Consider the following 115,343-nt stretch of genomic DNA (forward strand, 5'->3'; position numbering starts at 1 on the left):
TAGTTTGAAAAGAACTTAAAAATAGTTTACACAACGTAAAAGTAGGTATAAAATGCAAATAGCTTTAATTCAAATGCTTAACTAGCTATATCCTCAGATTTCTGATTTGCATAATCCTCCACTGCTTTATAAGAAATCCTAGTATAATCCCTGATCCCTAATGAATTTCCGAAAAGAAGTTAATAATCAAACCTGACCAGATTCGGCTCGCGATCCACTGTCACTCCATAGATTGCTCTGTTTTCCTCATCCACTGCGATGCCATACACCGGAAAGTCCAACTGATAGTGGTTTAGGATATTCCCTTCGTAGTCAAACTCAAAGATTCTGTTCAGGTTTTCAGGACTACTCAGTTCTCTGAAGGGTTTTCCTCTAAATAAGGCAAAGAAAGAATTCTCACCTAAAGAAACATCAGCATACCGGGTAGTTTTTTCTCTGCCAAAATCAGGCATTTGATAACCCCTAGAATAAGCAATGTCAAATCTCTGAAACTCCTGAGATGGACCTATGATCGTTTTAGATTTGTATCCATCTAGATCAATAATGTCAATGTGGTCCACACCAGTTCCAACTTTCACTACCATTTCACCATTTGCATTAGACTTGATCGGCCCCTGAAACATAGTACTGATTAAATTGGGATCGAGGTCCTCTGGAGTATATCCATTGGGAAGTTCCCAATGACGGACTGTCTCTTTCCAGTCTCCCATCAAATGAAGAGTATCCCCCTCCTTCGTCAGATGAAGATATTTAGTCAGACCATCGACCGCACTTCCAAATAAGGTTTGACCCTTGCCCCAAGTCAACCGGGTTAAAAAAAAACTAGTCTCTGGTGATCGAAATTCCTCTTCTGCAAGTTTATTGGAATCCAACAAATCATACTTTGAGAATTTACGGATTTCGGGATCATAGGCCCATACTTTGTTTTCTTCTCCAGCATCCTCTATCTGTGAGATCACGGTAATTTCTCCAGGTCCTAGTCCATCGATTCCCTTAGACTGAAGGTATGTCCCTGATGACAGATCAATTACATGGAACTTATTGTCATTGACATTTTTTAATTCAAAGACTACAGCAAGTTCATCTTTTATCATTAGCCCTTTAGGATTGACTATTTCTGGAATGTTATATTTCTCACCGACAAGTTCTGTAGGATGTGGTAAATCCTCTTCAGTAAAATATATGATATTGTCACGCTCCTTAGAATTACAAGAAAGAAGATATGACACAATTATTAATACCAAAAACCTAGCTATTTCAGCAAATTCAAATTGATAAAGAAGGGGAAATACTCCCCTTCTTTTCATAATTAACAACCTGATACGCATCTAGTCCAGGTTGACAGGTAAACAGTACCAAATGCTGGATGATCACAATCCTCTTCAGATTGACAACAAACTCCTCCATATGAGTTCGTACTTCCTTCAGGACAAGGTACTTCTTCCTCCTGTGCCATTAGTGTCACACTCGAAAACATCATAGCCCCCATAAAGGCCAATCCAAATAGTAATTTTTTCATGATTGAAAATAGTGAAAGATTGTTTAAAAAATCCCTGTCGGAATCAGGTCTCACTTAAGACTTCGGTATAAGTTTATTATTTTTTTTTTTTTAATCGCAAGGATTAGTTTGAAAAGAACTTAAAAACAGTTTACACAACGTAAAAATTGATGTAAAATGCCAATAGCTTGAATTCAAATGATTACCGACTTACACATACAACTTCTTATATTGGATATAGTCCGCTACTCTTTCGGGGAGAAGGTGCTTCCCAGTTGCAAAAAACGAAAAAGATCACTAATCAAATCGCACCAGATTCGGTTCAGGATCTACTCCCATGGCTTAAAAAGCTCTATGCTCAAGCTCTAATAGAAATCGAAAAGGATACGAGGCCAAAAGATAGGAGCCATTCTAACCTACACTACCCTTCCAACTCCTTAATGAGCATCTTTATTTCCTTCTCTGAAATTGAAGCCCTTTCAGCTTTGGTGAATATCCCTATCAAAAATATTATGGAATTTGAATAAACTACATAGGTAATCAATCTGGCAGAACCGGATTTACCTTTATTCATACTAGAAATTGGAACTCTGATTTTATAGCAGTTTTTGTAAACTTGATCACCTAAGGCAGGCGTGATTATCAGTTCCTTCGCAATCTTGTCTAAGTCTGTTAGAATTTGATGGATATTTCTTCTTAAGCCTTTTAAGATCTCGTGAAAAAGCTTTTGTCGGAACTAATCTATAGGTCATCTTCCATTTCTGAAAAAGATGAATAGGATTTGTATTCAACTTTTCCTGCCTCCATGTCTTTTGCTTCTAGGTAGCCTTCTCTGATATCGGAAAGATCCTTATTTTTAGCAACACCTTCGGTTGAAACTACTTCGAAACCAATATACATAGCCTCAAGCATAGCCTTCACAAGGTCAAGCTTGGATTTATCTTCGGTTTCAATAATGATTTTTTCCATAATTCAAGTTTACAAAAATTTTATCGTATTAGTTTCAAAACCATGACTAAGAACGGCTTATATAACCATAATGTCTCCAAGTACTTTTCAGAACTAAAACCATCTCAATAATCAAACCGAACAAGATTCGGCTCCCGATCAATAGTCACTCCATAGATTGCTCTGCTTTCCTCATCTACTGCGATGCCAAATAATGGGTAATCCAACTGATATTGATTGAGAATATTCCCATCGTAGTCAAACTCAAAGATTCGGTTGAGATTATCTGCTTCACTGATTTCCTTATAGGTTTTGCCATTAAATAGAACATAAAATGACTCATTCCCAGGATAAACATCCATATACCTTGTAGTAGAATTCCTTCCGAAATCTGCCATCTGATACCCTACGCTATAACTGATTTTAAATTCAGGAAAATCTTGAGTCGGTCCATAGATTATTTTGCTAGACTTATTCACTAAATCAATGATTTCAATAAAATCTGCTTTTTTACCAGCATTGACAAAATATTTTTTGCTTGGATCCCCTTTCAAAGTACCCCGAAAAATAGTACTCACCAAATTGGCATCTAGGTCCTCTTCCTTATATCCATTAGGCAATTCTTTGCCTCTAATCATATCTTTCCAATCACCAAACGTGGATAGAGTATCACCAGTAGTAGTCAAATGAAGGTACTTTGTCCAACCGTCCACCAAGTTAGCTAGCAGTGTTTGATCATTTGCCCAAGTAGCATAGGTTATAAAAAATTCCGTCTCGGGAGATCTAAACTCCTCTTCTGCAAGCTTGTTGGTGTCCAATAAATCATACTTTGAAAATTTGCGAACTTCGGGATTGTAAGCCCAAACCTTATCTTCTTCTCCAGCATCTTCAATTTGAGTTATAGTAGTGGTTTCCCCAGGACCCAATCCATGAATTCCTTTTGAACCTATATAACTCCCTGACTCCAAATCAATAATATGGAACTTATCATCGTATTCCTTTTTACGTTCAAAGACGACAGCAAAGTCATCTTTGATCATTAATCCCCGTGGATTGACTATTTCTGGAATGTTATATTTCTCCCCTACCAAGTCTATGGCTTGTGGCAAATCCTCTTCAGTGAAGTAAATGGCTCCATCAGATACGTTTTGTTCACAAGCGCTAAAAGCAAGCAAAATAATGCTAAAAGCAAAAATGGGTAGAGTAGATAAAATTGATCGCATAAAAAGAAAAATTTAGAGAAAGGCAGGGTACCTATTTTTACTTTTCTTACTTGAAAATCAACAAATGAAACTGAACTAAGCAATTTAAATTCAGCTTGTTACAAATAATAACACTTACACACTACATAGAACTTCTTACACAGGATACCCTGTCTTACCTCTGAAAATAGGAAACAATTAACTAATATCTAAAAACAGCAATACCTGGATCCTTATCGGATGTCACTGCATAAATTATTTGATCTTTCTCAGAAACGGAAATAGACCGGATGGACAAATCAGTCTTGTAAAGTGCTTTGGGATTACCGGATAAATCAAATTCAAAAATAGTGTCAGAATTCACTCCAGATTCCCTTCTTTGGGCACTCGTCTTTCCTATATAAACTAAAAAGACCGAATTGTTACCGATAAAGATATCTGAGTATCCCTTAATGGTCTCGTTGGACAAAAAAGCTGCGATTTCGTTACCTTGATTCTCCACTTCATAATCAATCTCATACTCCTGCGGGCCAATTAGTGAAATAGATTCCCCAGAATGAAGATCTATCAATTGAAAATTCTCGAATTGGCTTACAGCATGTCCCAATATATGATTAGATGGATTATATTCTAGAAAACCTTGGTACATGCTAGAAAGTAAATACCCCGTTTGTTCATCTACAGCCTCCTCCTTATCCCAAAGCTCAATTGATCCTAACCTAGTACCTAATGTGTCGAAAATTCCAAATTTGTAAGAATCTCTTGTCATATAGGAAATTATTTCATTTTCACTTTTCCAGTTCATAGAATAGCCAAGAAACCATTCTTCATTCTGTCGGATGGTACGTTTTGCCAAGACACTGGTATCGACCAATGAAAATTCATAAAAACTTTTCCCATTAAGATCATATGCCCAAAAAGTATCCTTATTGAGCCCTGCATCCAATTCCCAAATCCCGGATCGAATCTCACCTGGGCCCTGACCTATTTTCCCTAAACCTTTTTTATAACTCAATGTATTTCTATCTAGGATATGAACTTGACTGCCTCCTCCCCCAAGGTTAGATACGATCAAATCATTACCTTTCACCACTATTTTCCTGGCATTTAAAATACTATCGTAAATATATTTTTCTCCGGTTAGCTCATGTACGCTAGGAAATGAATCAAAGCTAAATTTGATTTCTTCAGTTTCGCTTGCTCCATTATGAGTACAGGAAAGAACAAGAAAGGTGAAAAAGAATACAAGTCTATTTTTAAACATATAAAAGCGAGATTAACCTACACCCATTTAAAAGGTGTAGGCTGAGTTTAAACTATGTTATGGACAAAATGGCCCAGGTTTTTTAATCGAATCTGACCATGCTCCACCTAACCAATCTTGGCAAAACACATCAGCTTCTTGGCAACAAACCCATTTTTCATCCCCTCCAGGATCCACACTCCCCTGACCAAAGCTGCCTACACTCGAAAACATCATAGCCCCCATAAAGGCCATTCCAAATAGTAATTTTTTCATGATTGAAAATAGTTAAAGATTGTTTAAAAAATCCCGGCCGGAATCAGGTCTCACTTAAGACTTCGGTATAAGTTTATTATTTTTTTTTTAATCGCAAGGATTAGTTTGAAAATAACTTAAAAACAGTTTACACAACGTAAAAATTCATGTAAAATGCAAATAGCTTGAATTCAAATGATTACCCTTACAAATACAACTTCTTATCTCGGATATAGTCTGCTACTCTTTCAGGGAGAAGGTGCTTGCCAGTTTTAAAACCAAACATCGAACCTCACTAAGACTACTCCAACTCAAGAAAGTCATCCAATTGCTCCTGAAATAGCTCAGAAATTCCCGGCTCTGCGCTTAAGATTATATCCTCTCCTCGTACAAAATAAGACTGAATCCATATATTCTCGAAAGAAACATTCACTAACTTATTGTGTTCAAAAAAGCTATTTTGCCTATCATACAACACAGAAAAAGGATAGTCAAATTCTATAAGAAATTCAACTAGCTTTTGCTTGTTCATCTTATCGTTCTCTCCTGCAAATACCCAAATCACCTCAAGTTCAGGGTAATTATCATGCAAATCTCTCCAAAGGTCAGGGTTGACCTTCATGAAATATGGATTACGCTGAGACAGATCTATATATCCGACTAATTTATTTGGACAGTCTAGACATAACGATTCAGAATTACTCCCAAGTTGGATTTCCTCTAAGCCGTCTGGAAAAGTAATCGTAGTTGGATGATCACTACAAGAACTGAGGAGGATAACAACTAGTAAAAGGTAACTTGAAAGGCTTTTCATTCTTTTACTTATTAATTTTTGTGGTAAGCAGAACAGGATAATCGTGCTTTCTCTCTTCAATATTAGCAGGTAAATTACCACCTAATTTCTTTTGCAGAACCGAATGATAGGTCAAAAACGTAATTTCCCCATTTTCCATCTTTATAGGATCACTGTATAGCTCCTCTTCTGAGGATGTGCCATCCCAATAGCTTGATTTCCCATTATCCTTACTGATGAGAAGTAATGTCTTAAAAGAACCAGACTTACCTTGAATATGAATATTTACTAAGTAATGCGTTTCATCTTCAAATACAGCTTTAAAAGTAGCAAATCCATTTTCCTGAAGTCGGCTAAATCCTTCCATAAGATCCACCTCCCAAAAATCATCTGGAAGAGCATATTTGCCCATATCAATTTCCAAAACCGGATTTAAGACCGCATCCGAGTATTTATAAATTCGATTATTAAAAATTTCGGCATAGAGTAGATTCTTATCTGATTCATAGAAATTTCGCTCCCCCATAGGCAGCATTTCATTCTCATAGTCATTAGGCAAAAAAGTGGATTGAATGGACCCAGAAGGATCTATCAAAACTACTCGGTCGTTTACTAACGGCAGGTTATATCCACCTGCCAAAAGAAATCCCCCGGATAACGGTATTGTAAATGATCCCGCCAGATAGTCAGTTTCCAATACAGTCACAAGCTCCCCAGCGCTATCTATTTTTATGATCTTGGTCTGATCTCCTAAGGAGGACAAAACCATAAGATTGCCATCAGCATCTATTTGAAAATCCTGCAAACCCAGCAATTGGCCTGGGCCTTCACCTACAGAGACTTCTGCTCCCAGATAGTTTCCTTCAGGAGAAAATTTATGGATTGCATCTCGTGTCCCGATGTCCATGATGTAAAAACCATCTTTTGCTTGACGCACTCTCAAGTCCAGCCCCATCAGGTTAGACTGATTGGTTTCTAACGGAATGAATTCCAGAATTTCAAACTTTTCTGTGTCCAGGAGTTCTGCTTCCTCAAGTTCATAGTGAAGAATACTGTCGTTAGAAACTTTTTCAGGCTTGCTTCTGCAGGAATCAAAAACGATAATGAGTACTAATAAAGAATATAATTTTTGTTTCATTCAGTTTAATTTTCAGTAAAGAAAAAATAGGAAAAAAGAGGCCTAAAGCCTCCTTTTTTTAAAAGTTACAAAGAACATTTGTAGCATTCAAGATAAAATCGGGAGCATAAAGATCCAGTTTGATAGTTCTCACAATTATAGACCTCTACCTCACCTGAGCACCAATACATTCGCTGATAGCAAGGGTCTGGCTCATTAGGATCCACTCCTGCCTGCCCGTAGCCAGATACGCCTGTACACATCATAGCCCCCATAAAGGCCATTCCAAATAGTAATTTTTTCATGATTGAAAATAGTTAAAGATTGTTTAAAAAATCCCTGTCGGGATTAGGTCTCACTTAAGACTTCGGTATAAGTTTATTATTTTTTTTAATCGCAAGGATTAGTTTGAAAAAAAACTAGAAACTTATTTACATAGCAAATACCTGTGTATTAGCCTCATTTTTTACAATGAAAGTTGCTTCATCTGTTATGCAGCTGCACAACTGAGACTGATCACTGAGACTGCCTACTGATAAAGCTTCTTATCCCGGATATAATCTTCCACTGAATCGGGTAACAAGTATTTGACGGATTTGCGTTTATAATTAATTGGTAAATAAAAGTCCAATACTAAGTAACAATTGGAAGTTGTGAAAAAGACTTCTAATCGATATCTAGCTCGAATTCCAAAATGAAGACAAGTGCATCGGGATGCTTCATCGTAGCTTTCTCCAAGGCTGAGCCAGCAAATGCAGGGTCTTCACGGTTCAATTGATCGGTATTAATCAAAGCCACAAATCGAGACCCATTTACTCCAACTACTTTAGGAAACGGTTGATTGTCAAAACTGAGGTCATTTTTTAAGTTCTCAATTCGAAATGTGCTGCCTTGACCTGTTGAGGATAAAGCAAGTCTAGGAGAATCCTGAATAAAGTAGAGAAAAATAAATTGTTCGGGGGTAGTTTCCAAAATAGTGAAAAGCGAAGGTTGATTTGCCAAACTTTCGCGAAAACCATTCAATCCTTCCTGATTTTTTATAAAATCTGTATTCTCAGGTTTTTTGACTAACGTACCTTCATATTCTATTCCACTAAATGGTTGGATCTCCCCATTATCCACACGAATGATCTCGGGGTTAAAGGAGGAGTTAAAGATAACTTGAACTTGATTTCCATTCACAAGTTTGTGAAATGGATTTGGAGGACTCAAGAAAAACTCAATACTATTGGGCAAGTGTGAAGATATTAATTTTCCAGATTCATCTACAAAAGCTAAAGCATCTGCTTGCCCGCCTCCTGTAAGGCCTACAAAACCCGTTTTTGTCTTAGCTAACTTACGAAAGGGAATTTCTAAATTTATATGTTCAAGTTGCTGAAATGAACCATTTGAAAAAGACAAAGGGACAATTTTGCGACCGATCCCATCTAGGACATAGATATTCTCTCCTTCCAGCCAAAAGTCATTAACGGCCCGAACTTCATTTGGGCCTTCTCCTTTTTTAAGAGGGATCCCCAGTGCACTCCCAGTCTTTTTATCGAATACAAAAACGGATTGAGAAAGAGTAAAGTCTCCAATCACTATTAATTGATCCGAAAAATCGATTTTATCTGATTCAAATGGAATTTGATTTGGCTCACCAGTCAAGGGATAAAATTTCACCTCTCTTACCAAAGAAATCACATTCCGATTTTCAGAAGATTCAGGGGGAATTACTATTTTATTCTCATTCTTGCTAGGTGTATTGCAAGAGTACAGAACACACAAAATCAAGAAAGCAGGAAAACTAAAGTTTTTTAACATTTTAATAAATTATGGGACAAAAATCCCCCTAGGTAAATCTAGGGGGACTTAAAATTATGAACAAGTAGTAGATTCACCACAATTACAACTAATTCCATCACCGTTTTGATGGCATATTAGTCGAACGACAGCGTTATACCAATTGCAACGAATTGATTCAGTTTTACACTGGAACCCGCCTTCTCCCGGATCTGGATCCACACTTGCCTGACCAAAGCTGCCTACACATGTACACATCATAGCCCCCATAAAGGCCATTCCAAATAGTAATTTTTTCATAAGATTTAAAATTATGATTGATTTAAAAAATCCCGGCCGGAATCATGTCTCACTTAAGACTTCGGTATAAGTTTATTAATTTTTTTTTAATCGCAAGGATTAGTTTGAAAATAACTAGGAAATTATTTACAAAACAAATAAATGTGTATCACTTTCATTTTTAAATTGATAGCTGCTTCGCCTGCTATGCAGCTGCACACTGTGACTGATCACTGAGACTGCCTACTGATAAAGCTTCTTATCCCGGATATAATCCGCCACACCTTCTGGCAGTAGGTACTTGACAGATTTCCCTTCTATAATGGATTTACGGATAAAGGTCGCTGAGATATCCAAAAGTGGTGCGTCGATCAGTTTGATATTCGGATGCTCAAAAGTCTTGGCCTCACCCGGACGCGGATAGACGAAGATCTCATAGTTGTCCAGAATGGTTTGGTAGTTTTTCCAGCGCTTCAGCTGGGTCAGATTGTCCGAACCTAAAAATAAGCAAAACTGATGCTGTGGGTATTGGTCAGTCAGGTAAGCGAGGGTATCGATGGTGTAGCTTGGCTTAGGCATAGAGAACTCCACATCTGAAGCCTTGAATTGGTAATTGTCCTCGATGGCCAGCTCCACCATTCGCAGTCGATCAAATTCATGGATCAAAGACTGGCGTTTTTTAAGTGGATTCTGCGGACTGACCACAAACCAAACCTGATCTAAATCGGTACGGTCATGAAGTGTGTCTGCTATGATCAGATGACCAATATGTATGGGATTGAAGGAACCGAAGTATAAACCGATCTTCACTGGCCTACCGGGCTAAAAATTCGCTGACCAGGTATTCTGCCTCTGCACTGGACTTCGCAAACTCATCATTCACTACTGTCACATCAAACTGTGGCTCAAACTTGGATTCAAACTCAGCTTTGAACAGGCGACGGGAAAGTGATTCTTCGGATTCTGTGCCTCGATCGCTGAGTCGGGTTTTGAGTACTTCCAGACTAGGCACTTTCACATAAATGGCCAAAGCATGTTCTCCGAAGTATTTCTTAAGAGCCAATCCACCTTTCACATCCACATCGAAAATCACGGCTTTGCCTGAATCCCAGATGCGTTGAATTTCTTCCTTAAGTGTACCGTAGAAGTTGCCTGCATAGACTTCTTCCCATTCGATAAAAGCGTTCTCGTCTATTTTCTTGATAAATTCCTCTTGGGTGAGAAAGTAGTAATCTTTGCCATGGACCTCATGTCTCCCACGCTTGTCACGTGTACAGGCAGAAATAGAAAATCCCAGATTTGGGATATTTTGGATCAAATGCTTCACTAAGGAAGTTTTGCCTGATCCAGAGGGAGCAGAAAAAATAATGGCCTTACTTTGTGTCATGACTACTTGATATCCTGAATCTGTTGACGGATCTTATCAGCCAATTCGTTAGGTACAGCGTGTTTGGTACATTTTGTTTTCAATACATCCCGGATAGCCTGTTCCAGGTGGTAATGCTCAAAACATGGTTGGCATTTGGCTAGTTTTTCCTTCAGGACTTCCTTGCCAGAATCCTGCAGTTCTCCGTCCAAAATACTTTCTAGCAGCTCGAAGCATTTGCTCTCGTCACTGCATTGCATCTTTCGCTCTCCAGATGGGTTTTCATTCATTTCCATGGGTAATTTTTTTATTATTCCTCCTCGTCCGTATTATATCCCATATTTTGGGCATATCCTTGAAGCTTCTCCTTCAACAGGTTTCTTGCGCGGTGCAACCTGGATCTTACTGTCCCAATCGGGATATCCAGGATCTTGGCCATCTCCTCGTAAGTGAACCCTTCCAGGTCGCACAAGATTATCACTGTACGGAAATCAACTGCCAAACTATTCAAGGCATTGGAGATCTCATCGCCGAGCATATCCTTGACGGATTCTGCCCTGAGATCGCTAGTACTTTGGTAGTGAACGTCATCCGAGTTGTAATAAGTTTCAACTTCCTGATAATCTACCTTCGTGGGCTGCTTGGATTTCTTCCTGTACTCATTGATAAAGCTGTTTTTCAGAATCCTGAAAAGCCAAGCTTTGGCATTCGTACCCTGCTCAAATGAGTTGATAAATCGATAGGCTTTCAGGTAAGTATCCTGCACAAGATCTTTGGCGTCATCCTCATCGAAGGTGAGCCTGTAGCCAAAATTGTACATTGAGTCTATGTGTGGCATAAACTCCCCATCGAAGATGGCATTTTTCTCTTCCTGAGAATATTTTCTGCGCTGAACTTCCGACATAAGTTTCAAAAGTAACAATTGGGTGAAATTTAAACTAGGAATTAGGAAGAATTCAGGTGATTTCGTTTATTTTGTTACATGGTTTGGCTCTTTACAGCCACGAATTCCCCAGCATTTTACGGATATGTTTTTCATTAGATTGCTCTCCAGACTCCCAATGTCTGTTTTGTACCTGTTTTCAGATTTTCTCTACCTTATCGCCAGGTATGTGATCAGCTATCGCAAAAAAGTGATTGATGAGAACTTACTTCACGCTTTTCCCGAGAAAACTCCGGCAGAACGAAAGTCTATCCGGAACAAGTTTTACAGGAATTTCACCGATGCGTTCTTTGCCGAAACTATTAAAATGCTGACTATTTCTGAAGAAGAACTGCGCAGAAGGTTTCACGTAGTAAATCAGGAAATCGTCGATGCCCCGGTGAAAGCAGGAACTAGCTCACTAATGATGGCAGGCCATATATTCAACTGGGAAATGGCAATACTCGGAGTAGCACTCCATACAGAAGTCGATGCCGAGACCGTGTATCTCCAGCTGAACAATGACTTTTTTGACAAGTTAATGTTAAAAATCCGGACACATTTTGGCGGAATAATGACGGAGAAGAAGGCTTTTAGAAGAAGTATGATTACTATGCGAAGCCAACCGAGAATTGTACATTTGGCAGCGGATCAGCGACCTCCTGTTTCAGACAGCAGATATACGAAGGAATTCATGAACCGTCCGGCTTTGTTTTTCGAAGGCGGAGAAGTTCTGGCAAAGAAAATGAACTTACCTGTGTTCTTTGGCACTATCACTAAGGTGAAAAGAGGACATTATCGCTTTGAATTCGAAAAGCTGGCTCAGCCTCCGTATTCGGATCACGCTCCCCACAGCATCACAGATGAATTTTGCCGAAGGCTGGAGGAAAATATCAGAAACCAACCGGACCTATATCTCTGGAGTCACAAACGCTGGAGAATTTGATGTATTAAATTGAAAAATTGGAGAATTTCTCAACTCCCTTCTTACTTCAGTTAAGAAATCTGATTTCTTTAATTGTACTAAGTTGAGTCATGGCACGATTACTAACTTCTTGACTCTTGATTCTAAAATCTTGATTCTAGCTACTTATGTCTAGCATCTTGAATCTAAAAATAAATGGATTACCTCGATAGTTTAAACCCAGAGCAGCGATTGGCTGTAGAACATACAGATGGACCGGTGATGATCATCGCTGGTGCCGGATCCGGCAAAACCCGTGTGCTCACGTACCGCATCGCTCATCTGATATTTGCCAAAGGCGTAGATGCCTTCAATATTTTGTCGCTGACATTTACCAATAAGGCCGCTGCTGAGATGCGCCATCGAATTGAGACTGTTGCCGGACTGGAAGCGAGAAATACCTGGATGGGAACATTTCACTCCGTATTTGCGAAGATCCTGCGTGTTGAAGCTCCTAAGATTGGTTACCCTTCCAATTTTACCATTTACGATTCAGATGATTCCAAATCGCTGATCCGTACGATTGTGAAAGAAATGCGTCTGGATGACAAAGTGTATAAAGCAAATGCCGTTCTCTCCAGAATTTCCGGAGCCAAAAACCGTCTGATCACCTGGAAAGTATATCAAGATGATCCTTTCGTGAAAGCGGACGATGAAGCTGCCATGAAACCCAAAATGGGTGAAATCTACCAGCGCTATCAGGACAGGCTTTTCAAAGCCGGGGCCATGGACTTTGATGATTTGCTTTTCAATACCAACATCTTATTCCGTGATCATCTCGATGTCCTGAATAAATACCAGCAGCGGTTTAGATATGTGATGGTGGATGAGTTTCAGGATACAAATCTTTCCCAATACCTGATCACAAAAAAGCTGGCGGCAGTTCACCAAAACATCTGTGTGGTGGGTGACGATGCACAAAGTATCTATGCTTTTCGCGGCGCGGATATCCAAAACATTCTGAATTTCGAAAAAGATTATCCAGATCTATTTGTAGTGAAACTGGAGCAAAACTACCGCTCCACCAAGATGATCGTAGATGCGGCTAATTCCATCATTGAGAAAAACAAAGCCCAACTCAAGAAAAACGTCTGGACTTCCAACAGTGACGGAGATCAGATTGAATTGGTCAAAGCCAGTACAGATAGTGAGGAAGGCAGAATCGTAGCTTCCACTATTTTCGAAGAGAGAAATACCAAAAAGCTAAATAATAGCGATTTTGCTATTCTTTATAGAACCAACTCCCAATCCAGGGCGATAGAAGAAGCCCTTCGCAAATTGAACCTGACTTACAAGATCGTAGGCGGGCTTTCTTTCTACCAAAGAAAGGAAATAAAAGATCTGATGGCTTATATGCGATTCACGGTAAACCCTGTGGATGAAGAAGCTTTCAAGCGGATTGTGAATTATCCAAAGCGGGGAATTGGTGATACTTCAGTGGATAAAATCCTTGTAGCCGCATTTGATCACGACATGCAGCTGTGGGAAGTGGTGCAAAATGCTCATAGCTTCATCGGTGGTCGAGCAGCCAGTCAATTGGATGACTTTGCTACGATGATCAAAGCGTTTAAGATCGAGGTTGAACGCAAAGATGCTTTCGAGGCAGCAAGTAGCATTGCGAAGCAAAGTGGCCTTTTGCGCGAGCTCTATGAAGATAAAACCATAGAAGGACTCAACCGCTACGAAAACGTTCAGGAATTGCTGAATGCAATCAAAGAATATGTGGACAACGAAGAGAATGAAGATAAAAGCTTAGGAGCTTTTCTTCAGGAAATCGCTTTGCTCACAGACAATGACCGGGACAAAGACACTACGGACGCCATCACACTGATGACCATTCACTCTTCCAAAGGATTGGAATTCAAGCAGGTTTTTGTGGTGGGAATGGAAGAGGATTTATTTCCTTCCCAGATGATGATGCAGAGCCGGGAAGACCTGGAAGAGGAACGAAGATTATTCTACGTGGCCACGACTAGAGCCATGGATAAGCTTTATTTCACCTATGCCCTTACTAGATACCGCTACGGGAGATTGCTGAATTGCGAACCAAGTAGATTTCTGGAAGAAGTATCACCAGACTGTATTAAGGTGAGCAAAAAAGTATCTTCGAAGGAAATGCCAGGAGCCTTCCGTAGAGAGGGTTTACCGGGCACATCGGAATCTTCAGGTTATATTGGAATTAAAAAGAAGCCGGAAACCAGGATGCCAACTGCAATGAAACTGCATACGCCAAGTCCTGATTTCAAACCTTCTAACACCAACAATCTTCAAGCTGAGCAATTGGTAGAACATCCGAAATTCGGCTTTGGAAAAGTTCAAAAGATTGAAACAGAAGGAATTAACCGAAAAGCCACGATTCAATTCGAGCATTTTGGTGAGAAAACATTATTACTTAGCTTTGCGAAGCTCAGAATTATAGACTAATCATCTGCTCCCTGCCTTTTGGTAATTTTTTCATTACCTTATATAGCGCTAAACGGGATGCAATATGGAGCCACTAGAACTAGATAAACAAAAACTCATTTTGAAAGAATACGGCAAAAACATTCAACGCCTCGTTGATCATATCACGGCGATTGAAGATCGTGATAAGCGTACCCAGAGCGCATATACAGCAATTGAAATCATCAAGCAATTGAATCCTTCGCTGAAGCAGGAAAACGACCAAAAACTTTGGGACGACTTGTACATCATGTCGGATTTCAAACTGGAAGTAGATGCGCCTTTCCCAATGCCTGAGAAGGAATTGCTAGGCAAAAAGCCATTACCAATTGGCTATCCTACCAGTGAAATCAAATTCAAACACTACGGCAGAAATATCGAGAAATTGATCGAAGGCGCTATCAAGCTTGATGATGACGAGGAGCAGGAAGCAGCTATTATTTTTATCGGTCAGCTGATGAGGAGCTTTCATTCTACCTGGAACAGAGAAAATTTTGATGATGCCATAATCTTGGACGACATCAAGACGTTATCCAAGGGTAAATTGCATATCGATCTGGAGAAGGTTAGGGAAAACGGATTATTTGAATCCAACACTCACCGGGACTTCAAACCACCACGTCAGGAAGAGCGCACGAACAGTAAAAACAAGCGATCAAATCACAACAATAAGCGTCGCTCAAATAACGGACACAACAAAAAACGTAGAAATTAATGGGGTCATTTCGGGTCAATGGTGGAATTAAACTCAAAGGAGAAATAATTCCTCAGGGAGCAAAAAACGAAGCACTTCAGATTCTTTGCGCAGTTCTCCTCACTTCGGAGAAGGTTACGATAGACAAAGTCCCAAACATCGTAGATGTAAATAAGCTCATTGATCTTTTGAGCGAAATGGGAGTGAAAGTCACCAAAGAAGGTGCAGAAACCTATACTTTTCAAGCCGACGAAGTCAATCTTGACTTCATGGAAACGGAAGAATACCTCAAAAAAGCTTCAGCTTTAAGAGGCTCAGTAATGCTTTTAGGGCCTTTACTAGCAAGATTCGGGACTGGAAAACTTTCCAAGCCAGGAGGAGACAAAATTGGTCGCAGAAGAATGGACACCCATTTTACAGGTTTCCAGAAGCTAGGCGCAAAATTCAATTACGATTCGAAAAATGAGATTTTCCATATCGATGGGAAAAATCTAAAAGGTTGCTATATGCTCCTTGACGAAGCATCTGTAACAGGCACTGCAAATATCGTAATGGCTGCTGCAATGGCAGAGGGCACAACGACTATTTACAATGCAGCTTGTGAACCTTATCTTCAGCAGCTTTGCGACATGCTAAACCGTATGGGAGCAAAAATCTCTGGAGTAGGATCTAATCTTCTGACTATAGAAGGAGTAAAAAAATTAGGCGGAACCAAACACAAAATGCTTCCGGATATGATTGAGATCGGATCTTTCATCGGCCTCGCGGCCATGACCCAATCCGAGATTACGATCAAAGACTGCCAGATTCCTAGACTAGGAATTATTCCTGAGACTTTCCGAAGAATGGGCATCAAACTGGAGTTCCGAGGAGATGATATCTTCGTTCCTGCGCAGAAGCACTACGAAATCGAAACCTTCATTGATGGTTCTATCTTGACTGTTGCTGACGCAATCTGGCCAGGATTCACTCCTGATTTGTTAAGTATCGTTTTGGTTACTGCTACCCAAGCAAAAGGAACCGTTCTTGTTCACCAAAAGATGTTTGAATCACGCTTATTCTTTGTGGATAAGTTGATCGACATGGGAGCTCAGATCATTCTTTGTGATCCACATAGAGCCACTGTAATCGGTTTGGACAGAAAAACTGAACTACGGGGAATCCGCATGACCTCTCCTGATATTCGTGCAGGTGTTGCCTTGCTTATAGCGGCGCTTTCGGCAAATGGAACTTCCATCATTGATAATATCGAGCAGATCGATAGAGGCTATCAGAACATCGATGATCGATTGAGAGCTTTAGGAGCAGAAATTGAGAGGATTTCCTAATTAGAAAATACCTATAGAAATAGCAGGCTTTGGAATCAAGGCTCGCTATTTTTTTTTGGCAGAATTACTTAATTCCTAGCAATAAGATTTTTCAACAATACCTTCTAGTCCCCGCAAAATCAAGCAATTAAAAACAGATCTGTTTAGCTAAACTATTCTGAGATTAAAATAAAAACCCAGTCATTATTCTCCGACTTCTACTCTTCCCATATTTTTTGGTAAATTCTGGCTCGAAAAGCCAAAAAACCTATATGTCAAAGAAAAAACTCAGAAGTCAAGATTGGTACGGACGCACAGGAAAAGACGGTATTATCTATCGTTCCTGGATGAAAAACCAGGGTTTTCCACACCACCTTTTTGAAGGAGATAAGCCAGTAATCGGAATCTGTAATACCTGGTCCGAGCTAACTCCCTGCAACGCACATTTTAGAGATCTTGCCGAAGCACTCAAGCGTGGAATTTGGGAAGCCGGCGGTTTCCCTCTAGAATTCCCGGTGATGTCGTTGGGCGAATGCTCGATTAAGCCTACAGCCATGCTTTTCCGAAACCTGGCAAGTATGGATGTCGAAGAAAGCATACGCGCTAACCCGATGGACGGCGTAGTACTTATGTGTGGATGTGATAAAACTACCCCTTCCTTAGTAATGGGAGCGGCATCGGTAGATATCCCTTCAATAGTACTTTCAGGTGGCCCTATGTTGGTTGGACGGTATAAAGGAAAAAAAATCGGAACATCAGATATCTGGAGATTTGCAGAAGAGTTCAAACTCGGCAATATGACCCAAGACGATATGATAGAAGCTGAGGCATCCATGTCCCGCTCTGTGGGACACTGCGCTCCCATGGGGACAGCATCTACAATGGCTGCCATGGTTGAGTCACTTGGTCTTTCATTACCGGATAATGCCACGATTCCTGCCGCTGATTCACGACGTAAAGTTCTCGCTCATATGACAGGCATGAGAATCGTGGAAATGGTGAATGAAGATCTGAAAATGAGCAAAATCCTTACTCGTAAAGCATTTGAAAACTCCATTATGGTGAATGCAGCTTTAGGTGGTTCCACTAATTTTATTCTTCACCTGACTGCTATCGCCAAAAGAATTGGAGTAGATGTTGACTTGACTGATTTTGATAAATTCTCTTCCATGATTCCGCTGATCGCGAATGTGCAGCCATCTGGAGAACATTGGGTGGAAGACCTCTTTTATGCAGGAGGCCTTCCTGCGGTAATGAAGGAAATAGAAAAACACTTACACCTCGGTGAAATCACAGCGAACGGAAAGCCTATCGGAGAAAACTTTTCCAAAGCACAATGCTACGATAGAAACCTTATAGGAACTTTCGATAAGCCTATTAAACCAGACTCTGGAATCGCAGTACTAAAAGGAAATCTTTGTCCAAATGGGGCTGTAATCAAACCTTCAGCAGCAACTCCTAGCCTATTGACGCATACTGGACGTGCCGTAGTTTTTGAAGATATTGACGATTACAAGGCAAGAATAGATACGGCGGAATTGGATATCGATGAAACCTGCGTGATGGTCATGAAGAATGTCGGACCAAAAGGCTATCCTGGAATGCCAGAAGTTGGTAATATGGGACTGCCTCAAAAGCTTCTAGCCAAAGGCATAAAAGATATGGTCCGTATTTCTGATGGGAGAATGAGTGGAACAGGATACGGAACTGTAGTCTTACACGTTTCCCCAGAATCAGCTATTGGAGGACCTTTGGCTTATGTTCAGAATGGCGATATGATCGAGCTAAATGTACCCGAGCGAACTTTGAACCTGATGATTTCTGAGGAGGAATTTGAAAAGAGAAGAGCACTTTTCAAACCTTTAAACCTTCCTTATGAACGTGGTTATGTCAACCTTTTCTTGGACAAAGTAAACCAAGCTCATGAAGGAGTAGATTTCGATTTCCTTCAGGGAAGCTCTGGATCTGAAGTGAAAAGAGATTCACATTGAGATAAAAACAAAACTATCCTATCATTGAAACCCCAAAAGACCGCTATTATCACTGGAGCAGGGCAGGGAATTGGCCTGGCCATCGCAGAGAAGCTAGCAGCACAAAGTGTAAATCTTATCCTGAATGACTTAGAGGAAGGTTTAATAACTGAAGCCTGCAAGCGGATAAGTCATATTCATGGCGTATCCGCACTTGCAGTTTCGGGCGATTCCAGTTCTGAGGAGGTTATCGAGGCTATGATCCAGGCTGGGGTCAGAAATTTTGGTTCCATTGATATTCTGGTGGCTAACTCAGGCATCACCCTATTCGGTGCATTTTTGGAATATTCCAGAGCGGATTTTATGGAAGTCACGAGAGTCAATCAGGCTGGCACTTTCTTTCTGGCTCAGGCTGCTGCCAAAGTCATGAAAGACCAACCAAATGGAGGTGCTTTGCTGTTTACCTCATCTGTAACTGCCCATCAAAGCCATGAAAACCTTGGCGCATACGCAATGAGCAAAGCAGCAATAGAAATGCTGGCTAAAAACTTGGTTCTCGAACTTGCTCCTTTTAAAATCAGAGTAAACACCATCGCTCCTGGAGCAACTGTAACGAATAGAACTATTCTCGATCCAGATTATGAAAAAACCTGGTCAGAAATCACCCCACTGGGCCGCCCAGCCTCAGTAAGAGACATCGCCAACGCCGCCGCTTTTTTGGTCTCTGATGAGGCAAAACATATCACCGGCCAAACTCTAATTATCGACGGAGGCTGGAGCAGTGTAAGCCCCTCACCCTATGCCTGAAAACCATCAAATAGCCTTGCAAAGCCTAAAGCTCTACAAAAAAGCAGCAGCACCCTGGAACCTGGAAGGAGAAGGAATTATGTTGATTTTTAAATTTTCAAAAAAATGGATAGAAACCCATGGGAGTTTACCGGATCATTTGAAAGGAAAATTCAAAGGAGGCTTTGGGTACCTTATGCTAGTAAACTATACTTCTTCTCCAGTAGGACCATACAAGGAATTGCTTTTTATCCCTGGTAAATTTTCTTTGTACAACAAACAGTCAATCACCAAAATCTATGTAAGCACAGAAGTAAGCACTCAAAACGGTCGAACCAATTGGGGAATCCCGAAACAGACACTTTCATTTACTTGGGATAAAACAGATGGAAATGAGCAAATTCAGTTGAAAGATGGAGACAAAACTATTTTCTCCTGCAAAATAAAATCAGGCGGTCTATCTTTCCCGGTTTCCACGAGCTTTTTGCCCATAGATCTCCACCAGTTATGGGACGGTGTCGATTTTTTCACCAAACCTTCAGGAAGTGGATGGGGCAAGCTTGCCAGTGTCAAAGAGCTCACCATCGACTCTGAATACTTCCCCGATCTCACTTCTAAAAACCCACTTATTGCGGTGAAATTCAACCCTTTTCACATCAAATTCCCGAAAGCAACTTATGCTGTATAAGGATTTTCAAGAGACAAATATCATCATCACAGGAGCCTCTTCAGGTATCGGAAAAGAACTGGTTAGACTATTATTGCCATCAAAACCACAAATCCTGGCCGTAGATTTTGACGCCGCTGGTTTGGGGAAATTACAAGTTGAATTCCCTGAAATCCACATTCTGGAGGCTGATCTAAGCAGCAAATCGGGAAATGAAAAGATTTTAAATTGGATTTCAACGCGTTGGAATAGAGTGGATTTTTGCTTTGCCAATGCAGGAAAAGCGGAGTTTGGACCAGCGGAAAACCAGAATTGGAAAGAAGCAGATCAGCTCTTCCAATTAAACGTCCATAGCCCAATACAAATTGGCTTAGCGCTTCGCGAGCTTTTCCCCAAGGCTATTTTCCGCCTGGTCATTACAGCCTCAGCGATGTCCTTTTGGACCATTCCTGGCTACAGTTTGTACGCCGCTTCCAAGTCGGCATTACTTCAGTGGGCTAGGACAGTTTGGGCTGAGAAAAGTGGCGACTGGCTTATCTTGGTTTTTCCGATAGCGACGAAAACGAAGTTTTTTGAAACAGCAGGAAAGGACATTCCAAAAGCTTGGCCCATGCAAAGTCCTAGCTGGGTGGCAACCTCAATTCTTCGTGGGGTGGCAAAAGGGAGAAAGAGAATTTTTCCTTCCCCACTTTTCCTCAGCATGTTGGTAGCAAACCGGTTTCTGAGATTTATAAGACCTCTTTATCAGCTACTTGAGCAGCGTAAATATAAAAAATGGTTGAAAAAACATTCTGAATCTTAAGTCTGTTAACTTTATCAAAAAACCATTGCCATGAAAAACCTAACATTTATACTACTGCTAGTTTGGGCATTACAAGCTTGCCAACCCAAAGAAACCACACCAGATACCTTGCCTATGAAAGTGGCAATGGCCTATGGTTTTGACAAGTTTGACGAGGTGAATTCCATCGCCTACACTTGGAATGTGCAGCGGGACTCTTTGAATGTTTTATCACGCGACTGGAAATGGAATATCAAAGATAACACCGTTTATTACTCAGGTACGGACACCACATTTACATACAGCCTTGATGCAGAACCGTTACCGGACAAAGATGCTGGATTTGTGAATGACAAATATTGGTTCATGATGCCATTCCAATTGGCTTGGGACACGGGATATACCTACGAAACTGAGGAAAATGTACCTACACCAATCAAAGGCGATAATTCTACCAAACTAACGATAATCTATGGGTCTGGCGAAGCAGAGACTCCAGGAATGGGATACACACCAGGAGATGCCTATGATTTGTATTTAGATGAAAATCACAAAATTTTAGAGTGGACTTTTAGAAGAGGCAACGGTGCAGAAGGAAGAACCTGGACTTGGGAAAACGAAGAGAAATTTGGCCCGATTACCCTTGCTAAAGACCACATGGGTGCGGATGGAAACCGGTTTATTTGGTTTTCCAATATCTCAGTTAATTAATCCACATAGAAAACATAACTCAAGCCGTTTGTATCAAGCAAACGGCTTTTTTTATTACCCTGATAGAACTCGAAAATTTGCAAAAGACGGGATTCCCTGTGCTGATTAGAACAAAGCATTAGAGCCAAGTACGTTTAACCCATCATTTCAAAACCATCGCTTCTTCACTTGGCTTGTAACCTATTCGATGTGCGAGCACATAAAGTGAATCCCCTTCATTCATCTCAAATGGAACCTGATAAACTGACCAGGAATCCTTTGCACTTTTCTTAAAACCTAGAGATGCTCCCTTGGTAGCAGAAGAAAGAGAAACCTTACCATCCTCAAAATTCACTTCAACCGGTTCAGTGGTTGGTGCTTCATCAGCTCCATTCCACCACTGACTTACCATTTCCATTTCAGGCATCGCTCCCATATCTCCATAATCTTCTATCCATTTTAAATGGGCATTACGCAGCTCGGTAAGCTTATCTGCATAGTCTGGATTTTTTGCTAGGTTATTGAATTCATAAGCATCAGTTTGGGTATCATATAGTTCTTCTTCAGGCTTGGTCTCATCAAACCATCGCTCTTGATTTTCATCCAACTTTCCTTCCTCATGAAGCTCCAATAAATGAACCATCAGCGGGTTGCTCAGCCTATAGCGAATGTTTTGATAGTTTGGCTTCTCAGGCATATAGTTTTTAATGTATTTAAATCGCCCATCACTCACTGCCCGTACTCGATCCACTTCCGAATCCATTCTATCCCGCGCCGCATAGATATACTTCCGAGGTTCTGACTTTTGGTTTCCCATGAAAGCCTGACCCTGCATAGTATCAGGTATTTTAACTCCTGCCAAAGAAAGTACTGTCGGGCCAAAATCCACAAAACTCACCAACTGATCATCTACTGTTCCAGCTTTGATAAAGGGAGCTTTCACAAAAAGCGGAACCCGCAATCCCCTATCGTATAACTCTCTCTTGTAATAAGGCATGCCATCTCCATGATCTGAATAATAAAAAATGATGGTATTCTCATACAATCCATCTTCTTTCAACTGCTGCAAAAGTTCTCCGACCTGCGCATCAAAACGCATCACATTGGTAATAAACCGAGCTAAAGTTCTTCGCGTAATCGAGTCATCAGGATACACCGGAGGCACTGTCACATCAGCCGGATCCACCAACAACTCTTCATTTTCTCGTGCCCAGACTTGGGACTCATGAGTAGTAGTAAAATTGAAAATCGAGAAAAATGGCTGATTTGGATCTTTTCGGTTTCTCCAATGCGCTTTATTACTACTCTCATCCCACATGGTACCCGGAGCTTCAAACTGAAAATCCTCTTTTACATTGTTGCTGGTATAATAGCCAGCCATGCGCAGGTACTCAGGATAGGTGCGCATTCCTTCAGGAAGCACCGTAGAATAAGATTTATGACCTGGGGGATAATTGTCACCGCCTGCTGCGGAAAAGGAAAGAGTCCTCATATGCATCGCTCCAATTGAAGTCTGATATGCGCCTGTGATAAGCGCTGCACGACTTGGAGCACACACACCTGCAGTAGAAAAAGCATTGGTAAAAATCACTCCAGACTTGGCCAAAGAATCCAAAACGGGTGTTTCCCCACCAGTGCCTCCATACACTCCTAAGTGCCCTGGGGACATATCCTCATTTACAATCCAAAGAATATTGGGGCGCTCCGGGTAGTTTATTTCCTCAGGAGCTTTTATCTCCTTTTGACAGGAAAAAAATAAAAATGAAAGAAGGCAAATGGAAAGTATATGCTTCATAGGTCAGTGGGTTTAAGGAATTCAAGATATCCCATTTACCCTAGAAATTAAAACCTTATGATCATGCTCTCCCACTCACTCCATAGAACATTTTACATTTCAGCCATTAATACCCAAGTTCTTTGGAATGAAACCCAGCTTTGGTAACTTCAAGTAACACTAGAAATAATGCAACTTATACAGCTTATGAAAACTGATTTTATATGCACTATCCCGGTACTTCCTTCCCAGAATATTGCACGGGATCTAGATTGGTATTCACTAAACTTTGGGTTTGTGAAAACCTTTGGGGATCATATGTACGCTGGCATGCGACTGGAAGGGATTGAGTTGCATTTACAATGGCATGCCGATACACCTGATGACCCACTTCTTGGAGGATCTGTTGTCCGTATTTTTGTCAAAAACATAGAACCTTATTTTGAGTCTCTTGTGATCAAAGGGGTACTGAATTGCAATAAACTTCTTAGAAATACAGCCTGGGGTACGCATGAATTTGGTCTGTACGACTTGAATAACAATGCGATTTTTGTCGTAGAAGACATAGAATCCTCAGCAGAAAAAACTTCCTGAATTTGGATCGAGGGTTTCAAATTCCTTTTGCTTTCCCCTACTTGCATCAATGAAACAACAACTGGGACAAATCGCGATTTTTCTGACTAAAAAACAACTAATCAAAATATTCGTTTAAACCTAAATTCTACCACTAATCATCAAAAAAAACGTTTAATGTAATCAACGTTGATTTAGTTGAAATTAGATAATAGCTATTTCCATCTTTAAACACTAAACATTCTTACTTATGAAAGAAGAATCTAATTCAATCCGTTTTTGGAGCAATTGCTCTTATTTGCATGCTTAGCTTGCCGCTAAGCTCGGTATCCCTAGCCCAAGGCTCGGTAGGAGGAGGAGGTGATCCAAGTTTATGTTCATGGAACCCCCAAACAATGTCATGCCAAGAAACTTTCACTGTCCATGGGTATTGTGCAACGTATCCACCGAATTGTGACGGACCAATTGTCAACCCTTAACTCCATTTCCGGCATGTTATTGCATGCCGGATTTTTTCTGCTATGAAATCAGCGTTTCTAAATCTTACTCTAGCAATACTCTTTTCTCTTATTTATTCATGCTCCCCATCTAAAGAAAGTGCTGAAAAGTCGCTTATGGATTTTCATGTAGAAGAGCTTACTATCCCCATAGGACCTGAAGTTGACCCTTATACCATGACACTTCAATATGTGGATGGGGATTTGTTTTGGCATAATAAAAACCGAAGCACCATATCCAAAATCATCCTATCCAACAGGCAGGTATCAGAATTTCTACGATATGATGAAGAGGGGCCACAGGGTGTGGGAAATATTGTTGGGTTTTATGTATTCGATCAAAATAAAATAGCGTTTCCTGCTCCAGGAAGGCGGATAGCTATTTACGATTTGGAGACAGATAAAGTGAACCGGATTAATCTGAGTGATTTTAGTCCTGACTATTCAGATACCAAATCCATTACACGCTACACCTCAACTTTTCATTTCTGGAACAATCAATTAATTCTTCCACAAAGTATTTATTTCAGATATCCCTATGAAATTGCTGAGGGGTTAAAAAAGTTTAATCCATTCGTAATGCTGAATTTGAATAATTACACGATTGAAGAAACGCCCTATAGACTTTCTAAATCCAATTTTGGAGAAGATTTTAATATACCTGAAATATTATTTAGTAGTAAAGCGAAAGAAATTTATATTTTCCCTTGTTATTCCAATCGATTGGATTTAATCAACTTAAATAGTAATGCCTCCAAATCATTTCATTTAAAGACTAATATAATTCCAGATTTTACTAATAATTATTTCTTAAATGATGCTAAAGTAAATCAATCTTTGGAGCAAAATATGTCAGAATACCTATCCGAGCCGCAAAATCTAGGAATCCTAGTTGACCCTTATAAAAACCTGCTTTATCGCATGACTTGGCCGGGTACCGGCGTACCCGAAGGGGTATCTTCCATGAAATTTGTAGGAACACCCTCCCATTTTATTCTCAGTGTCTATGATGAGAGCTTTGACTTGAAATATGAATTTGAATTACCCGAGTATGACTATATCCCACATCAGTATTTTGTCTCCGAAAAAGGTCTTCACCTATTTGGCAATCATCCCGACCATCCCGACTCCAAAGAAGATCAACTCGTTATCCACACCTTTGATTTTTCTAATTAGTCTGCTGATCGCCTGCACCAGTACCCAGCGGGAAGAGTCTATCCTGAAGTTTGCGGAGTTTTATGATTTGTCCTTAGAGGATTACAATCAATTAATCTTCGTCCCTAATGATGGCTGCGGCTCTTGCATCAGAGAAGGAAAGGCTTATATCACTGCACATATTGATGACCCAAAAATCCTGCACATCTACGTTTCCAGATTTCATAGTGATTTATCCCAATTGAAGGATAAACCTAATTTTTTGTTAGACAAACAAATGAAAGCGCTGGATTTTGGGATTGTAAGCACAGGAACAATGATCTATGAAGTCGCGAAAGATTCTTTGTATATAATTCCTGTACAATAAATTCCCCTTTAAAAGAACCTGCTCTTCGAAACTCTTTATTTAACTTGGATGTAACCTTGACATTCAATCAAAAGAATTGTAATCTTCAACATACACCTTTCTTCCTAATCCTACGAATTACAAATCCTGAACAGAAGAAGGCCATTTTCATAGAAGAAGACATAAAATCCTCAGCAGAAAAAACTTCATGAATCCACATCTCAATTTTCAAATTCCTTTTGCTTTCCCCTACTTGCATCAATGAAACAACAACTGGGACAAATCGCGATTTTGGTAAGAGATTATGATGAGGCGATTGAATACTACACGAACGTTTTAGGCTTTGAATTAATTGAGGACACGCACATCAGTGACATCAAACGTTGGGTACGGGTAGCACCTACTGGATCTACATGCCAGTTGCTGTTGGCAAAAGCAACCGATGAGCTCCAGAGAAATCAAATTGGCTTTCAATCTGGAGGAAGAGTTTTCCTTTTCTTATATACTGACAATTTCTACCGGGACTATCATAACTACACTGCAAAAGGCGTGGAATTCATTCGTGAGCCTTCCGAGGAAGCTTTTGGGACTGTATCAGTTTTTAAGGATTTGTATGGGAATTTGTGGGATTTTATAGAAAGAAAATGATAGGCTATCCTTAAAGAATTCCTAATTTTAAACTCATCTATTTTAAATTCTTCATTGGAAACTCAACCCAACAACCCACTTCACGGAGTAAAGCTTGCAGACATGGTCGAGCATCTAGTAGAATTCTATGGATGGGAAGAGCTTGGCCAGCGAATAACTATTCGATGCTTCACGCATGATCCTTCGGTCAATTCTAGCTTGAAGTTCCTACGTAAAACACCCTGGGCTAGAGAGCGAGTGGAAGGGTTGTATCTGAAGTCGTTGCGGGATGCGAAGAAAAAGTGAGTTTTACTCTCGCAGCGGCGCGGCGACGCAGCGAAAAAAAGTTTTTAATGACTTTAATCGTCTGAAGAAATTCTCAAGACGCGTCATAATTCATTGTTGAATCGCATTTTTACTCTCTGCGATCCCGATAGTCATCGGGACTCCATATACTTTGCGGTTCAAACAATCAAGACCTTCGAGGAGATTCCTCCTACTTTGTAGTCGGAATGACACCTCAAAGGACAGAAAAAAAGCCCGAAGTAAACTCCGGGCTTTCCGTTTTATGGTCTGTGGTTATTATACGTAGTTATTCAACATCACCGGCATTACCAGCATCAGGATGTCTTCGTTTTCGTCTTGCTCGGCTGGAAGGATCAAACCTGCACGGTTAGGAGCTGAGAACTTCAAGCTCACTTCCTTGCACGAAAGGTTATTCAACATTTCCACCAGGAATTTTGCATTGAATCCGATTTCGATATCCTCACCATCGTGTTCGCAAGAAAGTCTTTCATTTGCTTCGTTTGAGAAATCAAGATCTTCTGCAGAAATCATCAATTCACTACCAGTCAATTTCAATCTCACCTGATGCGTAGTTTTATTAGCATAGATCGCGATTCTTCTCAATGAGCTCAACAATTCAGAACGATCAATAGTCATCACGTTCGGGTTTTCCGCCGGGATTACGTTTTCGTAATCAGGGAAACGCTCGTCGATCAGACGACAAATCATCTTGATGTTATTGAAGTTGAAATAGGCGTTTGACTGATTGAATTCTACAGTCACCGGAAGATTTTCAGATGGCAAAGTGGACTTTAGCAAGTTCAAAGCTTTACGTGGAATGATCAAAGTAGCTGCTTCCTGAGAAGCGATATCAACTCTTCTATATCTTACTAGTCTATGTCCGTCAGTTGCTACGAAAGTTGTATTCGTAGGGCTTAGATTGATGTAAACACCCGTCATCGCAGGACGAAGCTCGTCAGAGCTAGTTGCGAAGATTGTATTGGAAACAGCAGAGGAAAGCACCTCAGTGGACATATCTACTGAAGTGGCGTTGCTTACTGTAGGGATTTTTGGAAAATCCGTTGCATTCTCACCAGCCAATCTATATCGCCCATTGTCAGAACTGATTTCTACCGCGTAAGTATCGTGATCAATGCTGAAAGTCACCGGCTGCTCAGGAAGATTCTTCAACGTTTCTATCAAAATCTTTGCAGGCACAGCGATATTTCCATCTTCTTTGGCCTCCACGCTGATCTCGGTAATCATAGAAGTCTGCAAATCAGATGCAGTAATGGTCAATTGACTCTCTTTGATCTCAAAAAGAAAATTTTCCAAAATTGGCACAACAGGATTGGTTGTTACCACACCGTTGATAGCCGAAAGCTGCTTTAATAATGCAGAAGAGGAAACAATAAATTTCATATCGTAGGGCTTAATTAATTTTTACTTTTGAATGGGGGTAAATTTATAAATAAATTCTAATTCGAACCGTCGTATAAATGATTCTCTGAAAAATTAATGGTATAGAACCTGTTTTTCTTTCCTAGTTTACTCTGCGGCTGAATTTATTCTTTCGAATCCACCAGACAAATCCTCCAAAAATCGACAATACAACTACCGGAGCTAGCACGTTCAATCCTTGCCAAAATGTCTTTTCCTGCGCAATTTTAGCCTTATTCAAAGGACGAATCTGAAATGTACGGGTACGGGAAGCAATGATTCCGTCCGGATCAGCAAGGTATTGGGCCAAGTTTTTAAGAAAAAGCTTATTTGCAAAAGTTGTTTGGCTATATGGATCTTCTCCCAACGCCAATGGTGAACCATCCTGAAGATTGGTCAATGCCTGAAAGACATCTCCATCTCCGATCACTACCACTTTTCCATTCCCACTTTCTTTAAAGTCTTCTTTTGCGAAGCCATCTGGCAAAAATCGGTTTTTATATAGAGAGGTAAATTCCCCTTCCAGCAAATAAGCTAGTGGTAGATTCTTTATGCCAAACTGCTTCACATCTGGCTCTTGCTCCATATCCTCAAAAGCTACACGCACTGGCGCCGCCAAGACCCTAGACAGATCAGAGCTAAAGATCAGCGGAGTTTTGATCACTCCATCTGCTTTCACTGTATCCAGACTACTTGCAAATCGAAATTCAACCACATCCAATCCCTTAGTGATCGCATGCTCTTGCATTCGTCCAGCTAGGATATAAAATGGCCAAGGCAAGGAAACCATTTGTTGCTGATCTCCAAAATTCCCTCCCATCACAGGAATGTATCCAAAACTCAAATCCTGTATCAAATCCTTATTTACACGGATACCATAGCGGAAAAGAAGCTTGTCCAACCCCATATCTAAAGGCATGGCCAATGTGCCTTCTCCTCCCGCATTTTCAATATCAACCGCCACACCATCTAGCAAAACAACCAGATTGCCTCCACCCATCACGTATTGATCTAACAAGTAAATCTCTCGTTCGGTGTATGTTTCTTTTGGTCCTTGGATAAAAATCATCTTAAAGCCAACCAAATCAGCTGGGGTATTGGCCTGCTCAAGTGGCACTTTGAATAATTCAAAATCCCCATCCAGCGCTTCAACCATTCCATAACCTTCATCGGTACTCATTTCCCCATGACCCATGATCATGGCAATCGAGGAGGATTCGGGAGAAATCAGCTTTCGAATGGCGTTGCTCAGCTCGAATTCCAAATTCTCGATGGATTGATTGAGAGTTTGATCAGGACTCATTCCCCGCTCTCCTTTGAGAATCAAAGCTCCAGTTTCATACTCTGCATTACTGACAAGAATACCCGGAAAAATCAATTGCGTCTGCAAACCAGTAGCTTGCTTGACAGAAAGGTTCGTTGGGTTGATGCCATATTCAGTCAGAGAAAGTATAAACTCCTTTTGCTTGTCCGCTTCAATACTCCGAGGATCAAAGTATGAAAAAGTGATTTTTTCAGGACTATAAGCATTGAAAGTCCTAACTGTTTCTTCGATGGATTTCTGCAATCTCCTCATACCACCTTGCAGATTTTCACCTACCAAAAGAATATCCACATGAAGAGGTTCAGTAATTCCTGAAAGTACTTCTTCTGTAGCCGGATGAAGAGAATAGCGTTTTTCCTCAGTCAGGTCAATCCTGAAATTCAGGAATTGAGCCAATAAAACAAATAGCAAAATCCCTCCGAAAAGAATCAACCATGGCTTAGCGATATGTAAGGCGGTATTTTTCATTTATTTCTCAAAACCAATACTGCCCCACCCAAAAACAACCAGATCATCCCAAACAAAAAGAATAGATCGGTAGATTCAATCACTCCTCTACTCAAATTGATGTAGTGAAAACTCAAACTCAGATCATCTGCCCAATAAGAAATATCTCCCAGCTGCATATCTGCCAACGCTGAGAATCCAAAGTACAGGACAAAGCATAAAAACACGCCCAAGACGAACGCAACTACCTGCTGGGAAGTAAGCGAACTCGCAAATAGACCCACAGCAGCGAATACTGCTCCGATCATAATCAATCCTATCCAAGACCCGAAAAAGCCTGCCTGATCCAGGTTTCCTACCGGGTCTCCAAGCTGAACGATACTATAGAAATAAAATAAAGTGGGTAATAGTGCGACAAGAACCAGACAAAGCAAGGCAAAGTATTTGGCTAGAATAATCTGCACCAAAGAAAGTGGTGAGGTCCTCAATAGCTCCCAAGTTCCAGTTTTGCGCTCATCGGCAATAGCCCGCATAGAAAGTGCAGGAACTAGAAATGTAAATACGTATGGTGTGTATGTGAAAAGTGCTTCAAGATCTGCATAGCCATATTCCAAAACACTTGTTTCTGGAAAAACCCAAACGATCAAGCCTAATGCAATTAAGAATAACACAAGCACTAAATAACCCAAAAGGCTACCAAAAAATGAATTGAATTCTTTTATGAAAAGGCTTCTCATTTAGTGATTTCTCTAAAAATTAATTCCAGATTTTTCTTGCTTTGATTGAGGCTAATCAGATTTAATGAACGCTCGTTGACAATATTCATTATTGCTTTTCTGGCAAATGTCGGATCGGTTGTGGAAATAAGTACCTCGCTTTTCCCTTTTGCGCCAAAATCAATTTTACCCATGGATTCAAACCACTCCAGCTCCAATTCTTCTTCCGTTTCCAACACAAGAATAGTCTCGGCTGAATTGGATTTTAGATTTGCCAGGGATTCAGAAGCTAGAATTTTTCCTTTGTTTATAATGACTACATCATGGCAGATAGCTTCAACTTCCTGCATAATATGAGTAGAAAGAATAAGGGTCTTATCCTTTGCCACTTCTTGAATCAGACTTCTGATTTCTACCAATTGATTTGGGTCAAGTCCAGTAGTTGGCTCGTCCAAAATGATCACTTGGGGATCATGGATCAAGGCTCTCGCTAGACCTACCCGCTGCCTATAACCTTTGGATAGTTGACCGATTTTCTTGTGCTGCTCTGGTTCGAGTCCTGTACGGTGTAGCATTTCCTTGGCTCCGGACTTCAATGCTTGCCCAGTCATCCCGTATAAGCCTCCTGAAAATTCCAGAAATTCCCGCACGTACATGTCAAGGTAAAGCGGATTATGCTCAGGAAGGTAGCCAATAAGCTTACTCACTTCCTTTGGGGAATTGATCGCATCCTTTCCCATCACCGTTACTTCACCGGAATTGGCAGAAATGTACCCGGTAATCACCTTCATGGTAGTTGATTTCCCCGCTCCATTTGGCCCCAAAAACCCAAGTATCCTTCCCGGCGTTGCCGAAAACGACACTTCATCGAGTGCTTTTTGGGTTCCATAAAGTTTGGTGAGCTGGGATACTTCTAGTGACATGTAGCTTTTTTAGTCAGTCAAAAGTAAGGAAAAAATAGAGTTTTCATGAGTAGAAGCTCGATAGAAGAGAATTGATCCTGAGATAGCTTTGGATTTGGATTGTATTTTACATTAAAAAGCTTGTATTTACAATACATGATATCTTGTATTATAAATACAAGCTTTTATATTTGTATTGATTTACAGGATATTATATGATACAAAAGCAGATATTGGGAGAAATAATCTTAGATCAAAATGAGAATTTTCTTCAAAAATCACTTATAGCAAGAGAGGAAAACTTGCCCACCTACTCTAATCAGATCTTGATAGTAAGTGGAGTAAGGCGCTGTGGAAAAAGTATTTTGATAAGAAATAGCTTCTCTGAAAAGCAACGTGGACTTTACCTGAATTTCGAAGATCCAAGATTAGTAAACTTTGAACCCACAGACCTCTCTAAGCTAGAGGAGCTGAGAGATGAATTTGGCAAAACCGCCATCCTGTTAGATGAGCTCCAATGGGTAGAGGGTTGGGAGGTTTTTGCTCGTTCCTTACACGAAAGAGGGCAAGCGCTTTACATCACAGGTTCCAATGCCAGCATGCTTAGTCGGGAACTTGGCACCAGACTAACCGGGCGGTATAAGCAGATAGAATTATTCCCTTTTAGCTATACAGAGTTTTTAAGTTTCAAAGGCTTAGCTCCAGAAGAAGCGAGTTTCGAGTCCTATTTTCAACTAGGAGGATTTCCAGAATATTTACAAAATCAAGATCAGGAATATTTAAGGACACTTCTTCGAGACATATTGACTCGAGATGTGGCTGTGAGAAGAAATATAAGCAACGAAACCCAGTTGATCAGACTGGGAGTCTTCCTTTCGTCTAACATAGGGAAGGAGTTCAGCTATTCCCGAATGGCCCAACTTCTGGAAATAAAATCAGTCCGAACAGTGATAGATTATTGCGACTACCTGGAGGAAAGCTATCTGTTTGACTTAATACCCATGTATTCGCCATCAATCCGCAAGCAATTGGCCAATCCCAAAAAAGCCTATTGCGTAGATCCCGCATTGGCATCGGCAAATTCACTTTCTTTCAGTAAAGATTTAGGACGAAGACTGGAAAATTTTGTGTATCTACATCTGCGTCGATCATTCCAAACGATCCATTACTTTAAAGCTAAAAATTCGGAATGTGATTTTCTAGTCAAATGGAATGAAGAAGTAATCGGCGCAGTACAAGTCTGTTGGGAATTAACCCCTGATAACCTACAAAGAGAGTTACAGGGACTAAAGGAGGCAATGAAAGAAACCGAACTTAGCTCTGGCTATATCATCACTTACAACCAAGAAGATCAATTCGAAGAGATCACTGTGACACCAGCTTGGAAATGGTTTCTAACCCCTTCCAAAAACTATTTCCTGCATTAATCCGCACCAAGCTTCTCCAGCAAAAGCTCAATCTTGGTGATTCCTACATATTCTGCCACTAGCTGCTTTTTACCATCATAAACATAAATAGAAGGCACACTTCTTACTTGATAGTAACTCGCTACTTTCATCTCAGAATCAAGCAAAAAATGAACGTTGTTTTTGTCTTTAATTCCTAGGCCATTTGCAAAGTCAATCATTTCCTCCATTGGCTGAACCGTGGTGAGGATGATATTGTAGTCCTCAAACTCCTCAATTCTTTTGGAAATCTCACCAAGCTCCTCTTGACATAGGTGACAGGTGGAATTGTAATAAATGAATAGGGTAGGCTTATCACCTGCCGCAGCATGAATAGATGTTGCCTTTCCATTGATATTATTCAAGGTAAAGTTTGGCAATTCGCTTGGAGCGGTAAGAGTTATAGCGGCTTCAGCAGGCGTACCTATCTGAGTTAAATACCCAAAATATGCCGCGCCACCAATAAGCACGGTAATCAGAATAATCAAATTAGTTTTTTTCATAGCTCAAAAGATATCTTTCAAAATAAACACATAACTCGCTGAAAACAATTTTAAAACATGGCAAATGGCCATTTTCTGGTTTAGAAAACGAAAGTATATCTCCAAGAAACACCGATGTGTATCTATCAAATTATCCATCGGTGTTTAGAGTTGAATTAAATGTACTGTGCTATTTCTTTCCTTTTGGCCTCAAAGGCCTGCATTCTACATCAGCCACGAAATAATTGGGGTGAGTTTCTAACGTTTGCACCATAGTAGTCGCGACGTCGATGGGTCTCATCATGTTCTCATTGGCACTAGCACCTTCTATGTCATCAAAGAAATTGGTTTGAATGGAACCCGGAAAAATTGTAGAAACCTTGATCCCGAAATCCCTCAGTTCCATGTAAAGTGAGTGTGAAATTCCGCGTACTGCATGCTTAGTACCAACGTAGCCTGCAAATTTATTCACACCATTTAAGCCAGCAATAGAAGCCACATTCAAAATATGTCCTTCATCTGCAGCTTTCATGCCTGGGATCAAGCGCTTGGTGGTGTAGAAAATCCCATGGACATTCGTATCAAACATTGCCTTCCAGTCATCTGAGGAGAAAGTTTCCGTATCCCCAGCGACCCCAAATCCAGCGTTGTTTATCAAAATTCTGATATCGCTTCCTAGTTTTCGAGTTGTAGCTTGAAACGCATGCTCTACAGACTCTTCTTTTGCTACATCACAGTTGAAAAAATGGAAGTTTTCATGCTGAAAGTCCGGAGCATTTCTCCCCCAGCCAGCGACTACAGTTCCTTTTTCAATTAACAATTTGACTACTTCCAGTCCTATTCCCTTGCTCACGCCGGTGACTACCGCGATTTGATTATTGAGTTGCATAGATTGTATTTCATGTGTTTTTAATTTGTATGATTATCCGTAATGATGCCAGTTACCTCTTTTTCTTTGCTTATCAGGCTGGAAGACCGATGACGGGTGACCGAAGTACCAGCAATACAAGTATTTGCCATACTTTAAGTCGCTTTTCGCCTTTTTTTGGTGCAATTGCGGATATACATATTAATTTGTTTTAAATAGTCACATGGAATCGCGCAGCGTTTATATACACGCCAGTATGTGTCGTTATCGACGTGCTCGATTTCAAATGATTTCTAGTACAAAAGTATTTCAGAAAAAATAGTTCTAACAAATAAGAGATTTCAACCAACTTACTCCAAAAAGCTTGAGCATAAGCACATTTTTCTAAATTTGAATACTAACAACGCAAACCACGACCATGAAAAAACATTTACTCCCTCTAATCCTAGTTCCAATGTTAATGGGTACAGGAACGCTTTTGGCTCAAACTGAGCTCCGACCCGCAATAGACAGTAAGGCAAATTCCATCGAAGCCAAAGTGATTGAATGGAGAAGGGATATCCACATGTATCCGGAACTGGGAAACCAAGAAACGAGAACAGCTAAGAAAATTGCTGATCATCTTCGTTCGCTTGGAATTGAAGTCACGGAAAATGTAGCCGTAACTGGAGTTGTTGGAGTCTTGAAAGGCGGAAAGCCTGGCCCGACGGTAGCACTACGAGCAGATATGGATGCGCTCCCCGTAACCGAACGTAATGATTTACCCTTCAAATCTGTGAATACCGCAACCTACAATGGACAGGAAACCGGCGTCATGCATGCCTGTGGTCACGACTCACATGTCGCTATTTTGATGGGTGTGGCAGAAGTACTTGCCAGCATGAAAGATGATTTGCAAGGCAACGTTAAATTCCTATTCCAGCCGGCTGAAGAGGGCGTTTTTGACGCAGAAATGGCTGGAGCAGAACTGATGGTTAAAGAAGGCGTGATGGACGATGTGGACGCGGTTTTCGGTTTGCATATCAATTCTCAGACTGAAGTCGGAAAGATTGGCTATCGTTCTGGTCCGATCATGGCAGCAGTGGACAATCTGGAAATCACCGTCAAAGGTGTTCAGGCACATGGAGCTTATCCTTGGTCCAGCGTAGATCCAATCGTAACAAGTTCCCAGATCATCATGGGACTGCAAACTATTCTTTCCAGAAGTGTAAATGTCACGCAAAACCCAGCAGTGGTCACCATCGGAGCAATTCACGGCGGGATACGTCACAACATCATTCCGGAAGAAGTCAAATTGATAGGAACAGTTAGGACGTTTGGAGATGAGCAGCAAACCCTTGTTCATAAGCGGATTAATGAGATTGTATTAAATATTGCTGAAAGCGCAGGAGCAACCGTTGACCTGAAGCTTGAGAAACTATATCCTTCTACAGTGAACCACCCTGATTTGACAAAGGAAATGCTTCCATCATTGGAAGCGGCTGCAGGAGCAGAAAACTTGATTTATCTGAACCCTGTGACCGGAGCTGAGGATTTCAGCTTTTTCCAACGGGAAAAACCGGGGGTATTCATCTTTCTAGGAGGAATGAAAAAAGGCGGTGATCCTCTGACAACACCTTCACATCACACCCCTGGATTCTATATTGACGAAGGAGGTTTTGTATTGGGAATGCGAACCTTGAGTTATTTCGTTGTGGATTATATGGAAAAGAATAAGTAGAGAGTCTTTAGACATAAGTATCAAGACACATAAGTATCAAGACATTAGAAAAAACCCGATTCGTCATGGATCGGGTTTTATCTTACTACTCAACTTTGAATCAAAAAAGAGGCGGAATTTTAAATGAGCCCTCGTGGTATTTTTCGAAAATAAATTTCTCCTCAGACAACTTCTTATAGGCGGCTACCTTTCCCGAAGTATCATTAGTAATAAATGAGTTTATTAATTCCTTGAAAGAAGTAAGCTTAAGTGCTTGCTGTAGTCCATGACCATCGTTGATCAACAGCAAGGTGCAGTTATCATAATATTCTGCGAGTACATCGTAAGATTTGGAGTAAATCAATTGATCAAAAGCTCCTCCGATTACAATCATTTTCCCCTCAAATTCCAGTAACCGATCGTAGTTGGTTCCATAGAAATCAAAGTTGCTACTTTGAAAGGAGCTCCAGAGGGGGCTACTCATTTTTTTCATCACTTCTAAACTCAGATTGCTCTTATTCAGAGAATCTTGAAATCCTGAGAGTGCAATCGCATGCTCAAACAACCGCACCACTAACGGGATGTTGTTTTGAATATCCTGCACATTGGCTAATCCCGTCAATACATCCTGAAAAGTCAGAAATTCTTTCAGATTCTCTTTGGATAAGGACTTTGCGCTAAGATTCTCTTTGTCATAATTTGCATAGAAACTAAAATCAACCTGCTGCTCATCACTAAAATTCAAATCAGGAAACACTAATACTGAGGAAGGAAAACTCAAATTCTTTTGAATGTCAAAAACCAAGGGGTTGACACTGATCATTCTGCTTACATGCTGAGGATATAAGGATAAATAATGCTGCAAAACCATTGCAGCCGAGGAATATCCAAACAAAATCACTTGCCCATCCCCAAGCAATTCCTGCCTAATTACTTCTATATCAAGAGCTACTTGATCTTGATCGTAAAGAGTGTAGGCTAAATGATAATCAAGACTCCCAGTCATCATCACACCTCTTTTTAGCTCCTCATTATCCTTCCTTCCCTTGATCAAAACAAAATTGCTGGACTTAGGAAAATCCAGCAATTCATAAAAAGGCAAATAAAGGCCATCGAAAGCATCCTCTAATAGAAACACAGTTTCCTTTTCTGCGTCAAACTGATTTAAGAACTCAACTTGAATTTCGATTTTTCTTGAATCGGGTAATAGGTGGTTGTATGGAACCAAAAAAGATTGGGCCTGAAGAGAGGCACTGACAAACACAAAAAATAAAACTAATCTCACATCTCAAATTTTATCATTGTGAATAAAACTTCAAGCAGATGGAGATTAGTTTTAGCGAAAATTAACCTTAGGCAGGTACACCTATTTTCCTTTATTCTTCTGATGCTTGGTCTTCAGCTGATTTCTGTTGGTCTTAGCTTTGGAGTTTTTATTGCCGCGCTTTTTCTCTTTTTCTTGAGCTTCTAGGTGTGGATTTGGCTTCTTATGCTCTTTCTTCTCATGAAATGCTCCCTTATAATCAGGATTATCTCTTTGCAGTAATCGATCAAGCTCTCGGGCATAAGCTTGTTTTTCCTCAAAAGGAGTTGGGGTAATATCAACTTCAGATGGGATTTCCGCCTCTTCTACTTTCAGTCGAATGATTTCCTCGATTTTTTCGAAATGATATTCCTCTGCAGGATTCACAAAACTGATTGCTTTTCCTTCGTTGGTAGCACGACCTGTTCTACCGATTCGGTGCACATAATCCTCATAAATCAGAGGCACATCAAAATTCACCACGTGAGAAACCATGGTCACATCCAAGCCTCTCGAAGCAACATCCGTTGCCACCAAGATCCGCACATCTCCGCCTTTAAAATCCTCAATAGAATTTATTCTTGTATTCTGTCCTTTATTTGCATGGATCACTCGAACTTCACCATAACTTCTATGGCTCAAGAAGGCAAAAACCTCTTCTGCATTTCTTCTTGATCTGGTAAAAATGATTGCTCTATTGATTTCCTCATTTTTAAAGAGGTGAGCAAGCAAACTCAACTTCGTTTTAATATTTGGCACCAAATACTTCACTTGACCAATAGTCTCTGCCGTGGTAGCCTGAGGAGTAACTTCTACTCTTTCGGGGAATTCTAAAAACTCAGCCGCGAATCTGTCAATGCGCTCACCGAAAGTCGCAGAAAAAAGTAGGTTCTGTCTTTTCCTAGGAATGATTTCCAAAATCGATCGGATTTGGGGCATAAAGCCCATGTCCATCATTTTGTCAGCTTCGTCCAAAACCATGGTTTTGATTTCCTTGGTCAGGATTTTCCCTTTTCTATAGATATCCAAGAATCTTCCAGGAGTAGAAACGATGATATCAACACCTTTTTCGATTGTTTCAATCTGAGTTTTTGGCCCCAAACCTCCATAAAGCGCAACCATTCTCAAGTCAGTATTTGCGGACATTTGAACCACCACTTCTTCGATCTGCATGACCAACTCACGCGTTGGAGCCAAAATCACCGCTCTGGCATGATCGCCTTGTGCATATTTTACCTTCATGAGAACCGGCAACACGTAGGCAGCTGTCTTTCCCGTCCCTGTTTGAGCAATTCCCAAAACATCATGTCCTGCAAGAGCCAGAGGAATTGCTTTTTCCTGAATAGGTGTAGGATGAACATAGCCGGCATCCGCCACGGCATTTAATAGCTGTCGATTTAGCTTAAATGCTTCAAATGTTGAGGCCTCATTGCTCATGATTCGTTAATTTTGGTTGAAATAGTAAAATCCAAAAAGGAGTAAAGATGAAAAGTATTCTGATCACCGGTGCAAATATAGTCAATGAAGGCCGGATAAGTCCGGGCGATGTGTTAGTAGAAAATGGAAGAATCTCAAAACTGGGGAATGACCTTAGTGCTGAGCAAGCTGACATTCATATTGATGCTACCGGAAAACATCTTTTCCCGGGTCTAATCGACGATCAGGTTCACTTCAGAGAGCCGGGGCTTATCCACAAAGCTGAGATCTATACCGAAGCAAAAGCCGGAGTAGCGGGTGGAACCACCTCTTACATGGAGATGCCAAATACTATCCCACAAGCCACTACAGTAGAATTGCTGGAACAGAAATATTCCAGAGCTGCAGAAGTTTCCTTGGCGAACTACTCCTTTTTTATGGGTGCAACGAATAATAATCTGGATGAAATCATGAAAGTTGATTTTGAAAAGGTATGTGGATTAAAAATTTTCCAAGGCTCCTCCACAGGAAATATGGTGGTGGATAATATTGAGTCTTTGGAGGGGATTTTCAAAGAATGCAAAGCTATCATCGCTATTCATTCTGAAAATGACAGCATTATCAAAGCTAATTTCGATGAATACAAAGCTAAATATGGTGATGATATCCCAGTGAAATTTCACCCAAAAATCAGGTCAGAAGAAGCTTGCTACGATGCCTCAAGCAGAGCCGTAGCCATGGCAAAAAAGCACGGAACACGCCTTCATATTCTACATATCAGCACAGCAAAGGAACTGGAGCTTTTCACGAATACAATTCCTTTGGAAAAGAAAAAAATAACATCTGAAGCCTGCATTCACCACATGTGGTTTGCCGAAGAAGATTACGATACCAAAGGAAATCTGATCAAATGGAATCCGGCCGTGAAAACAGCCAAAGACCGCGAAGCAATTTTCAACGCAATGCTTGACGGCACCATTGATGTGGTGGCAACCGATCACGCTCCGCATACGCTAGAAGAAAAAGGGCAGGTTTACACAAAAGCTCCTTCCGGTGGACCGTTAAATCAGCATAGTTTGGTTGCTATGCTAGACTTCTACCATCAGGGAAAAATCAGTTTGGAGAAGATCGCTCTGAAAATGTCTCATAATGTAGCCACCCTATTTAATATTAAGGAAAGAGGATTTATCAGGGAAGGATATTTTGCTGATTTGGTACTGGTGGACTTAACTAATCCATGGAAAGTGGAGAAAGAAAATATTTTATCTAAGTGTGGCTGGTCTCCTTTCGAAGGCCATACTTTTCAGTCAAAAGTCACACATACAGTCGTTTCTGGACATTTAGCGTACGAAAACGGTACATTTAACGAAGAGAAAAAAGGCGAGCGCCTGAAATTTTCAGGAAATTATTAATGATCCTATTGCGCTAATTCATCTTAATTATTACTTTTGCAGACCATTTGGAAGAAACCAGTCCAGATTATTAAATGGTGATTGTAGCTCAGCTGGTTAGAGCGCTGGTTTGTGGATCCAGAGGTCGCCGGTTCGAACCCGGTCTTTCACCCAAAGAAGCCCCTCCTTGCGAGGGGCTTTCTTGTTATAAAGAGAACCTATTGGCACAGCATTTGATAAATCCTGCCAGAACTAAACCAACTTCAGATGTTTACTTTGTTCAAAACTTCGCCAAAATTTCCTCAGGTAAAGCCTATCAATATTAGAATGGCAAAAAGCTATATGATGAAATTTGAAGAATCGCTAAGAAATTTCGAAGAAATGCAAAAAGAAGCGATTCATTCTTGATTATTTAAACAAAAACAGAAGGTTATGGAAACATAACCTTTATTTTTTACCAATTCATTTTTCTTGTCGGTGCAAAACTCTATTTTTAACCACATAGAATTTTTCCCGCATGAGTTATATCCATTTCGATAAAACACAACTTATTAACCTGAACTATTCCCTCGAAAGAGAGATCATCAGGTCCAACCGTTCTGGCGCTTATACCAGCACTTCGATCATCTGCTGCAATACGCGCAAATATCACGGATTGCTAGTAGTACCTCAGCCAAAAATCGACTCTCAAAGTCATGTAATGCTCTCGACCGTCCACGAAACGGTAATCCAGCACGGCGCAAGTTTTAACTTGGGTATCAGCAAATTCCCAGGGAATTATTCTCCTCGAGGCCATAAATACTTGGAAGATTTTGATTCTGAACCTATTCCTAAATTAACCTACCGTGTAGGAGGAGTGCTTTTGGAAAAAGAGCTGATTCTAGATACAAATAGAGATCGATTAATGATTCGCTATACGTTATTGGATGCGCATTCTCCTACCAAAATACGCATTCAGCCATTTTTGGCCTTTAGAGGATATCACGACCTATGTAAGGCAAACACTTATATCAACAAGAAGTATAAAAAAGCTCCAAATGGAGCAGTTTTCCATCTTTACGATAAGTACGACCCACTTTATTTGCAGGTGTCAAAGAAGGTCGAGTTTGTGCCAGCGCCTGATTGGTATTACAATGTGGAATACATCTTAGAGCGCGAGCGAGGCTATGACTATCAGGAAGATTTATATGTACCTGGATATTTCGAGTTTGATATTGAAAAGGGTGAGTCTGTCATATTTTCCGCAGGACTGACAGAAGCAGATCCAAAAACACGTCAAAATGCCTTCGAGAAAGAAATCGCACGAAGAATCCCACGAAGCAACTTTATAAATTGCCTAAAGAATTCAGCGGGTCAGTTTTTGAGACAGCGTGACGGAGACACAAGAGTCATTGCCGGATATCCATGGTTTGGCTGGTGGGGAAGAGATACTTTCGTAGCAGCTCCAGGCCTTACGCTTACCATTGGTGATTCAAAAACTTTTCTAGATATCATGGACACCATGTCCCGAGATCTTAAAGGAGCCATTTTTCCTAATGTAGGAAGCGGTGTCACCACAAATATGAATTCTATTGATGCGCCACTTTGGTACTTCTGGGCATTACAGCAATACATTATATACACCTCAGATAGTAAGACTATTAAGGATCGCTATTTAGGCAAAATGAAAGGGATTATTGATGGATACCTGAATGGTACAGACTTCAATATCCACGTTTTGGAAAATGGTTTAGTATATGGTGGCGAAGAGGGAAAAGCACTCACTTGGATGGATGCAGTAACACCAGATGGCCCCGTGACACCTAGAATGGGATGTCCTGTAGAAATTCAGGCACTTTGGTATAATGCGCTATGCTTCTATCATGAATTGACTGGCGATGAAGAAGTCGCGAGTCACGCGGTAAAAATCAGCGAAACTTTTGAAAAGGAATTTTGGTCAGAAGAACATGGACACTTAGCTGACTGTATCAACGGGGAAGAAAAAGACTGGTCGATTCGTCCAAATATGATTTTCGCCACCTCTCTGCCTTATGTGATGCTTAGTGATGATAAATGTGACGCAGTACTCGAAACAGCAAAAGCTAAACTTCTCACCACAAGAGGAATGCGATCACTTTCTCCTGATGATCCAGCCTATAAAGGTTACTACTTTGGCGATCAGATCAGTAGAGATGAAGCTTATCACAATGGTACCGTTTGGGTTTGGCCCTTAGGTCATTTTGTGGAAGGATATATTCGACTACATGGTAAATCTGGTGCCAATTTTATAAATAAAATCGTAAAAGGTTTTGACGGGGTGATGACTCAATATGGAGTAGGTGCAGTAGCAGAGATATACGATGGAGATCCGCCGCATCGTCCGAAAGGAGCGATTTCGCAGGCTTGGAGCGTATCAGAATTGCTTAGAATGATGGATTTGGTCAAAAAGATATAAAAGACTTTTTATGAAGGTGCTAATGTTTGGGTGGGAATTTCCACCACATATTTCTGGAGGTCTTGGAACAGCGTGTTATGGCTTGGTCAAAGGGATGGCCTACCATAACCAAGACATCATATTTGTAGTACCTAAACTTTGGGGAGACGAAGAGCCATTGGCAGATTTTGTCAATGCAAGTGATGTTACAATAGATTATCGGGAAAAAAGATTCAAGAAATTCTGGAAGAACCTGACCTACTTAGAAGTGAGTAGTTTTTTGGTACCTTATCTCGGCCCGGATGAATTCAAGAAATACACAGACTATACTATCCATGACCGGACAGATGTAGATGAAAGTGTGTTTTCAAATAAATTTGAGTTTAGCGGGAAATACGGAAAAGACTTGATGATGGAAGTGTCACGCTATGCTTTAGTAGCAGCACACATTTCCAAAAACAAAGAACATGACATCATCCATGCCCACGATTGGCTTTCTTTTCCTGCAGGAATTGCTGCCAAAGAAATAAGTGGAAAGCCTATGGTAGCTCATGTGCACGCAACTGAATTTGACCGCTCTGGTGAATCTGTCAACCAAGTTGTTTACGACATCGAGCGAGCCGGAATGGAGGCAGCTGACCATATCGTAGCAGTAAGTCAATTGACCAAAAATATTATTATCAACAAATATGGCATTCCAGCCAATAAGATAACTGTTCTTCACAATGCTGTTTTGGATGCCAGCATTATCAAATCCAGTTACAAAAAGAAAGTTCCTGAAAAAATTGTAACCTTCTTAGGTAGAATTACCTTCCAAAAAGGCCCCGAATACTTCGTCGAAGCAGCAAAGAAAGTCATAGAACGTGATCCTAACGTTCGATTTGTCATGGCAGGAAATGGAGATCTTTTGAATAGAATGATCGACCGAGTAGCTGAACTTCGAATGGGTACAAAATTCCATTTCACAGGATTCCTAAAAGGTGACGATGTAGATCATATGTATGCGATCTCGGATGTATATGTGATGCCTTCTGTCTCCGAACCCTTTGGCATATCGCCTCTAGAAGCGGTAAGACACAATACTCCTGTAATCATATCCAAGCAATCAGGTGTGGCCGAGGTTCTAAATAATGCTATCAAAATTGACTTTTGGGATATTGATTCTATGGCAGACGCTATTTTCGCACTGCTACATTATGATGGTATTTCTAAGATGTTCAAAGAGCTTGGAACTGAAGAATTGAAAAAATTAAAATGGGAGCACGTGGCTGAGAAACTTGTCACTGTGTACCAAAAAACATTATCGCAGAAACCATGAGAACCATATGCTTTTACTTCCAGGTTCATCAGCCATACCGTCTGAAGCCTTATCGTTTTTTTGACATCGGGGAAGATCATCATTATTACGATGATTTTCTCAATCGAAGCGTGATGAGAAAAGTGGCGCAGAAGTGCTACTTACCTATGAATGCTCTGCTTTTGGAGATGATCAATAAATACAATGGAGCTTTTAAAGTGAGTTTCTCCATGTCAGGTGTATTTCTGGATCAGTTGGAAGCATATGCGCCTGATGTACTCGAAAGCTTTCAAAAACTAGTGGCCACGGGTAATTGCGAGTTGCTCAATGAAACCTACGGTCACACATTAGCAGCTTTGAAAAGCAAGGATGAGTTTCAAAATATGGTGAAAAAGCATCAGCAAAAGATTAAAGATCTCTTCAATGGCTATCAACCAAAGGTGTTTAGAAATACAGAGTTGATTTATTCAGATCAAATCGGTGCTATGGTTGCTGACATGGGTTTTGACGCCATATTAACAGAAGGTGCAAAGCACATTCTTGGATGGAAGAGCCCAAATTATGTTTACGTAAACAGTATAGATCCAAAGCTAAAAGTATTGTTAAAGAACTTCCAGCTTTCGGATGATATCGCATTTAGATTTGGGAACAAAGGTTGGGATGACTATCCTCTCACGACGGATAAATTTGTGAAATGGATTAACAATGTCCCTCAGGAAGAAGAGACGATTAATCTATTTATGGATTATGAAACTTTCGGGGAACATCAATGGGCTGAGACAGGAATTTTCGAATTTATGAAAGCTCTTCCAGATGCAGTATTTAGTAAAACCAACTTCACTTTCTCAACTCCTTCAGAAGTTGCAGCAAAGATTTCTCCCGTTGGAAAAATACATGTGCCTATCCCAATCTCTTGGGCAGATGAAGAGCGTGATTTGACAGCATGGCTTGGTAACGACCTTCAGGACGAAGCCTTCGATAGGCTTTTTGAAATGGAGAAGTTGGTGAAAGACATAGATGATGATGAGATACAACGTGACTGGACTTACTTGCAAACCAGTGATCATTTCTACTACATGTGCACCAAGTTCTTTTCTGATGGAGATATACATGCATATTTCAGCCCTTATGATTCGCCATACGACGCATTCATCAACTACATGAATGTACTCAGTGATTTTATGATTCGTCTGAAGGAAAAAATCAGCGAAAAACAACTTAGCGCATAGGACTTTAAGGTTCTTAAGAACACTCGTTAGGCCGATTTTTATCGGCCTTTTTTTATACACAAATTTCACACGAAAGACTCAGTCACCTTTTCTAGTCATTCCACTCACGTTGTGATTTTTCATTCCTTTTCAGAATACAATAGCTAATGCATTTGCGTTGCCAATAGCTGGTTTTCAAGGGATTTGATCAAAAAAAAGAAGTCGTAGGACTAATTTTTTCATACGACAAATGCCCTATTTAGCGGACCAACTAATGATTTACAAACAACCCGATAACCAACTTAAACATCTGTTTATCAATTATTTAAATATATTTTTTTCATCATTTATCTCTTAGTACCATTCTCATGCTATTTAAAAATCCCATGTCTATATTCTAATTTAGAGTCCTCGGTAAGAAAATAATGTCTTTTACAAATAACTCTAATTATGAAAATCACACTACTAACACTTCTACTACTTTGGGTAGGAATATTCCAACCAGCAGATCCGCTTATATCAGCAAAGGATTACGATGTCCATGAATTTCACCGCAGCAAACAATCATCAAAATCACCTAAGCGTGTTTACATCCAAAAATTCAGAGCCTTATTTGAAGTTTATGAAGAAGCTTCAGCGAGTACAGCTGGGTCTAAAAATGATCGGGCAAATCGAAGTACTACTGTCTCAGGAACTAATACTAGAATGGGGGTACAACTAAGCGGAGTCGATATTCCTGATTTTCAAAAAATAGTCGATGATGCTTACGCAGATTTTGTAGCACAGCTGGAAGCTGAAGGCTATGAAATCATTTCTGCTGAAGAAGCAGGAAAAACCGATTACTATTCTGGCTACACAAAAATAGAAGGTGGAGCTTCTTCCACTGATCAGGCAACTGGCTATGTGATGGTGACTCCTACAGGATATGATTATTGGGTTACGGGCGTTTCAAATAGTGGGCGTGAAAAAGGCACATTCACAGATACAAGTTCGAAATTATCTAAAGACCTGGATGATGCATATGTTGCTGAGGCTACCTTTATCTTCCCATTTGTGAATTTGGACGCAAGCTCTACCAGCTTTGCCAATTATGCATCTTCTAAGGTAAAGGCAGATATTAATTTAAGAATGGCTGCAGCAGTTGGCGCTGCGGATAATGAGCAAATGAGTTTAGGTAAGTTTGCCAAAGGATTTACCACCTCACCAACACAAGAGAGATTAGCCTCCCAAGTACGTTTTGTAGCTGGTCACATGGCGAGCTCACCTCTATTTGATTCCTCAACTGCGCTAAAGAGAGATGTGTATTTCGGAGGGATCTTTGCCGAAGACAAATTAGTAGAAGTTACCTCTGCCGAGGTTGCCACTTTCTCCAAAACTGCCTATCCTCAACTGGTGATGGTTTCCGGAGGAGAGATGACCCTTGCTTCTCATTACGTAGCCTGCGATCATGATAAATATATCGAGTTTGCTCAGGGCTCAATAAAAGAAATGATCGGAAATGGGATATCTAATTTTAAGGAACTTGTAAAAGATTAAATTGGAGGTAAACTAAAGAAAAAGGTGCGTCATGTGATGTGCCTTTTTCTTTAGTTTAAAGCTTAATAACTCTCCTTATCATTCGGAAAATCCTTGCTCTTCACATCTTTGATGTATTGGCCAAATGCCTGCATCATGATCCCTTCTAAATCGGCGTATTGCCTTAAAAATCTTGGTTTGAATTCTTGAGTAATTCCAAGCATATCATGCACCACTAGAACCTGACCATCTACACCTCCACCTGCACCAATTCCGATTATTGGAATAGTAACGGATTCAGCTACTTTCTTTGCTAGGTCAGCAGGGATTTTTTCTACCACGATAGCAAAGCATCCTAGTTCTTCCAAAAGCTTGGCGTCTTCCAGAAGCTTGGTCGCCTCAGCGTCTTCTTTAGCCCTTACAGTGTATGTTCCAAACTTATAAATCGACTGTGGAGTCAAGCCCAAATGCCCCATTACCGGAACTCCAGCACTGAGTATTCTAGCCACAGATTCTTTGATCTCAGATCCACCTTCCACTTTCACAGCATGTGCGCCGGATTCTTTCATGATCCGGATAGCAGAGCGCAAAGCCTCTGAGCTATTCCCCTGATAGCTTCCAAAAGGGATATCCACCACCACAAAAGACCTGCTCACTGCTCTTACTACTGAAGAAGCATGATAGATCATCTGATCCAGGGTAATCGGTAAAGTAGTCTCATGCCCTGCCATTACGTTAGAGGCAGAGTCACCCACAAGAATGATATCTATCCCGGAAGCATCCACAATTTTGGCCATGGAAAAATCATATGCCGTAAGCATGGAGATCTTCTCACCACGATCTTTCATTTCTTGAAGAATATGCGTAGTGATCCTTTTGACGTTTGCCGAAGAGTGTACTGTCATAGGATTAGTGTAGGTAAACGACGTAATTATCTCCCGAGAAATCTACTTTGATATGTTCGTTGAGCGTAGTAGAAAGTTCAAATCCTGTGTAATCAGGACGAATCGGAAATTGTCCATGACTGCGATTAACGAGCACAGCGATTTCCATTTTATAAAGTTCCTCATCCAAAAATGGCTTCATGGCATAGACCAAAGTCTTTCCTGTATTGAGTACATCGTCCACCAAAATCAATGTTTTCCCTTGCAGATCTATTTCATGAGAAAGCTTCACTTCTGCAGTAGCGATGTGGGCTTTGTCCAAAATAATATCTGTTTGCTCGATAGTAAGAGAAGATATAGATCTAAGTTCTGTAGCTAGGAGGTCTGAAAGGGTTTCTCCCATTCCAGAAATTCCTGCAAGGACAACGGCTTTTGAATTGAGATTTCGCTCATAAATCTCATAAGCCATTCTGGTTATTTTCTTCTTTATCTGCTGGTGATTGAGTACTTCGCTCATGGTATATTTCAAAAATGAAAATTAGGCCAATTCTACTTGGATTCAAAATCAAGCAGGCACCTTATCTATAGTCATCTTCTTCGTTTAGAATATTCAGATAGCTTTCGTAGCGGTAGGGATGAATATATCCAGCCTCCACTTTTTCCAGCACCACACAACCTGGCTCATTCACATGCTGGCAATTATTGTATTTACACTGCCCCAGGTATTTTCTCATTTCTGGGAAATAATGGGAAAGCTCATTGTCTTCAATATCCAAAATCCCAAACTCCTTAATTCCAGGAGTATCGATCAAATCACCTCCATTTTCCAACCCAAAAAGCTCCGCAAAAGTGGTAGTATGAACACCTTTGGATGTAAACCCAGAAACTTCTTTGGTGTGCTGAGCCGCCGCTGGAACCAAGGCATTAAGCAAGGTAGATTTACCTACCCCAGAGTGCCCTGAAATTAAGGTGGATTTGCCTTTTAGAACAGCATCGAATTTTTCTTTCAAATTCTCCTCTTTCAAAGCAGAAACCTCCAGCACCTGGTAGCCCAAAGGCTCATAAATCTCATGTATATCCAACAGCCAATCGTCTGCTTTGTCTCCAGACATTTGATCCATTTTGTTCACTACCAAAATAGCCGGAATACGAAAACTCTCCGTACTGACTAGAAATCTATCAATAAATCCCAAAGAAGTCCTTGGGCTCTTCATCGTAATGACAAGAATCGCTTGGTCTAAGTTGCTGGCAATGATGTGGGAGAAATGAGTTTTCCTGGTGGATTTTCGGATCACATAGTTTTCCCTCGGCAAAATATCCGAAATCACTGCTGTCTCCTGATTCTCTTCTTTTTCCAATTTCACCCAATCCCCAACCGCAATAGGATTGGTCAACTTCAGGTCATCCTGCTTAAATTTCCCCTTCAATCTGGAAGAAACCACTTCTCCATCAGTCTGAACGAGATACCAGCTCCCAGTAGATTTTATGACTCTTCCCCTCATACCTCTGAAATTAATTTCTCCACCTTATTTATAATTTTTGCCGCTGCTCCTTTATTCATTTCAAGCCATTTCTGAGCCGATTTCACGCTTTGCTGATAAAATCCCGGCTGCTCTAAGTTCTCAAAAACCGAGTTCAAACTTTCTGCATCATTCACTTCAAATCCACATCCATTTGCTTGACTTTCTGCCGCCTCAGGAAATTTATCCGTTTTCACCAATTTGCCGAAAATGACCGGAACTCCGAAACCGATAGGCTCCAGGATATTATGAAGGCCTTTGCCGAATGCTCCGCCAACATAGGCTACTCTGGCAAATTGATACAAGGAGCTTAACATTCCAATATTATCTATAAAAAGCACATCTGGAGAAAGGTCAGAATCCCAAAGTGAATACCTAACAGCAGACAAAGTTAACTGATCAGCCCATCGATTCATCGGCTCGGGATTCAAATCATGTGGTGCAACAATCCATTTGTACTTCGGGTTAGCATTCATCAATGGAATCAACAAATCCATGTCCTCTTGCCATACCGAACCAGCCACAAGTGTTGGCTTATCGGAAACCCATCTAGCCAATTCAGGAAAGTCCTTAGGATTCTTTGCTGTTTCCGCCACTCTATCAAATCTGGTATCACCAGTAACACTAGTCTTTTGGTAATTTATAGATTTCAGCAGGTCATAAGTCCTGTAATTCTGTGTAAAAATGTAATCGAATTGAAATAAGATACTTCTAAAAAAACCATCTCTCTTGAAATAAATCTGATCTGATCGAAATGAAGCTGAAAAGAGGAAAAGCGGTATTCCCTTAGCCTTCACCAACATAATGTGATGATACCAGAGATCATATTTTACAAAAAAAACCAGAGCTGGTCGAAGCGTATTCACAAATCCATCAGCCTGGGTCTTACTGTCTAGAGGTAAGTAGGTAATAAAATCCACATTGGGCTGAGGCTTCTTAATCACATGATCAAAGCCAGAAGGGCTGAAAAAACTCACAGCGATTAATTGCGCAGGTTGTACGCGCTTTAACTCCGCAATTACTGGTCTAGCTTGTTCATACTCACCCAAAGAAGCTACATGAAACCATGCTAAAGGGCCTTTATTTTTAGACCTAAATGCAATCAGCCTTTGAAATAGATTTTTTCTGCTAGATGAGAAATGCCTAATTTTGGGGATAAACAATCCGGCTAGCAGTAATAGTATCCTGGCAAAAAATATCCCGATTCGATAAATCCATTTCATTATTCAAAAGTAGTTATTTGACCTGAAATAGTATTATTCATGATTTATCCAGTCTCAGCCGTTTATTAGAAAGTCAGTTTTGAAGTTTTCTACAAAAAACACTGACTAGCCCGTGTATTTCCCCCTAAAATTAGCTACTTTCAAAGCCTTTGTTTTTCAGGTAGCTATAAAAGTTCAGCTAATAATATGATTAGAGTTTTATTTGTTTGTTTAGGTAATATATGCAGATCTCCGCTTGCAGAAGCTATTTTTAATAGTAAAGTAGAGCAAGCTGGAATGAAATCACAATTTAGGTGCGATAGTGCAGGGACTTCTGATTTCCACATTGGGGAGCTGCCTGATGAGCGAACAATAAAATGTGCGGCTAAATATAATTTGCCCCTGAATCACCGAGGAAGGCAAGTCAATCGTACTGATTTCAGAGATTTTGAATACATCCTGGCTATGGATGACCACAACCTCCGAAACCTGAACAACCTAAAAGTGAGGTATGGCTTCAAAGACAAAGAAATTCACCTGATGCGAGATTTTGACTCTGACACTTTAGGCTTGTCAGTACCAGACCCATACTATGGAGGAGAGGAGGGATTTGAGGAAATTTATCAAATCTTGGACAAAGCGCTTGACGGTTTTCTGGCGCAGGTAAAAGAGACCCACCATCTTTATGCTTGACCAGCATGAGATCTATGAGCAAATACTTTTTGAAAGCCTAGGCTCCATGGCTGAACTAAAATCAGCCTCCCTTGTCGCGGCAGGAAGTCATAACCAAGGCATACGAATCGAGTGTAATTCAGGTGTTTTTTTCCTTAAACTTAATTTCGATCACGAAAGAGACATTCTTAAAAAAGAAGCTGAAGGATTAGCTTTGCTACGAAATTCCACCTTTCTGAAAGTTCCAGAAACTTATGGAAACGGAAGGGTTGGCGACTATAATTTTTTACTTTCTGAATTTATCCCCGAAGGAAAAAGCAAACCTGAGTACTGGGAAAACTTGGGGTTAGGTTTAGCACATTTGCACTTGACTTCCCAAATTTCATTTGGCTTAGAAACAGACAATTACATCGCATCGATACATCAAAAAAACTTACAAACAGAAAATTGGGTTGATTTTTACATCGAGCAAAGACTGGAACCTTTGATTGGGAAGGCCTATTTTGATCGCTTGATCCCACTGGAATTCTTGAAGAAATTTCAGGAAATTTATCCGAAGCTAGGGGAACACCTACCTAAAGATAAACCAGCATTACTCCATGGAGATTTATGGTCTGGGAATGTAATCGTAACACCGGGTGGGGAGCCATGCCTGATAGATCCTGCGGTTTATTTTGGCCATCGGGAAATGGACTTAGCCTTTAGCCGGCTTTTTGGAGGGTTTGATTCAGGATTTTATACTTCATATGAATCCGTTTTACCGTTAGAACCGGAGTTTGAAGAAAGAATGGGGCTATATAACCTCTATCCTCTACTGGTGCACTTAACGCTTTTTGGGGTGGCCTACCTCCCTGGAATCGAACGAATAATCAACCGATTTGTAAGGTAAGCCCACCCGTATTAAAGAATTCAAGCCAGGTTTAAAGAAACTTTCCCACCAGTTTTTACGGCTTGGAATATTGCGTCTATAATCTTCATATCCTTCACTCCTTCTTCTCCATTCACTGGAACTTCCGGCCTTTTCCCATCAAAAATTATAGCCGCCATTTCATCCATCTGAACAGTCTGATGAGTGACAATTGGTTCATTAAGTGGCCCCTTATGTGTCATCCCTTTGATCGGCCCATAGCCTGTGGATGGTTGCATTTCCACCCAGCCTTTGCTTCCATTCAGGTAAAACCTGTCTAGGTTATTCATATTGTATGTCGATAGACAAGAGGCAATTACTCCACTTGGAAAACCAAGCTGGAAGGTAATCGTCTCATCTATTCCTTCTTTAAATTTCTCAGGATTAGTTTTCACCTCTTGGGCTGTTACCCAGATTGGCTCTTCACCTACCATATATCGCGCTCCGTTGGTCGAATAAATACCTATATCCATCATTGCTCCACCACCGGAAAGGGCCGGATCCAAGCGCCACTGAGTCGGATCTCCAATAGTAAACCCGGCTAGTCCTTGAAAAAACCGGATTTCTCCCAATTCTCCGGCTTTCCGCATTCTGATTACTTCCAGCGTATTAGGCTCGAAGTGCATTCTGTAGCCTATTAGCAGGTGAACGCCAGCAGCTTTACATGCATCGACCATCTCCTGTCCATCAGCAGCATTGACCGCCATAGGTTTTTCGCAGATGGCATGCTTTCCAGCTTTCGCCACTCGGATGACTTCATCTTTGTGCAGGGCATTTGGTGTAATCACATAGACTGCATCAATGTCTGGATTATCTTTAATCGCGTCGAAGTTTTCATAGTTGTAGCAATTCTTCTCTGGAATTCCATACTTCTCCCTCCATTTCACAACTTTTGACGGTGTACCGCTAATCACACCAACCAACTTTACTCTTTTACAACTTTGAATAGCTTCAGCCACCCGAGTTCCGTAGCTGCCCAGACCCATGATCGCAACTCTTAAGGTTTTTTCTTCTCGGGTGAAGTCAGAAATAGAATTTGCCATAGTTGAAAAGGGGGTCAAGGTGGGAACTGTCAATGCCATTGCGGAAAGACTTGCTTTCTGCAAAAATATTCTTCTAGTCTTCATAGGTCAAGTTTAGGTTAAAGTGATTTAGTGTCCTGAAAATATTGATTTTTAGCCAAATACTCTTGAAATAAAGCAAATGACTTCTGGCAGATCCTAGTTAATCCTCCTGACTATCTGCACCGTATGTCTTGTGCTTTGCTCCAAATATACCTGATAGCCTTCCAGTAGCTGTGGAAAAGAGGCCATATCCGGATAGAGAACTGTGAGCAACTCCAACCCTTCGTTGTACCTGATTTCGAAGTCCTTTTTGAGTGCAGAAAGCAGCTGCTCCAACTTGAACAGTTGGGAATCTATCACAATGGAAATAGAAATCGCGGAAGTCTGCAGCATGTTCACCCGGAGCTTCAGCGCTTGCAATTGTTCATAGACCCGATGAATATGTTTCTCTTCAATGAATGTGAAATCCGTCACCTTTAAGCTGACGAGAATCTGATCTTTCTTCAAAATTATCGTGGGCAAAGGATCTGCTTTGGCCTGAGAATGGATCTTGGTTCCCGCTTCATCTGGATGGAGAAAAGACTTGACGAAAAGTGGAATCCCAGCATTTGCCAAAGGTTTAATCGTTTTTGGGTGAATAACGGAAGCGCCATAGAAGGTCATCTGAGCCGCTTGCTGATAATCCAGCTCTGCAAAAAGCGTCGTATCATTAAAAATCTTTGGGTCAGCATTGAGTACGCCTGGAACGTCTTTCCAAATAGTCACGGAGCCTGCATCAAGACTAGCAGCTAAAATAGCCGCTGTGAAATCCGAGCCTTCGCGGCCTAAGGTAGTTGGTCTCCCCTTCGAGTCAGAACCGATAAAACCTTGCGTCAACACTGGGAATTGTTCCAATTTCGGCTTCAGCTGAGCTTGACACTTCTTACGGGTTTTACCCCAATCTACTCTTGCAAAACGAAAGTCACTGTCAGTGCATATCAATTCCCGGGCATCCTGCCATAGCACTAGTAAGTTTTGTAGGCACAAATACTCCATGACGATTCTTGAAGAAAGCAATTCTCCAAAACCAATGATACGGTCATAGTACTCGTCGTAATTTTCCTTAGAAATTGGCTGGTTCAGCTCATGCTGAAGCTGTATAAAGTAATTTTCTACTTTGGGAAAAATCACATGACCCTCAGGAAATAGCTCACTGCAAATAGCCAAATGAAATCCTTTTAAAATTGTACTATTTTGAGAAAAATCCTGATTTGCCAATTTAAGTGAAAGTATAGCTTCCAGCTGATTTGTTGATTTTCCCATCGCAGACACTACGATTACAAAATTATTTCGCAATCGATTACGGATAATTTCAGCTAAGTTTTTAACTGCAGGCGCATCTTTCACCGAAGCCCCTCCAAATTTGTAAACCAGAGTTTTTGTCATTAAAATTTTTGTTTATTTTTCAAAAAGATTAAACCACCAATTGAACTATTCCAATAAATGAAAATCCTCCCCTATCAGCCTGATCAAAGCGGCTTAGCTTATTCTGTCGGCACTACCCTAGATCGATTCATCAAACTTAAGCAAAGCGACTTCCCTTTTGCTTCAGGTGAGCTATCCCAACTCTTGCGTGACATCGCACTCGCCGCCAAGATAGTAAATAGAGAAACCACACGAGCCGGCCTGTCCAATATTGGAGGTGCCTTCGGGCAGGTAAATGTACAAGGTGAAGAGCAGCAGAAACTTGATGTCATTGCAAACATCCGGTTTATGCGTGCTTTGAGTAAAGGTGGCGAAGTCTGTGCCATAGTTTCCGAAGAAGAAGATTCCGTGATTGATTTACAAAATAACTCTGGGAAATATGTGGTAGCTATAGACCCACTTGACGGTAGTTCTAATATTGATGTGAATATTTCCATCGGAACAATATTTTCTATTTACAGAAGAAAAACTCCAGCAGGAAGCCCAATCAAAGAGGAAGACATTATGCAAGCAGGCACGGAGCAGGTTGCTGCTGGTTATGTGCTATATGGGTCCTCTACGATGCTCGTTTATACCACCGGATGCGGAGTAAATGGCTTCACATATGAGCAGTCCTTGGGAGAATTCTTCCTTTCTCACCCAAATATCCAAGCTCCAAAGAATGGGGAAATCTACTCTGTAAATGAAGGAACTGAGAAAGAATGGGAAGAAGGAATAAAAGCCTTCATCGATCAATGCAAGGACAGAAGATATTCTGCCAGGTACATTGGATCATTAGTTGCAGACTTTCATAGAAATCTCTTGAAAGGCGGTATTTATTTATATCCAGCTACCAAGAAAAATCCTTCGGGGAAACTACGCTTATTGTATGAAGCAAATGCTTTGGCGCTGATAGCAGAGCAGGCTGGCGCCATGGCCACGGATGGATGCAACCGGATTCTGGAGATTCAACCGACCACACTTCACCAGAGAACACCGCTTCTTATAGGTTCATCTGAAATGGTAAAAGAAGCTGAAGCATTCATGAACTGTTCTGTAGAAAAGCCATTTTCTTAAGCAGGTCATGTAAATAAGCTGCAAGATTCAAAAGATGTATTTTATCTTGCAGCAACTTTACAACGCTATGAAAAAAAACAACCTATATCTGCCTATCGCTCTCTTAGCATCAGGCATCGCGCTAGCCACTTCCTGTGCACCAAAAGAAAAAGAAGTCGAAGTCGAACCTATTGACGAGACTTTCGCTGTTCAGACCGAACAGCTATTAATCAATGTTGACACCCTTTATACTGAATTTGATAACCCTTGGGGTATGACCTGGCTTCCAGATGGCAGAATGTTGGTCACTGAGAAAGAGGGAGAAGTTCTTATTTTCAAAGACGATAAATACACAGGAGAGAAAATCCAAGGCCTCCCTGAAGTTTGGGCTCAAGGTCAGTCAGGACTTTTGGACATTACAGTTCATCCAAAATTTGACGAAAATGGCTGGATCTACATTTCCTACGGCAAACCAATGCCAGACAGTACCTCTGCGACTACGATTATGAGATTCAAACTGGAAGGCAACAATGCTGTGAGTCAAGAGGAATTGATACAGTCCGTTCCAGCCTGGAAAGGCGGAAGACACCTAGGCAGCCGTATTGTATTTGACAATGATGGATACCTTTACTACTCCAGTGGAGAGCGTGGGGACACACCTACAAATGCACAAGATTTAACTAATTCGCATGGAAAAATCCACCGTATTCATGATGATGGCAGAATCCCAACTGACAATCCATTTGTAGATACTGAAGGGGCAGTTGCCTCCATTTGGACTTATGGTAACAGAAATCCTCAAGGACTTTATTTCGATAAGGAAAACAACAAACTATTTGAAACTGAGCATGGTCCACAAGGCGGTGATGAGTTGAACCTAATCGAAAAAGGCAAAAATTACGGATGGCCAGTGATCACTTGGGGAATCGACTATGACGACACGCCAGTTTCTGACATTCAGGAAAAAGAAGGTATGGAGCAACCACTTACTTACTATGTGCCTTCTATTGCTACAGCAGGAATGACCATGGTAACTTCCGATAAATACCCCGCTTGGAAAGGCGATATCCTGATTGGCGCTTTAGCAAAAATGCACATCAACCGAGTGGATATGAATGGAGCAGTAACCGGAAACCAAGAAGTCATGTTACAGGACATTGGACGTGTTCGCCAGGTATCTCAAAGCCCAGATGGTTATATTTATGCCATTACCCAAGGTACAGGCTTGCTGGTTAAATTGATCCCGATTAGGTAAGCAATACTAATAGAATTGGAAAGGCCACTTTTGGGTGATTGACAACCCAAAAGTGGCCTTTTTTTTCATTTTCGTGAAGCTTTCTTATCACAAACTCCTCACCAAAGGCTCCATAAAATATATTATTATCAAGCCTACTCTGCTTCTAGAGAAGCAGGATAACTCTGCTCCCTCTGCGTAAAACTCCGCGTCCTTTGCGGTTAAACCTACACAAAATCCACATCCACATTAAATGGATATTTCATCAAAAACTGAAGTGCTTCTTCTATTTCCAGATCTTCAAAAAGAACCCGGTAAAGATTCTCAGTAATCGGCGCACGAAGATCTGCTGTCTCCAAAAATGCCTTAATGATTCTCACGGTATTGATCCCTTCAGCCACCTCGTCCATATCCTCAAGAATAGTTTCCAGCGTATCCCCTTTTGCTAATCTATAGCCTACGGTGTAATTCCTGGAATGAACAGAATTACAAGTCGTGACCAAATCTCCTATTCCTGCTAAACCCATCACGGATTTGATGCTTCCGCCAAGTGCATTTCCAAGGTGAATCATCTCCACCATTCCACGGCTAATAAGTAGCCCTTTGGCATTTTCTCCCAAACCCAAACCTGCCAGTGCACCTGCTGCGATGGCGATGATATTCTTCAGCACGCCGCTGATTTCCACACCTATAATATCTGAGTTTCCATAAACCTGAAACTTCTCAGACCTAAGTAAACTCTGACCCTCTAGGATCACTTCATTGTACTTACTGGCTATCACTGTAGCAGCAGGCTGACCTTGAGCTAGTTCTTTGGATAGATTTGGCCCTGCCAAACATCCTACTCTCACCGCCACAGTCTCCTGAAGAATCACCTCACTCATAGTCAGAATTTGACTTCGTTTGATTTTCTTGACAGTTTCCAGGGTTTCGCCTTCTTTAAGGTTTAGGCAAAGCCCTTTTGTACCATGAATAATCAAATGATAGGGAAAAAGGAAAGGAGAAAAAATCCTCACCACATTCTGAAAGCCCGATGAAGGAACCATAAAAAATAACACATCGCAGCTTTGGCAAAGTTTCTCTGGGTCACTTGAAGCTATGATTTCCTCATTCATAGCCCTTCCCTGCGCAGTATGAGTTGCGTTAATTTCATCCACCACTTCCTGCTTTCTGGCATAGACCATCACAGGGTTTTTGGCAGCTAGGATATTTGCGATGACTGTTCCAAAGCTACCTACCCCGATTACACCAATACACTTTGGTTTAGTAGAGTTTTTCGAGTCCATATCCTGTTAATCTGTTGTGATAAAAATAAAGTAAGCTCATATCCTCAGTCCCTATGTCCCCATTTTTATCCTGAACAATTGGACGCTTGGCATGATACATCCCTACATTTTCTATTCCCAGTCTGATGATTTCGGCCAGATCAAGGGATAAATGCGGCGCAGTATTGATCAGACCCTGAGATTTCAGCTCCTTTATTTTATCCAAAACGAGCTGACAATTCTCCTCAAACTCATCATAAGAAATAGAAATATCTTCTTCGGGAAGTCTCAATAAATCGAATAAATCCAGCTTTCTATTTTGTTTTTTGATCATTTCAAACGCAACAAAAGCAACCAAATGTGAATTAAACACCCGATTGATCTTATGAAATTCCTCCACTATGCGCTTTCCGAGCATGTTGGTGTATTCTTCCTCACGCTGACTATCCACAGACACCTTTCCATCGGAAATAAAATAATCCCGAGTGTTAATCACCCGGTTATTTTTATCTAAACTCCTACCTTCAGCATCCACATAATTCCCGAGTACATCCATGGCTTTTCCCACAGACACGGAGATATCAGATCCTTTGGTAAAAAACTTGATGAGGAACTTGGAGATCTTATATGAATTCGAGAACTCATCATTTTCCTTATAATATCGCTCTTGTCCTGTGATACTCAAATGGTCCCGAATCAAACTTGGAGCTTCCAACACAAAGTGATAATTAATGGTCACAGGTACGATAAAGATCTTACCTGAAATATCATTAACACCATTTTCAAAGTTTGCCCGCTGCGCCTCGATCGCAGTACTCAAAAGCCCAAGTTTGAGCTTTGACTCGATCATTCCACTACGGGATCTGGTTCCCCCGGGGAAAAATAAAGAATGGCACCCAAACTGAATAGCTTCCTTGGAATAGGTCTTCAGCGTCTCCAGATACATCAGATTTTTCTTCCTTCTATCCACTTTGTAAGCACCAAGTGAATTCATGAAATACGCAAAAATCGAAATATTGAATAGATTCAATCCTGCTCCATAGATGAAGGGAGGCAATCCTAAAACGGATATAACCCAACCGATCAAGATACTATCAAGGTTACTGAAATGAGTAGGAACCATCACTACCGTGCCTTTGGTCGCCAGGTCGCGCAATTGATCAGTTTGCCCGGTAATTTGGATCTTGTCCTGAAGAGTATATTGATTGCTGAATATGGATTTAAACCCTTTTACACGAGCCGCATTTAGCAAACGCGAAAAGCCATAGGTGACTACTGATCGGGTAAATTTATAGTGGGTAGTCTTGAAATTACTGGCAATTTCCTCCGCATAGCGAGCTGTAATGCTATTCAATATTTCTTTATACGCCTGAAGCTTTTTGGATTTGCTTTTGGAATTTTCTGTACTTGTCTGAACCAAAGCTGACTTTACCCCACTCCAAAAGGACGAGTCATCATCCGGGTCCACCACCCAGGGATTCTGTTTAATCCTGAGTTTTTCCCGGTACAAAGTTGTCTCCAACTCTTCCTTGAGAATATCAGGATTGTTTCCTGTGAGATTGAGAATCCTATCCTCCGACAGGTCAGCCACTTTCTTCACAAATTCCTTCCGCTCTCTAGCTAGCTTCACTACCGGCCATTCGTCTTTGCTCGGGTGAATCGGCTCGTACTTATGTTTGATGTATTTCTCCTCCAAGTAGCTCACATTAATTAAAAATCAAGTCAAAGATAATGAAAAAGCCCTTTCCACGATGGTTAAGCAAAGTGAAGAAAAGGGCAAGTTTATCGCTTTGATTTGACAAAAATAGCAACAATTGCCGAGGTAACAGTCCCCATCAGTAGAGCTCCTATCACAGACTGAACTATATAGCTCTTCAGATTAAAATAAGATTCAGCTTCCTCCTGAGTCATTTCCCCTTGACTTACCGCATATTCTATGACATTTAAAAAATATTCAGGAGTGATAAATTCAGTGGTGATATATTGAGTTAGCGGGCTGAGGACAGCTACAATGACCGAAATAATAACTCCAGAAATAAACCCCTGTTTATAGCTCATCAATCCATAATAATAATTCTTTTTCTTATCCAGTAAGGCAAAAACATAAATGACGATCGAAGGGATTGCGACGAAATTTGTGAAAACCGGATGATCAGCAATTTTTGCATCATGATACCCCAAAGACTTCTCTAAAACCATCCAGGCTAGCATCATCAATACAAATAGTAATGCCCATTTGATTTCAATTTTGAATTTTTTCATAGCTTCTAGGGTTTTGAATGCAAAAACATAGATACAAAATACATAATTTCTTAAAATCAGCGTCATTTTTAATTGATTGCTTCACCTAGCCCACCAATCCCTTGTCCATGAGAGAAAGGGTATTATTTTTACAGCATCAAAGACCGGATGAAACCAGACCTTAAGCAAATACAAATACCAATAGAGAATGAAATGGCTCAGTTTGAGCTGAAATTTCGGGCCTCTATGAAATCTAAGGTCAAGCTCCTCGACCATATTACCAACTACATTGTCAAGCGCAAAGGAAAGCAGATGCGCCCGATGTTTGTTTTTTTAACTGCCGGAGTTTGTGGCGGCATCAACGACTCTACCCATAGAGGTGCTGCACTCATAGAATTACTACACACCGCAACGTTGGTTCACGATGATGTGGTGGATGATGCGAATTACAGACGTGGTTTTTTCTCTGTAAATGCACTTTGGAAAAACAAAATATCTGTTCTAGTAGGCGATTACCTGCTTTCCCGGGGATTACTGTTAAGTGTGGAGAATAATGATTTCAAACTGCTCAAGATCGTTTCCAACGCTGTAAAAGAAATGTCTGAAGGCGAATTGCTACAAATCGCCAAAGCCAGAAAACTCGATATCACAGAGGAAGTTTACTACGATATCATCAGACAGAAAACGGCCAGCCTCTTGGCTTCCTGCTGTGCTGTGGGAGCATCCAGCACCGACAGCAGCGATGAAACTATCGCCAAAATGCGGGAATTCGGAGAAAAAGTAGGCATGGCTTTTCAGATCAAAGACGATCTATTTGACTACGGAGAAGATGAGATAGGCAAGCCAGTTGGAATCGACATCAAAGAAAAGAAGATGACTCTTCCGCTGATTTTTGCTTTGCAAAAAGCAGACTGGTTGGAGAAAAAGAAAATCATCAACCTGATCCGAAATCGCAGCGAAGACAAAAAAGCAGTGAATCAAGTTATCAGCTTCGTAAAGAAAAGCGGTGGGCTGGAATATGCCAAAACCATCATGGATAGATTCTATGCAGAAGCACTGGATATCCTAAAAACTTTTCCTGAGTCAGACTACAAAACCTCGCTGGAAGGCTTGGTGAGTTATACTATTGAAAGGAAGAAGTAGGGTTTGATTTAGCTAGAAGACGGGAGACCGAAGTGGCCTCAATTCTAGTGTTTACCTGATAATAAGTGACTTTTAGTTTTTAGATCACTAATGCAAAGATTTATCATATATTTTGCATTTCGCTCTTATTGAACTTGCCCTATTAAATCTTAAGTCTGACGTCTTTGATAGTATCATATGATAGTATCAGCTTACTCAAACTAGATCTTAAAGTGACTTCAAATACCCCTTAAACTCCTCAAAATCATTCTCCATAGACTTTACTTTTTTCTCTCCATCCATAAAAGCTGCTAATCGCTCTGGAAGCTCAAGTTTCAAGTTCAATGCCTTTTCTACCGTTTCTCTGAATTTCCCAGGATGAGCAGTTTCTAAAAACACGCCTTGGAAATTATCATTTTCAGCCATAAAGTGCTTTAGTCCTTTGTAACCAACTGCTCCATGTGGATCAAGGGTATAGCCAGACTTTTTCACTTCTTGCATCACTTCTACAGTTTCAGCATCAGAGTAAAAATAACCTTTCACATTATCCTTCAGCAGTTGTTCATCTTCTCCGTAAAGAGCCAGAAGCCGAGGGAAATTGCTAGGATTTCCCACATCCATACTATTGCTGATGGTTGCAATGGACGACATCACTGCGAAATTAGCCCCATTCAAATAATCCGGAACCACTTTATTCACATTGGTAGCAGCTACAAATTTATCAATCTGCAAGCCCATTCGTTGCGCCAAAATACCAGCAGCAATATTCCCGAAATTCCCTGAAGGAACAGCGAAAGCTACTTTTTTATCATTTTCAGGAAGTCTGGAAAAAGCATAGAAATAATACAGGCACTGTGGAATCCAGCGAGCCACATTGATAGAATTCGCAGAAGTCAGCAACAGCTTTTCATTCAGCTCCGCATCCAAAAATGCTTCCTTCACCATTCGCTGACAATCATCAAATACACCATCAACTTCCAATGCAGTGATATTTTGGCCTAGCGTAGTAAACTGCTTTTCCTGAAGCTCACTTACTTTTCCTTTCGGAAAAAGTATAATCACATCCACTCCATCCACTCCCAAAAAGCCATTGGCTACCGCACTTCCAGTATCGCCAGAAGTCGCTACCAGCACCCGTACTTTCCGGTCGGATTTCTCCATCAGCATACTCATCAATTTGGAACAAAAACGTGCCCCAAAATCTTTGAATGCCAATGTAGGTCCATGGAAAAGCTCCAAGCTATAAACATTTTCCTCCACTTTCACCAGTGGCGCATCGAATGTCAGCGTATGATCCACCAATTCCTTGATCTGCTCTTGGCTGAGCGCTGAAGAAAACAAGGCGCCAATCACCTCATATCCTATTTCCTGAAAGGTCATTTCAGGAAGTTTGCCCAAAAGATCTTTTGGCAAAACAGGAATCTCAATTGGCATATAAAGCCCTTGATCCGGCGCCAATCCTTTAATCACTGCTTCAGCGAGATCTACCTGATGGGCAGAATTATTTGTGCTATAAAACTTCATACTCTTATTTTTCTTCGACGATGTAAGCGCCTTGGGTGTTGATTTCAGAGAAATAAACATCTACTTCAAGACCAATTTTTGAAAACATTTTTTTGCCTGCCTCACCAACAGCTTCGGCAGTTTCCTTTCCTCGGGAAAGTGCGAAAAGCGTAGGGCCTGATCCTGAGATCCCCATTCCTAGAGCTCCAGCTGATTTCAAAGCTTCTCTGACTTCATAAAAACCTGGCAATAAAACTGCTCTGTAAGGTTCTGCGATCACATCACGAAGAGATCTGGAAATGAGTTCAAAATCACTTTCATATAATCCCGCAATTAACCCAGCCACATTTCCAGATTGTATAGTCGCATGCTTCATGGGAATCTGATCTCTCAATACAGATCTGGAATCCGCAGTTTTCAGTTCATAATGTGGATGCAATAAGGTGCAATACAAACCTTGAGGCACTGGCAATTTGATCACATCCAGAGGATGATAATCTCTGACCAAAACAAATCCACCCAACAAACTAGGCGCAACATTATCTGCATGTCCAGCTCCACAAGCTACTTTCTCCGCAGCTATCGCAAAAGGCAACAAATCTTTTTTCTCAAATGGATCACCCAAAAGCCTGTTTGCAGCAGCTAAAGCAGCCACAGCACTTGCGGCACTTGAACCCATTCCCGAGCCTAAAGGCAAACCTTTGGTCAGGTAAATATTCATCCCGACTTTGGAATCCAATTCATCCAACATGGCTTGAATAGCCACTGCGCAAGTATTTTTCTCTGCTTCAAGAGGAAGCTTCCCGCCGTCTCCATCTATGGAAACAACAACCAATCCCGGCTCATCTTTCAGAACCAGCTCAACAGTATCGCCCATCGCATCTATCGCGAACCCGAGGATATCAAATCCGCAAGACACATTCGCGACAGTAGCAGGGGCAAATGCTTTGACAGAGCGCATTATTCTCTAGTGTAGTTACCGATACGAATCACATCTGCAAATACTCCTGCAGCAGTCACGTCCGCCCCAGCTCCAGGACCTCGGATGATCATTGGTCTGTCGCGGTATCTATCAGTTGTCAACAAAATCATATTATCAGATCCACCAAGTCCACTGAATGGATGCGCAAGTGGAAGAGAATTCAATCCAACTTTGGCTTTGCCATTCTCCAAAGTCGCCATAAAGCGAAGTTTTTCTCCTTTTGCTTCAGCTGTTTTTAGCATTTCAGCAAAGTCTTTATCATGTGTTTTCAACACTTCAAAAAACTCAGGAACAGTACCTAAATTCTGACAATCCTCAGGCACCATGCTTTGAATCTCGATAGAATCAAACTCCAAATCCTGCTCTGCTTCCCGTCCCAAAATCAGAATCTTTCTCGCCACATCCATTCCGCTCAAATCATCTCTAGGATCTGGCTCAGTAAAGCCGAGTTCCTTGGCTTTTTTCACCACCTCAGAGAAAGGATCACCTTTTTCTAATTCGGAGAAAATGTAATTCATCGATCCAGAAAGCACCGCTTCGATACGGATCACCTTATCTCCACTTAGCATCAAATCCTGGAGCGTGTTGATTACAGGAAGTCCAGCGGCCACATTCGTTTCATACAGGAATTTAACGCCACGTTTTTTCGCCAATCGCTTAAGTGATCTATATTGCTCCATAGAACCAGAATTGGCCTTTTTGTTTGGAGTTACGATAGCAACTTTAGCTTCCAAAATCTGAGAATAAAGCTCTGCCACATCCTGACTTGCGGTACAATCCACAAATACAGAATTGGAGAAGTTCATCTCTTCCATGGTTCTGATGAATTTGCCTAAGTCGGTTTTATCATCAGAATCACTCAATTCGTAGGGGTTGGAAAGATCAAAACCATCTTCGTGAAAAGCCATATATCGGCTATTAGCAAGACCGTGAATCTGAATATCCAATTCATTGTCACCCCGTAGTTTTTGCTGTTGGTTTGCGATCATTTTGATCAAAGCCTGACCGATCAGACCTGTACCCACCAAGAATACGTGAAGCACTTTGTTTTCTGAAAGGAAAAATGCCTCATGGAGTGCATTCAACGCCTTTTGCAAATCAGGCTGAGGAATCACAGCTGAAATATTCAACTCTGAACTTCCCTGAGCAATTGCACCTACGTTAATGTTGTTTCTCCCCAAAGCCCGGAACATACGTCCCGATGCTCCTGGATTATGCTTCATATTTTCACCAACAACGGCAACAGTAGCCAAATCATGCAGCAGGACAACCTCATCCATTTCTCCGGATTTGATTTCGTAGAAAAACTCCTTTTCCACCGCTTCTTTTGCTAAATATGATTCTTGGGTTTTGATTGCTAAGCAAATACTGTGTTCTGAAGAAGCTTGTGAGATCAGCAAAATATTCACTCTTGCTTCTGCCAAAGCTTTGAATACACGGCTTGTTCCCACCGCAGAATCCAACATTCCAGCGCCCTGCACAGTCACAATAGATACATTTGGAATAGAGCTTATCCCTTTGATCAAGGCACCCGGACTTACCTCTCCGTTTATTAGCGTACCTGGATTTTCAGGCTCGAAAGTATTTTTAATATAAATAGGGATGCTATTGCGCATCGCAGGCTGCATAGTCGCTGGGAAAATAACTTTTGCACCAAAATGCGAAAGCTCCATCGCCTCATTATAACTCAGCTGAGGAATAGTAAATGCAGTATAAACCAACTTAGGATCGGAAGTCAATACTCCTGAAACATCTGTCCAAATTTCAAGACATTCGGCATCCAAAGCTGCTGCGAAAATAGCCGCAGTATAATCAGACCCAGATCTACCAAGCGTAGTAGTTTCTCCTTTTTCAGTAGATGCGATGAAACCAGTGATTACTTTGATTCCATCATGCTTGGAAAAGTAGTTTTTGATGGCAGCATTGGTGATATCAAAGTCAACTTTTGCCTGACCAAATCGATCATTGGTACGGATAACTTCGCGTGCATCAAGAAACTGAGTTTTCAGCCCATGTCCCTGCATGGACTCTGCAAGGATAAATGCCGCCAATCTCTCTCCAAAACTCGCCACATAATCCAGCGTACGAACAGAATTTTCCTTGATCAGGTAGATTCCATGAAAGAGATCTTCAAGCTCTTTAAATCGAACTTTAACAAAAGTCATCACTGTAGACTGACTCTGTACAGAGATCAGCTGTCGAACAATGGTCAGATGCTTTTCTTCCAAAGCCTGTAAGACTTCACGATATGCCTCATCTCCTTCTCTAGCCAATTGGGCTATCTTCAATAAGCTTTCCGTTACTCCACCAAAAGCTGAAAAAACGATGGCTGTTTCATGTTCTTTGAGTGTTTCCTTAATGATGGAAAAAACTCGCTGTATATTTTCTGGGTTCGCTACGGATGAGCCACCGAACTTGATGATTTTCATAAATAAATAATACTTCTGGAATTAATTACTGGGAAATTAAAATAGACCTATAAAAGGCCTCGGGGGCGGGTACTTTATAAATTGCGACGGGATTAACCCGTAATCGTGGTACCAATCCATGTCGTCATAGAAAAAGTGGTGCAGGCTCTCGTTTCCATAGCTGGAAGTAGATCTAGGTCTGAAGAGATTTTTACTGCAAATACCATAACTGGACAATTGACAGGACAATCTTACTGCCAAAATTTTTATTACCCAAACAATCCATTGGAGATTTTCAAAAAAAACTGAAAGTCTATTGGAAATAAAACAAGAATTTCCCCAAAAACTGAAAATCAAATAGAATCATTCACTTTCTTTCAATATGACAAAATTGAATTTGGATGCAAATTCATTAAATTGATGGAGTACTAAACCCTGCCTATATGAGAGATCTGAAAAACCTGTCGTCTGGACTAATATTCCTGATATTTGTAAGCTGTGGTAGCACAAAAGCTATTAACCCTCTCAATCTTTTGACTGGCAATGCCTGGGCACTCTCTTCCCTTAAGGGCCAGGGCCTGGATTTAAATCAGTTTAGCGGAGGACTGCCTTCCCTTAATTTTCTTGACGATGGTAATCTTGCTGGGTTTTCGGGATGCAATAATTTCTCTGGAACCTTTATGCTGGAAGGTAGCGGACTTCTGCTTGATCCTGGAGCGATAACAAAAAAAATGTGCCCTGGAAGAGGGGAAGAAGAATTTATCTCAGCCATGAACCAAGTAAAAGATCTGAAAATAAGCAAAGACAAACTCACCCTACTCGATGGTACCACCGAGTTGATGAGTTTTGTCCCCAAGAAAGATTAGAGATGATCTATAGCAATTCTGTGATCGTGAGTTTTCTGCCTCTAAATTCTACTTGATCACTTTTCTTCCGTCCTACTAAAATCTCACCCAATGGAGAGCTTTTACTCAGCATGAAGAGTTTTTGTCCATCGACAGTTACTTGTCCTAGGCTTATTGAAATCAAATATTGGTCAGACCCAACTTGAACTAAACTACCCTCCTGAACTGTAGGTGATGGCTCTTTGATTGCCCGGAATCTACAAAGTTCATCAAATTCATAGGTTGCTTGCTTAAGCTGATTCTCGACTGTCATCAAGTCTCGAGACATGGTCTCTCTGCCAGTTTCAAATTTATCCCCGGCACTACTTTTCGTGTCTTCTAAAATCCCTTCATTGATCGCTTTGCGCTCAGTTTTCAAAAGGTTGATTTTCTCCTTCACCTGCGAGATCGCAGTCTGGTAAATTTTTTCTTTAAACGTATTCATAAAATATCAAGAGCAGCCGTCTTTTCGGCGAGTATCGATGATGTAAACTATTTTCCAGCCTGAGGCCATTTTTACTAATTGAAAAGAATTCACGCCACAATGGCTGAATTTGTCATTGAAATAAAATTCATAGGGAGTCCATGCTGTTGCCATGGGTCCATCTATATTAATCTGGTAATCGGTAATCCTTTCATCTAATTTTGCCTCTACGGGCAGATTACCAATCCCCTTCACAAAGTCTGCCACAGACCCAGCCTTCACTATACCCGTTTCTCCGGTGGTTTCTATGGTCTGCATGATTGCATTTTCGGAAAAAACTGCCCCAATCTGGTCTGCATTTTTCGCACGCATCCCATCAAAAAGAGTTTCAATCACAGCTTTCACAGCAGCCTCTTCAGACTGGGAATAAGCTGGACACATAACCATAACTGCGAATAATGTGATTAATAGATATTTCATCTGTTTATAATTTGCTTTCAAAAGGTCAGATAGTCTGTCCCGAACTCGTTTCGGGAGAATTTAGCATGGTTGATAATCATATCAGGGTGTGAGGTTTTCCGCAATGCTTGATTTCATTTTTAGAGCGTTAAATTAAACTTCACCATAAAGCTTAAATGTCATATTTCTCAATGAATGTGTATTAACAGCATAATGCATTGCCTCAGCGATCTCGTCTGCCCGAACCCATTTGCTAAAATCGGCTTCCGGCATAGATTCTCGATTAGGAGGAGTATCGATAATACTTGGTACAAATACATGCGATCTAATCGGCGTGTTTTTGGTTTCTTCTCCAACTATTTCCGCAAGGGTAATCACTAATTTCTTACTCAGAGCATAAGCCAACGCACTGCCTGCATCCTCCAACTGAAGTGCTGGTCTTGCTCCTACAAATAGAAAGGTGCCTTTTTCCTGCTTCTTCATATGGGGTAAAAAGCCTTTTACTAAGTGAAAAGCTGAGAAAAAATTCAGGGTAAACATTTTCTCCAAATCCGACTGACTCGTTTCTGATATGCCTCCCATAGCAAATCCTCCAACCAGGAAAGCCAAAGCATCTACGTCTCCGTATTGCAGATAATACTCTTTAACAAATCCTGCAACTGCTTTTTCATCAGTCACATCTACCTCATACGAGTCATCGGCCTCCTCTACCTCATGGTTTTTTCCAGGTTGTAAAATCGCAATGACATGATATCCTTCACGCTTGAACTTCTCAACAACGGCCGAACCTAAATTTCCTCCTGCGCCTGTGATAATGATATTTCTGCTCATACTACTCCAAAATTCTTTCTGATATTTGTTAAAATTAGGCTTAATTTTTCGAAAAGGCATGAATCAACTTAAAAGCATCATTAAGAATCAGGAAAACAAACGCAGGAGAAATTTTTTTTTAAAGTTCATTCTGTTGGTGATTTTGATGGTAGGATTTGAATCCAATAGTTGGTTTAGTCCATTTTTTGAATCCCATATAATCGCTTCAAATCTCATCCGAGCGATTATTTTTCTATTGAGCGGAAACCTAATCATCTCTTTGGCCAGAATTATTACGCTGAGATTTTACCTACAAAAAACCGAAGAAACTAAAGTACAACCCAACTTTGTGATTGGGATAGATCGTCTTTCCACTTTGCTCAATATCATGATCATTTTGATCACCCTGATGCTTGCTTTTGGAGTACGTCCACTGGAATTCTTGACTAGTATCACCATCGTCGCAGCAGCCATCGCTTTGCTTACAAAAGATTACATTACAAATATTGTCAATGGCCTGATCATGATGTTTTCAGATCAGTTGGAAATCGGTGATAAGATTCTGATTGGGAAAAACGTAGGGTTTATACGAGATATCACGCTGATCAATATGGTGCTCAAAACAGAGACAGGCGAAATTGTAATTGTTCCAAATACGCTTGCCTTAACTTCTGAAGTGGTAAATTACTCCAAGAATAATGCACATCAAGTAATATTCGATTCTGAAATCCCTTTCTTCTCTAAGTTACAATTGATTGACCTGGAGCAGCAACTGAGTAAAGCCTTGGGGCCATTTTCAGAGTTGGTTTTTGTTGAAGGAGCGCAGCTGAATGTGATCGAGAGAAAACCTGAAAGTATGATCATCCGCTACCAATTCCCTATTAAGTCTGGGGAAAAAGCTACTGAAATCAGCGTAAGAAAAGCTATCAACCAAGAACTTATCAACTGGTCCGATGAAAACCGAAAAGCCTAATTATTTCGATTTGGTGTATCAAGTCGTTCGTTTAATTCCAAGTGGTAGAGTGACCAATTATGGTGCGATTGCGCATTATTTGGGCATAAAAAGCGGAGCAAGAATGGTCGGATATGCCATGAATGCAGCACATACTATGACCGACGTTCCCGCGCACCGCGTAGTAAACAGCCAAGGCCTGTTGACAGGAAAAGGCCATTTCGAAACACCTACCAAAATGCAGGAATTGCTGGAAATGGAAGGTGTGAAAATAGTGAAAGATAAAGTCCAGAATTTCGACAAGGTGTTCTGGAATCCAGAGGTGGAGTTGGCTTTGTAATTATTTCCTCCTCAACAAATACAAACCAATAAACATAATCAACCCATTCAGAATCAGGGCCTCGAAGCCAAATTTGTAACCCCAGAAAAGTTTTTCAGAATTTGATGCAATGGCAAATGTGAGTACTGGAGCAAAAACTGCCAGGTAAGGAACGAACTTATCTTTCACTTGCCATTTGGTAAATAATCCAAAAGCATATAGTCCAAGCAAAGGACCATAAGTATATCCTGCAATCACAAATACAGAATTGATCACACTTTGATTATTGATCACATGAAAAGCCATAATCACCAAAAACATCACAAATGTGAAGGCGATGTGGACTTTTTTGCGAACGGACACCCGCTTTTCCGCAGGACATCTTTTTTCTATCTCCAAAAAATCTATACAAAATGAGGTGGTTAGTGCAGTCAGTGTAGAATCTGCACTGGAGTAGGCCGCTGCTGTAATTCCCAACACAAAGATGATCCCTGCAAATGGCGAAAAGTATTCTGTAGCCAAAAGAGGAAATAACTCATCTGTTTTCATAGGAATCTGCACTCCCTGAGTTTCGGCATATAAAAACAATAAAACACCTAAGGAAAGAAACAGAAGATTCACAAAAACAAGAATGATTGTAAACCAAAACATATTCTTCTGAGCATCGCCGATGTTTTTACACGTCAGATTCTTTTGCATCATATCCTGATCCAAGCCTGTCATCGCGATGGTGATAAATGCCCCTGAGATGAACTGCTTGAAGAAATTGGTACCAGCTTTCCAATCCCAATTGAAAATCTGCGACCGTGGATCACCGGAAACAGCTTTGAAATAATCACTAACTCCATCGAAGTTCAGTTCATTTCCAACCATAATAACACAAACCATCACAGCAGCAAGCATAAAGAATGTCTGCAAAGTATCTGTCCACACCACGGTCTTGATACCTCCACGATGGGTATAAAGCCAGATCAACCCAACCGTAATCAATACAGAAACCCAAAATGGAATACCTAAGGAATCAAATAGGATCAACTGAAGTACGCTAGCTACCAGAAAGACCCGGATAGAAGAACCTAAAGTTCTCGAAAGAATAAAGAAAAAAGCACCTGTCTTATACGACCAAAAGCCAAACCGATCATCTAGGTAGGAATAGATCGAGACGAGATTCAAGCGGTAATAGAGCGGCAGCAGAACCTTGGCAATTGTGAAATAACCAAGAGTATATCCCAAAACAACTTGGAAGTAAAAGAAGTTAGAATTACCGACTTCCCCAGGGACTGAAATAAATGTAACCCCTGAAAGAGAGGCTCCTATCATCCCAAAAGCAACCAAAAACCAAGGCGACTGACGGTCACCGGTGAAGAAGGTGTCGGCAGAAACTTTGCGGGAAGTGAACCAAGAAATAAGGAATAACAGTAAAAAATAACAACAGATTACCAGGAGGACTAGTTGGGAATTCATAAATCGTATTGAAGTGGGTTCGCTAAGTTGTCCAATATTCTTAATTTTGCAAAATGAATCATTCAAACGACCCACTTCCATACATCGAGGAATCAGAAGTTCTGGTGGAGGATTTGATAGATATTGAATCCAATGACCTGATTGTCTATAATGACGAATTCAATACATTCGATCATGTGATCAAGATTTTGATGAAAGTCTGTAAGCACAGCATTGAGCAAGCGGAGCAATGCACGATCACCATCCACTACAGAGGAAAATGTGCGGTAAAAAAAGGCAGCATTACTGAGCTAAAACCTATGTGTGAAGCTATATTAGATGCCGGAATCCAAGCCGCAATCGTTTAAATCCACCCAGAATTGAATTTTCCTTCCAAACTGATAGAAGATGCAGTCACCGAGATTTCCCGTCTTCCGGGAATCGGCAAGAAAACTGCCCTTCGACTAGCACTTCATCTTCTCAAGCAACACGAGGCAAATACTGAAGCCTTGGCGTTGGCCATCACCCGTATGCGTACTGAAATCCAGTATTGCAAAACCTGCCATAATATTTCTGATGCGGAAGAGTGTAGCATTTGTATGAGTCATCGTCGTGATGGTTCAGTGATTTGCGTGGTAGAGGATATCCGGGATGTACTGGCAATCGAAAACACCAATCAGTTTCAGGGGAAATATCATGTGCTAGGCGGAGTCATTTCCCCTATCCAAGGCATAGGTCCCGAGGAATTGAAAATAGATTCTTTACTGTCTCGGGTAGAAGAAGCTGCGCAAAGTGAACCTATCAAAGAGGTGATTTTAGCCTTGAGCGCTACGATGGAAGGCGACACTACATCCTTCTATCTGGCAAAAAAGCTGAAAGAAAAAGGCATTCAAGTTAGTTCTATTGCACGTGGAATACCTGTGGGCGGAGAATTGGAATTTACTGATGAAGTCACTCTTGGCCGAAGTATCATGACTCGAATTAATTACTCAACCGAGTAATATTTCCTTTGCACAGGAAAAACCTAGGTCTATATTTGCAAACCCAAAAGGGGGATTAGCTCAGCTGGCTAGAGCGTCCCGACATTGGTCGGGAAGGTCATCTAGGTAAACTTATCATTTAATGGGGAATTAGCTCAGTTGGCTAGAGCACTACACTGGCAGTGTAGGGGTCATCGGTTCGAATCCGTTATTCTCCACGAAAGCTTCACAGAAATGTGAGGCTTTTTGTATTTTCAGGGCATGTACTATGTATACATCCTTTATTCTCCCAAAACTGACAAGTATTACACAGGCTCGACAGACAATTTGGCTTTACGCTTAATACACCATAATTCCAGCTCAACACCATCTACAAAATCCGGAGCTCCAAATTGGATTTTGAGCTATTCAGAATACTTTCCCGATCGGACTTCTGAACTCAAAAGGCAATTAGAAATCAAAAAGAAGAAAATATATCAAATGGATCATTTCCGAAAACCATGCGGATTAGCTCAGCCGGTTAGCACGTCCCGAAAGCATTCGGGAAGGTCATCGGTTCGACTCCGTTATCCTCCACTTCAAAAGCTTCGCAGGAATGTGAGGCTTTTTGTTTTTTTTTAAACTGAAGACAAGAGGTCTATTTTAATCCTCTCAAAAAGATCTACCTAAGATTGTTTAAATTCGCATGACATACCACCCAACTGGAAATCAACATGCGAAATAGTATTATTATTCTTTCATTTTTTATAGCCAGCCTAAGTTCCTGCTCCTGCAATCCTGAAAACATTGCAAAATTCGCATTTAAAGGAATGGAAGCGATGATGGGTAAAGGGTTTATGCCTTCTGAGGAAATCAGAATGCTCGGCAACTTCCAAGGAATGAATGTCAACCTCAGCAAATCAACTGAAAATGACTCCACTACTTCTACGATTTTTCTGAAATTGGAAAATGGCGATCCACTTGTTTTGGGAAATCAGCCAGAAGTTTTGGCTAGAAAATGCGCCGAACTTTACCTCCGAGATTTTGAAAAAGCTGAAGAATATCAACAAATTACAGTACAATTCATTCAAACAGATCCTAAAAATCCGGAGAATGTTGCCATGCAGGAGTACATGTTTAATACGAACGATTTTTAACTAAACCTATTGATTATGGAATTACCTAAGGAATACAAAAAACCGCCTACCTCACTGGGTGAATGGATTATCGCAGTCTTAGTAAAACGTCTTCCTCTGATCGGCCTGATCATGCTCATCGTGTGGGCAACAGATAAAAACACGGATCCAGATAAGGCGAACTGGGCAAAAGCAGAATTGATAGTCAAACTTATCATTTTCGCTCTAGTAATAATTTTTATAGCGGTTATTGGCTTTGGTGTATTCGCCAATTTTGCTGATGATGTCAACTGGTCCGACTTCGATTAATGGAAATAAAAGCTTTCTGCTCTGACATTGACGGTACCCTACTCAATGCAGCGCGCGATTTATCACCTCGACTCAAAGCTGTGGTGAGCGATTTACCTGCGGATTTCCCCGTGATTTTAGCAAGTTCACGCATGCCTGATGCGATGAGGCATTTGCTTCATGACATGAATAGATTTCCGCAACCTTTGATCTGCTACAATGGCGGCTATGTGCTCAGTGCAGATGGAGAGGTACTCGAAGATGTCAGTATCCCGGTTGATTTGGTTGCCAAAATACTTCTCTTAACTCAGAAAACTGATATTCATGTGAGCTTATATCAGGGAGAAAAGTGGTATGAGGAAAAGGATGATTATTGGTCACAACGTGAGGTAAAAAACACGAAAGTTCAATGCGATTGGCTTCCTGGTCACGAAGTCGTAGATCTTTGGACAAAGAATAATTCTGGTGCCCACAAAGTAATGTGCATGGGAGAGTCCAATGAAATGGCCTGGCTTTTTGGAGAATTGCACTCAGAGCATTCCCTTGATTTGCATTTGTATAGATCCAGCGCAACGTATTTGGAAATTGCTCCAAAAGCCATTTCAAAAGCCACCGGACTTCGAAAAATCCTTGAGCATTCCTATGATTTTGGGATGGAATCAGTCGTTGCTTTCGGGGACAACTATAACGACATAGATTTACTACAGTCCGTAGGCTGGGGAGTCGCGGTTGACAATGCCCGGATGGAAGTGAAAGCTGTAGCAAAGGAGATCACCCATCATAATAAAGAAGATGGTGTAGCTGCTGTGCTGGAAAAAATTCGGGATATGAAATTTGAAATTAGCCCTGAAATCTAGATTCTTAGTTCTAAAATCTTGATTCTAGACTCTTGACTCTACAATATCCCAGATCCATCTTCAACATCTTCAATCGCCTGAGTCAGAAACTTCTGTAATGGAATCATTTTCCTAAAACCATCCAATGCGATGTTGATAAAATTTCCTGATTCAATATCTCGGTCAGCAATTTTGGAAGACACCGTAAAACTCTTTAATCTTAAATATTCTATAAACTCATGATCAGCCTCGTAATCCCGCGGGCTGGTCTTGAGTTTTTCCCCTTCAATTTCTCCGAAAAGCGACTTGAACTCCTTTTGGTTTTCGATTTTTGCGAGTTCAGATCCCGAGTAATCAATTTCCTTCCTGATTTTTTTCAACGTATCTCCCTGCGGCATCCAAATTCCTCCAGCGATAAATGAATTGCCTGGCTGAATCTGTAAATAATAGCCTGGTTCTTCAGACTTTTTACCTTTCGGAGAAAAATAAGCTCCGAAATTCGATTTGTATGGAGCCTTATTCGCAGAAAATCGAATATCCCGATTTTGTCTGAAGACGCATTCCTTCGGTTGAAATGCCAGCATCGCAGGCTCCCATTCCCCAATTCCTTTGAGGATCACTCCCACATCTTCTAAAAACTCAGCTCTGGTTTCCTGATACCATTTCTTATTGGCATCCATCCATTCTTTGGAGTTATGTTCGGCAAGGGCAGCTAGAAAAGGTAAGTATGGGCGCATTAGGTTTGTGTTTTGAAACTATAGAAATCTGAAAATCGTCAAAAGGCTGACTTGAGAATAAACTTAATTGAATGAAAATTGATTTCAACATTGGAGGAAACTTCTTAAATTAAATCGAATAATCCAGAAGTCATGACAACGAAACTAACCATAGACATCAACGAAGCTATAGCCGAAAAAGCAAAAAAATATGCTGAAGAACGCGGTCTAACATTATCCGAATTGGTTGAAAACTTTTTGAGAGAATTACTTGAATCAAAATCTAAGCACGATTAAAAAAGAATTTAAAATTTTCCCAAAGCAATAGGCAAAAACTGGAAATTCAATTTCAAAAAGAGATTAAAAAATCGCCCTCTTCAAATAAAATCCACCAAACCTTCCATCTTCATTCCTCGGCTTCCTTTGATCAAGATCAGGTAATCTTCCAAATTGCTATCCTGTAGCCAATTTCTGAAAGAAAAAGGATCAGGGAAATACAATGCTTTAGGATAATTAGCCAAGGCAGCCGCGATTAACTGACCCGTAAAGCAGACTTTTTCTATCTGGTATTCACTGATAATTTCTCCTAGTCGGGCATGCTCAGCTTCTGCATGCTCTCCCAACTCAAACATATCTCCGATGATCAGCATTTTATGCTTTTTCCCAGTCATTTCACCGAAGGTGCGAATTGCAACTTCCATACTGGATGGATTAGCATTATAAGCATCCAAAATGATGAGATTGCTTCGCTTCTCCATTAACTGTGAGCGCATGTTTGAAGGCTGATATGCTACAATTGCCTCAACTGCTTTTTCCATTTCCACTCCAAAAAACTTCCCAATCGTCAGCGCAGTAGCGATATTCCCAAAATTATACGCTCCGATTAAGTGACTTAGAAATACGGTGCCATTCTCCTCAACGCTGAATTTCACAAAGGGATTTGCTTCCTGAAAAGTCACTTCGCAGAAATCACCAGAGTTAGGATAGAGAACTGGTTTATCAAATCTCTTGGCCAAATTTGACAAAATAGTATCCTGGGAATTGATAAAAACCTTCCCTCCATTATCTCTCAAGAACTGGAACAATTCCGTCTTGGTCTTCAGCACTCCTTCCGGCCCGCCCATTCCTTCGAGATGGGCTCGACCAATATTTGTAATCACACCGTGAGTTGGCTCCGCTATTTCACAAAGCTCCGCAATATCGCCCGGTTTGTTGGCTCCCATCTCCACGATGGCAATCTCATCATCATCCTTGATAGCCAATAAAGTCAACGGAACACCGATATGATTATTCAGATTTCCGACGGTTGCAGCAGTTTTAAATTTCTTGACCAAAACAGCTTTCATCAACTCTTTGGTAGTCGTTTTACCATTTGAACCCGTCAATCCTATAATTGGAATCTCTAAAGTTTTCCGGTGATAATTCGCCAAATCCTGAAGCATTTTCAGTCCGTCTTCTGCCAAAAAGTATCGCTCATCTTCTTCCACAAAATGCTTTATGTCATCAATCACCACTACAGATGCTCCCATTTCCAAAGCCTTAGGAGCAAATGCGTTTGCATCGAAATTTGGGCCTTTCAGCGCAAAAAAGATATTTCCTTTTTCGATCTTTCGGGTGTCCGTACTGACTCCAGTACTTTTTTTGAGGAGGGTATATAAAATGGAGATATTCATCGTTTTCGAAGGAATTAATTCCCAAAATAAAGGAATCATTTACATCTTTGAAGTGAGACTCACGTATTAATTTGTCTTATCGATCACCATTCCATGCGCAAAATCTGGATTTTCATTTTTCTACTCAGCAGTTTTCATCTGAATGCACAAGAAGTTTATCGAATAGATCAGTCTCCGCAAGTAGAAATAAATGGTGTTACTCTGAGTAGTCCATTTACTGGAGGAATTAATTCCGCCCAAATCGAGACTATCGACCTGACTGGCGATGGAATCGAAGAATGGGTGACTTGGGATATCAATTCCAGACAACTACTGGTTTTCAAAAAGGCCGGTGAGACATTTACTCATCTGCCTGAAATGAGCTATTACTTTCCCTCGGACATTAGTGGATTTGTAGTCTTAGCCGACTTCGATGGTGATGGAAAAAAAGATCTTTTCACTTCGACTGCGCTAGGAATAAAAGCTTATAAAAACACTTCTACCAATTCGCAGATTTCTTGGGAAGTAGCTCAAAATTTTCTCAGACTGGATGGCGCTGGAAATATGCAAACCAACAACCTCGACACTCCACTGATTCAGGATCTAGATGGAGACGGGGATTTAGACTTAGTGATTTTCCATTTTGCAGGAGGCGATTACATGGAGTTTTATAAGAACACCAGCGTAGAGCGAAAAGGAACCGCAGACATGGATGGTTTTGAATTCCCCATCACTCACTGGGGAAAGTTTGAATTTTGCGGCTGCGGAGATATTTCCTTCGGAAAAACCTGCTCTGGACAAGATTTGAATTCTCGAATTCTTTCGGACGAAAATGACAAAATCCTACACGCCGGCGGACATTCAATTTTGTATCAGGATCTGGATGGAGATGGATTGGAAGATCTTCTTCTTGGACGTGATGAATGCAACATTCTTTATTTTCTTCCAAACTCCGGCTCCTCGATTGAGCCCATTTTCACCAGCTTTAGCAATTCCTTACCATACTATGGGGATTTGCCCACTTTCCCGCTTTTCCATATTGGACAACAGAATGACGACGAACTTCTTGTGTCCTTAAACACAAGTGAGGCTTCCTTCAATTTCGGAATTGATTTTACCAATTCAATCGTAAAAATTGATGCGCAGGGCAATGCTGATTACAATTTCTTACAAAATCAGATGATTGATTTGGGAGAAAATACTAAGCCTTTCCATATTGGGAGCAACACAAATGGCAACTTAGTAATTATCTCAAATAGAATTAAAAATGGAGAAGTAATCGCCAGAGAATCCATGTTTTCCCTAGAAAGTGGTGTGTTCATTTTTGTAGATATTTTCAATGAGGCACTTGAAAAGCTAAAACTTATAGATGCCCAAAAATTATATTTCAGGGATAAAGAAAATAGACTTCACCAGCTGATCACCGGAATATCAAGACAAGGAAGCATCCCAACCCAGCTAGTTTATGAATTAAATGAGTTAGAATATCTGCCACTTACATTGACTGGTTACCTACCCCAGCGGGGGGATTACCTTCAGTTTTTCAACTTTGAGAATGAAGATCACATGCTTGTCGCTTCGCAAAACGGGAGCTTGGATTTATATCAAATTGATTTCGCCTCAAACACCGCAGTTCTTCAAGCTTCAGACTTTCTAGAGTTCAAGGATAATCCAGCAAACCGAAATCTAAGTGTGGCAGTAGTAGATAAAACCAACCCTGATCTCTATGTAGTTGATCAAAATGGAATAATCAGTAAAGTCGAGGACTTTATGCAATCCGCTACCATTTCGGAAGTTTTGGTCCAAATCGGTGATACGAATCGTCCAACTCGTCTGGGAAGAAACACTTGGATAACCACCGCCACAGATGGCTTCTATGGCACAACTGATTTGATTCTGGGAACTAGCGCCGGGGGATTGATTTATTTAAGTTCAACTGAGGAATCAAATCCTGACGAAGACGAATACCAAATCAAAATATACCCGAATCCAAGTAGTGGCCCAATCAAAATAATTACGAATAAAAGTTCCACAGGTACTTTGATCAGTTCACTTGGACAGGAATTATTGAGAGATATTGAGATTCCCGCAAACAGAGACATTGAGATTCAGGCTGACTTTTTAGCTCCTGGATTATATATTTTAAGACTGGAGTCTGAAGGCAAGTTTAGAGAATCGCGCAAAATCTGGATACGCTAAATACAGGACTGACTTTTTGGATAGTCCGAAAAAAGGTACTTTCGGATTAAATATAAATCCATGAAATCGAGTATGGCATATAGTTACACACTAGTAATGATATCAAAGATGCGAGATTCCATGTGGCCATAAAAAATAAATTCAAACACATGAAGAATATCTACTTACTAGCAATCTTGGGGATCTTCCTGATTTCTTGCTCTTCAGACAAGGCCGAACCTGCTGATCTGATTTTTACAAACGGTATCATTTACACAGTCAATGAATCCCAACCAATAGCGGAAGCAGTAGCCGTTAAAGACGGAATGATCCTAGCCGTAGGATCTGTAGAAGAAATCGAAAAACACAAAACTGAAAGCACAGAAGTGATCGATTTGAATGGAGAAACCATGACTCCAGGTATCATCGAATCCCACGCCCACTTGATGGGAATAGGCTACAACAAGCTGGAACTGGACCTGATGTATGTCAAAACATACGATGAGCTAGTTGAGAAAGTAGCCGAAGCTGTCGCCAAAGCAAAGCCAGGCGATTGGATTACGGGTCGTGGCTGGCATCAGGACAAATGGATAGAAAAGCCTGAGAAAATAGTGAAAGGCTTCCAGACCAATGAGCAGCTCAATGAAGTTTCACCTGACAACCCTGTGTTTTTGAGACATGCGAGTGGTCATGCAGCTTTCGCCAATGGCAAAGCATTGGAGCTAGCGGGCATTAGCAATCTGAAAGGCGAAAGACCGGGAGAAGTAGAAGGCGGAGAAATCATTCTGGATGAGTTGGGCAATCCTACGGGAATACTTTCAGAAAAAGCAGCAGGTTTGGTCGCTAGATTGATCCCCGCTGAAACACCGGAAAGAGCGGAGGAAGCATTGACTTTAGCTTTGAAAGAACTAAATGAAAAAGGAATCACGAGTTTCCATGATGCTGGAAGTGGACAAAATGTGATTGACCTGATCCAGAAATTTAAAAACGATGGAAAGCTTACCGTCCGCCAATATGTGATGTTAACTGGTACTCAGCCAGCTCTTTTGGAGGAATGGTACAAAAAAGGACCGATGATTGACTCAGCAGATCACATGCTGACAGTTCGTTCGATCAAGCTGAACTGCGATGGGGCTTTGGGGAATCGTGGAGCTTGGTTGTTGGAAGATTATTCTGATAGACCTGACCACAGGGGTCATGAGACTTTACCGATGTCGGTTGTTTCTGAAGTATCCGAAAAAGCAATTCCAGCGGGTTTTCAGGTCTGCTCACATGCTATTGGCGACCGCGCAAATCAGGAAATTCTTGATCGCTACGAGACTGCTTTTGCAAACTACCCAGATTCCAAAAAGCTTAGATTCCGCATCGAGCATGCACAGCATATACATCCTGATGATATTCCTAGATTTGGTGAACTAGGCGTGATCGCTGCGATGCAGGCGATTCACTTAAGTTCAGATCGCCCTTGGGCTATCGATAGACTCGGTGAGAAAAGAATTATCGATGGCGCTTATGTTTGGCAGAAACTAATGCAATCAGGAGCTGTGGTAACCAACGGAACGGATGCGCCTGTAGAACCAGTAGATCCTATCCCTTCTTTTTATGCTTCTGTGACGCGTAAAACGTTGCAAGGATTGCCAAATGGCGGCTACGAAGGAGATCAGAAAATGACTCGTGCCGAAGCTCTGAAATCATACACTTTGGATGGCGCATTTGCAGAATTTGACGAGGATTTCAAAGGCTCAATTGAAGTAGGAAAAGCTGCTGACTTCACAGTTTTTGATAAGAATATTATGGAAGTTCCGGAGGATGAAATATTAAATGCCAAAGTTGCTATGACCGTGGTAGGAGGAAAAGTGGTGTATAAGAAGTAGTGGTCAAGTTTTTAGTGTAGTATTTTTGCCAAAATAGATTGCCGCTTGTAGGCCCAGCGGGCCATCATCTTAGTAGAATTTATAAACCACATTAAACAACAATAGCTCCGTAGGAGCGACACTATTATTCAAATTAAAGGTGTCGCTCCTACGGAGCTTTGCTTAGTCCGAAACCATCAATTCTACAAAGATTTCGCTCCTCTGGAGCTCATTTAAGGAAGCAATCCTAAATGTGAAATTTGTATACGCTCTCAATTTAATATCCGTTATTACTTTTCAGTAGCTTTTGAAACCTTATTCACCAAACAGGCCCAGCGGGCCGATATCTTTGTAGAATGTAAATGTCAATATTAGCCAAAGCCCCGTCAGGGCGGTATCTTGAAAAAGCTTTAAAAGGTGTCGCTCCTATGGAGCTTAACTTAAACTAAAGACCGTCCTTTTCTACAAAGATTTCGCTCCTCTGGAGCTCTCCAATTCTTGGCTCAGCGGACGGGTGATACCTTATTTAAATGATGAATTTTCAGAACTTATAATTAAATTAATCTCTTCATTTCCACCTAAATGTAGAGACCATGGCGAATACCTACACCCAATTATTAATTCAAGTTGTATTTGCCGTGAAGGGAAGGCAGAACTTAATTCTCGAGAATAATAGAGAACATATCGAAAAATACATCTGTGGTATTATTTCAAACAAAAAATCTAAACCTCTGGCAATTTATTGTAATCCAGATCACTGCCATGTGCTGGTTGGACTTCACCCTACAGTCGCAGTCTCGCAATTTGCATCAGACATTAAGGCTAATTCATCTAAGTGGATTAATGAGCAAAAAATAGTGTCAAGAGAATTTGAATGGCAAGACGGTTATGGCGCATTTAGCTATGCTAAATCTCAATTGGATATTGTAGTTAAGTACATCCTAAATCAACCAATACATCATCGAAAGGTTACATTTAGAGAAGAATACCTAGGTTTTCTAAAGAAATTTGAAATCGATTACGATGAAAAATATTTGTTTGATTTTTTGGATTGAAATAGAATGTGTCGCTCCTACGGAGCTGGAATCATCACATAAAATAAAGGCAAAAATCAACATTTTATTTCTGGATTCATGCTTGCCCGCCTGATATGCGCTAAGTCCAATAGCTCTCTAATTAATTACCTCGAGAGCAAAGATTTCAGACAAAGTGACTTTTCTTAATCCATCGAACTCACAATTTTTCCCTATTTTCAAATCTGAATCAAATACTACTATGAAAAAACTCTTTACCTTTTTCTGGCTTTTTTGCCTGATATGCAACCTGTCATTTGCTCAAGATGACACACCCAAACCCATGACTTGGAAGGATATTCCAACCTGGAAATCCATGAACACAGGCACATTCCAAATCTCTCCCGATGGCAAATGGGTTGCCTATGGGATGACTGCTCTTGAAGCGGACGGAGAAGTGATCCTTCAATATGTTAGCGATCCAGATTCCACTCAAACTTTTAAAATCGGATTTACTACCTACCCTTCCATTGAATTTAGTGAGGATAGTAAGTGGATTGCTTTTAAGGAATATCCGACTTTCAAAGAAAAGGAAGCCAATAAAAAATCGAAGGGCAAACCTCTTCATGACAAGCTTACCTTGATGAAGTTGGGCTCCACAGATAAAGAAGACAAGAAAACGTTTGAAAACGTAAGCAATTTCTCTTTCAACAGAGATGCCTCCACACACCTTGCTATCAACCTTACTAAAGATGGTGGTGGAGATGCCAAAGGTTCTGATTTGTTGATTTATCATCTAAATAGCAAAAAAGCTCAAAACCTCGGAAATGTAGCTGAGTTCTCATTCAACAAAAGCGGTAACTACCTCGCTTACACGGTTGATGCTGCAAATCAATCCGGAAACGGCATTTACTTGTTGAACATGACGAATAACAGCACTACGGTGCTGGACTCTGATGACGCTGCCTATAAGTCAATCAACTGGACTGAAAAAGGTGATGCTTTTGCTGCGCTAAAAATGGTCAAAGACAAAAAGTATAAGCAAGATCAGGGGAAATTGGTTGGGGTAAAAAACCTAAGCAGTCCTCAGGTGACCGTTTATGATCCTGCGAAAGATTCTACAGGATTTTCTAAAGAATACACAATAAGCCCAAATCGTCGCCCGATGTGGTCAGAGGATTTGACCAGACTTTTCTATGGTATTCATCCTTTGGTTTTGGCAAAAAAAGAAGATGTCAAAAAAGAGTTGGATAAGGACTCTGTGAAACTTGCAGAGTCTGAAGCGATGAAAAGAATCATGGCTGACACTTCGATGAACTCAATTGCAGACCTGAAAAAAGCACTTTCGAAGTTGGATTCCGGTAAAGTAAGTCCAAAAGCCAACGACGCCGACAAACCAGATATGACTATCTGGCATTGGAACGACAGCCGTCTTCAGTCTCGTCAGCAAGTACTTGAAAACCAAGATAAAAACTACAGTTTCTATGCCATGTACAATGTGGCTTCCGGCAAACACATCCCACTTCAGGACAGTACCATGCGTAGCTTAAGCATTCTGGATAAGGAGAAATATGCGATTGGTTCAGATAATCAGACATATGAACTTCAGAGCAATCTTGATGGACAGAATTACCAGGATTTTTACATCGTAGACCTCATGACTGGGGAGAAAAAGACCCTTTTCACCAACTTCTACCTTCCAGGCTATTCTTCCTACCCTCGGAGTTCTCCAGATGGCACTAAGTTGATTTATGGTTATGATGGAAATTACTACAGCTACGATATCGCGTCAGGTGAAGAAGCAAATCTGACAGCTAGTTTGCCTGTAACTTTTGTCGATGAAGATGACGATCATAATGTGAAAAAGCCGTTACAAGGCTCTCTTGGCTGGAGTAGCGATAGTCAGTATGTGTTATTGAATGATGGTTGGGATATCTGGCAAGTACCTGTGACTGGAAAAGAGAAAGCGGTTAATTTGACTCTAAATGGAAGAACTGATAAGATCAGATATCAATACAGATTCTCGCTGGATCCAGATGAAAAAGGCATCAATCTTAGCAAGCCGCTCTACATCAGAACCTATGGTGAATGGACCAAAAAAAGTGGGATTTCCAGGATTAATACTTCCAAAAAAGGCTTAGTTTCAGGAGCTGAGACGTTGGTATGGGAGGATGCCAGCATTGGATCGCTACAAAAAGCAGAGGATGCTGAAGTTTACTTCTTCAACAAAGAAAAATTCAACGAGCCAGATCAGATTTATGTCGCTGATGCTTCGCTTTCATCCCCAACAAAAATCACCGAAAATGCACCTGATGCAGGAAATTATTCTTGGTCAGCAGGAACAAGACTGGTGGATTATGTTTCCGACAAAGGCGATACGCTACAAGGAGCATTATTCCTACCAGCAAATTATGTAGAAGGCGAAAAATATCCGACTGTAGTTTATTACTACGAGAAGCTATCCCAGACTCGCCACAACTGGGTAAATCCTGGCTATAGCGGAACTGGCTGGAATCCGAACATTTACACCAGCAATGGCTTTGCTGTATTTATTCCAGACATCGTTTATACTATGGATGATCCGGGCATGTCTGCCGTATGGTGTGTAATTCCCGGTGTGAAAGCTGCCATTGAAACGGGGGTAATTGATGCAGAGAATATTGGTATTCACGGTCATTCGTGGGGTGGTTATCAAACTGCATTTTTGATCACTCAAACAGATATGTTCAAAGCTGGTGCTGCGGGCGCTCCGCTGACCAATATGATTTCCATGTATGATTTGATTTACTGGAATTCAGGTGGAGGAAACATGTCGATCTTTGAGGCTTCTCAGGGCAGATTTACTGGAGGTCCTTGGGAAAACTGGGAGTCTTACGAGCGAAATAGTCCAGTCTATCATGTGAAGAATGTAACTACACCGCTTTTAATGCTTCACAATGACAAAGACGGTGCAGTGGACTTCACTCAGGGAATAGAGTATTACTCGGCTTTGAGAAGATTGAAAAAGCCAGTGATTTTGGTACAATACAAAGGTGAAAACCACGGCTTAGGTAAACTTGAAAATAGAAAAGATTACTCCGTGCGGATGATGGAATTCTTTGACCATCATCTGAAAGGGGCGGAAGCTCCGGAATGGATGTCAAAAGGAATTGACAAGATCGATCTTGATGAACACCTGAAAGAAAGAGCATTTTAATTTGAGAGGAGCTATAAAAGGCTCCTCTTTTTTTTATGGCCTTTCATTGAAAAGCCCTCTCTTATCATTTAAAGGTTGGGGAATCACTGCACATTTGCTTTCTTTAACGCTCCATTCGCTAAAGCGAACCTAACCACCCATGGAAGAAACCACCCAGGAAAAAAGCGTAAACTCTGAATTTGATTTTACGAAACTAAGCTCTATCTGCTACGAAGACACCGACCCCAACTATCATGAACATCTCGAGACATATGTGTATGACCAGGATTTTGATACTGTCTGGGATAGCTATGTAAACATTTCACCAGAACAAGCCTGGAGCGGAAAAATGATTCATTTCCACCAATTATATTCCAGAAAAACCGGAGAAGAGGTTTTTCCAGGGCAAATTTATACCGGTGGAATGGGTGAAGGCCAAGTGCTTATTTTGAATTTACATGTCTTCAATGGAGCCATAAAAATTCAAGTAGGCCATGAAGTCATGGAGATAGACAAATCGAAAAAGCTGATCCGAATTTGCTACTTGGAAAACTCTAAATCTGAAGGATCCCAGTTTATTCGATTCAATTCCCTTCCGAATGGAAAAACAGAAGTTTCCCACAAAACTTTTTACCGAAGTGGCTCTTGGTTCAGAGACAAAGTCATTTATCCATATTTTCACACCAAAGCGATCAACGAATTCCATGGGAACGTGCGCAATTGGATGATTTCAAAAAGCTAAAAACACAATTCTCATTATCGAAGGAGTCTAGATATAGGCTCCTCTTTTTTTATGTCTGGCTTTGTGTTTGTAACTTTTAGAGAAACAAAGTTCATCCACCAAACTTTTTTGCCCATGATAGAGGACAGAGTAGAAACTTTTGACGCCATTATAGTTGGATCTGGCCAAGCAGGAAATCCTCTTGCTTTGGCGCTAGCCAAGGAAAAATGGAAAGTGGCAATAGTCGAGAAAGCTGCACTTGGCGGAACTTGCGTCAACACCGGATGCACTCCCACAAAAGCTTACGTGGCAAGTGCAAGAGCCGCGTGGGCTATAGCAAACGCTCCTAATCTGGGAATCGAAGTACCCAAATCGCCCAAAGTCAACTTAAAATCAATCAAGAAACGAAAAGACAAACTGGTCAACCAGTCTAGACTTGGAATCAGAAAATCTCTGGCAGATTCACCTCAGGTTACGATGATTAGAGGGACAGCTTCATTCATAGATAAAACTAGATTGAAAGTTGGTTCCAGAGTCCTGAAATCTTACAAGATCTTTCTAAATGTAGGCGCCAGAGCTAGAATTCCAGAGGGATTTGAGGACGTTGACTACCTGACAAATACGTCAATTCTTCAGCTTGAAAAATTACCTGAGCGTTTAATAATAATAGGCGGAAGTTATATAGGATTAGAGTTTGCGCAGATTTTCAAACGCTTGGGATCAAAGGTCACTGTCTTGGAAATGGGCGATTACCTGATTTCGAAAGAAGATCAGCATACCTCCGAACAAGTCCGGGAAGTTTTAGAAAAGGAAAGCATAAAAGTGATCTGCGGCGCGCACTGCCTCAAAGGGAAAAACAAGAAATCAGATAGTGTAACAGTTTCTTTTCAAAAGGACGGAAAAGATCAGAAAATCAGTGGCACTCATTTGCTAATCGCAACGGGAAGGATGCCCAATTCCGATCTCTTGAAACCAGAAAAAGCCGGTTTAGATATAAATAAAAGAGGGTTTATCGACGTGAATTCCAAGTTGGAAACAAACATTGAAGGGATCTTCGCTTTAGGTGATTGCAATGGAAAAGGAGCTTTTACGCATACAGCTTACAATGATTATGAGATCATGGAAGATCAGCTTTTCGGAGAAAAGAAAAGGACTTTGGACGATCGGATCATCAACTATGCTTTGTACATCGACCCGCCATTGGGTAGAGCAGGAATGACACTTTCTCAGGCAAAAGAGTCTGGGAAAAATCTGTTGTTTGCCCGCATGCCGATGAGTGAAATCTCCAGAGCAAAGGAAAAAGGAGAAACTCAGGGTAAAATGGAAGTAATCGTAGATGCTGAAACCGAGCAAATTCTGGGAGCCGCAGTATTTGGAACTGGTGGAGATGAAATCATTGGTACATTTTTGACCGCCATGTATGGTAAATTGAGCTATAAGACCCTAATGAAATCCGTACAAACGCACCCAACCGTCACGGAACTGATCCCAACCTTATTACAACAGCTAAAGCCAATTAAGAACTAATGAAAAACTCACATAAAGTATATGCCATCCTGAATATGATCGTGCTTGTCGCAGTGATATTCTGGAATTATTGGGTGAATGCTAAAGGCCTAAATGGGAATACTGTGAGCTCCCTAAGTTCAGATTATGAAAATCTATTTACTCCAGCTGGCTATGCCTTTTCCATATGGGGATTGATCTTTTTGGCTCTTTTCGCACAGGCTATATTCTTTATTTACCGAGCATTTAGCCCAAAAAATGATTCTGATTTTCTCTCCCAAATTGGCCCCTATCTGATCATGGCTAACATAGGTAACGGACTATGGATCTACATGTGGCTCATGGAGCATACCGGAATTAGCGTCATAGTAATGCTTGGAATATTGGCAAGTCTGGTCATCATCATTTTGGCCACCAATATGGAACGATGGAATGCTCCACGTCCGATTATCTTTTGGCTCTGGTGGCCAATTGCGCTTTACAGCGGTTGGATCGCTGTGGCAACAATTGCAAATATTTCTGCATACTTGGCCAAAGCTGGCTGGACAGGTGGAATTCCAGAAGAGACTTGGGCTATTGTGATGATCATCCTTGCCGTCATTCTGAATCTATTTATGATTGCTACGAGAAACTTAAGGGAATTTGCTTCTGTGGGCGTTTGGGCGTTGATCGCAATTGCAGTGAGACACTGGGGAAGCATCTCAAACTTACAATGGACAGCACTGATTGGAGCAATCGTGCTATTCATCGCCATTAATATCCATGGGTACAAAAACCGATCAACCGCCCCATTTAAATTTAACCAAACCAACTAATATGAGAACCTTAAACAACACTGAAAAATTTGCTTTGGCAATGCCAATATTGGCTGCAGCCGGATTGATGTTTTTATCACATTCTACTCAAGCTCAAGATCTGGAAACAGTTCCCTATGTGGATCTTAAGAAATACGCTGGAGAATGGTATGAAATAGCATCATTCCCGCAGTCATTTCAGAAAGGTTGTACGTGTACCAAAGCAACTTATACTGCCAATGAAGATGGAACTATCAAGGTCGAGAACTCCTGCAATCTTCCAGAGAAAGGGAAAACCAAAACCTCGATTGCTAAAGCATTTGTAGAAGATGGATCTGGAAATGCCAAACTCAATGTCCAGTTCTTTTGGCCATTCAAGGGCAAATACTGGATTATAGATTTGGCAAAGGATTACTCCTATGCCGTGGTAGGTCATCCGAATCGCAAGTATTTGTGGATCCTTTCACGAACTCAGGAAATGGATCAAGCTACTTATGATGGCATTTTACAAAGAGTCGAGGAGAAAGGCTTTGACCTCTCCAAACTCGAAAAGACGATACAATGTGACTGAGATAAATCATAGTTAAAAAAGCCCGCATATCATGAATATTCGGGCTTTTTGCCTTTCTAAGTGCTTATTTTTGATGTAATCCTTGCCAATCAGATTTTTTCTAGGAGCGATTCTAACAAAATAATCTTCCCCAAACGGTGGAATTAGGGGATTTTTCGATATTATTAGACTCAATTCCATCCAGACCTCAACCGGAAGGCTATTGAATCAAATCTTAACTTTTCTGATCATGGAATTCTTAAATGGGCTAGATCCTCAACTAAAAATATTCTGGTACATCGCCATACCGGTTTCATTGATTTTTGTCCTACAGACCATCCTCACTTTTGTTGGAGGAGGAAGTTCGGATGGTTTGGAAGCTGATTTTGATGGAGATTTGGATGGTGGAGAAGCTCCATTTCAGATGTTTTCGCTTAGAAACCTAATCAATTTCCTTCTGGGCTTCAGCTGGACTGGAATCTCTTTTTACAACCTTATTCCAAATACCACCCTACTTATACTTATCAGTTTAGCGGTAGGCTTCGCTTTTGTCTATTTCTTTTTCCTCATCATTAAGCAGATTCAAAAACTCGGAGAAGACAATACGTTCCGTCTTGAAAAAACGCTGGACAAAATTGCTGATGTGTATCTGGCTATCCCAGGCAGAATGCAGGGAAAGGGCAAAATCATGGTCAGCCTGAATGGTTCAGTGCGTGAAATAGACGCCATGACTGAGCAGGACAAAATTGAAACCAATGCCACCGTAAAGATCAAACGGGTAGAAAGTGGCAATATCCTTATCGTAGAAAAGCTTTAACTTAATTCTTTTATGGATCCTTTAATTCTCATCGTCGTCGCGACGGTTGTCGCCTTTGTGACTATTCTGGCACTTGTCTCCCGCTACAAGCGCTGCCCATCTGATAAAATCCTTGTGGTCTATGGCAAGACCGGCGGAACTTCCGCTCGCTGTATTCACGGTGGTGGCGCTTTCATCTGGCCAGTGATTCAGGATTATGCTTACCTGGATTTGAAGCCGATTTCCATCGAAGCTAATTTGACAAATGCACTAAGCCGTCAGAATATCCGCGTGGACGTCCCATGTCGATTTACAATTGCTATTTCTACCGACACAGATACGATGAATACCGCCGCTGAGCGTTTGCTAGGCTTGGCTCACGAGCAGATTCAGGAACTTTCAAAAGACATCCTTTTCGGCCAGTTGCGCTTGGTAATTGCGACCATGACTATCGAAGAGATCAACTCTGATCGAGATAAATTTCTGGAGAGCATTTCTAAAAACGTGGATAGCGAGCTAAAGAAAATCGGCTTGAAACTGATCAACGTCAACGTAACAGATATCAAGGACGAATCTGGATACATTGAAGCGCTAGGTAAGGAAGCTGCTGCAAAGGCGATCAATGAAGCAAAAATATCCGTTGCTGAGCAAGAAAAAATCGGAGAAACCGGAAAGGCTTTAGCCGATCGTGAAAAGGATGTTCAGATCGCAGACACCCAGCGGGACCGCGATGTGAAAATTGCCATAACCAATAAAAACCGAGAAGTAAGCATAGCCGAAGCTGCCAAAGATGAGAGTATCGGTAAAGCTGAAGCACAGCGAGATACACGGGTTAAAACCTCCGAAGCAAATGCCATCGCAATCAAAGGAGAAAACGAAGCTAAAATTTCCATTGCGCAATCCGATGCGCAACGGAGGGAAAAAGAAGCAGAGGCCTTAAGAATCGCTCTAGCATCAGAAAAAGTACAGAGTGCAAGAGCGTTGGAAGAAGCATATCTTGCGGAGCAAAAAGCAGAAACAGCCAGAGCGGACAGAGAACGTTCTACTCAAAATGCAAACGTGGTAGTTCCGGCAGAAATAGCCAAACAGCGTGCTATCATCGAAGCGCAAGCAGAAGCTGAGCGAATCAGAGAGCAAGCGAAAGGTGAGGCTGATGCTATCTTTGCCAAAATGGATGCGGAAGCAAAAGGTCTTTATGAAATCCTGACTAAGCAGGCAGAGGGTTACCGTGAAGTAGTGAGCGCGGCGGGTGGAGACCCAACCAAAGCATTCCAGCTTCTTTTGATTGAGAAACTACCTGAATTGGTAAAAACTCAAGTAGAAGCAGTGAAGAACATCAAGATCGATAAGATCACTGTATGGGATTCAGGTCAGGGTGAAAATGGAAATGGCTCAACCGCCAATTTTGTCTCAGGAATGATGAAAACTGTTCCGCCATTGAATGAACTCTTCAATATGGCAGGGCTAAACCTCCCAACTTATTTGAAGGGAGAAGACCTTGTGGAGCCCCCAAAACCTGAAGAAAAAATGAAACCTGAAGAAGAATAACTTTAATGAAAGCCCGGCACTTACCGGGTTTTTTTTATACCCAAGATTTACTTGAATTGAGCACAGATATTGTACACTTTTGCAAAATCATCCTAAAAGCACCTTTCATTCTAATGAAAAAACAATTACTTACCCTTGTCCTATTGGGTTTAGCAAATCTTGTATTAGCCCAAAATGAATTCAATCACTGGTCTATAGAGACAAACGCTGGTTTTAATAAGGCTATGGCTCCACTCACCCCAGGATATCTTTCGCCTACCTTGAACATTGGGCACCTTGACTTTGGCGTGCGCTATATGTTCAATGAAAAATTCGGTTTGAAAGCCGATGGTGGATTTGGCTCTTTTTCTGAAGCAAAAGGCAATAGTCCTGAATTTACCACAAATTACTTCAGAGGAAATATCCAAATGGTCGCCAACCTAGGACGAATCATGAACTTTGAATCCTTTACAAGGAACTTTGGAATACTAGGCCATTTTGGGGCTGGAGCTGGCCGATTAAGTTTTGAACAGACTATTCTCAATACACAGCCGGACTATGTGTACAATTTCATTACTGGATTGACTGCACAATTGAAATTAGGTCAGCGTATAGCGCTAACGAGTGATATCTCCATGATTTATAATGGCAGACAAACTTATACATTCGATGGAAATCAATACAATGCCTCTGAGCAACCAATTGATCCATTAGTGAATCCACTCGTGCACGCGCCAGGAACATGGTGGACAGGAACATTGGGACTTAATTTCTACCTAGGAAAACATGAAGAGCATGCCGACTGGTTCATCGCTGCTGATAAGTATGCCACTAAAGAGGAATTGGCTACTGAGATCAACGGTATCAAAGACATGTTGAAAGATTCTGATGGTGATGGCGTTCCTGATTACTTGGATAAAGAACCGAACACCCCGGCAGGAGCCAGAGTTAACTCCGCAGGTATGGCCTTGGATTCTGACGGTGATGGAACTCCTGACCACGCGGACAAGTGTCCATTCCTTCCTGGCCCAGCATCTACCAATGGGTGTCCCGTTGAAGAAGTAAAAGAGGAAGTTGATTTCTTAAAGAAAGCTATCAACGATGGTTATGTAAATGTTTACTACGCATTCGATAGCGCCAAACCACTGGGATACTCTACAAGCGCAGCCAACTATGTATCTAACTTCTTGAAAAAAAATCCAGGTGTAAGTATTGAAATCACAGGGTATGCTGACGAATTAGGCCCTGAAGATTACAACATGAAACTTTCTGAAAGAAGAGCTAAGGCTGTTTATGACATCCTGATTTCTTCTGGAGTTGACTCTTCAAGACTTTCATACAAAGGATATGGCGAAGACACTAGTGTGGATAAATCATCTGCTGATGCAAGACAACTAGCTAGAAGAGCAAGCTTCGAAGTGAAATAACAATTATTTCGACCTGATCAAAAACCCGGTTTCAAAAGAGCCGGGTTTTTATTTTATCTTCGCAGCATGTTTATTCTATCTGACACCCCTTCTTTGGCCAATCATTTCCTAAGAGAAATGAGAGATGTGCGCATCCAAAATGACAGGATGAGGTTTCGGAAAAATCTAGAGAGAATGGGCGAGATTTTAGCCTATGAAATATCAAAGTCTTTCGAATATTCTCAGGAGACTATTCAAACTCCTCTCACGACCACCACTGTAGATTCTACTACAGAAAACCCAGTAATCATCTCAGTAATGAGAGCATCCTTACCCTTTTCTAATGGCTTTTTAAATTACTTTGATAAAGCCGAAAGCGGGTTCATCGGTGCTTTCCGAGATGAAAGTTCACCTGGGGAAATCAATGTTCACTTGGGGTACCATGCAAGTCCTAACCTGGAAGGAAAGATTATAATCTTGGCAGACCCTATGCTAGCTACAGGCAAATCACTCGTCGAGTCTATCCAAACGCTACTAAGCCACGGAACCCCAAAGCATATTCATATAGCCTCAGTAATTGCAGCTCCTGAGGGCATCCAATACATCAAAGCAAACATTTCTTGCTCCTACTCCCTATGGATTGGAGCAGTTGATGAAAAACTAAATCACCAATCTTACATCGTACCAGGCCTTGGCGATGCAGGCGACCTTTCTTTTGGCCCAAAACTTTAATCACAGTATGCTTCCATATTTTCTTTTATTTCTAGGGCTTATCATTCTTTTGTACGGAGGAAAAATCTTAGTGGACGGCGCATCTGCCATGGCTGTAAAACTAGGCATGAGTGCTGGTCTTATCGGAATGACTGTGGTTGCTTTTGGAACATCTGCCCCTGAGTTATTGGTGAGCTTAAATGCAGCATTGAAAGGAAACAGTGATATTTCTATTGGAAATGTAGTCGGTTCTAACATCGCCAATATCGGCTTGGTGCTAGGAATAAGCGGGATTTTTTATCCTATCCTGATTAAGCGCAGTCATATCAAAATTGATTATTTGGTCACTTTATTGGTATCAATCCTTTTTTACGGATTAAGTTATAACGGACTCATCGGCTTTTGGGAAGGTATCTTACTTTTCGGATTATTTATAGGATTCAACATTTATCTATTCAAAAGCCCCTCAGCTGATTTGGTAGATAATACTGAAGTAGAAGAGGAAATAGAGCAAGTGAAAAATTACTCTTGGTTGGCTTCTATTGGCTTATTCGTCGGTGGTGTGTTAGGGTTATATTTTGGATCTGAACTCTTGGTGACCAATGCTGTAAAGATCTCCAGAGAATTCGGTGTTTCCGAACGTGTAATCGGAGTGACGATAATTGCTATTGGCACAAGCCTGCCAGAGCTAATCACCTCAATTATAGCTGCTTTATCCAAAAGAACGGATTTAGCACTAGGTAATATTCTTGGCAGTAACATCATGAATATTCTATCCATAATCGGCCTCACAGCGATCATAAAGCCGATTGGAGTTTCGCAGGAATTTATCGATTCAGACTTCCTTTGGATGCTTGGAATTACGCTGTTCTTATTCGTACTGATGCGTACGAAGATGAGAGTTTCAAAAGTGGAAGGGACCCTGCTCTTGCTTAGCTATGCTGCCTATTTGTTCTTCCTTTTATGATCGAAAACATCCTTACCCTGCTAGGAATTTACTTTCTGAGTTGTTTTAAGTTTCTGGCTGCACCTGTTCTAGGTTCTGCTGCAGGGTATTCAGTTTTAGAAAATATAGTGATAACTATCGCTGGAATGATGACCAGCGTATTGATTTTCACACTTCTTGGATCCAAAATAAAAGCTCTTTTCGAAGGGAATTTCCAAAGAAGACCCAAGCTGATTTTCTCCAAGAAAAATAGGCAAATAGTTCACCTATGGAGAAAATACGGAGAAATTGGCGTCGCTTTCTTCACGCCATTATTGTTTACACCTATAGGCGGCACACTGATCATGGTGTCCTTTGGTGTCAAAAAAAGACATATTTACCTCCATATGCTTTGGAGTGCATGTCTTTGGGCAGTAGTGATCAGTTTGAGTATTGATAAAATATTAGCAGTGCCTTTTGTTCAACACTTATTCATCTAGCTCTTCATCGGGCAAGATTTCTATATCTTTTATCAGAACCCGCTCAGAAATAGCCTGTCCGGTTAAGGTTGCCGCCAATCCACCCATGGCAGTTTCCTTGTAGCGGCTTTCCATGGAAGCCCCGACTTCACCCATCGCTTCTACACATTCATCCACAGGAATTACAGCGCTTACATTGGCTAAAGCGATCTGTGCTGAACTGAATGCAATGGCCGCTGCGCTGGCATTTCTAACTACGCAAGGTACTTCTACCAATCCTGCGACCGGATCACAAATCAGTCCCAGCATACATTGTATGGTCACTGCCACCGCATTGAAAATCTGGTCTGTATTTCCACCTAGGCAATACACAATCGCACCTGAGGCCATAGCCGCCGCAGAACCAGTTTCTGCCTGGCATCCTCCTACAGCTCCCGCCAGACTTGCTTTTTCTTCAATTATCAAAGCAATGCCTGCACCTACCAAAAGTCCTTCTACAATCTGCTCATCGCTTAATCCGTGAATTTCCTGAAGGGTAACCAAGGTACCTGGAAGTATGCCGCTAGCTCCTGCAGTTGGGGCGGCCACTACTCTTCCCATGCAGGAATTGACTTCTTTAGCTGCTAAGGCTCTGGAAATTAACTTTTGAAATTCTGGAGAAAGTACTGATAAGGGATGATTGAAAACCTTCTTTGCACCATTATTTATCATTCCTGACCTAGAAGTCATTTCTTCCTCCAGACCTGTCTTCACAGCTTCTTTCATCACACCATAAGCTTGCAGAAGACCTGCTTTGATCTGATCATTTGAGCCGTTTTTCTGATCTATTTCATATTCGATCACAGATTCGGGTAATGATATTTTTCTTTCTTCACAATAGCTTTTCCAGCCAGTAAAAGATTCGAATAAATAACTCATGATGAGGTGGGTTTATATACTTTTATGAATAAATGAAATCAGGACAGAAACCTTAGTTTCTTTGATTACTTGGTTTGAAGCCGGGTGACCGAAGATCGGTGTACCTTAATTCTTAGAGTTTAACTAAACCTAGGTAGCTTTTGATCCAGACTATTTTAATTAGAAATCAAACTTCAACGTCTGTTTAATCGCTGGATCCAAGCTTAACGCTACAGGACAGGTCTTTGCCGCATTTTTTAATTTCTGGATCATAGCGGTGTCACTTATCGGATTTTCCCAATGGAAATCAACAATGATTTCACTTATTTTCCGGGGAGAGGCCTGCATTATTTTGGTCACTTCCCAGGTCAAACCTTCTAAAGATACAGAATCTCTATTTGCTACAATTCCCATTATAGTCACCATGCAACTCCCTAATGCGCTAGCAACCAGGTCAGTAGGAGAAAACTTCTCACCTTTCCCATTATTATCAACAGGAGCGTCAGTAAGGATTTGGGTGCCAGACTGAAGGTGCTCAGACTCAGTTCTCAAATTCCCTAAATATGAACTTTTTATAGTGGGCATAAACTCTTATTTTTAAAATCAGTTAAAATACTTACACCCAAAAATAGGGCTATATTTTCGACCAATTCGAATGAACAAACTGAAATTCATTTTACCGCTGCTAATACTTTCATTTTCCTTTGAATCTTTTGCACAAAGAGATGACATTGGCAATTACGATTACGATAAGGAATACATGTTTGGCATCAACAAGAATACCAATGGAGGATTAATTGGTGGTTTTGTTTTCAAAGCAGGAACACGTATCGACGACACCCAGTTTAGTTTCTGGGCACTAGAGTTTTCCAATGTCAAAAACCCAAAAGAAACCCGTTATAACACCGTCTTAGGCAACAGCTATATCTTTGGAAAATCTAACTACCTCTATTCAATCAGGCCTCAGTACGGTAGAGAAATCATACTTTTCAAAAAAGCCCCTAATCAAGGAGTTCAGGTATCTGCTTTGGCTGCAGTAGGCCCAACCTTTGGCTTAATCGCTCCTTACTATATAGAATATGCACTCAATAGAGTAGAAACTGTTCGTGAACAATATGACCCAGAAGTCCATCAAAGCCGATTCAATATTTTAGGCACTGGACGATTATTCGAAGGGCTAGGACAGTCTGAATTTGCCTTCGGGGCTAACTTGAAAGCTGCCATTAACTTTGAATTTGGGGTTTTCCGCTCAAATGCAACAGGATTGGAACTTGGATACATGCTGGAGGGTTTTACCAAAGAAATCCCGCTGATCCCGACCACAGAAAATCGTCAGTTGTTCCAATCGGTCTATTTCACCTTTTTCTACGGGTTCAGACAGTAAGTCAACTTGGGTTTTGCCCGCTGCTGACTTACCTTTGCATCAAATCAGAAATCAATGATCGAATTACCTGTAATTTCCGAAGAAGCAACTCGCCGAAAAAAGCCAGATTGGCTGAGAGTAAAACTTCCTGTGGGAAAAGAATATGCCAAAGTCCGCAAGCTGGTAGATGAGCATAAGCTTCACACGATTTGTGAAAGCGGCAATTGCCCAAACATGGGCGAATGCTGGGGAGCTGGTACGGCTACCTTTATGATTTTGGGAAATGTGTGTACGCGTTCTTGTTCATTTTGTGCTGTAGCCACTGGCCGACCGCCGGAGTATGATACCGATGAGCCAAGAAGAGTAGCCGAAGCTATCAAACTCATGGGCGTAAAACATGCCGTTTTGACTTCTGTGAACCGTGATGAATTGAAAGATAAAGGTGCTGAGATCTGGTATCAGACCGTGATTCAAACTAAAGAACTTTCTCCTGCCACCACAATTGAGACACTTATTCCAGATGTAAAATCAAACTGGGATGCACTATATAGAATGATTTCAGGAGGGCAGGAAGTAGTTTCCCATAACATGGAAACTGTGGAAAGCCTTTACAGAAGAGTTCGTCCACAGGCAAAATATGCACGTTCTCTAGAGCAGACCAAATTGACCAAAGCGTACGGTAAAAGAACCAAAACTGGTATTATGCTTGGATTGGGAGAGAAAAAAGAAGAAGTCTTCAAAGCTATGGACGATCTAGCCGAGCATGGTTGTGATATCCTTACTTTAGGACAATACCTTCAGCCTACCAAAATGCATATCGAAGTAGCCGAATTTATTCACCCTGATCTCTTTGCAGAATACAGAGAAGAAGGATTGGCTAGAGGATTGAAGTATGTGGAATCAGGGCCGCTTGTGAGATCATCTTACCATGCTGAAAGACACGTCAACGTCTAGGTTTTCAAAATAAAAATTGCAGGCACACTTTCGGGTGTGCTTTTTTTATGTCTATATTTTAAATAGTTTAAGCTATTATTTTCACACTAACTTTTAAACTTATGGTAAAAATTGAAAAAATCGGAGTGGCTTCTGCTGCCAAAATCTATGGATTGACTCTTGGTATTCTTGGCTTTGTACTCGGTATATTCTATGCATTATTCCTATCTGCATTCTCTGGGCTTATAGATGATTTCCCTATCGCTGGAGCAGGAGGCATAGGGATAATAATGGTAATTGTTTTCCCCATTATGTATGGAATTATAGGTTTTATTGTAGGAGCATTGGGTGCAGTGGTTTATAATTTTGTTGCGTCAAAAACTGGCGGATTGGAAATTCAGCTTTCCAAAGATGATGAGATTCCGATGATGTAAAATCAGAATAAGACTTTAAACTTAGCTTCCCCATCGCTCGGTCTGACAGCTGTGTATTCCGCGCTTCCTTTGTGTACTCAGCGGTTAAAACGAAAAAAAGGGCTACCAAATCGGCAGCCCTTAACTTTTATACTTCGAAGCTAATTAAGCTTCTTCGCTAGCGTAAGCCTCCACAGGAATACAGCTACAGATCAAGTTTCTATCACCGAAAGCAGAATCAATCCTACGCACAGTTGGCCAGAATTTATTTGCTTTCACATATTCAAGAGGATAAACAGCTTTCTCTCTAGAGTAAGGCAGATTCCAATCATCGGTCAGAACCATCATTGCAGTGTGAGGTGCATTTTTCAATACATTCTCCACTTTATCAGCCACTCCATCTTCGATCTCCTGGATCTCAGCACGGATAGAAAGTAAGGCATCACAGAACTTATCCAATTCAGCTTTAGTCTCCGACTCCGTAGGCTCGATCATCAAAGTACCCGCTACTGGGAATGAAACTGTAGGTGCATGGTATCCATAATCCATCAAGCGCTTCGCGATATCTTCCACTTCTACACCCACTTCTTTGAAAGCTCTGCAATCCACTATCATCTCGTGCGCCGCTCTTCCTTGAGTTCCAGTGTAAAGAATAGGGAAATGATCTTTCAATCTTTCCTTGATATAGTTCGCGTTTAGGATTGCCATTTTCGTCGCATTTTTCAAACCATTTCCACCCATCATCGCGATGTAAGCATAAGAGATTGGCAAAATGCTCGCGCTACCGTATGGAGCAGCAGAAATCGAAGAAACAGCTTGCTCTCCACCTGCTTTTACCACAGGATTACCAGGAAGGAATGGTGCCAAATGACTTGCGACGCAGATCGGGCCCATGCCAGGTCCACCGCCACCGTGAGGAATACAGAATGTTTTATGAAGATTCAAGTGACAAACGTCAGCTCCAATTCTACCTGGACTAGTCAAACCAACCTGAGCGTTCATATTTGCTCCATCCATATAAACCTGTCCACCGTTTTCGTGAATGATTTCACAGATTTCCTGAATAGCTACCTCAAATACACCGTGAGTTGATGGATAAGTCACCAGTAGGGATGACAAATCTTTTGCATGAGCAGTTGCTTTTTCTCTAAGGTCTTCGATGTCGATATTTCCTTTTTCGTCACACTTCACCAAAACCACTTTCATTCCAGCCATAACAGCGGAAGCAGGGTTTGTACCGTGAGCGGAAGTTGGGATCAAGGCTACATTTCTATGGTAATCGCCTCTGCTTTGGTGATAGGCACGGATTACCATTAGGCCAGCAAACTCACCCTGCGCACCAGAATTTGGCTGAAGGGAAGTGTCTGCGAAACCAGTAATCTCATTTAACCAGTGTCTCAAGTTTGCAAAAAGCTCTTGGTAACCAGCAGTCTGATCGGTTGGAGCAAATGGGTGCATCTGTCCGAACTCAGGCCAAGTAACTGGGATCATTTCCGCTGTAGCGTTCAACTTCATCGTACAGGAACCCAAAGAAATCATGGAATGTACCAATGACAAATCTTTGTTCTCCAATCGCTTGATGTAACGAAGCATCTCGTGCTCACTCTGGTAATCGTTGAATACCGGGTGAGTCAAATATTCTGATTTTCTCACCAGTCCTTCTGGTAACACTAATTCGATCTCAGAAGCCAACGCAGAAAGATCTGGAGCTTCCACGCCTTTTGCTTTCGCAAAAACCTCAACAACTGCAGCAATATCTTCTAAGGTCTTAGCCTCATCAAAAGACAAAAACACCGTGTCGTAATCGTAACGGAAATTCATTTCTGAAGAAAGTGCCAAGGACTGAATCGCATTAAGCGATTTTGACTCAATCTTTACCTTGATCGTATCAAAGTAATTCTTGGAAGGAACTTCATAACCCAATTGTCCAAGAGCCTTCGCAGTTAGTTTTGCAAGACCATGAGTTCTTAGGGCAATATTTTTCAAGCCTTTAGGCCCGTGATAGACTGCATAGAAACTAGCCATGACAGCCAATAGCACCTGTGCTGTACAAATATTTGAAGTTGCTTTTTCTCTTTTGATATGCTGCTCACGTGTCTGCAAAGCCATTCTGTATGCTTTGTTTCCTTCACGATCCTGAGAAACACCAATAATTCTTCCTGGAATCTGACGCTTGTAAGCCTCTTTCGTAGCGAAGAAACCAGCGTGAGGCCCACCATAACCCATTGGCACTCCAAATCTTTGAGAAGATCCAACTACCACATCAGCTCCCATTTCACCAGGGGCAGTCAATAATGTCAAAGCCAAAAGATCAGCTGCAAATGCAGTAGTCACATTATTTTCTTTGGCAGCAGCAACTAGCGCAGAATAATCACGTGCTTCGCCGTCAGCATCCGGATATTGGAACAATACCCCATATAGATTTTCATCAGTCAGGTCTAACGAATCAATAGATCCGAAAACCAACTCTATTCCTACTGGCTCAGCCCTAGTTTCAAGTACAGCTTTGGTCTGAGGGAATACTTTTTCGTCAACAAAGAATTTTGTCGCATTCTTTTTCTCTCTTGGTTTAACCGCAAAAAGCATGTTCATCGCTTCAGCAGCTGCAGTTCCTTCGTCTAGAAGAGATGCATTAGCCAATTCCATTCCAGTCAATTCCATCACTACAGTCTGGAAATTGATCAAAGCTTCCAATCGTCCTTGAGCGATTTCTGCCTGATAAGGAGTGTAAGCAGTGTACCATCCTGGATTTTCAAGTACGTTCCTCAAAATCACTCCAGGCACTAATGTGTCATAATATCCCAAGCCTATGAATGACTTGAATACTTTGTTTTTAGAAGCAAGTTTTTTGAAATCCTTCAAAAACTCTGATTCCAACTTCGCAGCCGGAAGATCCAACGGGCGCTCCAGCTGGATAGACTTAGGTACGGTTTGGTTGATTAATTCCTCTAAAGTTGAAGCTCCGATTTTCTCCAGCATCGCTGTGATCTCTGCATCTGTCGGGCCATTGTGTCTGCTCTCAAATTTGACAGCATTAGAAAGATTGATCTTCATATAAGAACGTTAAGACGATAAACTATTTGGGCTTGAAATCTGCTGATTTTTCAAGGTGCAAAGGTACAATTTATTGAAAGATAATGCTTTCAAGAACCTAGATATTTCCTTTTTGTTCGATCAAAATTTATAAACGGTTTATTGTAGGGCAGAAAATTTCTCTAGTTTAGCGCCTGAAATGCAAATAGATTGAAATCAGACCTTTACTAACCTCACATTTGTGAAGCGATCCTAAAGCCATTTCTATTTATAATCAGAAAAAAACCTAACTATAATCAAATGAATAAAAGTCTGTTATTGACGGGCGCAATGGCTCTTGGCCTAGCTCTTCCGTCGTTGGCACAGGCACCTGCACAGGTGAAATACGCCAACACCATCACCGCTGGAGACCTGAAAGAGCGTCTTACTTACCTAGCTTCTGACGAAATGAAAGGCAGGGACACAGGTTCTGAAGAACAAAAAGTAGCTGCAAATTACCTAGCTGATTTCTACAAGAAAATCGGATTGGCAGGGCCAGTTGATGGAAGTTACTTGCAGCCAGTAGAGTTGGTTAGCGCTTCTTTCGGAGAAGTTTCTTTGAAAGTTGGTAAAAACAAACTTGTCAATAATGAGGACTTCGTTTTCATCGGCGATGGGGACATGAAAAAAGCGGCTAAGACTGACTTGGTTTTCCTTGGTTTAGTGTCTGAAGAAAATCTTGCTAAAGTTGACGTAAAAGACAAACTAGTCGGCATCTGGGCTGTAGGTGTAAGATCAAATGATCTTCTAACTCAAGTAATGGATGCAGGAGCAGCAGGAATTGTGATTGTAAGCATGGAAGGTCAGGCAAACTTTGACCGTATCGCCAATCGTTACAAAAGCTTAGCCGGAAAAGGAAGAGTTGGTTTCCCAAAAGAAGTGGAGCAAAAGCCAGTTTTCATGGTTAGCTCTGATAAAATGGCCGAGTTATTCAACACTCCTGTGGAGGATTTGAAAGAAGCTGCAAAAACAAAACCTGAGTCTATCAAGTCTCAAAAAGCTACTTACCAAATCGAGAAGGTAGTAGAAGACATAGAGAGTTCCAATGTGATGGGTTACCTGGAAGGAACTGATAAAAAAGACGAATTGGTAGTGATTTCCTCGCACTACGATCACGTAGGTGTGAGCAGCACCGGCGAAGTGTTCAATGGTGCTGACGATGATGGATCAGGGACTGTGTCTGTAACTGAAATCGCTGAGGCATTTGCTGCTGCAGCTAAAGACGGAATCAAACCAAGAAGATCTATCCTTTTCCTAAATGTAACAGGCGAAGAGAAGGGCCTACTGGGATCTGAGTACTATTCAGAACACCCAATCTTCCCATTGGAAAACACCGTGACCAATTTCAACATCGATATGGTAGGCCGAATCGACTACGAATATCAGGATGCCGAAAACACTGATTTCGTATATGTAATTGGTTCTGAAATGCTTTCTACGGATTTGAAAAAGATCCTGGAATACAACAACATTACTTATTCTGACTTGATCCTGGATTACAGATATGATGCTGAGGACGATCCAAACAGATTCTATTACAGATCAGATCATTACAACTTTGCTAAGCATAATATCCCTGTTGCATTCTTCTTCAATGGTGTGCACGATGATTATCACCAGGTAACTGATACGGTCGATAAAATCGAATTCCCGCTAATGGAGAAAAGAGCGCGATTGATTTTCCATACGGTTTGGGATGTAGCCAACAGAGAAAATAAGCCAAAAGTAGATGGCACAAACACTAGAACTGAGAGATAATTCAGTTAATTCTATGACCACACAAAGGCTATTGGAGTAATCCAGTAGCCTTTTTTATTGGTAATAGTAAAGCAAATACTTGCACTTTCATTGCTCCTTTTCTTACCTACGGGCTGATTGTAAACAAAATATTATTGTGACCTCCGCGTCCTTCTCTGCGAACTTTGCGGTAAAAAAAAATTGATTCTACTTTTCCAATCGTCAAATTTTATAAAAAGGTATCTTTGCCTCACGAACCCCAATCCAAATCCCGTGTACAAATCCCTACTCAAGCCACTCTTTTTCCTTAAGAAACCTGAAGATGCTCACCACTTTACCGTGGATTTGACACGCTTCGGCTTCAATCTTCCAATAATTGGTTCGATCGTGGAATCCACTTTCAAACTGGAAGACAAAAGACTTGAGTGTGAGGTTTTTGGATTAAAATTCAAGAATCCAGTTGGCTTGGCGGCAGGTTTTGACAAGGACGCTAAGGTTATCGATGAAATGGCTATGCTTGGGTTTGGTTTTATTGAAATAGGAACCTTGACTCCAAAACCTCAAGAAGGAAATCCTCTGCCTCGCATGTTTCGACTTCCACAGGACGAATCACTTATCAATCGCATGGGGTTCAATAATGGAGGAGTGTTTGAAGCCGTAGAGCGTTTGAAAAAAAGAAAGTCCAATGTTTTGGTAGGTGGGAATATTGGCAAAAACAAAGTCACTCCAAACGAAAACGCGGTAGATGATTATTTGATTTGTCTGGAAGCCTTGCACGATCACGTGGATTATTTCGTCGTAAATGTAAGCTCGCCAAACACTCCAAATCTCCGTGATTTGCAGGAAAAAGAGCCACTCAAAGCCTTGCTGCAAGCAGTAAAAAATGCCAATGACCTGAAGTCTAAGCCAAAACCCATCTTGCTAAAAATTGCTCCGGACCTAACAGATGGACAATTAGACGATATCATCGAAATTGTACAGGAAACCAAAATCGATGGAGTAATCGCGACCAACACAACTATCGACCGTTCGCAATTGACCACTTCAGAAGCTGAAGTCCAAGCCATCGGTGCTGGCGGAGTAAGTGGAAAAGTTTTGGCAAAAAGAAGTACCGAAGTCATTCGGTACCTATCCGACAAGTCGAATAAAGCATTTCCTATCATAGGAGTGGGCGGAATCTATTCAGCCGAAGACGCAATAGAAAAACTCGAAGCTGGGGCTAGCTTAATTCAGGTGTACTCGGGCATGATTTATGAGGGACCTGGGTTGATCAAAAAGATTAAAAAAGGATTATTGGCTCATTTTTCGCACTAATTTGTCAATCTAATTTCATTAATCTTATCTTAAATCGGATTTGAATCGCATACATGGCCACCAATTCACCAAGGACCAATACTTTTAGAAAAAAGGGAGAACCCACCAAAAAGAAAGGATCAAGCTTCAAAGCGCCGAGCTTCTCATTTGGTAAGTTCAACTCCACCAAGCTTGTATTGACATTAGGCATTTTTCTGATGTCAACAGCAATTTTTCTATTCATCGCCTTTATCAGCTATCTGCTGAATGGTCCAGCGGATCAGAGTTTGGTCATGAACAATCCTGATGAAGCGATCAGACAAACAGCCCGTGAATCCACCAATTGGCTTGGGTATCTTGGTGCTCAAGCAGGCAATTGGATGATATATCGTTGGTTTGGTGTCGCAGCATTTCTATTTCCTCCATTTCTGTTTTTATTAGGATTTAAGTGGGCTTTCAAGATCTCACTTGTCTCACTTACCCGCTACACCACCTTTGCACTTTTCTTCACTTTCTGGCTGGGATTACTAACAGGATATGTGGTTATTTTAATTGAAGGATACTCCTACTGGAGCTTCCTTTCAGGCGGTTTTGGCTATGAACTGGCAAAACTTTCTGCAGATTTCCTGAGCTGGGGCACGTTCATTTTGCTGGGCGGATCTATGCTCATATTCGTGATCTTCTTTTTTGATATTGACAAATTAGACTGGTTTAGTAGCAAAGCTTCGGATTCTGAATTAGAAGAAGATGAGCTGGATCCTGCTACGGGTGCTGCGCCTTCCGTGAAAAACCCATTCAAAGACGATGAAGAGATCGAAGATGAAGAGGAAATTGATGACGATGGAAGTTCTTGGGTTGTCAAAGAAGATAAGGCAGATGAACCTATTGAGCTGCAGCCTGAGTCGAAACCCAAGCCGAAAAAGGAGGAGATCGTTTTTGATGTCCCTCAACTGAATATTCTAGATCCCGTCGTAGAGCGAGAAACTGAGAATAAGGTAGAAGAAAAAAGTTTCTCCGTGGTAAAACCCTCTGGAGAAGAGAAAACTGCTGAGGAAGTTGAGAATCTGGATGCATATGATCCAACACTGGACCTTCCACATTACAAGTACCCTACGCTGGACTTGCTAAATGAATACGATGTCCAAAAAGTAACCGTAAGCCGTCAGGAACTTGAGGACAATAAAAATAAAATCGTAGAGACACTTGAAAACTTCAAGATTGGAATTCAGGAGATCAAAGCGACTATTGGACCGACTGTTACGTTATATGAAATTGTACCTGAACCAGGTGTAAAAATCTCCAAAATCAAGAATTTGGAAGATGATATTGCCTTGAGCTTAGCGGCATTAGGAATTAGAATTATTGCCCCAATTCCTGGTAAAGGAACTATCGGTATAGAAGTGCCAAACAAAAACAGAGAGTTGGTTCCAGCTCGGGCAGTCTTGGGCACAGAGAAATTCATGCGTTCAGATAAAGATCTTCCTATCGCACTTGGAAAGACTATTTCCAACGAAGTCTTTGTGGTTGATCTGGCAAAAATGCCTCACTTATTGATGGCTGGGGCGACTGGTCAAGGGAAGTCAGTAGGCTTGAATATGATCTTGGCTTCCTTGATTTACAAGAAGCATCCATCCCAACTGAAGTTTGTACTCGTCGATCCGAAAAAGGTAGAATTAACCCTTTTCAATAAGATCGAAAGACATTTTCTGGCGAAACTACCTGGAGCGGAAGAGGCTATTATCACCGATACCAAAAAGGTAATTTACACGCTGAATTCCCTGTGTATCGAGATGGATAATCGATACAATCTTCTGAAGGATGCTGGCGCTCGAAACCTAAAGGAATACAATGCCAAATTCATCGCTAGGAAACTCAATCCGGAAAAAGGCCATCGCTTTATGCCATATATAGTATTGGTAATTGATGAGTTAGCGGATTTGATGATGACTGCAGGCAAAGAAATAGAAGGGCCAATAGCGCGTCTAGCTCAGCTCGCTAGAGCCATTGGTATTCATTTGGTAGTCGCTACACAAAGACCTTCTGTGAATGTGATCACGGGTATTATCAAGGCGAATTTCCCAGCTAGACTTTCTTTCCGCGTGACTTCCAAGATCGATAGCCGTACCATTCTAGATGCAGGTGGAGCTGATCAGTTGATCGGTATGGGAGACATGCTTTTATCTCATGGTTCCGAAGTAACCCGAATTCAATGTGCATTCTTGGACACTCCTGAAGTGGATTCTATTTGTGATTGGATTGGCGAGCAAAAAGGCTATTCAGATGCCTATTTACTTCCTGAGTTTGAAGGAGAAGATTCTGATAATTCAGTGGGCGATGTTGATTTCTCTGACCTTGATCCACTTTTCAACGACGCTGCCAGACTTCTGGTAATGCATCAGCAAGGAAGTACTTCTCTAATTCAACGAAAGCTTAAATTAGGCTACAACCGCGCGGGAAGAATCATCGATCAGCTAGAAGCTGCAGGAATCGTCGGCGCATTTGAAGGGTCTAAAGCCCGCGAAGTACTTATTCAGGATGAAGCTAGTTTGGAACGGTTATTGGACAGTCTGTAAAAGCTGTTCAATTGGTTCAAACAGCCCATTTACATGAAAAAAATCGCCTTAGTTTATACCCTTTTTCTTGCCGTATTATTCTCTTTTGAAGCTTCAGCTCAGAAAGATCCAAAAGCCAAAACCGTTTTGGATGCCATGAGCCAAAAGTTTCAGGCCATGAATGGCTTCACTGCAAATTTTGATTTCACCTTCCAAGACGAATCCGGCCCTGGAGATCGACAGTCAGGTGAGATCGCGGTGAAAGGCGAGCAATACCGACTGAAACTCCCGGATCAGGAAATCTATAACGATGGCAAAACAGTCTGGACGTACATCCAATCTGATAATTACAAAGAAGTGACTATCAATGATGCCGACCAGATGGAAGGTGAATTAACTCCCTCGAACATTTATAGACTTTACGAATCTGGCTACAGCTACAAGCTACTCGATGAAAAGCAATTCCAAGGAAAAACAGCGCAGATCGTAGAGTTAAAAGCTGAGAAAAACAACGCCCCTTTCGAACAGGTGAAATTGATGATCGATAAAAGCACTTCAAATCTACTTGGCTGGGAGATGTTTGACGGTCAGGGAGGAGTATTCTCTTACACGTTCAAGAATCTAAAACCTGAGGCTAATCTCCCGACTTCTTATTTTGTCTTTGATACCAAGCAATATCCAGGGATAGAAGTTATTGACCTAAGGTAATCGATTAATTTTTCCTTATACTAGTAGTCTTAAAACTACTATCATGAAGTCATGAAGAATAGATCACTTTATTTTATTCTAGCCCTAGTTATTTTTTCTTGTCAGACAAAGGACAATCAATTTGAAAACGCTACAGATGACCCACCTAGCTATTGGCTGGAAACACTAGACTCTGTCACTGTAAAAGACATTCTTGTGAGAACTTTCATGTTTCAAACAGCTGATAGTGCTCATGTTATCTTTAAAGATGCTGCCTCATCTGATGTCTATGTGTTTGATAAAGCTGGAAATCCGATAGATCAATGGAATAAGACTGGTGATGTACCTGGAGCTTTATCTATGGCTGCAGGAAATTTTAAGCTAGATAAGAATGGTAATCTTGTAATCCTAGACATCATGAATGGGCTGAAAGTATTCAAGAAAAATGGCGACATCGTTCAGAACTTTGGAATCTATCAGCACCAATGGAGTGTAGGAGGGGCCTTTTCCCTTTTCAAATCCTATCAAGTCATCGAAAAAAACGGGAAGGAGTACTTGCTATATTCTCTCGATGTAATCGACGAAGCCCCTGAAGAATATGGTCCAGAATACCTCCAAGCCAGAAAAAATCTGATTTTGACAGATCTTGAAACAGAGGAAACTCAAACCTTTTTACCATTCCCAGAAGGATCTCAATTTCTAAATGGAAATGTATTTTACTTCAGTGATTTCAGGCCAGTCTTCTCCTACAACCCAAAAACGCAAGTGCTTTATCTACTATTTCAGAACGAGCCCATTCTTTATACCTATGATTGGTCTGGGGATGAGCCGATTTTGAAAGAGAAAAAAACATTGAATCTGGATGGCTTTGTATCCAATACAGGGTACGAAAAAGGAGCTGTGGATTTCCCGAAAATTGCAGACTATAAAGTCAACCCCTTTCCTTCGCAAATACTTAATTTGGAACAGTATGGAGATGACTTACTGATCACTTATAAGCCTACTCCTGCAGACAAGGCAGATATCGCAATGGTAATTTCAGGAGATGCCTCCAAAGAATTGAAGAAGACGCTTTCGGAAGAAATAAAAAAACGAACCGTAGTGCTGACCCCGAATGGTGACCTTATCCCAGTGAACTTACCAGAAATGAACCCGTATGATTTCGTTGTCCTTGGAGAAGATATTTGGTGGATGAAAAAACATACTGGAGAAGAAGAGCAGGAGGATTTTACAGTCTATCGAGGTAGGCTGGTGAAAGAATAAAAGCAGTTTCATTTTGCTATCCGTTTCGTTCACAGATTTCTTTGAGTTTTTTCAAGGCTTTTGGCCAAGCTTCCGTGAAAAAATCATCCATTTCCATAGTAGAGTCCAGGTCAACTAAGAGAAGTGTATCCTCTCCCTTTGCCTCCAAAGTATATTTCTCGTGTGCTCCCTTCCACATTTCAATCTCTTCACCTTCCAATACTTCAACACCGTCTTTCAAAACACCAAGATGCTCAATGTCAACATGTTTATTCTCTATATTTTTAGCAACCTTGCTCACCATTCCATTTTGATTTCCTTCTTCTCCTTGTGAAACAAAAAGAATTTTACTACCCTCCTCCCAATTACCTAAGTAAGTAGATCCTGGGGAAAAGACATCTGTCCACTCCTCATAAGTTGGCTTTTCGAGCATAGCTGAGTAAACTTCCGCTGGAGAACTTTTGATCAAAATCTCATAATGTAGTGTAACCAAATTTGTATCGGATTCTGCATAGGTTTTGAAATTGTTTAAAATAGCCTGCCAACCATCTTTTTGCATTTGGACTGAATTCTCCATTTCAGCTTCGAAAACCTCCACTACTTCTACCCCATCAGGAACCTCCATGAAGGAGACCTTTACCTTACGCTCGTCATCCATGATGTAGGTGTAATAGGAGTGCTTTTCAACCTCTTGGTAAACCCCGCCAAAATCAAACCCCATACTTCCGTCTTTTGCTTCCATTCTGGAAGAGAAACTCCCTCCGGGCTGAAGATCTACAGCTGCTTTGGTGGTGTGCCAATCAGATGATGCATTATTCCAGCGAATGATATGTTTTGGTTCAATAAAGTATTTCCAAACTTTTTCCAGAGGTGCATTTACAGTCACTTGAACGGTAATCTTGGTTTTTTGTGTAGTTGTCATGGTTTTCTGATTTGTTTTTAAAAATTTACTCAACAAATTTATTGAATGCATCTACCAGTCACCCGGTACAAAGCAGACAAATGAAAGTCAAATTGCGACAGGAAATCCTAACTTAAATTTATGAAAAATATTGCCATTCTAGTTCCAGAACAATCTGTTTTGCAAGCTATTGCCGACCCACAGTATTGTTTCTCAGCTGTCAATGAATTCCTAGTCAGATCTGGAGGAGCGCCACTTTTTCATGTTGAACTTGTAGGTTTAAATCCTGAGGTCAAATTAAATGACAAACGCTATTCCGTATTTCCAGATCAACTTCTTCCTACTGCCACCTCACCAGATTTGGTGGTGATCCCGGCACTTTTTGGAGATATGAAAACGGCTGTAGAAGCTAACAAGGCTTATATTCCTTGGATAAAGGAGCAATATGAATCAGGAACCGAAATCGCATCGCTTTGCGTAGGCGCATTTCTGCTGGCAGCTACAGGTCTGCTGGATGGTAAAAAATGTTCTACCCATTGGGGATTTACAAATCTTTTTCGTGAGCTCTATCCTGAAGTGGAGGTACAAGACGGGACGATTGTGACCGAAGAAAATGGCATATACTCTAGTGGCGGAGCAAATTCCTACTGGAATTTATTGCTGCATTTGGTAGAGAAATATGCAGACAGGGAAATCGCAATTCTTACAGCCAAGTATTTTGCTATAGATATTGACCGCGATAGTCAAACTGCATTCTCAATTTTTAAAGGTCAAAAAACCCATCAAGACGACGCTGTAAGAAAAGCTCAGGAATATATCGAGAAGAAGATTGAAGAACGCATTACGGTAGATGTTCTGGCCGATGAAGTCGCTGTGGGGCGCAGAAGTTTCGAGCGTAGGTTTAAGCGCGTTACCAACAACTCAGTACTTGAATACATCCAACGCGTAAAAGTAGAAGCTGCAAAGCGAAGCTTTGAAACCACCATGAAGAACATTACTGAAGTCATGTTTGACGTGGGATATACTGACACCAAAGCCTTCCGAACTACCTTCAAAAAAATTACCGGACTCACTCCAATCGAGTACAGAAATAAGTATAATAAGTTGGCGAGGATGAATTAAGCTTAAATATTCACTATTCACTTAATTCCAGCTTGGTGAAGTAAAAATGTCTTTTTTAGAAATCCTTTTTGAATCATCTTTTTTCTTTATGAGGTGAAAAGCAGGAAAACTTTGAAATTTCTGTCTAGTTGAATGTTTTGGCGGTTTTGAGAATTGGATCCATTTGAATGATTTTGAAATTCATTTCCACCTCCTATTATTCGTACGGTATGAGTGGGCGAGTAAGGTCCGCCTCCTTTTTCTTTTTTCAGTTTCAACGATTTTGTATAGGTGTAAAACATTGTCGAACATTTAATCTATCACTTTGTGCACACGATGTGTGCAGAATTTAAACTCGGTAGTTCAACTTTATAGGCCTTAACTGTTTCCATTTTTACTGTTGCTTTTTCACGACAATATTTCATTTTAACGACAAATTATTGTCGCTAATTTACTTTTGCGACAATAAATCGCTATTATTGTCGCAAAAATGATTTAGTATCATGAATATTCCGAATACGCTTGATAGTATTTTGCTTGCTTTGCGGTCTTTTCCCAAAGGAGCAAGTCTCGAAGAGATAAATGAAGCGCTTCCTATTTCTATAGAGAAACGCACGCTGCAGAGAAGACTAAAAAAACTTAAAGAAGACCATTTAATCTATACTGAAGGTGGATCGCATGCCACTCGGTATTTTATTAAGGATAAAGCTGCATTTCCTTCTAAAATCGAAACGAAGTACGAATCGTCAATATCAATCCCACTTTCACAAGAAGGCAAAGAAGTTTGGGCCCTGGTCTCACGTCCTGTAGCACAACGAAAACCTGTCGGACATGAACGAAGTTTATTGGAAAATTACCGTCCCAATATCGACAGCCTTCTCAATGAATCAGAAAAACAAAAACTGGCTGAATGGGGAAATACCAGGAATGGAGAACAACCAGCAGGCACCTACGCCAGAGAAATATTGAATCGCCTTATGATCGACCTTTCTTGGAATTCAAGCAGACTGGAAGGCAACACCTATTCCTTGTTGGATACAGAGCTGTTAATCCATAACGGAAAAACCCCCTCGAACAAATCCCCCATGGAAACCCAGATGATTCTCAACCACAAGGAGGCTATCGAGTTTTTGGTAGAATCGTCTGATGAAGTGGGCTTCAATCTCTATACCTTTCTCAATCTCCATGCCTTGCTTTCAAACAACCTTTTACCCAATCCAGCTGCCTCAGGAAGGCTCAGGACATTTGGCGTAGGGATAACAAACTCGGTATTCACCCCTCTGGGGTTTCCTCAACTCATTGAAGAATCTTTTGACTTAATCCTGGCAAAAGCAAAACAAATCCAAAATCCATTTGAACAAGCTTTTTTTATACTGGTTCAGCTTCCCTACTTGCAACCTTTTCATGACGTCAATAAGCGAGTATCCAGATTGGCTGCCAATATTCCATTGAACCGACACAACCTTGCTCCTCTTTCCTTTATTGATGTGCCGGAAGTAAGCTATATCAAAGGAATGCTTGGGATTTATGAATTAAATCGCCTAGAATTATTCAAGGACGTTTTTCTGTGGGCTTATGAGCGGTCAGCCTTGAGGTATGCGGCCATTCGTCAATCTTTGGGCGAGCCGGATCCTTTCCGAATGAAATACCGAGAAGAAATACGAGAAGTGGTTGGCCAGATCGTCAGAACTACAACGGGCAAAGCAGAAGCATCCAATAAAGTGAAATTAGATGCCCGAAAACTGCATGAACCTGATCAGGGGCACTTCATTGAAGTAGTGGAAACCGAACTTCTCGGGCTACATGAGGGGAACTTTGTGCGGTATAGAATCAAGCCGTCCGAGTTTTCTGCATGGAAAAAGTCTTGGGACTCTTAGCAAGATCAATATTCAAGAGGACAAAAAGTGGGACAAATCCTGGGACTATCTGAGTAAAATGGAATCAACTTGAATCCACAACCTGCACCAGAAACCCTATAAAACACAAAAAGTTGACCGTAAAACGATCAACTAATTGCTTTGTAGCGGGAACAGCGCTACAAACTTGTCCTGATTTTCTGTTACTTATAAGAAAAGGGGGACAAAAAGGGGGACAGGTTCATTTTGCTTTTACAATTTAAAATTTATTTGAATTGAACCATGTCGAACCTCTCAAAACATGTGTTTATAAGCCGTATAGACACTTTTTATGTTTATAATTTTTGAATGATCTTTTTTCTTTTTGATGTGAAATCAGAAAACGAACCTATTTTAGCTAGGGTCAAATCTAGAAAATGAACCTTTGAATTTCTTGTTAATTTGAAAGTATTTGAGTTGTCTCAGGATTGAAATAATTTGAATGATTTAGAATCACTTTTCTACCTCGTACAATTCGTACGGTACGAGGGGTACGAGGGGTACGAGCCGTACGAGGTGTACGAATTTTAAGATGCCTTTTCCTTTTGCTGGTTTTAAAATTTCCTTTTAACTCGTTTATCGTAGGCTATCCTTGAGGCTTTTAGTCATTTTGGAATCCATTTGAAAGGGGTAGAAGTTCATTTCCACCTCATACAATTCGTACGATACTTACCGTACGAATTTAGGATTTTTGAGTACTAGTCTAAAAAATCTGATAGTTACTTTTTGCCTTCTTATTATAGAAACATTAATGAAATTAAATTGTGCACACACTGTGTGCATTTTTAATTCATCATTCAATTCAAAAATTGGAAAAATACACCTTCCTTCAAATCCCAGATTCAATACATGACAAGAATCATTTAAATCAAATCAGGATAAGCCGCTAATTATGAGTATTTTGCAAGAACGATTCTTAGTATTCAATCTTTCATTAAAACATAAAACTTATGAGAAAGCTAAATTTTTATGAATTCTCGAAGACTCTACCCATTCTATTTTTATTCCTTTTGGTAGCATGTGGTAGTTCGCATGAAGAAAAATCTGACACAGAAAACATCGAGGCAACAGGTGAAATTATTGCCGAATTGACAAGTCCTCCCTTTGCACCTAAACCCATTGGTAGTAGGCCTGCAAGGAAAGTCATCGTTGACATGGAGATCCTTGAACAAGAAATGGAAATGGCCAATGGGGTATCCTATATCTATTGGACATTTGGAGGTACTGTTCCTGGAAGCTTTATTCGAACACGATTGGGTGATGAGGTAGAATTTACGCTCAAGAATCATCCTGAAAATAAGCTTCCGCACAATATCGATCTCCATGCAGTGACAGGACCAGGCGGTGGAGCTACCTCTTCCTTTGTAGCACCCGGTCATGAAATCACCTTTTCTTTCAAAACCCTCAATCCGGGACTATATGTCTATCACTGTGCAACTGCTCCAGTAGGAATGCATATCGCCAATGGTATGTATGGACTTATCTTAGTTGAACCACCGGGAGGTCTTCCGTTGGTAGATAAAGAGTTCTACGTCATGCAGGGCGATTTTTACACCAAAGGCAATCATGGAGATCCAGGCCTACAACCATTTGATATGCAAAAAGCGGTGGATGAAGATGCCGATTATGTTGTATTCAACGGAAACACGCATGCACTTGTAGGAGACGATGCGCTTACAGCCAATGTAGGCGAAACAATCCGTCTTTTTGTTGGAAACGGTGGACCAAACCTTACCTCAGCTTTTCATGTCATTGGAGAAATCTTTGACAGAGTTCATGTAGAAGGGGGAGATCTGGTCAATCACAACGTTCAGACAACAAATATACCACCGGGAGGAGCTGCAATGGTGGAATTTGAAGTCGAGGCACCAGGGACACTGGTTTTGGTAGATCACGCTATTTTCCGGGCTTTTAACAAAGGAGCACTTGGCATGTTAAAAGTAGAAGGAAGTGAAAACTCAAAAGTTTATTCTGGAACAATTCAGGAAGGCATTTATCAACCTGAAGGTGGAACCATTCAAGAAATGCCGGGAGCGGGTCCTGCCCCTGCTCAACCAACGGCTGCTTCTCTAGACGAACGAATTGATCTGGGCAAGCAGATTTATGCTCAAACCTGTCTGGCCTGCCATCAAGCTGAAGGACAAGGAATTCCAAGTGCATTCCCCCCCTTGGCCAATTCAGATTTTCTCAATGCAGATGTAGACAGAGCAATTGGGATAGTTCTCCATGGTTTATCAGGCGAAATCACAGTAAATGGCTCTACCTATAATTCAGTCATGACTGCCCAAACGTTATCGGATGAGGAAGTAGCCAATGTACTTACCTATGTATATAACAGCTGGGGAAACAACGGCACTGAAGTCACGCCGGTAATGGTCACACGCGTTAAAAGTTCACACTAAAAAATGACCAA

At 41.0% G+C, this 115,343-nt stretch carries 109 protein-coding genes and 2 tRNA genes; 64 read left to right on the top strand and 47 right to left on the bottom strand.

Features of this window, described 5'->3' with window-relative positions; all coding sequences use genetic code 11:
* Positions 1 to 179 precede the first annotated feature (179 nt).
* Together BM386_RS05875 and BM386_RS23430 are read right to left on the bottom strand one after the other, a co-directional pair.
* The gene (locus BM386_RS05875; RefSeq protein ID WP_170857046.1) at positions 180 to 1,307 is read right to left on the bottom strand and encodes a BF3164 family lipoprotein; all 1,128 of its coding nucleotides are present in this window, start codon (positions 1,305 to 1,307) and stop codon (positions 180 to 182) included.
* Positions 1,308 to 1,309: 2 nt separating this feature from the next.
* Positions 1,310 to 1,519, bottom strand: coding sequence for a hypothetical protein (locus BM386_RS23430; protein ID WP_139235852.1), 210 nt, complete (start codon positions 1,517 to 1,519; stop codon positions 1,310 to 1,312).
* A 167-nt stretch (positions 1,520 to 1,686) separates the two neighbouring features.
* Between BM386_RS23430 and BM386_RS05880 the strand changes: the two genes are divergently transcribed.
* A complete protein-coding gene (locus BM386_RS05880) occupies positions 1,687 to 2,025 on the top strand; it encodes a hypothetical protein (RefSeq protein ID WP_091692147.1) in 339 nt (112 codons plus the stop codon).
* Here the strand turns inward: BM386_RS05880 and BM386_RS24105 are convergent.
* From BM386_RS24105 to BM386_RS05945, 13 genes are all read right to left on the bottom strand, one after another.
* Positions 1,920 to 2,210, bottom strand: a complete 291-nt coding sequence (locus BM386_RS24105; RefSeq protein WP_425285306.1) for a hypothetical protein — start codon at positions 2,208 to 2,210, stop codon at positions 1,920 to 1,922. The genes BM386_RS05880 and BM386_RS24105 overlap by 106 nt on opposite strands.
* A gap of 29 nt (positions 2,211 to 2,239) precedes the next feature.
* The gene (locus tag BM386_RS05885; RefSeq protein ID WP_091692148.1) at positions 2,240 to 2,467 is read right to left on the bottom strand and encodes a hypothetical protein; all 228 of its coding nucleotides are present in this window, start codon (positions 2,465 to 2,467) and stop codon (positions 2,240 to 2,242) included.
* 104 nt (positions 2,468 to 2,571) lie between these two features.
* Positions 2,572 to 3,669 (bottom strand): BF3164 family lipoprotein, encoded by a 1,098-nt coding sequence (locus tag BM386_RS05890; RefSeq protein WP_091692149.1) that lies wholly within the window; start codon positions 3,667 to 3,669, stop codon positions 2,572 to 2,574.
* Positions 3,670 to 3,850: 181 nt separating this feature from the next.
* Positions 3,851 to 4,912 carry a BF3164 family lipoprotein gene (locus BM386_RS05895; protein ID WP_091692150.1) on the bottom strand — a complete coding sequence of 354 codons (1,062 nt, stop codon included), beginning with the start codon at positions 4,910 to 4,912 and terminating at the stop codon, positions 3,851 to 3,853.
* A 57-nt stretch (positions 4,913 to 4,969) separates the two neighbouring features.
* A complete protein-coding gene (locus tag BM386_RS05900; protein WP_091692151.1) occupies positions 4,970 to 5,167 on the bottom strand; it encodes a hypothetical protein in 198 nt (65 codons plus the stop codon).
* 280 nt (positions 5,168 to 5,447) lie between these two features.
* Positions 5,448 to 5,960 (bottom strand): hypothetical protein, encoded by a 513-nt coding sequence (locus tag BM386_RS05905; RefSeq protein WP_091692152.1) that lies wholly within the window; start codon positions 5,958 to 5,960, stop codon positions 5,448 to 5,450.
* 4 nt (positions 5,961 to 5,964) lie between these two features.
* Positions 5,965 to 7,077 carry a 6-bladed beta-propeller gene (locus BM386_RS05910; RefSeq protein ID WP_091692153.1) on the bottom strand — a complete coding sequence of 371 codons (1,113 nt, stop codon included), beginning with the start codon at positions 7,075 to 7,077 and terminating at the stop codon, positions 5,965 to 5,967.
* 65 nt (positions 7,078 to 7,142) lie between these two features.
* Positions 7,143 to 7,361 carry a hypothetical protein gene (locus BM386_RS05915; protein ID WP_091692154.1) on the bottom strand — a complete coding sequence of 73 codons (219 nt, stop codon included), beginning with the start codon at positions 7,359 to 7,361 and terminating at the stop codon, positions 7,143 to 7,145.
* A gap of 361 nt (positions 7,362 to 7,722) precedes the next feature.
* Entirely contained in the window at positions 7,723 to 8,859 is a 1,137-nt protein-coding gene (locus BM386_RS05920; RefSeq protein ID WP_091692155.1) for a 6-bladed beta-propeller, read from the bottom strand.
* Positions 8,860 to 9,360: 501 nt separating this feature from the next.
* Positions 9,361 to 9,927 carry a nicotinate (nicotinamide) nucleotide adenylyltransferase gene (nadD, locus tag BM386_RS05930; RefSeq protein ID WP_091692157.1) on the bottom strand — a complete coding sequence of 189 codons (567 nt, stop codon included), beginning with the start codon at positions 9,925 to 9,927 and terminating at the stop codon, positions 9,361 to 9,363.
* Positions 9,928 to 9,931: 4 nt separating this feature from the next.
* On the bottom strand, positions 9,932 to 10,504 hold the full coding sequence (gene gmk / locus BM386_RS05935; protein ID WP_091692158.1) for a guanylate kinase: 573 nt from the start codon (positions 10,502 to 10,504) through the stop codon (positions 9,932 to 9,934).
* Between the two features lie 2 nt (positions 10,505 to 10,506).
* Positions 10,507 to 10,779, bottom strand: coding sequence for a mycothiol system anti-sigma-R factor (locus BM386_RS05940; RefSeq protein ID WP_091692159.1), 273 nt, complete (start codon positions 10,777 to 10,779; stop codon positions 10,507 to 10,509).
* 14 nt (positions 10,780 to 10,793) lie between these two features.
* On the bottom strand, positions 10,794 to 11,387 hold the full coding sequence (locus BM386_RS05945) for a sigma-70 family RNA polymerase sigma factor (protein WP_091692160.1): 594 nt from the start codon (positions 11,385 to 11,387) through the stop codon (positions 10,794 to 10,796).
* 22 nt (positions 11,388 to 11,409) lie between these two features.
* On the opposite strand from BM386_RS05945, the gene BM386_RS05950 reads away from it, so the two are divergent.
* From BM386_RS05950 to BM386_RS05990, 9 genes are all read left to right on the top strand, one after another.
* Complete coding sequence (locus BM386_RS05950) at positions 11,410 to 12,351, top strand: lysophospholipid acyltransferase family protein (RefSeq protein ID WP_244545465.1); 942 nt, start codon at positions 11,410 to 11,412, stop codon at positions 12,349 to 12,351.
* 174 nt (positions 12,352 to 12,525) lie between these two features.
* A complete protein-coding gene (locus BM386_RS05955) occupies positions 12,526 to 14,793 on the top strand; it encodes an ATP-dependent helicase (RefSeq protein ID WP_091692162.1) in 2,268 nt (755 codons plus the stop codon).
* Between the two features lie 64 nt (positions 14,794 to 14,857).
* Positions 14,858 to 15,526, top strand: coding sequence for a DUF4290 domain-containing protein (locus BM386_RS05960; RefSeq protein ID WP_091692163.1), 669 nt, complete (start codon positions 14,858 to 14,860; stop codon positions 15,524 to 15,526).
* A complete protein-coding gene (gene murA, locus BM386_RS05965; protein WP_091692164.1) occupies positions 15,526 to 16,833 on the top strand; it encodes a UDP-N-acetylglucosamine 1-carboxyvinyltransferase in 1,308 nt (435 codons plus the stop codon). Before BM386_RS05960 ends, murA begins: the two co-directional genes overlap by 1 nt.
* Positions 16,834 to 17,084: 251 nt before the next feature.
* On the top strand, positions 17,085 to 18,803 hold the full coding sequence (locus BM386_RS05970) for an IlvD/Edd family dehydratase (protein ID WP_091692165.1): 1,719 nt from the start codon (positions 17,085 to 17,087) through the stop codon (positions 18,801 to 18,803).
* 24 nt (positions 18,804 to 18,827) lie between these two features.
* Positions 18,828 to 19,589, top strand: coding sequence for an SDR family NAD(P)-dependent oxidoreductase (locus tag BM386_RS05975; protein WP_091692166.1), 762 nt, complete (start codon positions 18,828 to 18,830; stop codon positions 19,587 to 19,589).
* Entirely contained in the window at positions 19,582 to 20,256 is a 675-nt protein-coding gene (locus tag BM386_RS05980) for a hypothetical protein (RefSeq protein WP_091692167.1), read from the top strand. Before BM386_RS05975 ends, BM386_RS05980 begins: the two co-directional genes overlap by 8 nt.
* Complete coding sequence (locus tag BM386_RS05985; protein WP_091692168.1) at positions 20,246 to 21,037, top strand: SDR family NAD(P)-dependent oxidoreductase; 792 nt, start codon at positions 20,246 to 20,248, stop codon at positions 21,035 to 21,037. Before BM386_RS05980 ends, BM386_RS05985 begins: the two co-directional genes overlap by 11 nt.
* Before the next feature lie 30 nt (positions 21,038 to 21,067).
* Entirely contained in the window at positions 21,068 to 21,727 is a 660-nt protein-coding gene (locus tag BM386_RS05990; protein ID WP_091692169.1) for a hypothetical protein, read from the top strand.
* A 142-nt stretch (positions 21,728 to 21,869) separates the two neighbouring features.
* On the opposite strand, the gene BM386_RS05995 is transcribed toward BM386_RS05990, so the two are convergent.
* Positions 21,870 to 23,501, bottom strand: coding sequence for a sulfatase family protein (locus BM386_RS05995; RefSeq protein WP_091692170.1), 1,632 nt, complete (start codon positions 23,499 to 23,501; stop codon positions 21,870 to 21,872).
* A gap of 186 nt (positions 23,502 to 23,687) precedes the next feature.
* Here BM386_RS05995 and BM386_RS06000 point away from each other — a divergent pair, with 186 nt between their 5' ends.
* The 5 genes from BM386_RS06000 to BM386_RS06020 all read left to right on the top strand — a co-directional run bounded on the left by BM386_RS06000 (position 23,688) and on the right by BM386_RS06020 (position 26,984).
* Positions 23,688 to 24,074, top strand: a complete 387-nt coding sequence (locus BM386_RS06000; RefSeq protein ID WP_091692841.1) for a VOC family protein — start codon at positions 23,688 to 23,690, stop codon at positions 24,072 to 24,074.
* Between the two features lie 500 nt (positions 24,075 to 24,574).
* Complete coding sequence (locus tag BM386_RS06005) at positions 24,575 to 25,726, top strand: DUF4221 family protein (RefSeq protein WP_091692171.1); 1,152 nt, start codon at positions 24,575 to 24,577, stop codon at positions 25,724 to 25,726.
* Positions 25,710 to 26,072, top strand: coding sequence for a hypothetical protein (locus BM386_RS06010; RefSeq protein ID WP_091692172.1), 363 nt, complete (start codon positions 25,710 to 25,712; stop codon positions 26,070 to 26,072). Before BM386_RS06005 ends, BM386_RS06010 begins: the two co-directional genes overlap by 17 nt.
* A gap of 240 nt (positions 26,073 to 26,312) precedes the next feature.
* Positions 26,313 to 26,699 (top strand): VOC family protein, encoded by a 387-nt coding sequence (locus BM386_RS06015; RefSeq protein ID WP_091692173.1) that lies wholly within the window; start codon positions 26,313 to 26,315, stop codon positions 26,697 to 26,699.
* Between the two features lie 54 nt (positions 26,700 to 26,753).
* The gene (locus tag BM386_RS06020) at positions 26,754 to 26,984 is read left to right on the top strand and encodes a VF530 family protein (RefSeq protein ID WP_091692174.1); all 231 of its coding nucleotides are present in this window, start codon (positions 26,754 to 26,756) and stop codon (positions 26,982 to 26,984) included.
* Between the two features lie 276 nt (positions 26,985 to 27,260).
* Here the strand turns inward: BM386_RS06020 and dnaN are convergent, their stop codons facing one another.
* The 4 genes from dnaN to gldA all read right to left on the bottom strand — a co-directional run bounded on the left by dnaN (position 27,261) and on the right by gldA (position 31,813).
* The gene (gene dnaN, locus BM386_RS06025; protein ID WP_091692175.1) at positions 27,261 to 28,385 is read right to left on the bottom strand and encodes a DNA polymerase III subunit beta; all 1,125 of its coding nucleotides are present in this window, start codon (positions 28,383 to 28,385) and stop codon (positions 27,261 to 27,263) included.
* Between the two features lie 121 nt (positions 28,386 to 28,506).
* On the bottom strand, positions 28,507 to 30,195 hold the full coding sequence (gldG, locus tag BM386_RS06030) for a gliding motility-associated ABC transporter substrate-binding protein GldG (protein ID WP_091692176.1): 1,689 nt from the start codon (positions 30,193 to 30,195) through the stop codon (positions 28,507 to 28,509).
* Complete coding sequence (gene gldF / locus BM386_RS06035) at positions 30,192 to 30,911, bottom strand: gliding motility-associated ABC transporter permease subunit GldF (RefSeq protein WP_091692177.1); 720 nt, start codon at positions 30,909 to 30,911, stop codon at positions 30,192 to 30,194. The genes gldG and gldF overlap by 4 nt, the downstream gene beginning before the upstream one ends.
* Positions 30,908 to 31,813 (bottom strand): gliding motility-associated ABC transporter ATP-binding subunit GldA, encoded by a 906-nt coding sequence (gldA, locus tag BM386_RS06040; RefSeq protein WP_091692178.1) that lies wholly within the window; start codon positions 31,811 to 31,813, stop codon positions 30,908 to 30,910. The genes gldF and gldA overlap by 4 nt, the downstream gene beginning before the upstream one ends.
* Before the next feature lie 194 nt (positions 31,814 to 32,007).
* On the opposite strand from gldA, the gene BM386_RS06045 reads away from it, so the two are divergent.
* On the top strand, positions 32,008 to 33,219 hold the full coding sequence (locus tag BM386_RS06045) for an ATP-binding protein (protein WP_091692179.1): 1,212 nt from the start codon (positions 32,008 to 32,010) through the stop codon (positions 33,217 to 33,219).
* On the opposite strand, the gene BM386_RS06050 is transcribed toward BM386_RS06045, so the two are convergent.
* Positions 33,216 to 33,740 carry a peroxiredoxin family protein gene (locus BM386_RS06050; protein WP_091692180.1) on the bottom strand — a complete coding sequence of 175 codons (525 nt, stop codon included), beginning with the start codon at positions 33,738 to 33,740 and terminating at the stop codon, positions 33,216 to 33,218. The genes BM386_RS06045 and BM386_RS06050 overlap by 4 nt on opposite strands.
* 169 nt (positions 33,741 to 33,909) lie before the next feature.
* On the bottom strand, positions 33,910 to 34,608 hold the full coding sequence (locus BM386_RS06055; protein WP_091692181.1) for an SDR family oxidoreductase: 699 nt from the start codon (positions 34,606 to 34,608) through the stop codon (positions 33,910 to 33,912).
* A 397-nt stretch (positions 34,609 to 35,005) separates the two neighbouring features.
* Between BM386_RS06055 and BM386_RS06060 the strand changes: the two genes are divergently transcribed.
* Positions 35,006 to 36,307, top strand: a complete 1,302-nt coding sequence (locus BM386_RS06060) for an amidohydrolase (RefSeq protein ID WP_091692182.1) — start codon at positions 35,006 to 35,008, stop codon at positions 36,305 to 36,307.
* A 100-nt stretch (positions 36,308 to 36,407) separates the two neighbouring features.
* Here the strand turns inward: BM386_RS06060 and BM386_RS06065 are convergent, their stop codons facing one another.
* Together BM386_RS06065 and BM386_RS06070 are read right to left on the bottom strand one after the other, a co-directional pair.
* Complete coding sequence (locus tag BM386_RS06065; RefSeq protein WP_139235854.1) at positions 36,408 to 37,571, bottom strand: alpha/beta fold hydrolase; 1,164 nt, start codon at positions 37,569 to 37,571, stop codon at positions 36,408 to 36,410.
* An 81-nt stretch (positions 37,572 to 37,652) separates the two neighbouring features.
* Positions 37,653 to 39,026, bottom strand: coding sequence for a DEAD/DEAH box helicase (locus BM386_RS06070; RefSeq protein WP_091692184.1), 1,374 nt, complete (start codon positions 39,024 to 39,026; stop codon positions 37,653 to 37,655).
* 47 nt (positions 39,027 to 39,073) lie between these two features.
* On the opposite strand from BM386_RS06070, the gene BM386_RS06075 reads away from it, so the two are divergent.
* From BM386_RS06075 to BM386_RS06100, 6 genes are all read left to right on the top strand, one after another.
* Positions 39,074 to 40,417, top strand: coding sequence for a dihydroorotase (locus tag BM386_RS06075; protein ID WP_091692185.1), 1,344 nt, complete (start codon positions 39,074 to 39,076; stop codon positions 40,415 to 40,417).
* 76 nt (positions 40,418 to 40,493) lie between these two features.
* Positions 40,494 to 40,569: transfer RNA gene (locus BM386_RS06080), tRNA-His, on the top strand.
* Between the two features lie 344 nt (positions 40,570 to 40,913).
* Positions 40,914 to 42,830 carry an amylo-alpha-1,6-glucosidase gene (locus BM386_RS06085; protein WP_091692186.1) on the top strand — a complete coding sequence of 639 codons (1,917 nt, stop codon included), beginning with the start codon at positions 40,914 to 40,916 and terminating at the stop codon, positions 42,828 to 42,830.
* A 10-nt stretch (positions 42,831 to 42,840) separates the two neighbouring features.
* Positions 42,841 to 44,127, top strand: a complete 1,287-nt coding sequence (locus BM386_RS06090; protein WP_091692187.1) for a glycosyltransferase family 4 protein — start codon at positions 42,841 to 42,843, stop codon at positions 44,125 to 44,127.
* A complete protein-coding gene (locus BM386_RS06095; RefSeq protein WP_091692188.1) occupies positions 44,124 to 45,335 on the top strand; it encodes a glycoside hydrolase family 57 protein in 1,212 nt (403 codons plus the stop codon). Before BM386_RS06090 ends, BM386_RS06095 begins: the two co-directional genes overlap by 4 nt.
* Positions 45,336 to 45,764: 429 nt before the next feature.
* The gene (locus BM386_RS06100; RefSeq protein ID WP_091692189.1) at positions 45,765 to 46,850 is read left to right on the top strand and encodes a hypothetical protein; all 1,086 of its coding nucleotides are present in this window, start codon (positions 45,765 to 45,767) and stop codon (positions 46,848 to 46,850) included.
* 62 nt (positions 46,851 to 46,912) lie between these two features.
* Here BM386_RS06100 and panB read toward each other — a convergent pair whose 3' ends face one another.
* The 4 genes from panB to BM386_RS06120 form a co-directional block, all read right to left on the bottom strand.
* Positions 46,913 to 47,734 (bottom strand): 3-methyl-2-oxobutanoate hydroxymethyltransferase, encoded by an 822-nt coding sequence (gene panB, locus BM386_RS06105; protein WP_091692190.1) that lies wholly within the window; start codon positions 47,732 to 47,734, stop codon positions 46,913 to 46,915.
* A gap of 4 nt (positions 47,735 to 47,738) precedes the next feature.
* Positions 47,739 to 48,230 carry a phosphoribosyltransferase family protein gene (locus BM386_RS06110; protein WP_170857047.1) on the bottom strand — a complete coding sequence of 164 codons (492 nt, stop codon included), beginning with the start codon at positions 48,228 to 48,230 and terminating at the stop codon, positions 47,739 to 47,741.
* 61 nt (positions 48,231 to 48,291) lie between these two features.
* Entirely contained in the window at positions 48,292 to 49,215 is a 924-nt protein-coding gene (rsgA, locus tag BM386_RS06115) for a ribosome small subunit-dependent GTPase A (protein ID WP_091692192.1), read from the bottom strand.
* Positions 49,212 to 50,456, bottom strand: coding sequence for a 3-deoxy-D-manno-octulosonic acid transferase (locus tag BM386_RS06120; protein ID WP_091692193.1), 1,245 nt, complete (start codon positions 50,454 to 50,456; stop codon positions 49,212 to 49,214). The genes rsgA and BM386_RS06120 overlap by 4 nt, the downstream gene beginning before the upstream one ends.
* Before the next feature lie 186 nt (positions 50,457 to 50,642).
* Here BM386_RS06120 and BM386_RS06125 point away from each other — a divergent pair, with 186 nt between their 5' ends.
* On the top strand, positions 50,643 to 51,128 hold the full coding sequence (locus BM386_RS06125; protein ID WP_091692194.1) for a low molecular weight protein-tyrosine-phosphatase: 486 nt from the start codon (positions 50,643 to 50,645) through the stop codon (positions 51,126 to 51,128).
* Complete coding sequence (locus BM386_RS06130) at positions 51,121 to 51,996, top strand: fructosamine kinase family protein (protein ID WP_091692195.1); 876 nt, start codon at positions 51,121 to 51,123, stop codon at positions 51,994 to 51,996. Before BM386_RS06125 ends, BM386_RS06130 begins: the two co-directional genes overlap by 8 nt.
* A gap of 20 nt (positions 51,997 to 52,016) precedes the next feature.
* Here the strand turns inward: BM386_RS06130 and BM386_RS06135 are convergent, their stop codons facing one another.
* Together BM386_RS06135 and BM386_RS06140 are read right to left on the bottom strand one after the other, a co-directional pair.
* Complete coding sequence (locus BM386_RS06135; RefSeq protein ID WP_091692196.1) at positions 52,017 to 53,141, bottom strand: Gfo/Idh/MocA family protein; 1,125 nt, start codon at positions 53,139 to 53,141, stop codon at positions 52,017 to 52,019.
* 93 nt (positions 53,142 to 53,234) lie between these two features.
* Positions 53,235 to 54,503: an aspartate kinase gene (locus BM386_RS06140; RefSeq protein ID WP_091692197.1), complete on the bottom strand. Its 1,269-nt coding sequence runs from the start codon at positions 54,501 to 54,503 to the stop codon at positions 53,235 to 53,237.
* Between the two features lie 57 nt (positions 54,504 to 54,560).
* Here BM386_RS06140 and fbp point away from each other — a divergent pair, with 57 nt between their 5' ends.
* Complete coding sequence (gene fbp, locus BM386_RS06145; protein ID WP_091692198.1) at positions 54,561 to 55,598, top strand: class 1 fructose-bisphosphatase; 1,038 nt, start codon at positions 54,561 to 54,563, stop codon at positions 55,596 to 55,598.
* A gap of 67 nt (positions 55,599 to 55,665) precedes the next feature.
* The gene (locus BM386_RS06150) at positions 55,666 to 56,832 is read left to right on the top strand and encodes a PQQ-dependent sugar dehydrogenase (protein ID WP_091692842.1); all 1,167 of its coding nucleotides are present in this window, start codon (positions 55,666 to 55,668) and stop codon (positions 56,830 to 56,832) included.
* 206 nt (positions 56,833 to 57,038) lie between these two features.
* Here BM386_RS06150 and BM386_RS06155 read toward each other — a convergent pair whose 3' ends face one another.
* The 3 genes from BM386_RS06155 to BM386_RS06165 form a co-directional block, all read right to left on the bottom strand.
* Entirely contained in the window at positions 57,039 to 58,097 is a 1,059-nt protein-coding gene (locus BM386_RS06155; RefSeq protein ID WP_091692199.1) for an NAD(P)H-dependent glycerol-3-phosphate dehydrogenase, read from the bottom strand.
* On the bottom strand, positions 58,075 to 59,772 hold the full coding sequence (locus tag BM386_RS06160) for a 1-acyl-sn-glycerol-3-phosphate acyltransferase (RefSeq protein ID WP_091692844.1): 1,698 nt from the start codon (positions 59,770 to 59,772) through the stop codon (positions 58,075 to 58,077). Before BM386_RS06160 ends, BM386_RS06155 begins: the two co-directional genes overlap by 23 nt.
* An 86-nt stretch (positions 59,773 to 59,858) precedes the next feature.
* The gene (locus BM386_RS06165; RefSeq protein ID WP_091692846.1) at positions 59,859 to 60,338 is read right to left on the bottom strand and encodes a DUF4199 domain-containing protein; all 480 of its coding nucleotides are present in this window, start codon (positions 60,336 to 60,338) and stop codon (positions 59,859 to 59,861) included.
* Between the two features lie 147 nt (positions 60,339 to 60,485).
* On the opposite strand from BM386_RS06165, the gene BM386_RS06170 reads away from it, so the two are divergent.
* Positions 60,486 to 61,460 carry a polyprenyl synthetase family protein gene (locus BM386_RS06170; RefSeq protein ID WP_091692200.1) on the top strand — a complete coding sequence of 325 codons (975 nt, stop codon included), beginning with the start codon at positions 60,486 to 60,488 and terminating at the stop codon, positions 61,458 to 61,460.
* A 207-nt stretch (positions 61,461 to 61,667) separates the two neighbouring features.
* Here the strand turns inward: BM386_RS06170 and thrC are convergent, their stop codons facing one another.
* From thrC to thrA, 3 genes are read right to left on the bottom strand one after another with little or no spacing between them, the layout of a single operon-like run.
* Positions 61,668 to 62,963 carry a threonine synthase gene (thrC, locus tag BM386_RS06175; protein ID WP_091692201.1) on the bottom strand — a complete coding sequence of 432 codons (1,296 nt, stop codon included), beginning with the start codon at positions 62,961 to 62,963 and terminating at the stop codon, positions 61,668 to 61,670.
* Between the two features lie 4 nt (positions 62,964 to 62,967).
* The gene (locus BM386_RS06180) at positions 62,968 to 63,903 is read right to left on the bottom strand and encodes a homoserine kinase (RefSeq protein WP_091692202.1); all 936 of its coding nucleotides are present in this window, start codon (positions 63,901 to 63,903) and stop codon (positions 62,968 to 62,970) included.
* The gene (thrA, locus tag BM386_RS06185; protein WP_091692203.1) at positions 63,903 to 66,353 is read right to left on the bottom strand and encodes a bifunctional aspartate kinase/homoserine dehydrogenase I; all 2,451 of its coding nucleotides are present in this window, start codon (positions 66,351 to 66,353) and stop codon (positions 63,903 to 63,905) included. Before thrA ends, BM386_RS06180 begins: the two co-directional genes overlap by 1 nt.
* A gap of 422 nt (positions 66,354 to 66,775) precedes the next feature.
* On the opposite strand from thrA, the gene BM386_RS06195 reads away from it, so the two are divergent.
* Positions 66,776 to 67,198, top strand: coding sequence for an META domain-containing protein (locus BM386_RS06195; protein ID WP_091692205.1), 423 nt, complete (start codon positions 66,776 to 66,778; stop codon positions 67,196 to 67,198).
* Positions 67,199 to 67,205: 7 nt separating this feature from the next.
* Here the strand turns inward: BM386_RS06195 and BM386_RS06200 are convergent, their stop codons facing one another.
* From BM386_RS06200 to BM386_RS06210, 3 genes are all read right to left on the bottom strand, one after another.
* Positions 67,206 to 67,661, bottom strand: coding sequence for a hypothetical protein (locus BM386_RS06200; protein WP_091692206.1), 456 nt, complete (start codon positions 67,659 to 67,661; stop codon positions 67,206 to 67,208).
* A 6-nt stretch (positions 67,662 to 67,667) separates the two neighbouring features.
* A complete protein-coding gene (locus tag BM386_RS06205) occupies positions 67,668 to 68,120 on the bottom strand; it encodes a nuclear transport factor 2 family protein (RefSeq protein ID WP_091692207.1) in 453 nt (150 codons plus the stop codon).
* A 132-nt stretch (positions 68,121 to 68,252) separates the two neighbouring features.
* Positions 68,253 to 68,930: an SDR family NAD(P)-dependent oxidoreductase gene (locus tag BM386_RS06210; protein WP_091692847.1), complete on the bottom strand. Its 678-nt coding sequence runs from the start codon at positions 68,928 to 68,930 to the stop codon at positions 68,253 to 68,255.
* Between the two features lie 58 nt (positions 68,931 to 68,988).
* Here BM386_RS06210 and BM386_RS06215 point away from each other — a divergent pair, with 58 nt between their 5' ends.
* Both BM386_RS06215 and BM386_RS06220 read left to right on the top strand, forming a co-directional pair.
* Positions 68,989 to 69,882: a mechanosensitive ion channel family protein gene (locus BM386_RS06215; RefSeq protein ID WP_091692208.1), complete on the top strand. Its 894-nt coding sequence runs from the start codon at positions 68,989 to 68,991 to the stop codon at positions 69,880 to 69,882.
* Entirely contained in the window at positions 69,863 to 70,201 is a 339-nt protein-coding gene (locus tag BM386_RS06220) for an MGMT family protein (RefSeq protein ID WP_091692209.1), read from the top strand. The genes BM386_RS06215 and BM386_RS06220 overlap by 20 nt, the downstream gene beginning before the upstream one ends.
* On the opposite strand, the gene BM386_RS06225 is transcribed toward BM386_RS06220, so the two are convergent.
* Entirely contained in the window at positions 70,202 to 71,644 is a 1,443-nt protein-coding gene (locus BM386_RS06225) for a sodium:solute symporter (RefSeq protein WP_091692210.1), read from the bottom strand. It lies immediately after the preceding gene.
* 53 nt (positions 71,645 to 71,697) lie between these two features.
* Between BM386_RS06225 and BM386_RS06230 the strand changes: the two genes are divergently transcribed.
* From BM386_RS06230 to BM386_RS06260, 7 genes are all read left to right on the top strand, one after another.
* On the top strand, positions 71,698 to 71,991 hold the full coding sequence (locus BM386_RS06230; protein WP_091692211.1) for an ATP-dependent Clp protease adaptor ClpS: 294 nt from the start codon (positions 71,698 to 71,700) through the stop codon (positions 71,989 to 71,991).
* Positions 71,992 to 72,003: 12 nt separating this feature from the next.
* Positions 72,004 to 72,624, top strand: coding sequence for a recombination mediator RecR (gene recR / locus BM386_RS06235; protein WP_091692212.1), 621 nt, complete (start codon positions 72,004 to 72,006; stop codon positions 72,622 to 72,624).
* 123 nt (positions 72,625 to 72,747) lie between these two features.
* A tRNA-Ala gene (locus BM386_RS06240) sits at positions 72,748 to 72,821 on the top strand.
* A gap of 43 nt (positions 72,822 to 72,864) precedes the next feature.
* Positions 72,865 to 73,224, top strand: coding sequence for a GIY-YIG nuclease family protein (locus BM386_RS24110; protein WP_091692213.1), 360 nt, complete (start codon positions 72,865 to 72,867; stop codon positions 73,222 to 73,224).
* A gap of 92 nt (positions 73,225 to 73,316) precedes the next feature.
* Positions 73,317 to 73,739, top strand: coding sequence for a hypothetical protein (locus BM386_RS06250; protein WP_091692214.1), 423 nt, complete (start codon positions 73,317 to 73,319; stop codon positions 73,737 to 73,739).
* Positions 73,740 to 73,754: 15 nt separating this feature from the next.
* On the top strand, positions 73,755 to 74,027 hold the full coding sequence (locus BM386_RS06255; protein WP_091692215.1) for a hypothetical protein: 273 nt from the start codon (positions 73,755 to 73,757) through the stop codon (positions 74,025 to 74,027).
* Entirely contained in the window at positions 74,027 to 74,863 is an 837-nt protein-coding gene (locus tag BM386_RS06260) for a Cof-type HAD-IIB family hydrolase (protein WP_091692216.1), read from the top strand. The genes BM386_RS06255 and BM386_RS06260 overlap by 1 nt, the downstream gene beginning before the upstream one ends.
* A gap of 38 nt (positions 74,864 to 74,901) precedes the next feature.
* Here BM386_RS06260 and BM386_RS06265 read toward each other — a convergent pair whose 3' ends face one another.
* A complete protein-coding gene (locus BM386_RS06265; protein WP_091692217.1) occupies positions 74,902 to 75,579 on the bottom strand; it encodes a DUF2461 domain-containing protein in 678 nt (225 codons plus the stop codon).
* 132 nt (positions 75,580 to 75,711) lie between these two features.
* Between BM386_RS06265 and BM386_RS23595 the strand changes: the two genes are divergently transcribed.
* Positions 75,712 to 75,855 (top strand): DUF6364 family protein, encoded by a 144-nt coding sequence (locus BM386_RS23595; RefSeq protein WP_170857048.1) that lies wholly within the window; start codon positions 75,712 to 75,714, stop codon positions 75,853 to 75,855.
* 80 nt (positions 75,856 to 75,935) lie between these two features.
* On the opposite strand, the gene BM386_RS06270 is transcribed toward BM386_RS23595, so the two are convergent.
* Positions 75,936 to 77,231, bottom strand: a complete 1,296-nt coding sequence (locus BM386_RS06270; RefSeq protein ID WP_091692218.1) for a UDP-N-acetylmuramoyl-tripeptide--D-alanyl-D-alanine ligase — start codon at positions 77,229 to 77,231, stop codon at positions 75,936 to 75,938.
* A gap of 93 nt (positions 77,232 to 77,324) precedes the next feature.
* Here BM386_RS06270 and BM386_RS06275 point away from each other — a divergent pair, with 93 nt between their 5' ends.
* From BM386_RS06275 to BM386_RS06340, 14 genes are all read left to right on the top strand, one after another.
* Entirely contained in the window at positions 77,325 to 79,409 is a 2,085-nt protein-coding gene (locus BM386_RS06275) for a T9SS type A sorting domain-containing protein (protein ID WP_091692219.1), read from the top strand.
* A gap of 149 nt (positions 79,410 to 79,558) precedes the next feature.
* The gene (locus BM386_RS06280; RefSeq protein ID WP_091692220.1) at positions 79,559 to 81,262 is read left to right on the top strand and encodes an amidohydrolase; all 1,704 of its coding nucleotides are present in this window, start codon (positions 79,559 to 79,561) and stop codon (positions 81,260 to 81,262) included.
* Positions 81,263 to 81,834: 572 nt separating this feature from the next.
* Positions 81,835 to 82,296 (top strand): IS200/IS605 family transposase, encoded by a 462-nt coding sequence (tnpA, locus tag BM386_RS06285; protein WP_091692221.1) that lies wholly within the window; start codon positions 81,835 to 81,837, stop codon positions 82,294 to 82,296.
* Positions 82,297 to 82,516: 220 nt separating this feature from the next.
* Positions 82,517 to 85,450, top strand: coding sequence for a S9 family peptidase (locus BM386_RS06290; protein ID WP_091692222.1), 2,934 nt, complete (start codon positions 82,517 to 82,519; stop codon positions 85,448 to 85,450).
* A 139-nt stretch (positions 85,451 to 85,589) separates the two neighbouring features.
* Positions 85,590 to 86,171 (top strand): hypothetical protein, encoded by a 582-nt coding sequence (locus BM386_RS06295; RefSeq protein ID WP_091692223.1) that lies wholly within the window; start codon positions 85,590 to 85,592, stop codon positions 86,169 to 86,171.
* A 114-nt stretch (positions 86,172 to 86,285) separates the two neighbouring features.
* Positions 86,286 to 87,677 (top strand): mercuric reductase, encoded by a 1,392-nt coding sequence (locus BM386_RS06300; RefSeq protein WP_091692849.1) that lies wholly within the window; start codon positions 86,286 to 86,288, stop codon positions 87,675 to 87,677.
* On the top strand, positions 87,677 to 88,471 hold the full coding sequence (locus BM386_RS06305) for a hypothetical protein (RefSeq protein ID WP_091692224.1): 795 nt from the start codon (positions 87,677 to 87,679) through the stop codon (positions 88,469 to 88,471). The genes BM386_RS06300 and BM386_RS06305 overlap by 1 nt, the downstream gene beginning before the upstream one ends.
* A 1-nt stretch (position 88,472) precedes the next feature.
* Positions 88,473 to 89,021, top strand: a complete 549-nt coding sequence (locus BM386_RS06310; RefSeq protein ID WP_091692225.1) for a lipocalin family protein — start codon at positions 88,473 to 88,475, stop codon at positions 89,019 to 89,021.
* 229 nt (positions 89,022 to 89,250) lie between these two features.
* Positions 89,251 to 89,817, top strand: coding sequence for an NfeD family protein (locus BM386_RS06315; RefSeq protein WP_170857049.1), 567 nt, complete (start codon positions 89,251 to 89,253; stop codon positions 89,815 to 89,817).
* 12 nt (positions 89,818 to 89,829) lie between these two features.
* Positions 89,830 to 91,344, top strand: coding sequence for a flotillin family protein (locus tag BM386_RS06320; RefSeq protein WP_091692226.1), 1,515 nt, complete (start codon positions 89,830 to 89,832; stop codon positions 91,342 to 91,344).
* A gap of 113 nt (positions 91,345 to 91,457) precedes the next feature.
* Positions 91,458 to 92,750: an OmpA family protein gene (locus tag BM386_RS06325; protein ID WP_091692227.1), complete on the top strand. Its 1,293-nt coding sequence runs from the start codon at positions 91,458 to 91,460 to the stop codon at positions 92,748 to 92,750.
* Positions 92,751 to 92,816: 66 nt separating this feature from the next.
* Positions 92,817 to 93,461, top strand: coding sequence for a uracil phosphoribosyltransferase (gene upp / locus BM386_RS06330; RefSeq protein ID WP_091692228.1), 645 nt, complete (start codon positions 92,817 to 92,819; stop codon positions 93,459 to 93,461).
* Positions 93,462 to 93,468: 7 nt separating this feature from the next.
* Positions 93,469 to 94,407: a calcium/sodium antiporter gene (locus BM386_RS06335; protein ID WP_091692229.1), complete on the top strand. Its 939-nt coding sequence runs from the start codon at positions 93,469 to 93,471 to the stop codon at positions 94,405 to 94,407.
* The gene (locus tag BM386_RS06340; protein ID WP_091692230.1) at positions 94,404 to 94,865 is read left to right on the top strand and encodes a hypothetical protein; all 462 of its coding nucleotides are present in this window, start codon (positions 94,404 to 94,406) and stop codon (positions 94,863 to 94,865) included. Before BM386_RS06335 ends, BM386_RS06340 begins: the two co-directional genes overlap by 4 nt.
* Here BM386_RS06340 and sdaAA read toward each other — a convergent pair.
* Together sdaAA and BM386_RS06350 are read right to left on the bottom strand one after the other, a co-directional pair.
* Complete coding sequence (gene sdaAA / locus BM386_RS06345; RefSeq protein WP_091692231.1) at positions 94,854 to 95,762, bottom strand: L-serine ammonia-lyase, iron-sulfur-dependent, subunit alpha; 909 nt, start codon at positions 95,760 to 95,762, stop codon at positions 94,854 to 94,856. The genes BM386_RS06340 and sdaAA overlap by 12 nt on opposite strands.
* 159 nt (positions 95,763 to 95,921) lie before the next feature.
* The gene (locus BM386_RS06350; RefSeq protein WP_091692232.1) at positions 95,922 to 96,326 is read right to left on the bottom strand and encodes an OsmC family protein; all 405 of its coding nucleotides are present in this window, start codon (positions 96,324 to 96,326) and stop codon (positions 95,922 to 95,924) included.
* Between the two features lie 70 nt (positions 96,327 to 96,396).
* Here BM386_RS06350 and BM386_RS06355 point away from each other — a divergent pair, with 70 nt between their 5' ends.
* The 3 genes from BM386_RS06355 to BM386_RS06365 all read left to right on the top strand — a co-directional run bounded on the left by BM386_RS06355 (position 96,397) and on the right by BM386_RS06365 (position 98,471).
* Entirely contained in the window at positions 96,397 to 97,125 is a 729-nt protein-coding gene (locus BM386_RS06355) for a hypothetical protein (protein WP_091692233.1), read from the top strand.
* A gap of 54 nt (positions 97,126 to 97,179) precedes the next feature.
* Entirely contained in the window at positions 97,180 to 98,058 is an 879-nt protein-coding gene (gene lipA, locus BM386_RS06360; RefSeq protein ID WP_091692234.1) for a lipoyl synthase, read from the top strand.
* Between the two features lie 101 nt (positions 98,059 to 98,159).
* Positions 98,160 to 98,471, top strand: a complete 312-nt coding sequence (locus BM386_RS06365) for a hypothetical protein (RefSeq protein WP_091692235.1) — start codon at positions 98,160 to 98,162, stop codon at positions 98,469 to 98,471.
* Positions 98,472 to 98,615: 144 nt separating this feature from the next.
* On the opposite strand, the gene gcvP is transcribed toward BM386_RS06365, so the two are convergent.
* On the bottom strand, positions 98,616 to 101,504 hold the full coding sequence (gene gcvP, locus BM386_RS06370) for an aminomethyl-transferring glycine dehydrogenase (protein WP_091692236.1): 2,889 nt from the start codon (positions 101,502 to 101,504) through the stop codon (positions 98,616 to 98,618).
* A 279-nt stretch (positions 101,505 to 101,783) separates the two neighbouring features.
* On the opposite strand from gcvP, the gene BM386_RS06375 reads away from it, so the two are divergent.
* Together BM386_RS06375 and BM386_RS06380 are read left to right on the top strand one after the other, a co-directional pair.
* Positions 101,784 to 103,280, top strand: coding sequence for a M28 family peptidase (locus BM386_RS06375; RefSeq protein ID WP_091692237.1), 1,497 nt, complete (start codon positions 101,784 to 101,786; stop codon positions 103,278 to 103,280).
* 252 nt (positions 103,281 to 103,532) lie between these two features.
* Positions 103,533 to 104,573 (top strand): quinone-dependent dihydroorotate dehydrogenase, encoded by a 1,041-nt coding sequence (locus BM386_RS06380; protein WP_091692238.1) that lies wholly within the window; start codon positions 103,533 to 103,535, stop codon positions 104,571 to 104,573.
* A 4-nt stretch (positions 104,574 to 104,577) separates the two neighbouring features.
* Here BM386_RS06380 and BM386_RS23900 read toward each other — a convergent pair whose 3' ends face one another.
* The gene (locus BM386_RS23900; RefSeq protein ID WP_244545467.1) at positions 104,578 to 104,796 is read right to left on the bottom strand and encodes a hypothetical protein; all 219 of its coding nucleotides are present in this window, start codon (positions 104,794 to 104,796) and stop codon (positions 104,578 to 104,580) included.
* On the opposite strand from BM386_RS23900, the gene BM386_RS06385 reads away from it, so the two are divergent.
* The 3 genes from BM386_RS06385 to BM386_RS06395 are packed head-to-tail and all read left to right on the top strand — an operon-like array spanning position 104,771 to position 109,054.
* On the top strand, positions 104,771 to 107,125 hold the full coding sequence (locus BM386_RS06385; RefSeq protein ID WP_244545468.1) for an FtsK/SpoIIIE family DNA translocase: 2,355 nt from the start codon (positions 104,771 to 104,773) through the stop codon (positions 107,123 to 107,125). The two genes, BM386_RS23900 and BM386_RS06385, sit on opposite strands and share 26 nt — an antisense overlap.
* Before the next feature lie 33 nt (positions 107,126 to 107,158).
* Positions 107,159 to 107,812, top strand: a complete 654-nt coding sequence (lolA1, locus tag BM386_RS06390; protein WP_091692240.1) for an outer membrane lipoprotein periplasmic chaperone LolA1 — start codon at positions 107,159 to 107,161, stop codon at positions 107,810 to 107,812.
* Positions 107,813 to 107,863: 51 nt separating this feature from the next.
* Entirely contained in the window at positions 107,864 to 109,054 is a 1,191-nt protein-coding gene (locus BM386_RS06395; RefSeq protein WP_091692241.1) for a hypothetical protein, read from the top strand.
* Between the two features lie 16 nt (positions 109,055 to 109,070).
* On the opposite strand, the gene BM386_RS24035 is transcribed toward BM386_RS06395, so the two are convergent.
* A complete protein-coding gene (locus tag BM386_RS24035) occupies positions 109,071 to 109,955 on the bottom strand; it encodes an SRPBCC family protein (RefSeq protein ID WP_091692852.1) in 885 nt (294 codons plus the stop codon).
* 120 nt (positions 109,956 to 110,075) lie between these two features.
* On the opposite strand from BM386_RS24035, the gene BM386_RS06405 reads away from it, so the two are divergent.
* The 3 genes from BM386_RS06405 to nirK all read left to right on the top strand — a co-directional run bounded on the left by BM386_RS06405 (position 110,076) and on the right by nirK (position 115,332).
* Positions 110,076 to 111,056, top strand: coding sequence for a GlxA family transcriptional regulator (locus BM386_RS06405; RefSeq protein WP_091692242.1), 981 nt, complete (start codon positions 110,076 to 110,078; stop codon positions 111,054 to 111,056).
* Positions 111,057 to 111,538: 482 nt separating this feature from the next.
* Complete coding sequence (locus BM386_RS06415; protein ID WP_091692244.1) at positions 111,539 to 112,912, top strand: Fic family protein; 1,374 nt, start codon at positions 111,539 to 111,541, stop codon at positions 112,910 to 112,912.
* Between the two features lie 968 nt (positions 112,913 to 113,880).
* Positions 113,881 to 115,332, top strand: a complete 1,452-nt coding sequence (gene nirK, locus BM386_RS06420) for a copper-containing nitrite reductase (protein ID WP_091692245.1) — start codon at positions 113,881 to 113,883, stop codon at positions 115,330 to 115,332.
* Positions 115,333 to 115,343: the final 11 nt, after the last annotated feature.

Origin of the sequence: Algoriphagus locisalis (assembly GCF_900116615.1) — a bacterium.
Lineage (GTDB): Bacteria > Bacteroidota > Bacteroidia > Cytophagales > Cyclobacteriaceae > Algoriphagus > Algoriphagus locisalis.

Bases quoted from the DNA above. Each gene is read 5' to 3' on its own strand.
- BM386_RS05875 (WP_170857046.1), bottom strand. From the start codon at position 1,307: ATGAAAAGAAGGGGAGTATTTCCCCTTCTTTATCAATTTGAATTTGCT.
- BM386_RS23430 (WP_139235852.1), bottom strand. From the start codon at position 1,519: ATGAAAAAATTACTATTTGGATTGGCCTTTATGGGGGCTATGATGTTT.
- BM386_RS05885 (WP_091692148.1), bottom strand. From the start codon at position 2,467: ATGGAAAAAATCATTATTGAAACCGAAGATAAATCCAAGCTTGACCTT.
- BM386_RS05890 (WP_091692149.1), bottom strand. From the start codon at position 3,669: ATGCGATCAATTTTATCTACTCTACCCATTTTTGCTTTTAGCATTATT.
- BM386_RS05895 (WP_091692150.1), bottom strand. From the start codon at position 4,912: ATGTTTAAAAATAGACTTGTATTCTTTTTCACCTTTCTTGTTCTTTCC.
- BM386_RS05900 (WP_091692151.1), bottom strand. From the start codon at position 5,167: ATGAAAAAATTACTATTTGGAATGGCCTTTATGGGGGCTATGATGTTT.
- BM386_RS05905 (WP_091692152.1), bottom strand. From the start codon at position 5,960: ATGAAAAGCCTTTCAAGTTACCTTTTACTAGTTGTTATCCTCCTCAGT.
- BM386_RS05910 (WP_091692153.1), bottom strand. From the start codon at position 7,077: ATGAAACAAAAATTATATTCTTTATTAGTACTCATTATCGTTTTTGAT.
- BM386_RS05915 (WP_091692154.1), bottom strand. From the start codon at position 7,361: ATGAAAAAATTACTATTTGGAATGGCCTTTATGGGGGCTATGATGTGT.
- BM386_RS05920 (WP_091692155.1), bottom strand. From the start codon at position 8,859: ATGTTAAAAAACTTTAGTTTTCCTGCTTTCTTGATTTTGTGTGTTCTG.
- gmk (WP_091692158.1), bottom strand. From the start codon at position 10,504: ATGACACAAAGTAAGGCCATTATTTTTTCTGCTCCCTCTGGATCAGGC.
- BM386_RS05940 (WP_091692159.1), bottom strand. From the start codon at position 10,779: ATGGAAATGAATGAAAACCCATCTGGAGAGCGAAAGATGCAATGCAGT.
- BM386_RS05945 (WP_091692160.1), bottom strand. From the start codon at position 11,387: ATGTCGGAAGTTCAGCGCAGAAAATATTCTCAGGAAGAGAAAAATGCC.
- BM386_RS05955 (WP_091692162.1), top strand. From the start codon at position 12,526: ATGGATTACCTCGATAGTTTAAACCCAGAGCAGCGATTGGCTGTAGAA.
- BM386_RS05960 (WP_091692163.1), top strand. From the start codon at position 14,858: ATGGAGCCACTAGAACTAGATAAACAAAAACTCATTTTGAAAGAATAC.
- murA (WP_091692164.1), top strand. From the start codon at position 15,526: ATGGGGTCATTTCGGGTCAATGGTGGAATTAAACTCAAAGGAGAAATA.
- BM386_RS05970 (WP_091692165.1), top strand. From the start codon at position 17,085: ATGTCAAAGAAAAAACTCAGAAGTCAAGATTGGTACGGACGCACAGGA.
- BM386_RS05980 (WP_091692167.1), top strand. From the start codon at position 19,582: ATGCCTGAAAACCATCAAATAGCCTTGCAAAGCCTAAAGCTCTACAAA.
- BM386_RS05985 (WP_091692168.1), top strand. From the start codon at position 20,246: ATGCTGTATAAGGATTTTCAAGAGACAAATATCATCATCACAGGAGCC.
- BM386_RS05990 (WP_091692169.1), top strand. From the start codon at position 21,068: ATGAAAAACCTAACATTTATACTACTGCTAGTTTGGGCATTACAAGCT.
- BM386_RS05995 (WP_091692170.1), bottom strand. From the start codon at position 23,501: ATGAAGCATATACTTTCCATTTGCCTTCTTTCATTTTTATTTTTTTCC.
- BM386_RS06000 (WP_091692841.1), top strand. From the start codon at position 23,688: ATGAAAACTGATTTTATATGCACTATCCCGGTACTTCCTTCCCAGAAT.
- BM386_RS06005 (WP_091692171.1), top strand. From the start codon at position 24,575: ATGAAATCAGCGTTTCTAAATCTTACTCTAGCAATACTCTTTTCTCTT.
- BM386_RS06015 (WP_091692173.1), top strand. From the start codon at position 26,313: ATGAAACAACAACTGGGACAAATCGCGATTTTGGTAAGAGATTATGAT.
- dnaN (WP_091692175.1), bottom strand. From the start codon at position 28,385: ATGAAATTTATTGTTTCCTCTTCTGCATTATTAAAGCAGCTTTCGGCT.
- gldG (WP_091692176.1), bottom strand. From the start codon at position 30,195: ATGAAAAATACCGCCTTACATATCGCTAAGCCATGGTTGATTCTTTTC.
- gldF (WP_091692177.1), bottom strand. From the start codon at position 30,911: ATGAGAAGCCTTTTCATAAAAGAATTCAATTCATTTTTTGGTAGCCTT.
- gldA (WP_091692178.1), bottom strand. From the start codon at position 31,813: ATGTCACTAGAAGTATCCCAGCTCACCAAACTTTATGGAACCCAAAAA.
- BM386_RS06045 (WP_091692179.1), top strand. From the start codon at position 32,008: ATGATACAAAAGCAGATATTGGGAGAAATAATCTTAGATCAAAATGAG.
- BM386_RS06050 (WP_091692180.1), bottom strand. From the start codon at position 33,740: ATGAAAAAAACTAATTTGATTATTCTGATTACCGTGCTTATTGGTGGC.
- BM386_RS06055 (WP_091692181.1), bottom strand. From the start codon at position 34,608: ATGCAACTCAATAATCAAATCGCGGTAGTCACCGGCGTGAGCAAGGGA.
- BM386_RS06060 (WP_091692182.1), top strand. From the start codon at position 35,006: ATGAAAAAACATTTACTCCCTCTAATCCTAGTTCCAATGTTAATGGGT.
- BM386_RS06070 (WP_091692184.1), bottom strand. From the start codon at position 39,026: ATGAGCAATGAGGCCTCAACATTTGAAGCATTTAAGCTAAATCGACAG.
- BM386_RS06075 (WP_091692185.1), top strand. From the start codon at position 39,074: ATGAAAAGTATTCTGATCACCGGTGCAAATATAGTCAATGAAGGCCGG.
- BM386_RS06085 (WP_091692186.1), top strand. From the start codon at position 40,914: ATGAGTTATATCCATTTCGATAAAACACAACTTATTAACCTGAACTAT.
- BM386_RS06090 (WP_091692187.1), top strand. From the start codon at position 42,841: ATGAAGGTGCTAATGTTTGGGTGGGAATTTCCACCACATATTTCTGGA.
- BM386_RS06095 (WP_091692188.1), top strand. From the start codon at position 44,124: ATGAGAACCATATGCTTTTACTTCCAGGTTCATCAGCCATACCGTCTG.
- BM386_RS06100 (WP_091692189.1), top strand. From the start codon at position 45,765: ATGAAAATCACACTACTAACACTTCTACTACTTTGGGTAGGAATATTC.
- panB (WP_091692190.1), bottom strand. From the start codon at position 47,734: ATGACAGTACACTCTTCGGCAAACGTCAAAAGGATCACTACGCATATT.
- BM386_RS06110 (WP_170857047.1), bottom strand. From the start codon at position 48,230: ATGAGCGAAGTACTCAATCACCAGCAGATAAAGAAGAAAATAACCAGA.
- rsgA (WP_091692192.1), bottom strand. From the start codon at position 49,215: ATGAGGGGAAGAGTCATAAAATCTACTGGGAGCTGGTATCTCGTTCAG.
- BM386_RS06120 (WP_091692193.1), bottom strand. From the start codon at position 50,456: ATGAAATGGATTTATCGAATCGGGATATTTTTTGCCAGGATACTATTA.
- BM386_RS06125 (WP_091692194.1), top strand. From the start codon at position 50,643: ATGATTAGAGTTTTATTTGTTTGTTTAGGTAATATATGCAGATCTCCG.
- BM386_RS06130 (WP_091692195.1), top strand. From the start codon at position 51,121: ATGCTTGACCAGCATGAGATCTATGAGCAAATACTTTTTGAAAGCCTA.
- BM386_RS06135 (WP_091692196.1), bottom strand. From the start codon at position 53,141: ATGAAGACTAGAAGAATATTTTTGCAGAAAGCAAGTCTTTCCGCAATG.
- BM386_RS06140 (WP_091692197.1), bottom strand. From the start codon at position 54,503: ATGACAAAAACTCTGGTTTACAAATTTGGAGGGGCTTCGGTGAAAGAT.
- fbp (WP_091692198.1), top strand. From the start codon at position 54,561: ATGAAAATCCTCCCCTATCAGCCTGATCAAAGCGGCTTAGCTTATTCT.
- BM386_RS06150 (WP_091692842.1), top strand. From the start codon at position 55,666: ATGAAAAAAAACAACCTATATCTGCCTATCGCTCTCTTAGCATCAGGC.
- BM386_RS06155 (WP_091692199.1), bottom strand. From the start codon at position 58,097: ATGGACTCGAAAAACTCTACTAAACCAAAGTGTATTGGTGTAATCGGG.
- BM386_RS06165 (WP_091692846.1), bottom strand. From the start codon at position 60,338: ATGAAAAAATTCAAAATTGAAATCAAATGGGCATTACTATTTGTATTG.
- BM386_RS06170 (WP_091692200.1), top strand. From the start codon at position 60,486: ATGAAACCAGACCTTAAGCAAATACAAATACCAATAGAGAATGAAATG.
- thrC (WP_091692201.1), bottom strand. From the start codon at position 62,963: ATGAAGTTTTATAGCACAAATAATTCTGCCCATCAGGTAGATCTCGCT.
- BM386_RS06180 (WP_091692202.1), bottom strand. From the start codon at position 63,903: ATGCGCTCTGTCAAAGCATTTGCCCCTGCTACTGTCGCGAATGTGTCT.
- thrA (WP_091692203.1), bottom strand. From the start codon at position 66,353: ATGAAAATCATCAAGTTCGGTGGCTCATCCGTAGCGAACCCAGAAAAT.
- BM386_RS06195 (WP_091692205.1), top strand. From the start codon at position 66,776: ATGAGAGATCTGAAAAACCTGTCGTCTGGACTAATATTCCTGATATTT.
- BM386_RS06200 (WP_091692206.1), bottom strand. From the start codon at position 67,661: ATGAATACGTTTAAAGAAAAAATTTACCAGACTGCGATCTCGCAGGTG.
- BM386_RS06205 (WP_091692207.1), bottom strand. From the start codon at position 68,120: ATGAAATATCTATTAATCACATTATTCGCAGTTATGGTTATGTGTCCA.
- BM386_RS06210 (WP_091692847.1), bottom strand. From the start codon at position 68,930: ATGAGCAGAAATATCATTATCACAGGCGCAGGAGGAAATTTAGGTTCG.
- BM386_RS06215 (WP_091692208.1), top strand. From the start codon at position 68,989: ATGAATCAACTTAAAAGCATCATTAAGAATCAGGAAAACAAACGCAGG.
- BM386_RS06220 (WP_091692209.1), top strand. From the start codon at position 69,863: ATGAAAACCGAAAAGCCTAATTATTTCGATTTGGTGTATCAAGTCGTT.
- BM386_RS06225 (WP_091692210.1), bottom strand. From the start codon at position 71,644: ATGAATTCCCAACTAGTCCTCCTGGTAATCTGTTGTTATTTTTTACTG.
- BM386_RS06230 (WP_091692211.1), top strand. From the start codon at position 71,698: ATGAATCATTCAAACGACCCACTTCCATACATCGAGGAATCAGAAGTT.
- BM386_RS24110 (WP_091692213.1), top strand. From the start codon at position 72,865: ATGTACTATGTATACATCCTTTATTCTCCCAAAACTGACAAGTATTAC.
- BM386_RS06250 (WP_091692214.1), top strand. From the start codon at position 73,317: ATGCGAAATAGTATTATTATTCTTTCATTTTTTATAGCCAGCCTAAGT.
- BM386_RS06255 (WP_091692215.1), top strand. From the start codon at position 73,755: ATGGAATTACCTAAGGAATACAAAAAACCGCCTACCTCACTGGGTGAA.
- BM386_RS06260 (WP_091692216.1), top strand. From the start codon at position 74,027: ATGGAAATAAAAGCTTTCTGCTCTGACATTGACGGTACCCTACTCAAT.
- BM386_RS06265 (WP_091692217.1), bottom strand. From the start codon at position 75,579: ATGCGCCCATACTTACCTTTTCTAGCTGCCCTTGCCGAACATAACTCC.
- BM386_RS23595 (WP_170857048.1), top strand. From the start codon at position 75,712: ATGACAACGAAACTAACCATAGACATCAACGAAGCTATAGCCGAAAAA.
- BM386_RS06270 (WP_091692218.1), bottom strand. From the start codon at position 77,231: ATGAATATCTCCATTTTATATACCCTCCTCAAAAAAAGTACTGGAGTC.
- BM386_RS06275 (WP_091692219.1), top strand. From the start codon at position 77,325: ATGCGCAAAATCTGGATTTTCATTTTTCTACTCAGCAGTTTTCATCTG.
- BM386_RS06280 (WP_091692220.1), top strand. From the start codon at position 79,559: ATGAAGAATATCTACTTACTAGCAATCTTGGGGATCTTCCTGATTTCT.
- tnpA (WP_091692221.1), top strand. From the start codon at position 81,835: ATGGCGAATACCTACACCCAATTATTAATTCAAGTTGTATTTGCCGTG.
- BM386_RS06290 (WP_091692222.1), top strand. From the start codon at position 82,517: ATGAAAAAACTCTTTACCTTTTTCTGGCTTTTTTGCCTGATATGCAAC.
- BM386_RS06295 (WP_091692223.1), top strand. From the start codon at position 85,590: ATGGAAGAAACCACCCAGGAAAAAAGCGTAAACTCTGAATTTGATTTT.
- BM386_RS06300 (WP_091692849.1), top strand. From the start codon at position 86,286: ATGATAGAGGACAGAGTAGAAACTTTTGACGCCATTATAGTTGGATCT.
- BM386_RS06305 (WP_091692224.1), top strand. From the start codon at position 87,677: ATGAAAAACTCACATAAAGTATATGCCATCCTGAATATGATCGTGCTT.
- BM386_RS06310 (WP_091692225.1), top strand. From the start codon at position 88,473: ATGAGAACCTTAAACAACACTGAAAAATTTGCTTTGGCAATGCCAATA.
- BM386_RS06315 (WP_170857049.1), top strand. From the start codon at position 89,251: ATGGAATTCTTAAATGGGCTAGATCCTCAACTAAAAATATTCTGGTAC.
- BM386_RS06320 (WP_091692226.1), top strand. From the start codon at position 89,830: ATGGATCCTTTAATTCTCATCGTCGTCGCGACGGTTGTCGCCTTTGTG.
- BM386_RS06325 (WP_091692227.1), top strand. From the start codon at position 91,458: ATGAAAAAACAATTACTTACCCTTGTCCTATTGGGTTTAGCAAATCTT.
- upp (WP_091692228.1), top strand. From the start codon at position 92,817: ATGTTTATTCTATCTGACACCCCTTCTTTGGCCAATCATTTCCTAAGA.
- BM386_RS06335 (WP_091692229.1), top strand. From the start codon at position 93,469: ATGCTTCCATATTTTCTTTTATTTCTAGGGCTTATCATTCTTTTGTAC.
- BM386_RS06340 (WP_091692230.1), top strand. From the start codon at position 94,404: ATGATCGAAAACATCCTTACCCTGCTAGGAATTTACTTTCTGAGTTGT.
- sdaAA (WP_091692231.1), bottom strand. From the start codon at position 95,762: ATGAGTTATTTATTCGAATCTTTTACTGGCTGGAAAAGCTATTGTGAA.
- BM386_RS06350 (WP_091692232.1), bottom strand. From the start codon at position 96,326: ATGCCCACTATAAAAAGTTCATATTTAGGGAATTTGAGAACTGAGTCT.
- BM386_RS06355 (WP_091692233.1), top strand. From the start codon at position 96,397: ATGAACAAACTGAAATTCATTTTACCGCTGCTAATACTTTCATTTTCC.
- lipA (WP_091692234.1), top strand. From the start codon at position 97,180: ATGATCGAATTACCTGTAATTTCCGAAGAAGCAACTCGCCGAAAAAAG.
- BM386_RS06365 (WP_091692235.1), top strand. From the start codon at position 98,160: ATGGTAAAAATTGAAAAAATCGGAGTGGCTTCTGCTGCCAAAATCTAT.
- gcvP (WP_091692236.1), bottom strand. From the start codon at position 101,504: ATGAAGATCAATCTTTCTAATGCTGTCAAATTTGAGAGCAGACACAAT.
- BM386_RS06375 (WP_091692237.1), top strand. From the start codon at position 101,784: ATGAATAAAAGTCTGTTATTGACGGGCGCAATGGCTCTTGGCCTAGCT.
- BM386_RS06385 (WP_244545468.1), top strand. From the start codon at position 104,771: ATGTCAACAGCAATTTTTCTATTCATCGCCTTTATCAGCTATCTGCTG.
- BM386_RS23900 (WP_244545467.1), bottom strand. From the start codon at position 104,796: ATGAATAGAAAAATTGCTGTTGACATCAGAAAAATGCCTAATGTCAAT.
- lolA1 (WP_091692240.1), top strand. From the start codon at position 107,159: ATGAAAAAAATCGCCTTAGTTTATACCCTTTTTCTTGCCGTATTATTC.
- BM386_RS06395 (WP_091692241.1), top strand. From the start codon at position 107,864: ATGAAGAATAGATCACTTTATTTTATTCTAGCCCTAGTTATTTTTTCT.
- BM386_RS24035 (WP_091692852.1), bottom strand. From the start codon at position 109,955: ATGACAACTACACAAAAAACCAAGATTACCGTTCAAGTGACTGTAAAT.
- BM386_RS06405 (WP_091692242.1), top strand. From the start codon at position 110,076: ATGAAAAATATTGCCATTCTAGTTCCAGAACAATCTGTTTTGCAAGCT.
- BM386_RS06415 (WP_091692244.1), top strand. From the start codon at position 111,539: ATGAATATTCCGAATACGCTTGATAGTATTTTGCTTGCTTTGCGGTCT.
- nirK (WP_091692245.1), top strand. From the start codon at position 113,881: ATGAGAAAGCTAAATTTTTATGAATTCTCGAAGACTCTACCCATTCTA.